The 115,343-nt window shown below is 55.1% G+C and carries 106 protein-coding genes, 7 tRNA genes, 1 pseudogene and 1 riboswitch (2 of these 115 running past the window's edge); of the genes and pseudogenes, 52 read left to right on the top strand and 62 right to left on the bottom strand.

The genetic code is table 11. The features are described from left to right. Both K7B04_RS12970 and K7B04_RS12965 read left to right on the top strand, forming a co-directional pair. A protein-coding gene (locus K7B04_RS12970) for an MFS transporter (protein WP_167576341.1) crosses the window boundary here: on the top strand, positions 1-442 show its end. 860 nt of this gene lie to the left of the window's left edge; 442 of the gene's 1,302 nt are visible here — the last part of the coding sequence; its start codon lies beyond the left edge, outside the window; its stop codon occupies positions 440-442. Positions 443-456: 14 nt separating this feature from the next. Next, complete coding sequence (locus tag K7B04_RS12965; RefSeq protein WP_223802206.1) at positions 457-2,823, top strand: glycoside hydrolase family 31 protein; 2,367 nt, start codon at positions 457-459, stop codon at positions 2,821-2,823. Between the two features lie 130 nt (positions 2,824-2,953). Here the strand turns inward: K7B04_RS12965 and K7B04_RS12960 are convergent, their stop codons facing one another. After that, positions 2,954-4,546, bottom strand: a complete 1,593-nt coding sequence (locus tag K7B04_RS12960) for an ABC-F family ATPase (protein ID WP_167576343.1) — start codon at positions 4,544-4,546, stop codon at positions 2,954-2,956. A 218-nt stretch (positions 4,547-4,764) separates the two neighbouring features. Between K7B04_RS12960 and ldtB the strand changes: the two genes are divergently transcribed. Then, positions 4,765-5,685: a L,D-transpeptidase gene (gene ldtB, locus K7B04_RS12955; RefSeq protein WP_163447123.1), complete on the top strand. Its 921-nt coding sequence runs from the start codon at positions 4,765-4,767 to the stop codon at positions 5,683-5,685. A 46-nt stretch (positions 5,686-5,731) separates the two neighbouring features. Here ldtB and K7B04_RS12950 read toward each other — a convergent pair whose 3' ends face one another. The 4 genes from K7B04_RS12950 to mntR form a co-directional block, all read right to left on the bottom strand. Beyond that, the gene (locus K7B04_RS12950) at positions 5,732-6,448 is read right to left on the bottom strand and encodes a GntR family transcriptional regulator (protein ID WP_167576344.1); all 717 of its coding nucleotides are present in this window, start codon (positions 6,446-6,448) and stop codon (positions 5,732-5,734) included. A gap of 15 nt (positions 6,449-6,463) precedes the next feature. After that, positions 6,464-7,840 carry a glycoside hydrolase family 1 protein gene (locus K7B04_RS12945; RefSeq protein WP_167576345.1) on the bottom strand — a complete coding sequence of 459 codons (1,377 nt, stop codon included), beginning with the start codon at positions 7,838-7,840 and terminating at the stop codon, positions 6,464-6,466. A 194-nt stretch (positions 7,841-8,034) separates the two neighbouring features. Continuing rightward, positions 8,035-9,153 carry an anion transporter gene (locus tag K7B04_RS12940; RefSeq protein WP_223802205.1) on the bottom strand — a complete coding sequence of 373 codons (1,119 nt, stop codon included), beginning with the start codon at positions 9,151-9,153 and terminating at the stop codon, positions 8,035-8,037. Continuing rightward, entirely contained in the window at positions 9,150-9,623 is a 474-nt protein-coding gene (gene mntR / locus K7B04_RS12935; RefSeq protein WP_065355588.1) for a manganese-binding transcriptional regulator MntR, read from the bottom strand. The genes K7B04_RS12940 and mntR overlap by 4 nt, the downstream gene beginning before the upstream one ends. A 181-nt stretch (positions 9,624-9,804) precedes the next feature. Here mntR and mntS point away from each other — a divergent pair, with 181 nt between their 5' ends. From mntS to K7B04_RS12920, 3 genes are all read left to right on the top strand, one after another. Then, positions 9,805-9,930 (top strand): manganase accumulation protein MntS, encoded by a 126-nt coding sequence (gene mntS, locus K7B04_RS12930; RefSeq protein ID WP_065355587.1) that lies wholly within the window; start codon positions 9,805-9,807, stop codon positions 9,928-9,930. A gap of 256 nt (positions 9,931-10,186) precedes the next feature. Beyond that, positions 10,187-11,767: a phosphoethanolamine transferase gene (locus tag K7B04_RS12925; protein WP_065355586.1), complete on the top strand. Its 1,581-nt coding sequence runs from the start codon at positions 10,187-10,189 to the stop codon at positions 11,765-11,767. A 115-nt stretch (positions 11,768-11,882) separates the two neighbouring features. Continuing rightward, a complete protein-coding gene (locus K7B04_RS12920; protein WP_223804165.1) occupies positions 11,883-12,836 on the top strand; it encodes a nickel/cobalt transporter in 954 nt (317 codons plus the stop codon). 76 nt (positions 12,837-12,912) lie between these two features. On the opposite strand, the gene ompX is transcribed toward K7B04_RS12920, so the two are convergent. Next, a complete protein-coding gene (ompX, locus tag K7B04_RS12915) occupies positions 12,913-13,422 on the bottom strand; it encodes an outer membrane protein OmpX (RefSeq protein ID WP_223802204.1) in 510 nt (169 codons plus the stop codon). Positions 13,423-13,776: 354 nt separating this feature from the next. Between ompX and rhtA the strand changes: the two genes are divergently transcribed. The 5 genes from rhtA (at position 13,777) to glnQ (ending at position 18,029) form a co-directional block, all read left to right on the top strand. Beyond that, positions 13,777-14,664 (top strand): threonine/homoserine exporter RhtA, encoded by an 888-nt coding sequence (gene rhtA, locus K7B04_RS12910; RefSeq protein WP_065355585.1) that lies wholly within the window; start codon positions 13,777-13,779, stop codon positions 14,662-14,664. Between the two features lie 293 nt (positions 14,665-14,957). Beyond that, positions 14,958-15,461, top strand: a complete 504-nt coding sequence (dps, locus tag K7B04_RS12905; RefSeq protein ID WP_052284751.1) for a DNA starvation/stationary phase protection protein Dps — start codon at positions 14,958-14,960, stop codon at positions 15,459-15,461. A gap of 363 nt (positions 15,462-15,824) precedes the next feature. After that, on the top strand, positions 15,825-16,571 hold the full coding sequence (gene glnH / locus K7B04_RS12900; protein WP_065355584.1) for a glutamine ABC transporter substrate-binding protein GlnH: 747 nt from the start codon (positions 15,825-15,827) through the stop codon (positions 16,569-16,571). 79 nt (positions 16,572-16,650) lie between these two features. Beyond that, on the top strand, positions 16,651-17,310 hold the full coding sequence (gene glnP, locus K7B04_RS12895) for a glutamine ABC transporter permease GlnP (protein WP_065355583.1): 660 nt from the start codon (positions 16,651-16,653) through the stop codon (positions 17,308-17,310). After that, the gene (gene glnQ / locus K7B04_RS12890) at positions 17,307-18,029 is read left to right on the top strand and encodes a glutamine ABC transporter ATP-binding protein GlnQ (RefSeq protein ID WP_223802203.1); all 723 of its coding nucleotides are present in this window, start codon (positions 17,307-17,309) and stop codon (positions 18,027-18,029) included. The genes glnP and glnQ overlap by 4 nt, the downstream gene beginning before the upstream one ends. Positions 18,030-18,070: 41 nt before the next feature. Here the strand turns inward: glnQ and rlmF are convergent, their stop codons facing one another. Continuing rightward, positions 18,071-18,997, bottom strand: coding sequence for a 23S rRNA (adenine(1618)-N(6))-methyltransferase RlmF (rlmF, locus tag K7B04_RS12885; RefSeq protein ID WP_223802202.1), 927 nt, complete (start codon positions 18,995-18,997; stop codon positions 18,071-18,073). A gap of 96 nt (positions 18,998-19,093) precedes the next feature. On the opposite strand from rlmF, the gene K7B04_RS12880 reads away from it, so the two are divergent. From K7B04_RS12880 to ybiJ, 5 genes are all read left to right on the top strand, one after another. Beyond that, positions 19,094-19,714: a flavin reductase family protein gene (locus tag K7B04_RS12880; RefSeq protein ID WP_163447062.1), complete on the top strand. Its 621-nt coding sequence runs from the start codon at positions 19,094-19,096 to the stop codon at positions 19,712-19,714. Positions 19,715-19,799: 85 nt separating this feature from the next. Then, a complete protein-coding gene (locus tag K7B04_RS12875) occupies positions 19,800-20,048 on the top strand; it encodes a DUF1471 domain-containing protein (RefSeq protein ID WP_223802201.1) in 249 nt (82 codons plus the stop codon). A gap of 233 nt (positions 20,049-20,281) precedes the next feature. Next, complete coding sequence (locus K7B04_RS12870) at positions 20,282-22,564, top strand: catecholate siderophore receptor Fiu (protein ID WP_223802200.1); 2,283 nt, start codon at positions 20,282-20,284, stop codon at positions 22,562-22,564. A 46-nt stretch (positions 22,565-22,610) separates the two neighbouring features. Further along, entirely contained in the window at positions 22,611-23,288 is a 678-nt protein-coding gene (ybiX, locus tag K7B04_RS12865; protein ID WP_223802199.1) for a PKHD-type hydroxylase YbiX, read from the top strand. Between the two features lie 460 nt (positions 23,289-23,748). Continuing rightward, entirely contained in the window at positions 23,749-24,009 is a 261-nt protein-coding gene (gene ybiJ, locus K7B04_RS12860) for a DUF1471 family protein YbiJ (RefSeq protein WP_064548464.1), read from the top strand. 182 nt (positions 24,010-24,191) lie between these two features. Here ybiJ and ybiB read toward each other — a convergent pair whose 3' ends face one another. The 3 genes from ybiB to rhlE all read right to left on the bottom strand — a co-directional run bounded on the left by ybiB (position 24,192) and on the right by rhlE (position 28,824). Then, on the bottom strand, positions 24,192-25,160 hold the full coding sequence (gene ybiB, locus K7B04_RS12855; RefSeq protein ID WP_163447070.1) for a DNA-binding protein YbiB: 969 nt from the start codon (positions 25,158-25,160) through the stop codon (positions 24,192-24,194). A gap of 52 nt (positions 25,161-25,212) precedes the next feature. Continuing rightward, positions 25,213-27,351, bottom strand: coding sequence for an ATP-dependent DNA helicase DinG (gene dinG, locus K7B04_RS12850; RefSeq protein WP_163447073.1), 2,139 nt, complete (start codon positions 27,349-27,351; stop codon positions 25,213-25,215). Between the two features lie 96 nt (positions 27,352-27,447). Continuing rightward, complete coding sequence (gene rhlE / locus K7B04_RS12845) at positions 27,448-28,824, bottom strand: ATP-dependent RNA helicase RhlE (protein ID WP_163447075.1); 1,377 nt, start codon at positions 28,822-28,824, stop codon at positions 27,448-27,450. 228 nt (positions 28,825-29,052) lie between these two features. Between rhlE and cecR the strand changes: the two genes are divergently transcribed. The 5 genes from cecR (at position 29,053) to K7B04_RS12820 (ending at position 34,782) form a co-directional block, all read left to right on the top strand. Next, entirely contained in the window at positions 29,053-29,730 is a 678-nt protein-coding gene (gene cecR, locus K7B04_RS12840) for a transcriptional regulator CecR (protein WP_223804164.1), read from the top strand. Beyond that, a complete protein-coding gene (gene hlyD / locus K7B04_RS12835) occupies positions 29,727-30,722 on the top strand; it encodes a secretion protein HlyD (protein WP_223802198.1) in 996 nt (331 codons plus the stop codon). The genes cecR and hlyD overlap by 4 nt, the downstream gene beginning before the upstream one ends. Beyond that, positions 30,715-32,454 carry an ATP-binding cassette domain-containing protein gene (locus K7B04_RS12830; RefSeq protein ID WP_223802197.1) on the top strand — a complete coding sequence of 580 codons (1,740 nt, stop codon included), beginning with the start codon at positions 30,715-30,717 and terminating at the stop codon, positions 32,452-32,454. Before hlyD ends, K7B04_RS12830 begins: the two co-directional genes overlap by 8 nt. Beyond that, the gene (locus tag K7B04_RS12825; protein ID WP_065355571.1) at positions 32,444-33,577 is read left to right on the top strand and encodes an ABC transporter permease; all 1,134 of its coding nucleotides are present in this window, start codon (positions 32,444-32,446) and stop codon (positions 33,575-33,577) included. Before K7B04_RS12830 ends, K7B04_RS12825 begins: the two co-directional genes overlap by 11 nt. A gap of 98 nt (positions 33,578-33,675) precedes the next feature. Beyond that, entirely contained in the window at positions 33,676-34,782 is a 1,107-nt protein-coding gene (locus K7B04_RS12820) for an ABC transporter permease (RefSeq protein WP_167576358.1), read from the top strand. On the opposite strand, the gene K7B04_RS12815 is transcribed toward K7B04_RS12820, so the two are convergent. From K7B04_RS12815 to moaA, 7 genes are all read right to left on the bottom strand, one after another. Continuing rightward, positions 34,744-35,154: a YbhQ family protein gene (locus K7B04_RS12815; RefSeq protein ID WP_223802196.1), complete on the bottom strand. Its 411-nt coding sequence runs from the start codon at positions 35,152-35,154 to the stop codon at positions 34,744-34,746. The two genes, K7B04_RS12820 and K7B04_RS12815, sit on opposite strands and share 39 nt — an antisense overlap. A gap of 284 nt (positions 35,155-35,438) precedes the next feature. After that, entirely contained in the window at positions 35,439-36,143 is a 705-nt protein-coding gene (locus tag K7B04_RS12810; RefSeq protein WP_167576359.1) for a Bax inhibitor-1/YccA family protein, read from the bottom strand. A gap of 42 nt (positions 36,144-36,185) precedes the next feature. Then, positions 36,186-36,638: a molybdopterin synthase catalytic subunit MoaE gene (gene moaE, locus K7B04_RS12805; protein WP_064548441.1), complete on the bottom strand. Its 453-nt coding sequence runs from the start codon at positions 36,636-36,638 to the stop codon at positions 36,186-36,188. Position 36,639: 1 nt separating this feature from the next. Then, positions 36,640-36,885 (bottom strand): molybdopterin synthase sulfur carrier subunit, encoded by a 246-nt coding sequence (gene moaD, locus K7B04_RS12800; RefSeq protein WP_064548439.1) that lies wholly within the window; start codon positions 36,883-36,885, stop codon positions 36,640-36,642. Continuing rightward, complete coding sequence (gene moaC, locus K7B04_RS12795; protein ID WP_223802195.1) at positions 36,878-37,363, bottom strand: cyclic pyranopterin monophosphate synthase MoaC; 486 nt, start codon at positions 37,361-37,363, stop codon at positions 36,878-36,880. The genes moaD and moaC overlap by 8 nt, the downstream gene beginning before the upstream one ends. Before the next feature lie 3 nt (positions 37,364-37,366). Continuing rightward, positions 37,367-37,879, bottom strand: a complete 513-nt coding sequence (gene moaB / locus K7B04_RS12790; protein WP_223802194.1) for a molybdenum cofactor biosynthesis protein B — start codon at positions 37,877-37,879, stop codon at positions 37,367-37,369. 22 nt (positions 37,880-37,901) lie between these two features. Continuing rightward, positions 37,902-38,891, bottom strand: coding sequence for a GTP 3',8-cyclase MoaA (moaA, locus tag K7B04_RS12785; protein ID WP_167576361.1), 990 nt, complete (start codon positions 38,889-38,891; stop codon positions 37,902-37,904). Continuing rightward, a riboswitch (molybdenum cofactor riboswitch) is annotated at positions 38,879-39,015 on the bottom strand. (Overlaps the previous gene by 13 nt.) Before the next feature lie 241 nt (positions 39,016-39,256). Between moaA and yvcK the strand changes: the two genes are divergently transcribed. From yvcK to pmrB, 4 genes are read left to right on the top strand one after another with little or no spacing between them, the layout of a single operon-like run. Further along, positions 39,257-40,180, top strand: a complete 924-nt coding sequence (gene yvcK / locus K7B04_RS12780; protein ID WP_163447095.1) for a uridine diphosphate-N-acetylglucosamine-binding protein YvcK — start codon at positions 39,257-39,259, stop codon at positions 40,178-40,180. A 58-nt stretch (positions 40,181-40,238) separates the two neighbouring features. Then, positions 40,239-41,870 carry a phosphoethanolamine transferase EptA gene (gene eptA / locus K7B04_RS12775; protein ID WP_163447097.1) on the top strand — a complete coding sequence of 544 codons (1,632 nt, stop codon included), beginning with the start codon at positions 40,239-40,241 and terminating at the stop codon, positions 41,868-41,870. 10 nt (positions 41,871-41,880) lie between these two features. Continuing rightward, positions 41,881-42,552: a two-component system response regulator PmrA gene (gene pmrA / locus K7B04_RS12770; protein ID WP_163447099.1), complete on the top strand. Its 672-nt coding sequence runs from the start codon at positions 41,881-41,883 to the stop codon at positions 42,550-42,552. Between the two features lie 3 nt (positions 42,553-42,555). Then, positions 42,556-43,635, top strand: a complete 1,080-nt coding sequence (pmrB, locus tag K7B04_RS12765) for a two-component system sensor histidine kinase PmrB (RefSeq protein WP_163447100.1) — start codon at positions 42,556-42,558, stop codon at positions 43,633-43,635. A 319-nt stretch (positions 43,636-43,954) separates the two neighbouring features. Here pmrB and uvrB read toward each other — a convergent pair whose 3' ends face one another. The 5 genes from uvrB to bioB form a co-directional block, all read right to left on the bottom strand. Beyond that, positions 43,955-45,979, bottom strand: coding sequence for an excinuclease ABC subunit UvrB (gene uvrB, locus K7B04_RS12760; protein WP_163447102.1), 2,025 nt, complete (start codon positions 45,977-45,979; stop codon positions 43,955-43,957). Positions 45,980-46,617: 638 nt separating this feature from the next. Then, a complete protein-coding gene (bioD, locus tag K7B04_RS12755) occupies positions 46,618-47,295 on the bottom strand; it encodes a dethiobiotin synthase (RefSeq protein ID WP_163447105.1) in 678 nt (225 codons plus the stop codon). Further along, positions 47,288-48,043 (bottom strand): malonyl-ACP O-methyltransferase BioC, encoded by a 756-nt coding sequence (bioC, locus tag K7B04_RS12750; protein WP_223802193.1) that lies wholly within the window; start codon positions 48,041-48,043, stop codon positions 47,288-47,290. The genes bioD and bioC overlap by 8 nt, the downstream gene beginning before the upstream one ends. Next, the gene (bioF, locus tag K7B04_RS12745) at positions 48,027-49,184 is read right to left on the bottom strand and encodes an 8-amino-7-oxononanoate synthase (RefSeq protein WP_223802192.1); all 1,158 of its coding nucleotides are present in this window, start codon (positions 49,182-49,184) and stop codon (positions 48,027-48,029) included. The genes bioC and bioF overlap by 17 nt, the downstream gene beginning before the upstream one ends. After that, entirely contained in the window at positions 49,181-50,221 is a 1,041-nt protein-coding gene (gene bioB / locus K7B04_RS12740; RefSeq protein ID WP_223802191.1) for a biotin synthase BioB, read from the bottom strand. Before bioB ends, bioF begins: the two co-directional genes overlap by 4 nt. Positions 50,222-50,305: 84 nt before the next feature. On the opposite strand from bioB, the gene bioA reads away from it, so the two are divergent. The 12 genes from bioA to K7B04_RS12680 all read left to right on the top strand — a co-directional run bounded on the left by bioA (position 50,306) and on the right by K7B04_RS12680 (position 63,085). Then, the gene (gene bioA / locus K7B04_RS12735) at positions 50,306-51,595 is read left to right on the top strand and encodes an adenosylmethionine--8-amino-7-oxononanoate transaminase (protein WP_223802190.1); all 1,290 of its coding nucleotides are present in this window, start codon (positions 50,306-50,308) and stop codon (positions 51,593-51,595) included. 70 nt (positions 51,596-51,665) lie between these two features. Next, positions 51,666-52,142 (top strand): kinase inhibitor, encoded by a 477-nt coding sequence (locus K7B04_RS12730; protein ID WP_163447114.1) that lies wholly within the window; start codon positions 51,666-51,668, stop codon positions 52,140-52,142. Positions 52,143-52,588: 446 nt separating this feature from the next. Next, entirely contained in the window at positions 52,589-54,565 is a 1,977-nt protein-coding gene (locus tag K7B04_RS12725; protein WP_163447116.1) for a PTS mannitol transporter subunit IICBA, read from the top strand. Between the two features lie 53 nt (positions 54,566-54,618). Beyond that, the gene (locus tag K7B04_RS12720) at positions 54,619-55,776 is read left to right on the top strand and encodes a mannitol-1-phosphate 5-dehydrogenase (RefSeq protein WP_223802189.1); all 1,158 of its coding nucleotides are present in this window, start codon (positions 54,619-54,621) and stop codon (positions 55,774-55,776) included. 166 nt (positions 55,777-55,942) lie between these two features. Further along, positions 55,943-56,500, top strand: a complete 558-nt coding sequence (locus K7B04_RS12715) for an MltR family transcriptional regulator (RefSeq protein ID WP_223804163.1) — start codon at positions 55,943-55,945, stop codon at positions 56,498-56,500. A gap of 197 nt (positions 56,501-56,697) precedes the next feature. Beyond that, positions 56,698-57,981: a putative acyl-CoA thioester hydrolase gene (locus K7B04_RS12710; RefSeq protein WP_163447120.1), complete on the top strand. Its 1,284-nt coding sequence runs from the start codon at positions 56,698-56,700 to the stop codon at positions 57,979-57,981. Positions 57,982-58,184: 203 nt separating this feature from the next. Beyond that, the gene (locus tag K7B04_RS12705; RefSeq protein ID WP_167576370.1) at positions 58,185-58,934 is read left to right on the top strand and encodes a GntR family transcriptional regulator; all 750 of its coding nucleotides are present in this window, start codon (positions 58,185-58,187) and stop codon (positions 58,932-58,934) included. Positions 58,935-59,006: 72 nt separating this feature from the next. After that, entirely contained in the window at positions 59,007-60,386 is a 1,380-nt protein-coding gene (locus K7B04_RS12700) for a glycoside hydrolase (protein WP_223802188.1), read from the top strand. Continuing rightward, positions 60,386-61,108 (top strand): 6-phosphogluconolactonase, encoded by a 723-nt coding sequence (locus K7B04_RS12695; protein WP_163449204.1) that lies wholly within the window; start codon positions 60,386-60,388, stop codon positions 61,106-61,108. Before K7B04_RS12700 ends, K7B04_RS12695 begins: the two co-directional genes overlap by 1 nt. Further along, positions 61,105-61,419, top strand: coding sequence for a PTS lactose/cellobiose transporter subunit IIA (locus K7B04_RS12690; protein WP_163449203.1), 315 nt, complete (start codon positions 61,105-61,107; stop codon positions 61,417-61,419). Before K7B04_RS12695 ends, K7B04_RS12690 begins: the two co-directional genes overlap by 4 nt. Positions 61,420-61,421: 2 nt before the next feature. Next, positions 61,422-61,781: a PTS sugar transporter subunit IIB gene (locus K7B04_RS12685; protein WP_163449202.1), complete on the top strand. Its 360-nt coding sequence runs from the start codon at positions 61,422-61,424 to the stop codon at positions 61,779-61,781. Positions 61,782-61,879: 98 nt separating this feature from the next. Next, positions 61,880-63,085, top strand: a complete 1,206-nt coding sequence (locus K7B04_RS12680; protein WP_223882112.1) for a PTS transporter subunit EIIC — start codon at positions 61,880-61,882, stop codon at positions 63,083-63,085. A 44-nt stretch (positions 63,086-63,129) separates the two neighbouring features. Here the strand turns inward: K7B04_RS12680 and pgl are convergent, their stop codons facing one another. Further along, positions 63,130-64,125: a 6-phosphogluconolactonase gene (pgl, locus tag K7B04_RS12675; protein WP_163449200.1), complete on the bottom strand. Its 996-nt coding sequence runs from the start codon at positions 64,123-64,125 to the stop codon at positions 63,130-63,132. Between the two features lie 117 nt (positions 64,126-64,242). Here pgl and K7B04_RS12670 point away from each other — a divergent pair, with 117 nt between their 5' ends. Continuing rightward, positions 64,243-65,061 (top strand): pyridoxal phosphatase, encoded by an 819-nt coding sequence (locus tag K7B04_RS12670; RefSeq protein ID WP_223802187.1) that lies wholly within the window; start codon positions 64,243-64,245, stop codon positions 65,059-65,061. Here the strand turns inward: K7B04_RS12670 and modC are convergent, their stop codons facing one another. The 4 genes from modC to K7B04_RS12650 form a co-directional block, all read right to left on the bottom strand. Next, positions 65,062-66,120, bottom strand: a complete 1,059-nt coding sequence (modC, locus tag K7B04_RS12665) for a molybdenum ABC transporter ATP-binding protein ModC (RefSeq protein WP_163449198.1) — start codon at positions 66,118-66,120, stop codon at positions 65,062-65,064. A 3-nt stretch (positions 66,121-66,123) separates the two neighbouring features. Next, positions 66,124-66,813 (bottom strand): molybdate ABC transporter permease subunit, encoded by a 690-nt coding sequence (gene modB, locus K7B04_RS12660; RefSeq protein WP_163449197.1) that lies wholly within the window; start codon positions 66,811-66,813, stop codon positions 66,124-66,126. Beyond that, positions 66,813-67,586, bottom strand: a complete 774-nt coding sequence (gene modA, locus K7B04_RS12655; RefSeq protein ID WP_223802186.1) for a molybdate ABC transporter substrate-binding protein — start codon at positions 67,584-67,586, stop codon at positions 66,813-66,815. The genes modB and modA overlap by 1 nt, the downstream gene beginning before the upstream one ends. 177 nt (positions 67,587-67,763) lie before the next feature. After that, positions 67,764-67,913: an AcrZ family multidrug efflux pump-associated protein gene (locus K7B04_RS12650; RefSeq protein ID WP_064548379.1), complete on the bottom strand. Its 150-nt coding sequence runs from the start codon at positions 67,911-67,913 to the stop codon at positions 67,764-67,766. 130 nt (positions 67,914-68,043) lie between these two features. On the opposite strand from K7B04_RS12650, the gene modE reads away from it, so the two are divergent. From modE to gpmA, 7 genes are all read left to right on the top strand, one after another. Next, positions 68,044-68,832 carry a molybdenum-dependent transcriptional regulator gene (modE, locus tag K7B04_RS12645; RefSeq protein ID WP_163449195.1) on the top strand — a complete coding sequence of 263 codons (789 nt, stop codon included), beginning with the start codon at positions 68,044-68,046 and terminating at the stop codon, positions 68,830-68,832. A 67-nt stretch (positions 68,833-68,899) separates the two neighbouring features. Then, complete coding sequence (modF, locus tag K7B04_RS12640; protein ID WP_223802185.1) at positions 68,900-70,369, top strand: molybdate ABC transporter ATP-binding protein ModF; 1,470 nt, start codon at positions 68,900-68,902, stop codon at positions 70,367-70,369. Between the two features lie 215 nt (positions 70,370-70,584). Further along, positions 70,585-71,601, top strand: coding sequence for a UDP-glucose 4-epimerase GalE (gene galE / locus K7B04_RS12635; RefSeq protein ID WP_163449193.1), 1,017 nt, complete (start codon positions 70,585-70,587; stop codon positions 71,599-71,601). Positions 71,602-71,611: 10 nt separating this feature from the next. Continuing rightward, positions 71,612-72,658, top strand: a complete 1,047-nt coding sequence (gene galT / locus K7B04_RS12630; RefSeq protein ID WP_065355550.1) for a galactose-1-phosphate uridylyltransferase — start codon at positions 71,612-71,614, stop codon at positions 72,656-72,658. Positions 72,659-72,660: 2 nt separating this feature from the next. Then, positions 72,661-73,809 (top strand): galactokinase, encoded by a 1,149-nt coding sequence (galK, locus tag K7B04_RS12625; protein WP_163449191.1) that lies wholly within the window; start codon positions 72,661-72,663, stop codon positions 73,807-73,809. Continuing rightward, a complete protein-coding gene (galM, locus tag K7B04_RS12620) occupies positions 73,803-74,846 on the top strand; it encodes a galactose-1-epimerase (RefSeq protein ID WP_163449190.1) in 1,044 nt (347 codons plus the stop codon). The genes galK and galM overlap by 7 nt, the downstream gene beginning before the upstream one ends. A 261-nt stretch (positions 74,847-75,107) precedes the next feature. Then, the gene (gpmA, locus tag K7B04_RS12615) at positions 75,108-75,860 is read left to right on the top strand and encodes a 2,3-diphosphoglycerate-dependent phosphoglycerate mutase (protein WP_065355548.1); all 753 of its coding nucleotides are present in this window, start codon (positions 75,108-75,110) and stop codon (positions 75,858-75,860) included. Positions 75,861-75,968: 108 nt separating this feature from the next. Here the strand turns inward: gpmA and aroG are convergent, their stop codons facing one another. After that, positions 75,969-77,021, bottom strand: coding sequence for a 3-deoxy-7-phosphoheptulonate synthase AroG (gene aroG / locus K7B04_RS12610; protein WP_163449188.1), 1,053 nt, complete (start codon positions 77,019-77,021; stop codon positions 75,969-75,971). Positions 77,022-77,355: 334 nt separating this feature from the next. Here aroG and zitB point away from each other — a divergent pair, with 334 nt between their 5' ends. Next, entirely contained in the window at positions 77,356-78,300 is a 945-nt protein-coding gene (gene zitB, locus K7B04_RS12605; RefSeq protein WP_163449187.1) for a CDF family zinc transporter ZitB, read from the top strand. Here zitB and pnuC read toward each other — a convergent pair. The 20 genes from pnuC to cydA all read right to left on the bottom strand — a co-directional run bounded on the left by pnuC (position 78,297) and on the right by cydA (position 90,309). Then, positions 78,297-79,016: a nicotinamide riboside transporter PnuC gene (gene pnuC / locus K7B04_RS12600; protein WP_223802184.1), complete on the bottom strand. Its 720-nt coding sequence runs from the start codon at positions 79,014-79,016 to the stop codon at positions 78,297-78,299. The two genes, zitB and pnuC, sit on opposite strands and share 4 nt — an antisense overlap. A gap of 24 nt (positions 79,017-79,040) precedes the next feature. Beyond that, a complete protein-coding gene (gene nadA, locus K7B04_RS12595; protein ID WP_223804161.1) occupies positions 79,041-80,084 on the bottom strand; it encodes a quinolinate synthase NadA in 1,044 nt (347 codons plus the stop codon). 198 nt (positions 80,085-80,282) lie between these two features. Beyond that, positions 80,283-80,358, bottom strand: a tRNA-Lys gene (locus K7B04_RS12590). 34 nt (positions 80,359-80,392) lie between these two features. Beyond that, positions 80,393-80,468: transfer RNA gene (locus tag K7B04_RS12585), tRNA-Lys, on the bottom strand. Between the two features lie 151 nt (positions 80,469-80,619). Beyond that, positions 80,620-80,695 (bottom strand) — tRNA-Lys (locus K7B04_RS12580). Between the two features lie 3 nt (positions 80,696-80,698). Then, positions 80,699-80,774: transfer RNA gene (locus tag K7B04_RS12575), tRNA-Val, on the bottom strand. Between the two features lie 151 nt (positions 80,775-80,925). Next, positions 80,926-81,001: transfer RNA gene (locus K7B04_RS12570), tRNA-Lys, on the bottom strand. 2 nt (positions 81,002-81,003) lie between these two features. Next, positions 81,004-81,079: transfer RNA gene (locus K7B04_RS12565), tRNA-Val, on the bottom strand. A 26-nt stretch (positions 81,080-81,105) separates the two neighbouring features. Then, positions 81,106-81,181, bottom strand: a tRNA-Lys gene (locus K7B04_RS12560). 165 nt (positions 81,182-81,346) lie between these two features. Continuing rightward, positions 81,347-82,144, bottom strand: coding sequence for a cell division protein CpoB (cpoB, locus tag K7B04_RS12555; RefSeq protein WP_163449185.1), 798 nt, complete (start codon positions 82,142-82,144; stop codon positions 81,347-81,349). A 9-nt stretch (positions 82,145-82,153) separates the two neighbouring features. Next, positions 82,154-82,675: a peptidoglycan-associated lipoprotein Pal gene (gene pal / locus K7B04_RS12550; RefSeq protein ID WP_064548357.1), complete on the bottom strand. Its 522-nt coding sequence runs from the start codon at positions 82,673-82,675 to the stop codon at positions 82,154-82,156. Positions 82,676-82,709: 34 nt separating this feature from the next. Then, positions 82,710-84,002 (bottom strand): Tol-Pal system beta propeller repeat protein TolB, encoded by a 1,293-nt coding sequence (gene tolB / locus K7B04_RS12545; RefSeq protein ID WP_064548356.1) that lies wholly within the window; start codon positions 84,000-84,002, stop codon positions 82,710-82,712. Between the two features lie 132 nt (positions 84,003-84,134). Then, positions 84,135-85,394 carry a cell envelope integrity protein TolA gene (tolA, locus tag K7B04_RS12540; protein WP_223802183.1) on the bottom strand — a complete coding sequence of 420 codons (1,260 nt, stop codon included), beginning with the start codon at positions 85,392-85,394 and terminating at the stop codon, positions 84,135-84,137. Between the two features lie 86 nt (positions 85,395-85,480). Beyond that, positions 85,481-85,909, bottom strand: coding sequence for a colicin uptake protein TolR (tolR, locus tag K7B04_RS12535; protein WP_064548352.1), 429 nt, complete (start codon positions 85,907-85,909; stop codon positions 85,481-85,483). 3 nt (positions 85,910-85,912) lie between these two features. Then, entirely contained in the window at positions 85,913-86,614 is a 702-nt protein-coding gene (gene tolQ, locus K7B04_RS12530; RefSeq protein WP_074398837.1) for a Tol-Pal system protein TolQ, read from the bottom strand. Then, a complete protein-coding gene (ybgC, locus tag K7B04_RS12525; protein WP_035892730.1) occupies positions 86,611-87,015 on the bottom strand; it encodes a tol-pal system-associated acyl-CoA thioesterase in 405 nt (134 codons plus the stop codon). Before ybgC ends, tolQ begins: the two co-directional genes overlap by 4 nt. 146 nt (positions 87,016-87,161) lie before the next feature. Next, complete coding sequence (ybgE, locus tag K7B04_RS12520) at positions 87,162-87,458, bottom strand: cyd operon protein YbgE (protein WP_065355542.1); 297 nt, start codon at positions 87,456-87,458, stop codon at positions 87,162-87,164. Next, positions 87,458-87,571: a cytochrome bd-I oxidase subunit CydX gene (gene cydX / locus K7B04_RS12515; protein WP_062775086.1), complete on the bottom strand. Its 114-nt coding sequence runs from the start codon at positions 87,569-87,571 to the stop codon at positions 87,458-87,460. The genes ybgE and cydX overlap by 1 nt, the downstream gene beginning before the upstream one ends. Before the next feature lie 14 nt (positions 87,572-87,585). Continuing rightward, positions 87,586-88,725, bottom strand: coding sequence for a cytochrome d ubiquinol oxidase subunit II (gene cydB, locus K7B04_RS12510; protein ID WP_065355541.1), 1,140 nt, complete (start codon positions 88,723-88,725; stop codon positions 87,586-87,588). A gap of 15 nt (positions 88,726-88,740) precedes the next feature. Further along, positions 88,741-90,309, bottom strand: coding sequence for a cytochrome ubiquinol oxidase subunit I (gene cydA, locus K7B04_RS12505; protein WP_163449182.1), 1,569 nt, complete (start codon positions 90,307-90,309; stop codon positions 88,741-88,743). A gap of 791 nt (positions 90,310-91,100) precedes the next feature. On the opposite strand from cydA, the gene K7B04_RS12500 reads away from it, so the two are divergent. After that, complete coding sequence (locus K7B04_RS12500) at positions 91,101-91,883, top strand: hypothetical protein (RefSeq protein ID WP_167576384.1); 783 nt, start codon at positions 91,101-91,103, stop codon at positions 91,881-91,883. Between the two features lie 38 nt (positions 91,884-91,921). Here K7B04_RS12500 and mngB read toward each other — a convergent pair whose 3' ends face one another. Further along, positions 91,922-94,555 (bottom strand): mannosylglycerate hydrolase, encoded by a 2,634-nt coding sequence (gene mngB / locus K7B04_RS12495; protein WP_223802182.1) that lies wholly within the window; start codon positions 94,553-94,555, stop codon positions 91,922-91,924. A gap of 24 nt (positions 94,556-94,579) precedes the next feature. Next, on the bottom strand, positions 94,580-96,496 hold the full coding sequence (mngA, locus tag K7B04_RS12490; RefSeq protein ID WP_223804160.1) for a PTS 2-O-a-mannosyl-D-glycerate transporter subunit IIABC: 1,917 nt from the start codon (positions 96,494-96,496) through the stop codon (positions 94,580-94,582). 183 nt (positions 96,497-96,679) lie between these two features. Between mngA and K7B04_RS12485 the strand changes: the two genes are divergently transcribed. Beyond that, positions 96,680-97,396, top strand: a complete 717-nt coding sequence (locus K7B04_RS12485) for a GntR family transcriptional regulator (RefSeq protein ID WP_163449179.1) — start codon at positions 96,680-96,682, stop codon at positions 97,394-97,396. A 99-nt stretch (positions 97,397-97,495) separates the two neighbouring features. Here the strand turns inward: K7B04_RS12485 and sucD are convergent, their stop codons facing one another. The 8 genes from sucD to sdhC all read right to left on the bottom strand — a co-directional run bounded on the left by sucD (position 97,496) and on the right by sdhC (position 107,188). Beyond that, on the bottom strand, positions 97,496-98,365 hold the full coding sequence (gene sucD, locus K7B04_RS12480; protein WP_008501094.1) for a succinate--CoA ligase subunit alpha: 870 nt from the start codon (positions 98,363-98,365) through the stop codon (positions 97,496-97,498). Then, positions 98,365-99,531 (bottom strand): ADP-forming succinate--CoA ligase subunit beta, encoded by a 1,167-nt coding sequence (sucC, locus tag K7B04_RS12475; protein ID WP_003022927.1) that lies wholly within the window; start codon positions 99,529-99,531, stop codon positions 98,365-98,367. The genes sucD and sucC overlap by 1 nt, the downstream gene beginning before the upstream one ends. A 110-nt stretch (positions 99,532-99,641) precedes the next feature. Next, complete coding sequence (gene odhB, locus K7B04_RS12470; RefSeq protein WP_163449178.1) at positions 99,642-100,859, bottom strand: 2-oxoglutarate dehydrogenase complex dihydrolipoyllysine-residue succinyltransferase; 1,218 nt, start codon at positions 100,857-100,859, stop codon at positions 99,642-99,644. Between the two features lie 13 nt (positions 100,860-100,872). Continuing rightward, positions 100,873-103,674 carry a 2-oxoglutarate dehydrogenase E1 component gene (gene sucA, locus K7B04_RS12465; RefSeq protein WP_065355538.1) on the bottom strand — a complete coding sequence of 934 codons (2,802 nt, stop codon included), beginning with the start codon at positions 103,672-103,674 and terminating at the stop codon, positions 100,873-100,875. A gap of 270 nt (positions 103,675-103,944) precedes the next feature. Continuing rightward, the gene (gene sdhB / locus K7B04_RS12460; protein WP_064548333.1) at positions 103,945-104,661 is read right to left on the bottom strand and encodes a succinate dehydrogenase iron-sulfur subunit SdhB; all 717 of its coding nucleotides are present in this window, start codon (positions 104,659-104,661) and stop codon (positions 103,945-103,947) included. Positions 104,662-104,676: 15 nt separating this feature from the next. Then, complete coding sequence (gene sdhA, locus K7B04_RS12455) at positions 104,677-106,443, bottom strand: succinate dehydrogenase flavoprotein subunit (protein WP_064548330.1); 1,767 nt, start codon at positions 106,441-106,443, stop codon at positions 104,677-104,679. Then, the gene (gene sdhD / locus K7B04_RS12450; protein WP_064548328.1) at positions 106,443-106,790 is read right to left on the bottom strand and encodes a succinate dehydrogenase membrane anchor subunit; all 348 of its coding nucleotides are present in this window, start codon (positions 106,788-106,790) and stop codon (positions 106,443-106,445) included. The genes sdhA and sdhD overlap by 1 nt, the downstream gene beginning before the upstream one ends. Further along, positions 106,784-107,188 carry a succinate dehydrogenase cytochrome b556 subunit gene (gene sdhC / locus K7B04_RS12445; RefSeq protein ID WP_035892718.1) on the bottom strand — a complete coding sequence of 135 codons (405 nt, stop codon included), beginning with the start codon at positions 107,186-107,188 and terminating at the stop codon, positions 106,784-106,786. The genes sdhD and sdhC overlap by 7 nt, the downstream gene beginning before the upstream one ends. A 637-nt stretch (positions 107,189-107,825) precedes the next feature. On the opposite strand from sdhC, the gene gltA reads away from it, so the two are divergent. After that, positions 107,826-109,109 carry a citrate synthase gene (gltA, locus tag K7B04_RS12440; RefSeq protein ID WP_064548326.1) on the top strand — a complete coding sequence of 428 codons (1,284 nt, stop codon included), beginning with the start codon at positions 107,826-107,828 and terminating at the stop codon, positions 109,107-109,109. A 127-nt stretch (positions 109,110-109,236) separates the two neighbouring features. Here the strand turns inward: gltA and nei are convergent. Both nei and K7B04_RS12430 read right to left on the bottom strand, forming a co-directional pair. Then, positions 109,237-110,027, bottom strand: a pseudogene (nei, locus tag K7B04_RS12435) (endonuclease VIII). 105 nt (positions 110,028-110,132) lie between these two features. Continuing rightward, positions 110,133-110,876: a type 2 GTP cyclohydrolase I gene (locus K7B04_RS12430; protein ID WP_163449176.1), complete on the bottom strand. Its 744-nt coding sequence runs from the start codon at positions 110,874-110,876 to the stop codon at positions 110,133-110,135. 281 nt (positions 110,877-111,157) lie between these two features. Between K7B04_RS12430 and dtpD the strand changes: the two genes are divergently transcribed. Continuing rightward, the gene (dtpD, locus tag K7B04_RS12425; RefSeq protein ID WP_223802181.1) at positions 111,158-112,639 is read left to right on the top strand and encodes a dipeptide permease DtpD; all 1,482 of its coding nucleotides are present in this window, start codon (positions 111,158-111,160) and stop codon (positions 112,637-112,639) included. A 24-nt stretch (positions 112,640-112,663) separates the two neighbouring features. On the opposite strand, the gene phrB is transcribed toward dtpD, so the two are convergent. Both phrB and K7B04_RS12415 read right to left on the bottom strand, forming a co-directional pair. Next, entirely contained in the window at positions 112,664-114,085 is a 1,422-nt protein-coding gene (gene phrB / locus K7B04_RS12420) for a deoxyribodipyrimidine photo-lyase (RefSeq protein WP_223802180.1), read from the bottom strand. Positions 114,086-114,226: 141 nt separating this feature from the next. Next, positions 114,227-114,433: a YbfA family protein gene (locus K7B04_RS12415; protein ID WP_163449173.1), complete on the bottom strand. Its 207-nt coding sequence runs from the start codon at positions 114,431-114,433 to the stop codon at positions 114,227-114,229. A 305-nt stretch (positions 114,434-114,738) separates the two neighbouring features. Between K7B04_RS12415 and kdpF the strand changes: the two genes are divergently transcribed. Together kdpF and kdpA are read left to right on the top strand one after the other, a co-directional pair. Further along, the gene (gene kdpF / locus K7B04_RS12410) at positions 114,739-114,828 is read left to right on the top strand and encodes a K(+)-transporting ATPase subunit F (RefSeq protein ID WP_077625464.1); all 90 of its coding nucleotides are present in this window, start codon (positions 114,739-114,741) and stop codon (positions 114,826-114,828) included. Next, positions 114,828-115,343 carry the 5' end (the start) of a potassium-transporting ATPase subunit KdpA gene (gene kdpA / locus K7B04_RS12405; protein WP_223802179.1) on the top strand. Its footprint extends 1,164 nt past the window's final position, so only the first 516 of its 1,680 coding nucleotides appear in the window; it begins with the start codon at positions 114,828-114,830; the stop codon falls past the right edge of the window. Before kdpF ends, kdpA begins: the two co-directional genes overlap by 1 nt.

Raw genomic sequence — 115,343 nt, 5'->3', positions numbered from 1 at the left:
GGCCGCCGACCTCGGCAGCGTCGCGAGCGGCTATTTAACCCGCCTCTATGTGCGCCTGTTCGGCTGCTCACGCGTCAACTCCACCGTGGCCAGTTCCGTCACCGGGGCATTCCTGATGGTGTCACTTGCTGTCGTGGCGGTGACGAAAGATCCGATCATCGCCGTGGTGCTGATGTCGATTGGCGGCTTTGGCCACCAGATCATCTCCTGCATGCTGAGCGCACTGGTTGTTGAATCGTTCGACAAAGGCCAGATGGCGACCGTTAACGGTATGCGTGGTTCCGCCGCATGGATTGCGAGCTTCCTGTTCTCACTGATTATTGGGGTGACTGCCGACAAAATCGGTTTCAACCCGCTGTTTGTCGCCATGGGTTTCTTCGACCTGATTGGCGCCGTCTTCCTGGTCGCATTTATTGCTGAACGCCGCGCGAAACGCGCCTGATAGTGGATGTAAATATGAAAACGCTGAAAAACTGGACCCTACAAAAACAGTCTTCCCACCACGTCGAGCTGCTGGTCGACGGCCAGCACACGCTGTGTCTGTATGTGCTGGAGGAGAATCTGTTCCGCGTACTGTTGAAACGCAAAGGCGAACTGGCGCTGGACCGCACCTGGAGTATCGCCCCCGAGCAGGACGTCCCCTGGGAGGGCCGCAGCCGTGAAGATCTCAGCGGTTTTAGCCTGCCTGCCTGGACGCTAAACCAACAGGACGATAGCGTGATTATCGCCACTCAGTCGCTGCGCGTCACCGTCCACCAGCCGCTGTGGCTGGAGTGGCACTACCGCAACGCCGAAGGCGAGTGGCAGCCGCTGGTCAATGACCGTCCGACCAGCGCCTATCTGGTGAATGCCCACGGCGATGGCGTGGCGCACTACCAGAGCCGCCGTAAGGACGAGCGTTTTTATGGCCTGGGGGATAAAGCCGGTGATTTGCAGCGTAACGGCAAGCGCTACGAGATGCGTAACCTGGATGCGATGGGCTACAACGCGGCCAGCACTGACCCGCTGTACAAACACATTCCGTTCACCATTACGCGCCGTGATGACATCAGCTTCGGGCTGTTTTACGACAACCTCAGCAGCTGCTGGCTGGATTTAGGCAACGAGATCGACAACTACCACACCGCTTATCGCCGCTGGCAGGCAGAAGCCGGTGATATCGATTACTACCTGTTTACCGGCGAGCGCGTGCTGGATGTCACCAAAGCCTTCGTACGCCTGACCGGTAAAACGCTGTTCGGGCCGAAATGGAGCCTGGGCTACAGCGGCTCAACCATGCACTACACCGACGCGCCGGACGCGCAAAATCAGCTGATGAACTTTATTCGTCTGTGCGACGAGCATGCTATCCCGTGCGATTCGTTCCAGCTCTCTTCCGGCTATACCTCCATTAACGGCAAGCGCTACGTCTTCAACTGGAACTACGACAAAGTGCCGCAGCCAAAGGTCATGAGCCAGGCGTTCCATGATGCAGGTCTACATCTGGCGGCTAACATCAAGCCATGCTTGTTGCAGGATCACCCGCGTTACAACGAGGTGGCGGAGAAAGCGCTGTTTATTCGCGACTCGGAAAGCGACGGTCCGGAGCGTTCCAGCTTCTGGGACGATGAAGGTTCGCACCTCGATTTTACCAATCCGCAAACCGTGGCCTGGTGGCAGGAGGGCGTCACTACACAGCTGCTGGAGATGGGTATCGATTCCACCTGGAACGATAACAACGAGTTTGAAGTATGGGACGGTGAAGCGCGCTGCCACGGCTTTGGCGATGAGATTGCGATTAAGCATATTCGCCCAGTGATGCCGCTGCTGATGATCCGCGCATCAATGGAAGCGCAGGAGCGCTTTGCGCCGAACAAGCGCCCGTATCTGATCTCCCGTTCCGGCTGCGCCGGGATGCAGCGCTACGTGCAGACCTGGAGCGGCGATAACCGCACTAACTGGGACACGCTGCGCTACAACATCCGCATGGGGCTGGGGATGAGCCTGTCCGGTCTGTACAACCTGGGCCATGATGTCGGCGGCTTCTCCGGCGACAAACCGGACCCGGAGCTGTTTGTCCGCTGGGTACAGAACGGTGTAATGCATCCGCGCTTTACCATCCATTCATGGAACGACGACCACACGGTGAACGAACCCTGGATGTATCCTGGCGTGACCCCGGCGATTCGCAGCGCGATTGAGCTGCGCTACCGTCTGCTGCCGTATCTCTACACGCTGCTATGGCAGGCGCATGCCGACGACGAGCCGATGCTGCGTCCGACTTTCCTTGATCACGAACACGATGCGCAGACGTTTGAAGAGTGCGATGACTTCCTGCTGGGCCGCGATATTCTGGTCGCCAGCGTGGTGGAAGCCGGCGAGCGCGAACGCCGCGTCTGGCTGCCGGACAACGAAACCGGCTGGTACGATTTCTACACCGGCGCGTGGTACAGCGGCGGACAGTCGATTGTCGTCGATGCGCCGCTGGAGAAACTGCCGCTGCTGGTCCGCGCGGGCGCAGGCCTACCGCTGAGCGAACGTATTACCTACGTGAAAGCAGAAGAAGATACCTTGCGTGAGCTGAAGCTGTTCCCGGTTAAAGGAATCGGCCGCTCTTCGGGCCTGCTGTTTGAGGATGACGGCGAGTCGTGGGGCTACAAAGAAGGTAACGCGCTGTGGCTGGAGTGGGAGATGGTCTGCACCGCCAGGACGATTGACCTGAAGGTGAACGCACGCGGCGATTATCGTCCGGCATGGGAAGCGTTAAAAGTGACGCTGCCAGAAGGAGAAAAACGTCAGCTGTTGATTAACGGCGAAGAGAAAAGTGAGTGGGTACGAGGATAACCCCTCACCCCGCCCCTCTCCCCACTGGGGAGAGGGAGCAAACCGCATTGTGCGGCTTGCAGGAGCAAGGTGTTTTAATTTGCACCTGACGGTTCCCTCTCCCTTTGGGAGAGGGCCAGGCTGAGGGAAATTACTCCACCCCTTTGCTACGCAGGTAATCTTCGTAGTTACCGCTGAAGTCCACCACGCGTTCCGGCGTAATCTCAATCACGCGAGTCGCCAGCGAGCTCACGAACTCACGGTCGTGAGAAACGAAGATCAGGGTACCCTGATACATTTCCAGCGCCATGTTCAGTGATTCGATCGATTCCATATCCAGGTGGTTGGTAGGTTCATCCATCACCAGAATGTTCGGTTTCTGCATCATCAGCTTACCAAACAGCATACGGCCCTTCTCACCACCGGAAAGTACCTTCGCCGGCTTCTTGATATCGTCCTGGCTGAACAGCAGACGACCAAGGAAACCGCGCACTACCTGCTCGTCATCGCCTTCCTGCTTCCACTGGCTCATCCAGTCGAACACGCTCAGGTCGTTATCGAAATCTTCGGCGTGATCCTGCGCGTAGTAACCGATGCTGGCATTTTCGGACCATTTCACGGTGCCGTTATCCGGCGTCAGTTCACCGACCAGGGTTTTCAGCATGGTGGATTTACCCACACCGTTGGCGCCGATGATGGCAATCTTCTCGCCAACTTCCATCATCAGGTTGAAGTTTTTAAACAGCGGGCCGTTTTCAAAACCTTTGGCCAGCGCTTCCACTTCCAGCGCATTACGGAACAGTTTCTTATCCTGCTCGAAGCGGATGAACGGGTTCTGACGGCTGGATGCCTTCACTTCGTCGAGCTTGATCTTGTCAATCTGACGGGCGCGGGAAGTCGCCTGGCGTGATTTAGAGGCGTTGGCGCTAAAGCGGCTGACGAAGGATTGCAGGTCGGCAATTTGCGCTTTCTTCTTGGCGTTATCGGCCAGCAGACGTTCACGAGCCTGGGTAGCTGCTGTCATGTATTCGTCGTAGTTACCGGCGTAGACGCGCAGCTCGCCATAGTCGAGATCCGCCATGTGGGTACAAACCATGTTCAGGAAGTGACGGTCGTGCGAGATGATGATCATGGTGCTGTCGCGTTCGTTCAGCGTCTGCTCCAGCCAGCGAATGGTGTCGATGTCCAGGTTGTTCGTCGGTTCATCGAGCAGCAGGATGTCCGGGTTAGAGAACAGCGCCTGCGCCAACAGCACACGCAGTTTCCAGCCTGGCGCGACTTCGCTCATCGGGCCGTAGTGCTGATCCAGCGGAATGCCGACACCCAGCAGTAGTTCACCGGCGCGCGCTTCAGCGGAGTAGCCGTCCATTTCGCCGTAGAGCACTTCGAGATCGGCCACTTTATAGCCGTCTTCTTCGCTCATTTCAGCCAGACTATAGATACGGTCGCGCTCTTGCTTCACTTCCCACAGCTCGCTGTGGCCCATGATCACCGTATCAAGTACGGTGAACTCTTCAAAGGCGAACTGATCCTGACGCAGCTTACCGATACGCTCATTGGGATCGAGAGACACGTTGCCCAGCGTCGGCTCTAAGTCGCCGCCGAGGATTTTCATAAAGGTGGATTTACCGCTCCCGTTGGCGCCAATCAGGCCGTAACGGTTGCCGCCGCCAAATTTGACGGAGATATTTTCGAACAGCGGCTTACTGCCAAACTGCATGGTGACGTTGCTGGTAACTAACACGGGAGTATCCTGAAGAATGTGACAAACTCCCTATTATGCCACACTTGCGAATAAAAAGCGCCCGCCTTCGCCAACGGCTAAACTGTAACGCAAGTGAAAAAAATGTGATTTCGTACACATCCGAATTCCCAGTCGCATCGAATGCACATATAATGCGCTGCAACCAACAGTCTGAATTCTCAAACAACCGCCGTAATGGCACTGATACCTCGCACAACATGAACATGAAATTAACAACGCTTTTCGCTGCGGCGCTCGCTGTCGTAGGTTTCTGCAATTCGGCCTCTGCGGTGACGTATCCGCTGCCGACCGACGGTAGCCGTATTATCGGACAGAATCAGGTCATCACGATTCCTGACGATAACAAACAGCCGCTGGAATACTTCGCCGCCCAGTACCAGATGGGGCTTTCCAACCTCCTGGAGGCTAACCCAGGCGTCGACACCTACCTGCCGAAAGGCGGCAGCGTGCTGAATATTCCTCAGCAGCTGATCCTGCCGGACACCGTGCATGAAGGTATTATCATCAACAGCGCGGAAATGCGTCTATACTACTACCCGAAAGGCACCAACACGGTGATCGTGCTGCCAATCGGTATCGGCCAGTTGGGTAAAGATACCCCAATTAACTGGACCACCAAGGTAGAACGTAAGAAAGCCGGCCCGACCTGGACGCCGACGGCGAAAATGCACGCTGAATATGCCGCAGCAGGCAACCCGCTGCCGGCAGTGGTTCCGGCTGGCCCGGACAACCCGATGGGTCTGTACGCTCTGTATATTGGTCGTCTGTATGCCATTCACGGCACCAATGCCAACTTCGGTATCGGCCTGCGCGTGAGCCACGGTTGCGTGCGTCTGCGTAACGAAGACATCAAATTCCTGTTCGAGAACGTGCCGGTCGGCACCCGCGTGCAGTTTATCGATGAACCGGTTAAAGCGACCACGGAGCCAGACGGCAGCCGCTTCATTGAAGTGCACAACCCGCTGTCTACCACTGAAGCGCAGTTCGAAGGTGGTGAAACTGTTCCGGTTGTCCTGACCAAAGCGGTACAGGCGGTGACCAGCCAGTCCGACGTTGACCAGAGCATCGTTGACCAGGCGGTGAAAAACCGTTCCGGTATGCCGGTTCGTCTGAACTAAGTCAACCAGACGATCAAAAAGGGCGGGTTAATCACCCGCCCTTTTTTTATCCGTTATTGACGATCACAATCCCCCCGTGATCGTAGCGATAGTGACAGTGCGCATACTCCAGCGGCGTGCCGTCATCCAGATAAATCACCTGTTCCACTTCCAGAATCGGGTCACTCGCGTCACAGTTCAAATGCTGCTGATCCAGCTCGCTGGGCTTCAGCGCGCGCACCACGCGATAAGACCCCATCATCTTCAGACCAAGATTGTCCTGCACGTAGCGAAAGACCGAGTTTTCGAGATGTGATTTACTCAACCCCGGCACCAGCGACACCGGCATGACCGTAATATCCAGCGACAGCGGCTCGCCGTTCAGCAGACGCAGGCGCACAAAATCGTACACCGGTGAATCGGCGTCAATCAGCAGCGATGCCTGCTCTTTCTCGCTGGGAAAACGGAGCTCAAAGTGAATCACCTGGCTTGCGACCTTGCCCAGATGTCCCCAGGTTTCCGTCGCCCCGGCGTAGTCGCTGCCGTGAATGTCCCACTGTGAGAGCTGGAGGAAGTTCTTGCGAATAAACGTCCCCTGCCCCTGGCGGGTATAAACCAGCCCTTCAACAATCAGCTGGCGCATCGCCTGCTGAATGGTCATCCGGCTGGTACCAAATTCGGCGGCCAGCGCAAACTGGTCGGGCAATGGCTCAGCGGCGGGATACTGCCCACTGATAATCCGTTTTTTAATTTCCCGCGCTATCGCGATGTACTTCGCTGCCATCACCCGCTCCTGTTGTTACATCTCTTCGCCATTGCTATGAATGGCCCGTTTCAGCCAGTCATAGCTTTTCTTCGGCACACGTTTGAGGTCTTTTAAATCGTGGTTTTCACGGTTGACGTAGACCACGCCATAACGCTTACGCATGTCGCCCTGCGAGCTGAGAATATCAATAAGCCCCCAGCCCAGATAACCAATGACCTGCGCGCCATCTTCAAAAATCGCCTCTTTCATAGCGTTAATATGATCGCGATGATAGGCGATACGGTAATCGTCGGCGATCGGATTTTCTCCATCCCAGTGTTCTATCACCCCAATACCGTTCTCAATCGGGAACACCGGCAGACGCCAGTCATTGTAATAGCGGGTAATGATACTGCGAAAACCGAGCGGATCTATCTGCCAGTTCCATTCGGTGGCCTTCAGGTGCGGGTTTGGTTTGTCGCCGAACAGCATATAGTTGTTCACCGGCGTGCCTTCCGGGATAGGGTCGCTGTCAAGGGTACGGCTGGCGTAGTAGCTGAAGGCCATATAGTCGTTCTTCATGGTCGCCAGCACCGCCAGGTCTTCCTCGCGATAAATATCGTCAAAGCCGGACTGCTTAACGAAGTGCATCACTTCCGGGCTGTAGCCCTCACCCGCAAAGACGCGCAGCAAATTCTGATTGAAGAATTCGTCCAGTTGCTGCGCACAGAACACATCGCGCGGCTTGCAGGTAGCCGGATAGACCTGGGCGTGCGCCAGCATGCCCCCCATCAATTTACCCGGTTTGGTTTCATGCAGATAATTCGTCAGATGCGCGTGCGCCATCATCACGTGATGCTGAATTTCATACAGCTCACGTAGGGTTTTCTCACCGCGCATATAGCCGGAAATAAGGAACGTTTCCGGCATATGGTAGAGGTTCTGTTCGTTAAAGGTCAGCCACCATGTCACCTTGTCGCCGAAGCAGTCGATCACTTTTTTACCGTAGCGGATAAAGGCTTCCATCACGCGGCGGTCGGTAAAGCCGTTGTATTTTTCCGCCAGCGCCAGCGGCATATCAAAGTGGTACAGGCAGATCATAGGCTCAATGCCGCGTGCAATCAGGGCATCGATAAAGCGATCGTAGAAGGCAATGCCCTCTTCGTTAAACTCGCCATCACCGGTTGGGCACACGCGGCTCCAGGCGATCTGGAAACGGTAGCAGTTCATCCCCAGATCTTTCATCAGATCAAAATCTTCTTCGTAGCGATGGTAGGAGTCAGTCGCGACCTTCCAGTCGGAAGCAAACTCTTTTGGCTCGCGGATATCGTATACCGACATCCCTTTGCCGCCTTCATTCCAGGCACCTTCGGTCTGCATGCTGGAGACGGAATTCCCCCACAGGAAGTTGGCGGGCAGTGATGGTTTCATGATTCGACTCCTATATGACTAGTCATTTAAATTTCATGACTAGTCATATACCTCAAAGTCGAAAAAGTGCGCAACCCTGAAGATCGTTTTTTGTGAGATGAGTGAGAGTATAGAGCGGGGAGGATCGGCGATGTAGACCGAATAAGGCAGCGCCGCCATGCCAGACGGCCTGATGGCGCTGCGCTTATCAGCGCCTACACGCGGTTGAGGATCGCGAACAGCCCGTATCCCGCCACCGCCGCCCACAGCAACATTGGGATCGAGTAGAGGTGGAAGCGCCACCAGATACGTCGGTCTGCGGCCATACGCAGGGCAATCAGGTTAGCCAACGACCCCGGCAGCAAGCCAAATCCGCCGACGTTCACCGCCCACGCCAGCAGCATCGACGGCGGGACATAGTTAATCAGCAGGATGGTTGACGGCACGTTGCTAATCACCTGCGATAGGCCAATGGCCGTTAACCACAGCGGCACGCCGGACAGCGTACTGACGCCGCCGAGGGCGTGTTGCAACACCGGCAGTTGAGTCAACAAATGCACGTCGATAAACATCGCCATAAAGACCAGCAGCAGCGCCCAATCGACGCTGAGCACCACGCGACGCGCAAGCAGCAGGAAGCCCGCTGCGACAATTGCCAGCCCCCACAACTCTTGCTTCATCTCCAGCGCGGTCAGGAAAATCAGATAAAACGCCAGGCAACTCCACACCAGCAGCGGCTGCCATTCAGGTGTGCGATCGCTGCTTTGAAACACCAACTTTTTCGCCGGGAAGCAGCACCAGCACAGCACCAGCAGGGTGGCCATCATCGCCAGCGCCAGCGGCAACATCTGCAGAGTAAACGCAGGGAAAGAGAGCCCCGAACGCCCCCACAGCAGAATGTTTTGCGGGTTACCGATCGGCGTAAGCAGCGAACCGGCGTTAACCGCCAGCGCCTCGAAGATAATCAGTCGATTAATTGGTAGTGCGCACCACTTTTTCAACGTCAGGGTGAGCGGCACGACGATAAACAGCGCCACATCATTGGTCAAAAAGGTCGAAAGCAACGCCGCCGCCAGCACCATAAAGAGGGCCAGCTGACGCTCGGTGACAAAACGGCGCGCCATTTTTCGCCCCAGAACATCAAAATAGCCGCTCTGCTCAACCCCTTTGGTTAGCAGCATTAGCCCGCTTAGGGTAATGATGGTGTGCCAGTCAATCGCCGCAGGCCAACTTGCGGGGGCGAAAGGAACAAAAAAGCTCAGCAGGATGCCGACGAGAATGAGCAAATGCAGAAAACGGTCGTGCGCCAGCGAGCGTATAAAAGGAAGGTTCATTCCACGAATTGCCCGTGCTTCAGGGTAAACTGACGGAACATGTCCAGCGTCTCTTCGCTAACATGGTGCTCAATACCTTCAGCGTCACGACGGGCGGTATCCGCGCTGACGCCAAGTACCAATAGAAAGTTTTCGACCACCTGATGGCGTTCACGGCTCTCCTGAGCCAGCTTTTCCCCTTCCGGCGTCAAAAATACGCCGCGCCAGGGGATCTGTTCGATCAGCCCAACGCCAGCCAGACGCTTCAGCATTTTCGCCACCGTTGGCTGAGAAACGCCCAGACGCGCTGCCATATCGACCTGACGCGCCTCACCCACTTCACGAATCAAATCGGAAATCAGCTCAACGTAGTCGTCAATCAGCTCGCGGCGATGCGCTTCACGCACCTGGCGAAACCCTTCCACGTGCTCTTCAACGTTAACCAGTTGCGTCACTTTTTTTGTGATTGGCGTACCTGCGCGACGGCCCATAAAGCTTCCTCATCTGTGCGACGCCTGAACGCGTCATATCAAGTCCGCTCATTGTAATGGATTGTGACCCAAGCACAAAAATTTAACGTTTTAGCCATAGCTATAAAATATAGCCTGTGCTATATCTGTATGTAATGCGAACGCTCATCACGGATTGACGGGCCAGAAGGCAGGAGGAACCATGAACGAATTCAAGAGGTGTATCAGCGTGTTTAGCCACTCTCCTTTTAAAGTACGCTTGATGTTGATCGGTATGTTGTGCGACCTGTTCAACAACAAATCCAAACAGGACACTCCGTCCCGCTAAGCGGCGTCGCGACGCCGCTTCATCATGCTGTCATCATGTGCTGGCAACCTACCCGTTTGCGCCCAAAAACCGCGTTTATTTTCTGGTTTTGTAAGCGCCCTCCCAAAACAATTCGTTATCAGTAGTTGACCCAATAATAAGCTCGCTTTATCTTCTTGCAGCCCTGTACTTTGCATCCCCCTCTTCACGCATCGTCTGGCCAATAAAGACCCCTTGACGCCAGGGGACGCACATGGCGTTTTGATAGTTGTAATCTATGAATCTAACCCTGAAAGAAACCCTTGCTGCACGTGGGCTGGCCGTTAGCCCGTGGACGGGACTTTATTTTTTACAGTCGATCCTGATAAACCTGGCGCTGGGCTACCCGTTTAGCCTGCTGTACGCGGTGGCATTTACCTGCGTGCTGCATCTGCTGTGGCGCACGCTGCCTAAAGTGCAGAAGGTGGTGCTGGGGGTTTATTCGCTCGTGGCCGCGCTCTATTTCCCCTTCAGTCAGGCCTATGGCGCGCCGAATTTCAACACGCTGCTGGCGCTACACTCCACGAATGTGGAAGAGTCGACGGAAATCTTCACTATTTTCCCGTGGTATAGCTACCTCGTGGGCCTGTTTATTTTCGTGCTCGGCGTGATTGCCGTTCGCCGTAAAGCCACAGATAAAAAACGCTGGGGCGTGATAGAGACGCTGTGTCTGCTATTCAGCATCGGCGTGTTCTTCGTTCAGCCGATTCAAAACAAGATTGATGGCTGGGGGTTTAAGCTGAAAGATAGCGGCTACCCGGCCTTCCGCTTCGTGAAAGACATCATCGTTAATAATAACGAGGTGATTGACGAACAGCAGCGCATGGCGCAGCTTTCCGGGCTGAAAGACACCTGGAACGTGGTGGCCGTGAAGCCGAAATACCATACCTACGTGGTGGTGATCGGTGAAAGCGCGCGACGCGACGCGCTGGGGGCCTTCGGCGGTCACTGGGATAACACGCCGTTCGCCAGCTCGGTCAATGGCTATCTGTTTACTAACTACATTGCCGCCAGCGGGTCTACGCAGAAATCGCTGGGGCTGACGTTGAACCGTGTCGTGGACGGCAAACCGCTGTATCAGGATAACTTCGTGACTCTGGCCAACCGCGCCGGCTTCCAGACCTGGTGGTTCTCCAACCAGGGGCAGATTGGCGAGTACGACACGGCTATCGCCAGCATCGCCAAACGCGCCGATGAAGCACACTTCCTGAAAAGCGGCGACTTCGAAGCGGATAAAAATACCCGCGATGAAGATCTGCTGAAAATGACCGCTCAGGTACTGTCGACGACGCGTAGCCAGCCGCAGCTGATTGTGCTGCATATTATGGGCTCGCATCCGCAGGCCTGTGACCGCACCCAGGGCAAGTATGCGCAGTTCGTGCAGTCAAAGGAAACGTCATGCTATCTCTATACCATGACCCAAACCGACAGCCTGCTAAACCAGCTTTACGATCAGCTACGACGTAACACCGACAGCTTCTCGCTGGTTTACTTCTCCGATCACGGGCTGGCGTTTAAAGAGCGCGGCAAAGCGGTACAGTATCTGGCGCACGATGATAAATATCAGCAGAATTTCCAGGTACCGTTTATGGTGCTGTCCAGCGATGACAAAGCGCACAAGATTATCAAGGCACGTCGTTCCGCCAACGATTTCCTGAGCTTCTTCTCGCAGTGGACCGGGATCCAAACCAAAGAGATTACGCCGAAGTATCGCTTTATCTCCTCGCAAAAAGCCGGCAAGGTCTACATCACCAACTTCCAGTTACAAAAAGTGGATTACGATACGCTGAAGACCGATCTATTTGATCCCAAAAGCTAATTTCGCCCCTCCTCCGTCGCTATCCGTTTGCCTTTCACGCCGGTAAACGGATAGCGAATCGCCCCGGCGTTGCATTACTATACTTGCTTCACGACCTTCTGATTCAGGCTCAATGATGATCGCACAACGTCTCGCGCGCGACTTGCGCCTTCCCACCGCTGGGTTAACGCTACTTTTGCTGCTTGCCAGCGCACTTACGCTGCACGCGCACTGGAACACCTTTATCCAGTGGTGCCTGGCTACGCAAATCACCCTGCACCGTTACCTGGTGATGTATCTGTTGCAGCTCAACAACCACGAATACAGCGGGGGCCTATGGCTGCTGGTGGGCGCCTTCTTATACGGCGTGCTGCACGCTATTGGCCCGGGGCACGGTAAATTCATCGTCACGACCTACCTGAGCACCAACAAAGAGAGCCTGCTCGCCGCGCGCGTGGTGCCGTTTATCGGCAGCCTGATGCAAGGCATCAGCGCGATTCTGTTTGTCTTTATCCTTGCGGTAGGTTTTAACCTGGCCTCTGGCGATCTCAGTACCAGCCGCTGGTATGTCGAAAAAATCAGCGCGGTGATGATTGGCGCCTTCGGGCTGTTCATTATTTATCAAGCGCTGAGAAGCCTGCGTCCACGAAGGTTGGCTATCTCTGCGCTTAAGCCGCTTCATCAACACGGCGAAAACTGCGGCTGTGGGCACCACGGCGTAGGTACATTGCTTGCAGAAAGCGACTGGAAAACGCGGCTCGGCGTCATTCTGGCCATTGGCGCCCGACCATGCAGCGGCGCCATCATGATTTTGATGTTCGCGAACGCGCTGGGTATTGTGACGTGGGGAATTGCCGCCGTGATGACGATGGCGTTGGGTACGGCACTGTCGATTCTCGGGTTATCACTGGCGGTGCGCTATGCGCGCGAACGCACGGTAGCCATGTTCGGTGGTGTATCGGGACCACGCTGGGTAATACCGGCAGTCAAAATCGCAGGCGGCGCGATGCTGATCGTCTTCGCAATAGTGTTGTATCTGACGGTCATCCCGATCAGCGCTAACGGTGACTACATTGCGGCGGGCTGTTGAATCTGGCGGGAAATAGGTTTACAAAGGGCATTAAAAAAGGGGCCATCAAGACCCCTTTTTTGTATCACCGAAGTGATTAGAAGCGGTAACCAGCACCTACGATCCAGGTACCTACGTCAACGCTACGAATACGAGACTGTTCGTAAGATACGTCCAGTGCTACGTTTTCGATCGGGTTGAACTGCAGACCGGCACCGTAGGAGAAACCGTAGTCGCTGGTGCTGTCATTGTTCGGGAACTGGTTGCCCTGTGCTTTACCGTAACCAACACCGACTACACCGTAGATGCTAGCCCAGTCGTTGATGCGGTAAGCAGGACCAGCAGTGATGCCGTAGTACTGACCTTTGGTGTAGACATCGTTCTGAGTGTCGCTCTTAGACGTGTAGGTGAAGGAGCTGATCACACCCAGCGGGCTGTTGTCTGCTTCGTAGCGATATTTCAGGTTGAAGCCGCCAGCTTTGTTAGCGACGCCCTGCATATCACTCTGTGCGTAACCACCGGTAACAGTGGAGGTTGCAGCTACGGCAGTACCTGCGGAAATAGCCAGAACAGCGGCCAGTGCTGAAAGACATGCAATTTTTTTCATAACCACCTCAAATGTGCTTCTAATAAGTCCGTAAGTTTTAAATATATCAAAATTTGTTAAGAAACTCTTTGGAACTGATGATGTCTAAGGTCATCTTTGATGTAACAAAACTTTTCCACCAAGACCTATGCCATTCATATTAAACGATTTTCTACGTTAAATCTTATGTTCATTACGGTAAAATTAACGTTTAATTTTCCAGATAATTCCTAATTTGACAGACGAAATTTTCATCGACTCAGCAAATTCTACTCGTTCCGGGACGATTTTTTTTCAACAATTCCTCAACCGTGGGCGACTATTTCCATTACACTGCCGCTTTTACCTCTTTTGACAAATATTGACAGGAAAAAGATGTCCACCACGCCCCGCAAGCTACCCTCATGGTTACCTATCCTCGTCCTCTTGATCTCTATGATCTCCATCCAGAGTGGCGCATCGTTGGCTAAGTCGTTGTTCCCGTTGATTGGCGCGCCAGGCGTTACTGCACTGCGCCTGGCGCTCGGCACGCTGATTCTGGTGGTGGTGTTTAAGCCCTGGCGACTGCGTTTTTCTAAAGAGCAGCGTCTACCGTTGCTGTTCTATGGTCTGTCACTGGGCGCGATGAACTATCTCTTTTACCTGTCACTACAGCGTATTCCGTTGGGTATTGCAGTGGCACTGGAGTTCACCGGGCCGCTGGCGGTGGCACTGTTCTCTTCACGCCGCCCGGTAGACTTTATCTGGGTGGTTCTGGCGGTGATGGGCTTGTGGTTCCTGCTGCCACTGGGGCAGGATGTTGCTCATGTTGACCTCACCGGCGCGCTGCTGGCGCTCGGTGCCGGCGCGGGTTGGGCGGTCTATATTCTGAGCGGCCGTCGTGCCGGTGAAGACCACGGCCCGGCCACGGTGGCGATGGGGTCCTTGATTGCTGCAGTCGTTTTTGTGCCACTGGGCGCCATGCAGGCCGCCGATACCCTGTTGCACTGGTCGCTGTTGCCGCTGGGCTTAGCCATTGCCGTGCTCTCTACCGCACTGCCCTACTCGTTGGAGATGATTGCTCTGACGCGTTTACCTACACGTACCTTTGGAACATTAATGAGTATGGAGCCTGCTCTGGCAGCCATGTCCGGCATGGTTTTCCTCGGTGAGACGCTGACCTTTAGCCAGTCTATGGCGCTGGGGGCCATTATTATGGCGTCAATGGGTTCAACGCTCACAATGCGTCAGGAAAGTAAAATAAAACAAGTCGACGTTGGTTGATTTTTCTTATTTATGCATAGTGCACGCCACTATGCATAATATCGAAAACAAACTGCATAAATTCTTATTTTACATCAATAAAAATAATTTAATAAAAATACCCACCATCTCAAAACACCAGTAACCACCTGTTTTAATTGAATTTAAAAAACAAAATTACGCTCTCTATCAAACCTATAGGTAGAATCAGAAAATACCGTCCCGCTCACGGTGCTATACTTGTTTTCGTTAATTCATGAGGACGCAGATACACATGCTTTTATAAGTGTATCGGATCAAGAGGATATATGATTATGAGTACTGCAAAACTGGTTAAAACGAAAAACGCCCAACTTCTCTATACGCGTAACGACGTTCCGGAAAGCGAAAAACAGGCCACCGTTGCGTTACTCAACCGTCAGGTTCTTCAGTTTATCGATCTGTCGCTGATTACAAAGCAGGCGCACTGGAACATGCGCGGTGCCAACTTTATCGCGGTGCATGAAATGCTTGATGGCTTCCGCACGGCGCTCACCGACCATCTGGATACCATGGCTGAGCGCGCCGTTCAGCTCGGCGGGATTGCGCTGGGGACCACTCAGGTCATCAACGCCCAGACGCCGCTGAAAAGCTATCCGCTGGATATCACCAGCGTGCAGGATCACCTGAAAGCGCTGGCTGAGCGTTATGCGATTGTTGCTAACGACGTACGTAAAGCAATCAGTGAAGCCAAAGATGAAGATACCGCCGATATCTTCACCGCCGCTTCCCGTGACCTGGATAAATTCCTGTGGTTCATCGAGGCAAACATCGAATAACACATAGGAAAATCTTATCTCCCTCCGGTCCCTCCACCGGAGGGATTTGCACCAGAAAAGTGCACCCAATCGGACAGAAACCCCGCCAAAGTAAATCATTTGTAATAATCACCTCACACAATCGTTAATAAAAGATTGTTTTCTCCTCTGCGTTTGCGCTAAAAAACGCCATACTTAACAACACGATTTTCTCGCACCACTTTGGTGCCCTTATTTGGTGCAAAGCGGTTGTTATTTTTCCGCTTTTGTGCAATGGAAAACGCATTATTTGTTAAGAAACAACTGATTGTAAAGTTGGCACGTTTTTTTCATAAGCCGTTTGTTATCGCAGGGGATCGCCCCGTGGATATAAAAGGAAATGCTATGAAGTCAATGTTTAAAGTTTCACTGGCTGCACTCACCCTGGCGTTTGCGGTCTCTTCTCAGGCTGCCGAGAAACAGCTGGTTGTGGCAACGGATACCGCGTTCGTCCCGTTCGAGTTCAAGCAGGGTAATCAGTATGTCGGCTTTGACATCGACCTGTGGGCAGCAATTGCGAAAGAGCTGAAGCTGGATTACACCCTGAAGCCGATGGACTTCAGCGGCATTATCCCGGCGCTGCAGACCAAAAACGTCGATCTGGCGCTGGCTGGCATTACCATTACCGACGAGCGTAAAAAAGCGGTCGACTTCTCCGATGGCTACTACAAAAGCGGCCTGCTGGTGATGGTGAAAACCAACAACAATGACATCAAGAGCGTGAAAGATCTGGATGGCAAAGTGGTGGCGGTGAAGAGCGGAACAGGCTCCGTTGATTATGCAAAAGCGAATATCAAAACCAAAGACCTGCGCCAGTTCCCGAACATCGATAATGCGTACATGGAATTGGGCACCAACCGCGCCGACGCGGTGCTGCACGATACCCCGAATATTCTCTACTTTATCAAGACTGCCGGTAACGGTCAGTTCAAAGCGGTAGGCGAATCGCTGGAAGCTCAGCAGTACGGTATTGCGTTCTCGAAAGGCAACGACGAGCTGCGCGAAAAAGTGAATGGCGCGCTGAAAACGCTGCGTGAAAACGGCACTTATAACGAAATTTACAAAAAATGGTTCGGTACTGAACCTAAATAATTATTCCAAAATCTGATGCAAACTCAGGGGCGGCCTTTCGCCCCTGCTATTTTTGAACCACGGTAACAGGATTATCATCATGCAGTTTGACTGGAGCGTCATCTGGCCTGCCATTCCCATTCTTCTGGACGGCGCCAAAATGACTCTGTGGATTTCGATCCTCGGCCTCGCGGGCGGCATCATTATCGGTCTGGTGGCTGGCTTAGCCCGTACTTACGGCGGCTGGATTGCAAACCATATCGCCCTCGTATTTATTGAAGTGATCCGCGGTACGCCTATCGTTGTACAGGTCATGTACATCTACTTCGCGCTGCCAATGGCGTTCCCGGACATTCGTATCGATACCTTCACTGCGGCAGTTGTCACCATCATGATCAACTCCGGTGCTTATATTGCAGAAATCACTCGTGGCTCAGTGTTGTCCATCCACAAAGGCTTTAGCGAAGCGGGTCTGGCACTCGGCCTGTCGCGTCGCGAAACCATTCGCCATGTGATTATGCCGCTAGCCGTTCGCCGTATGCTGCCTGCGCTAGGTAACCAGTTGATCATCAGTATCAAAGACACCTCTCTGTTTATTGTTATCGGTGCCGCTGAGCTGACCCGCAGCGGTCAGGAAATTATCGCCGGAAACTTCCGCGCGCTGGAAATCTGGACCGCCGTTGGCGTTATCTACCTGATCATCACCCAGGTACTGAATATCGTGCTCCGCATTCTTGAAAGAAGGATGAAAATCCTGTGATTGAATTTAAAAACGTCTCCAAGCACTTTGGTCAAACCCAGGTGCTGCACAACATCGACCTGAAGGTCAAACAGGGCGAAGTGGTCGTGATAATCGGGCCTTCCGGCTCGGGAAAATCGACGCTGCTGCGCTGCATTAATAAACTCGAAGAGATAACCAGCGGCGATCTGATTGTCGATGGTCTGAAGGTAAACGACCCGAATGTTGATGAACGCCTGATCCGTCAGGAAGCCGGTATGGTGTTCCAGCAGTTCTATCTGTTCCCACACCTGACGGCGCTGGAAAACGTGATGTTCGGGCCGCTCCGCGTCCGCGGTCTGAAAAAAGAGGCGGCGGAAAAGCTGGCCAAAGATCTGCTGGCCAAAGTGGGCCTGGCGGAACGCGCGCACCACTACCCTTCCGAGCTTTCCGGCGGACAGCAGCAGCGCGTGGCGATTGCCCGAGCGCTGGCGGTGAAGCCGAAAATGATGCTGTTCGATGAACCAACCTCGGCGCTGGACCCGGAATTGCGCCACGAAGTGCTGAAAGTGATGCAGGATCTGGCGGAAGAAGGGATGACGATGGTGATTGTCACCCACGAAATCGGCTTTGCTGAGAAAGTCGCGTCTCGCCTGATCTTTATTGATAAAGGCCGGATTGCCGAAGATGGCAATCCGCAGGAGCTGGTGAAGAACCCACCAAGCCAGCGTCTGCAAGAGTTCCTGCAGCACGTCTCCTGATAAGTACGCCGTTTATCCCTCGGGGTAAACGGCGTTTTCTCTTAGCGTTTGCGCGCCAGGAAACGACGACGCTGCTCATCATCCATAAACGACCAGGCGATAAAGCGGCTCTGCTTCTGCCCCTGAGCCATCTCTTTTTTCACCACTTTAACGGCCCCCACCTCGGTTAACGCGCGATACAGCGGCGGCAGATTTTCCCCTTTCGACACCAGCGACGTAAACCACATTACCTGACGGGCAAAGCCTTTGCTCTCGGCGATCATCTGTTTGATAAAGGCCACTTCCCCGCCTTCACACCACAGTTCCTGCTGCTGGCCGCCAAAGTTCAGCGCATCATCGCGATCCTGTCCCAGATTGCGGCGTTTGCGCTCACTGCCAGCGCGAGCTGCGGCGGCAGAATCATGGAACGGCGGGTTGCACAGCGTGGCATCGTATTGTTCGTTTTTATGGATCACGCCGTTGAACATCGCCGACGTGTCTTTCTGGCGGCGCAGACGGATCATCCGGTTCAGCGAGGGGTTAGCGCTGAGAATGGCCTGCGCGCTGGCAAACGCCTGCGGGTGCGTTTCGCTGCCGGTAAAGCGCCAGCCATATTCATGCGCGCCAATCAGCGGATAAATACAGTTTGCGCCAACGCCGATATCCAGAATATTTGCCCCCTTCACCACGTTGCCGTTTTCATCGCTTAACAGGTCGCTCAGATGATGGATATAGTCCGCACGGCCTGGAACGGGTGGGCAGAGGAAACCTTCCGGAATGTCCCACTCTTTTACCGCATAAAAATGCGCCAGCAAGGCTTTGTTCAGCGTCTTCACCGCCAGCGGATCGGCAAAATTAATGGTTTGCTCGCCAACCGGGTTGAGGGTAATAAAATCGCTCAGCGCGGGGCAGGCCTGACGCAGCGCGTCCAGGTCGTAGCGGCTGTGATGACGGTTACGCGGGTGCAACCCCGGTTTTTGGGTACTCATGACTTTCTCCTGTCGTAATGCGGCGTAAGATACCCGTTGACGACGATGCGGTAAATAAGGGAGTCTGAATAACTGCTTATTGATAACAGGTGCGCTATGTATTTTTATCAACCTTCCCAGGGCCATGGGCTACCACACGACCCACTTAACGCCATCGTAGGGCCGCGACCGATTGGCTGGATTTCATCTGTCGATGCCGAAGGGCGACATAACCTGGCCCCCTACAGCTTCTTTAACTGCTTTAACTATCACCCGCCGATCATCGGTTTTGCCAGCAGCGGCTGGAAAGATAGCGTGCAGAATATCGTCGAGACCAAAGAATTTGTCTGGAACCTGACGACCCGCAGCCTGGCGGTGGCGATGAATGAAACCTCTGCCACCCTGCCCCACGGTGATGATGAGTTTACCCGCGCCGGGCTCACCGCTGCTCCAGCCCAGATCGTCAACGCGCCACGCGTCGCGGAAAGCCCGGTGAACTTTGAGTGTCGGCTGTCGCAATGTATTCAACTCACCGGTGCCGACGGCACCCCGGTGGATACCTGGCTGGTGCTTGGCGAGGTGGTTGGCATTCATATTGATGAGTCGCTGCTGGAAAACGGCATCTACCAGACCGCGCGAGCCCAGCCGGTGCTGCGCGCAGGCGGGCCTTCTGCCTACTACACCATTGACGAGAGTCATCGTTTTGATTTAATTCGCCCGGACGCCCGCCGCTCCTGATGAAAAACAGCCACCCCGGTGGCAGTTTTTTTCCATCAACGACCTACAATTAAGGTATTCCCTGTTGCCATCAGGAGGGGATACCATGAACACCTTTCATCGCTTTTCTCTCGCCCTGCTACTCGCTACGACAACCGCCTGCGCCCAGCCCACACCGCCTCCTGGCGTGCCGTTTCGCCCGGTCGGTACCGTGACGGCCAGCGGCGCCAGCAACCTTGACGATCTCCAGCAGCAGCTTGCCAGCAAAGCGCACAAAGCCGGCGCGATAGCCTTTGTGGTCGACGTTGCCGGTGGGAAAAACAAGCTTTTTGGTTCGGCAACGCTGTATGAGTGAGCGGTAATCTCCCTCAGAAACGTAATCTTTATGTATAAAAAATGAAGAAACTGTAAACCAGTGTATTTATTTTTAAGCCAATGAGTGATAAAAAATACGCCGATTTGATAATGATTATCACAATCATTATCAACATCATTTAATAAAAAAATCACCTGCAGTGGCAAAAGGGACGAAACACGCCCGATTGTCATTTTTAAATGGCTTTTAAAAATTATAAGACGCTCATTGATATGGAAAAAAATCGCACCATCCCGTTCAGCAGCTTTAGTTCTCTCACCTTCTTTACCGGTCTTTGTCTCGGCCTGACACCTGCCGCTCAGGCCGATGAGGGCAAAGAAAAAAGCACCGGCGATACGCTGGTTGTGGAAGCGCAGGCTCCTTCACTGTATGCCCCAACCCAGTCGGCCGACCCCAAATTTAATCGCCCGATTGCCGATACCACGCGTACCGTGACCGTTATTTCCGAGCAGGTCCTCAAAGATCAGGGGGCCACCAACCTGACCGACGCACTGAAAAACGTGCCGGGCGTTGGCGCCTTCTTTGCCGGGGAAAACGGGAGCTCATCGACGGGTGATACCATCTATATGCGTGGTGCCGATACCTCGAATAGCATCTATATCGATGGCATCCGCGATATTGGCAGCGTAACCCGCGATACGTTCAATACCGAGCAGGTCGAGGTGATCAAGGGGCCGTCGGGATCCGACTATGGCCGCAGCGCGCCAACGGGATCGATCAACATGATCAGCAAGCAGCCGCGCCTGGATTCGGGCATTGATGCCTCTGCCAGTGTAGGTAGCGCATGGTACCGACGCGGTACGCTGGATCTCAACGAAGCGATCGGTGAAACCAGCGCGGTGCGTTTAAACCTGATGGGTGAAAAAACACATGATGCCGGGCGTGATAACGTGAAAAACGAGCGCTACGGCATTGCTCCCTCCATCGCGTTTGGCCTGGGTACCGAGAATCGTCTGTACCTCAACTATCTGCATGTCACCCAGAATAATACTCCGGATGGCGGCGTACCTACCGTGGGGCTGCCGGGCTACTCCGCGCCCAACGCAGCAACTTCGGCGCTGAACAGCTCCGGCAAAGTCGATACCCACAATTTCTACGGCACCCAGTCCGACTACGACGACTCCACCACCGATACGGTGACGATGCGCTTCGAGCATGATTTTAACGACACCACCACTGTCCGCAACACCACCCGCTGGTCGCAGATCAAGCAAGATTACATGATGACGGCGATAATGGGCGGCGCGAGCAATATTGGCCGACCGGACCCGAGTAACGTTAATACCTGGACCTGGACGCGCAATATCAATACCAAAGATGTCAGCAACAAGATCCTCACTAACCAGACCAACCTGACCTCGAAGTTCTACACCGGCGCCGTTGGCCACGATATCAGCACCGGCGTGGAATTTACCCACGAGCAGCAAACCAACTACGGCGTGTATCCGTTTACCGCGCCGCCGGTAAACCTGTATCACCCGGATAGCAGCGTTTCGTTAGGCAGCCTGCAACGCAGCGGAGCGAATGCAAACGGCCAGACCGATACCTTCGGGATTTACGCCTTCGATACGCTACAGATTACCCGCGATTTCGAACTCAACGGCGGTATTCGTCTGGATAGCTATCATACCGAGTACGACAGCGCATCACTGTGCGGCGGCACCGGGCGCGGCGCCATCGCCTGCCCGGCAGGCGTCGTCAAAAATACCCCGGTCACCACCGTGGATGCCGCCAAGTCGGGCAACCTGGTGAACTGGAAGGGCGGCGCGCTATACCACTTGACGCAGAACGGCAACGTTTACGTCAACTATGCCATCTCCCAGCAGCCTCCTGGCGGCAGCAACTTTGCGCTGGCGGCGGGCGGCTCCGGCAGCAGCGCCAACCGTACCGACTTCAAACCGCAGAAGGCGAAAACCAGCGAAGCGGGGACCAAATGGGAAGTGCTGGATAAGCGTCTGCTGCTGTCCGCCGCCGTTTTCCGCACCGACATTGAAAACGATGTCGAAGCGAACGATGACGGCACTTACTCCCAGTACGGTACCAAACGTGTAGAGGGCTACGAGCTGTCTATTGCGGGCAACATTACCCCGGAATGGCAGGTCATTGGCGGCTTTACCCAACAGCGCGCGACGGTGCGTAACGGTGCCGACGTAGCGCAGGATCAAAGCGATTCTCTGCCCTACACGCCGGAACATGCCTTTACATTGTGGAGCCAATACCAAGCGACCGACGCCCTGTCCATTGGCGCGGGCGCACGCTATATCGGCAGTATGCATCGCGGCAAAGATGGCGCGGTGGGTACACCAGACTCCACCGACAGCTACTGGGTCGCCGACGCCAAACTGGGCTACCGCGTCAATCGCAATCTGGACCTGCAACTGAACGTTTATAACCTGTTCGATACCGATTATGTTGCCTCTATTAACAAGAGCGGCTATCGCTATCATCCGGGTGAACCGCGCACCTTCGTGTTAACGGCAAACGTTCACTTCTAAGTGATTGTGTGGGGCGAAAGCCCCACTTTTTTCAGGAGACACTGCCATGATGTATCGAATTCCCGGCGTGCTGAGCGCGGACGAGGTACGCGATCTGGTTGCGGAACTCAACCAGGCGCAATGGGTCGACGGCCGAGCCACCGTCGGGGCGCAAGGTGCCCAGGTGAAGAACAATCAACAGGTTGATACACGCAGCGAACGCTACATGGCGCTACAGGCCCGCGTGCTGGAAGCGGTGAATCGTCACTCGCTGTTTTTTGCCGCCGCGCTGCCAAAAACCCTTTCCAGCCCGCTTTTCAACCGTTATCAGCAGCAGGAGACCTATGGCTTTCATGTGGATGGCGCTGTACGCCAGCATCCCCATAGCGGCTGGATGCGTACCGACCTGTCGGCCACCTTATTTCTGTCTGACCCGGAAAGTTACGACGGCGGCGAACTGACCATTAACGACACCTACGGACAGCACACGGTCAAACTCCCGGCGGGCGACCTGGTGCTCTACCCTTCCAGTAGCCTGCATTGCGTCACGCCGGTGACGCACGGTGTTCGGGTGGCGTCATTTATGTGGATTCAGTCGATGGTCCGCGATGATAAACGCCGCGCGATGCTGTTTGAACTCGACCGGAATATCCAGTCGCTCAACAGTCGGCACGGTGAGTCGGAGGAGGCGCTTTCGCTGCTCAATCTCTACCACAACCTGCTGCGCGAATGGTCTGAGATCTGAAACTCGCCAATATTTCTCAAAATATATGAAGAAGATGGGCGCTTAAAAACTGACGAAACGGCAGCGCCAGCCGCTTCGCCAGCGCCCCACAAAAAGACAATATAAAAACTTACAGCGAAAACAATAATCAGGATATAATCTTAATCAACCGCTAAATACACAGGTTTTATTACAAATACATACCGCAACATACAGAGCAATCGATTATCTTTACGAGTACGCTTTTTGGCAAAAAAAGTAGCAAATCGTGCCTTCGTTGCTCTGTCTTTCGGTTGATTCACGCCAAACGCATTCATACCGTGAATATTTTATTAATAATCAATAAATTAATAATCATTCAATTTTTTTGATTATGGTCATCAATTCTCTTCGATTTATTCCACCAAATAAAAACGTGATACTTATCACATCGACGAAGACATCGTCCCCCGAACGGAACAACCTGCGAGAGATTAATATTATGAAAAACGTTAAATATGCTGTTGCTGCTATCGCCCTGTCTGCCCTGTCTTTTGGTGCTTTCGCTGCCCAACCAGTAACTCAGGCACAGGCTCAGAAAATGAATGAAATGGGTACCGTGTCCGTTGACGGCGCGACCACTCTGGATGGTATGGAAGCTCAGCTGGCGCAGAAAGCTGCCGCAGCGGGCGCTACCGGTTATGCCATCACCTCTGCTAACACCAACAACAAAGTTAGCGGTACTGCGGTTATCTACAAATAATCGCCACCCTCTGTTATACCCCGTGAGCTGACCTCTCGCGGGTGCTCCAACCCTCATTGAACTTGTTGATACCCTTTTTTGCCCGGCTGCCACGCCGGGCTTTTTTTTGTCCGGGATTCAGCAAAGAAAAACCCGGGCCGCTTGCGCTTGCCCGGGCTACGAGAGTGTTGGCTGGATGAGGATTAATACGCCTGCGCGACGCGGGCCAAACCGGCTTCGAGGGAGCTCACTTCACCGGTCGCCAGCAGGCAGCAGGCCATCTGAATCTTCAGCGACTGCGGTACTGGCTCGACACCCGCCACGCAGCGTTCAATCCACTGCGCGGTCGTTTGCGGATCTTTTGCCGTTGGCAGCGCCACCGGCGCATCCGCCTGCTCGCTCTGACGCTCGTTCACCACCCGCGCGCCCGCGGCGTCTATCAGGGTAATCTGAGGACAGCGCAGTGGATTCGCGTACACTTCGCCTTCCGTGCCATGCATCAGTAGACTACGCCCGCCAATATCACTGAAGAACTTCGCCACTTTCCCCACATATTCCGGATGCGAAACGCTGGACAAGCGCAGCGCCGCATCCTCAGCGAACGGCGTTGCCAGCTTGGCCAGCGTATGCGCGCTGTTGCGCACGCCAAGCTGCCAGCGCAGGTTCAACTGACGCTCCAGCGGCGGGCAGAGTGCGCCGACAGGAATATAAACGGGCTGATGGCCGTCAAGCTTCGCCTGCGCCTGGCCGGCGTGACGGGTAGGTTCAACGCCCATGAGCTCAAAAATAGTTTCGGTGATCACTCGGGTAGGATCTTCACTGACCCCATGAACCACCACCGGAAAGCCCAGCTTATGCAGCAACATCGCCAGCAGCGGCGTCAGGTTGGCCTGCTTGCGCGCGCCGTTATAACTCGGGATCACAATCGGCATCGGTTTACCCACTGGCGGGGTCAAACGCATCGTTTTCTGCTGCATCGCTTCATAGAAGCCGAGCATCTCCGCCTCACCTTCCCCCTTAATGCGCATCGACAGCAGAATGGCGCCCATTTCCAGATCCGCAACGTCACCATCAAGCATTCGGGTGTACAGGCCGCGCGCGGTATCCTGATCCAGGTCGCGCGCATGATTTTTACCACGACCGATTTCTTTGATGATTTTGCGATAATCCATTTTCTGCTCCTTTGCTCGTCGTTGTGCGCAACGCCATCCGGCCTACACCGGGCTACCTTTTTTTACGGCGTGAGGGTTTCGCTTTCTGTTTTACTTCCGGCACTTCCGGACGTTCAATCGGGAACACCGGTAACGCATCCAGTAAACGCTTACCGTAGTTTTTGGTCAACAACCGCTTATCGTAGATGATCACTTCGCCCCAACAGCCGTGGCTACGAATTAATCGCCCCACCTGCTGAATCAGGTTAAATGACGCGCTTGGCAGGCTTTGCACCTCAAAGGGATAGCGATTGAGACTCTTAAGCCATTCACCCTCGGTGATGACCACCGGGCTGTCGATGGGCGGAAACGCGATTTTGTGGATGTGCACCTGGCTTAGCAACTCGCCTTTTAAATCCAGCCCCTCGGCAAAAGATTGTAGCCCAACCAACACGCTGCGCTCGCCGCTCTCCACGCGCTTGCGATGTAGCTCCACCAGCCGATAGCGCGGCTGATCGCCCTGCACCAGCAGCATTAGCCGCAGGTCGGTCACGTGCTCAAGGAAGCGCTGCATCGCCCGCCCGCTGGCGAACAGCACCAGCATGCCATGATGCTTCTTACTCTCAACCTGCTCGCGGAAATAGGCCGCCATTTCGGCAATATGCTGCTCTTCGTTTTCCATCAGCGGCTCGTAGCGCATCTGCGGGATCACGATTTTTCCCTGTTCGACGTGGTTAAACGGCGAGTCCAGCGCCACAAAGCGGTCGCCCGCTTTCTCTTTCAACCCGCTCATTTCCTGTAACCGCGAGAAGCTGTTCAGTGAGCGCAATGTGGCCGACGTCACCACAATATGCGGCACGCTGCGCCACAGCAGACGCTCAAGCTGGTCGCTCACGCGAATGCCGACGCAGTGGAACCAGACGTGCATCTGCCCATCGCGCACGTCGCGGGTCGCCCACTTGGTGACCGGCGCGCCCGACGCCTGCGAAAGCGACGCCAGCCGCCACAGTTTGCTCTGGGACTCAAACATGCCCAGCGCGCGATTCATCTGCAAGATAACCCGGTGCAGACGCACAATATCGTGGCTGCCAGTTTTCTCGCTGAGATCGTTTAAGAACAGCTCCGCCAGCCCGCGCAGCATTTCGGTGAGTTTGGCCAGACGCTGGCATATCTCCATCACTTCATCGGGCAACTCGCCCATTGGGAAGCGGTGTTCGGCTTCCTGAGTTGCTGGGAGATACAGATTAAGAATGTTATTCAGTGAAGCAATCAGCTCGTACAGCTCTTCGCAGTGCGCAGTCAGCCGTTCCGGCAACGCCAGCGGCGGCGTGGTTTTCGGGCGGAACTGCTCCATGCATGTCGCCACCAGCTTGCTGAACAGATCGAGCTGGAGCCGATACCACGGCGCAGTAATTTCGGCGCTCATCTCCAGCGCATCGCGCGCCACGTCCGGCAGGTGATGGCCTTCATCAAGCACCAGCAGCAGGTTTTTCGGTTCCGGCAGTACCGCTTCGCTCTCCATCGCCGCCATCACCAGCGCATGGTTAGCCACCACCACTTCGGCTTCCTGAATCTCGCGGCGCGCGACAAAAAACGGGCATTCGCGGTAGTAATGACAGTTACGGTTCAGACAGCTGGCTTTATCCGTACTGAGCCGCCGCCACAGGTCGTCGTCAATAGCGATATCGGTATGATCGCGCAGACCGTCCCACTTATAGCCATCGAGGTCGCCCTTCAGCTTCGCGCAACGCTTCTGTTCTTCCTGGTTGCTCGGCGTCAGCTCATCATCAAGGAACGCGAGCAGATCCTGCTGGTTCGGTTCGCTGCTGGCCAGCGCCGCAAGGTTACGCGGGCAGACGTAGCGGCCACGACCAAAGGCGGCGGTAAAACGTAGATCGGGGATGATTTTGCGCAGCAGCGGCAGATCTTTACTGTAGATCTGATCCTGCAGCGCCACGTTAGCGGTGCTGACCACCAACGTCTTTTGTTCTTCGCGAGCAATCGCAATACCGGGAATAAGATAGGACAAGGTTTTCCCGACGCCGGTCGGCGCTTCAATCGCCAGATGGCGCCCCTCTTCCCCAGCCAGCGTTTTGGCGACGTCCGCAATCATCTGCCGCTGCGGCGCGCGGGGGATAAAGTCGGGGATCTGTTCCTGAAGCGCCTTGTACCAGGCGGCGATTTGCGCTTTCAGCGCGGCGGTCAAAGCCATGAGAAAACCTGAGATACTGTATAAACAGCCACTATTGTGGCATTTTCTGTACGCCGTCGCAAAAAAGAAAGCCCGGCTTTCGGCCGGGCTCGCAATTTACTGTGCTGCTGCGGGTTTACGCGGGCGACGCGGCGGACGTGGCTTATCGCCAGCCGGTTTGCCTTCCGCGCTGCGCGGCTTGGCTTTCGGTGCACCACCGTCGTTGCGACGCGGCTGCTGCTGGCTGCGCCCCGCCCCCTGGCCTTGCCCCTGGTTCTGACCGCGACCACGACCGCCGCCGTTACCGCCGCCACGCTGCTGGCGACCGTTCTGAATCGGCTCGGCCTTAATGGACGGATCCGGCTCGTAACCCGGCAGCGCAATGCGCGGAATTTCTTTCTTCAGCAGGCGCTCAATGTCACGCAGCAGTTTGTGTTCATCAACACAAACCAGCGACAGCGCTTCGCCGGTCGCCGCCGCGCGGCCAGTACGGCCAATACGGTGCACGTAATCTTCCGGCACGTTTGGCAGCTCGTAGTTCACCACGTGCGGCAGCTCTTCAATATCCAGGCCGCGCGCGGCGATATCAGTTGCCACCAGCACGCGAATATCGCCGGATTTAAAATCGGCCAGCGCACGGGTACGCGCACCCTGCGATTTGTTGCCGTGGATCGCGGCGCTGCGGATGCCGTCTTTATTCAGCTGCTCCGCCAGATGGTTGGCGCCGTGTTTGGTACGGGTGAACACCAGCACCTGCTGCCAGTTGCCTTCGCCAATCATCTGCGACAGCAGCTCGCGTTTACGCTTTTTATCGACCATATGAACGTGCTGGGTCACCTGCTCGGAAGCGGTGTTACGGCGCGCCACTTCAATTTCCAGCGGGTTGTGCAGCAGTTTTTCCGCCAGACCTTTAATGTCATCAGAGAAGGTCGCGGAGAACAGCAGGTTCTGACGCTTCGCTGGCAGCTTAGTCAACACGCGGCGGATATCGTGGATGAAGCCCATGTCCAGCATACGGTCCGCTTCATCGAGCACCAGAATTTCCACCTGATCGAGCTTGACGGCATTCTGGTGTTCCAGATCCAACAGACGGCCCGGCGTCGCCACCAGCACGTCAACGCCACCGCGCAGCTTCATCATCTGCGGGTTGATGCTCACGCCGCCGAACACCACCAGCGAGCGGATGTTCAGGTATTTACTGTATTCACGCACGTTTTCGCCAATCTGCGCCGCCAGCTCACGGGTTGGGGTGAGGATCAGCGCGCGCACCGGGCGACGGCCCTTCACGTGAGGCTCGCGAGAAACCAGCAGTTGCAGCAACGGCAGGGTAAAGCCTGCGGTTTTACCGGTGCCGGTTTGCGCGCTGGCCATCAGGTCACGGCCCTGCAGTACCGCAGGAATCGCCTGCTGCTGGATGGGGGTGGGTTCGCGATAGCCTTGCTCAGCAACGGCACGCAAAATATCGGGGTTCAGTCCGAGGGAATCAAAAGACATAAATACTCCACACCCACCCCGACCGCATGCGGTGTAGTTTTCGAGGGGATAAAAAAACAGGTAATGACAAAAACCACAATGTCATGAAGGGGCGGAGTGTAGCAGTTTTTGTGATTCACCGCATAAATTATCCCCTTCGCGGTAGAAAACAAGATTATTCACCAGACTGGACAAGCGCAAAAACCCGGCATAATCTTAATCAATCGTTTGATTAATTCTGGTGGCATGATGAATACGACACCGATAACCAGCAAAGGCGAGCAGGCCAGGAGCCAGCTCATCGCCGCCGGGCTCGCCCAGTTTGGCGAGTATGGCCTGCACGCCACCACCCGCGATATTGCCGCTCAGGCCGGGCAGAATATTGCCGCCATCACCTACTATTTTGGCTCAAAAGAAGATTTATACCAGGCCTGCGCCCAGTGGATTGCCGACTTTATCGGCGAAAACTTTCGCGCCCATGCCGAAGCCGCCGAGCAACTGTTTGCCCAGCCGCAGCCGGACAGAGAGGCCATGCGCACCCTGATCCTCCGCGCCTGCCAGAACATGATCTTACTGCTGACCCAGGACGATACCCTTAACCTCAGCAAATTTATCTCTCGCGAGCAGCTGTCGCCGACCGCCGCCTACCAGCGTATCCACGATCAGGTCATTGCCCCGCTGCACGCGCACCTGACCCGGCTGATCGCCGCCTATACTGGCTGCGATGCTAACAGTACGCAGATGATCCTCCACACCCACGCCCTGCTGGGCGAAGTGCTGGCGTTTCGCCTCGGGCGAGAAACCATCCTGATGCGCACCGGCTGGACGCAGTTTGATGCCGACAAAGCCGAGCAAATTTTCCAGGTAGTGACCTGCCATATCGATCTGATCTTGCAAGGATTAACGCAAAGGAGCCTCAACTCATGAAAAAACCGGTGGTTCTGATTCTGGCGGTGGTGGTCATCGTCGCGCTGATTGGCGGCGGCACGTGGTGGTACCAGAGTCGGCAAAACAACGGCCTGACGCTCTATGGCAACGTGGATATTCGTACGGTGAACATGAGCTTCCGCGTCGGCGGCCGCTTGCAGTCATTGACGGTCGACGAAGGCGACGCCATCAAGCAGGGGCAGACCCTCGGTCAACTGGACCAGGCGCCTTATGAAAATGCCCTGATGCAGGCTAAAGCCAACGTCGCGACGGCGCAGGCGCAGTACGACCTGATGATGGCAGGCTACCGGGCGGAAGAAATTGCCCAGGCCGCGGCCTCGGTGAAACAAGCGCAAGCAGCCTACGACTATGCGCAAAGCTATCTCCAGCGCCAGCAGGGATTGTGGAACCGAAAACTGCTGTCGGCCAACGATCTGGAAAACGCCCGCTCGTCCCGCGACCAGGCGCTGGCGACGCTGAAATCGGCACAGGATAAACTCAGCCAGTATCGTGCGGGGAATCGTCCGCAGGAAATTGCCCAGGCGAAAGCCAGTCTCGAGCAGGCGCAGGCGCAGCTGGCCCAATCCACTCTCGATCTGCATGACACCGTACTGACCGCCCCCTCTGACGGCACCCTGCTCACTCGCGCGGTTGAACCCGGCAGCATGCTGAGCGCAGGCAGTACCGTACTGACTCTTTCCCTCACCCGTCCGGTGTGGGTCCGCGCCTATGTGGACGAGAAAAATCTCAACCAGGCGCAGCCGGGCCGAGAAATTCTGCTTTATACCGACGGCCGCCCAAATAAGCCGTATCACGGCAAAATTGGTTTTGTCTCCCCGACCGCGGAATTTACCCCGAAGACGGTTGAGACGCCGGACCTGCGTACCGACCTGGTCTACCGTCTGCGTATTATCGTCACCGACGCCGACGACAGCCTGCGACAGGGGATGCCTGTCACGCTTCAGTTCAACGAAGAGTCGCGCCATGAGTGACGGCCAGATTCAGCTACGCGGGCTGGTCAAACAGTTCGCCGGCATGGATAAACCGGCGGTCGCCCGGCTGGACTGCACCATCAACGGCGGCTATGTGACCGGTCTTGTCGGCCCGGACGGCGCGGGAAAAACCACGCTGATGCGCATGCTCGCCGGGCTGCTGAAGCCGGACGAAGGCAGCGCGACCGTGCTCGGGCTGGATCCGATTGCCGACGACAGCGCGCTGCATTCGGTGTTGGGCTATATGCCGCAGAAATTCGGCCTGTATGAAGATTTAACGGTGATGGAAAACCTTAATCTCTATGCCGATCTGCGCAGCGTAACCGGAGACGTCCGCGAAAAAACCTTTGCCCGGCTGTTGGAATTTACCGCCCTGGGGCCGTTTACCGGACGGCTGGCGGGGAAGCTCTCCGGCGGCATGAAGCAGAAGCTGGGGCTGGCCTGTACGCTGGTTGGTGAGCCAAAAGTTTTGCTGTTAGATGAACCCGGCGTCGGCGTCGACCCCATCTCACGCCGTGAACTCTGGGAGATGGTGCACGAGCTGGCGGGCGACGGCATGCTGATCCTATGGAGCACCTCCTATCTCGACGAAGCCGAACAGTGCCAGGACGTGCTGCTGATGAACGAAGGCGAGCTGTTGTATCAGGGGGAACCCACCGCCCTCACCCGCACCATGGCCGGGCGCAGCTTCTTAATGCACAGCCCGGAGGAAAATAACCGCAAGCTGCTGCAACGGGCGCTGAAACAAGAGATGGTCAGCGACGGCATGATTCAGGGCCGTTCGGTCCGCGTGATCCTTAAAAAATCGGCAACCGCCGAGGCGCTAAAGCAGGCGCCTGGCATGCCTGAACTGGAGATGGAAGAAACCGCGCCGCGATTTGAAGATGCTTTTATTGACCTACTGGGCGGCGCGGGCACCTCGGAATCGCCGCTGGGCGCCATTCTCCACACCGTTGACGGCTCGCCGGATGAAACGGTGATTGAAGCCAAACAGCTCACTAAAAAATTCGGCGATTTCGCCGCCACCGACCACGTTAACTTCGCCGTCAAACGCGGCGAGATCTTCGGCCTGCTGGGGCCGAACGGCGCAGGGAAATCGACCACCTTCAAGATGATGTGCGGGCTGCTGGTGCCCACCTCCGGCAATGCGCTGGTGCTGAACATGGACCTGAAAGTCAGTTCGGGTAAGGCGCGTCAGCATCTCGGCTATATGGCGCAGAAATTTTCGCTGTACGGCAACCTCACCGTCGAGCAAAACCTGCGCTTCTTCTCCGGGGTGTACGGCCTGCGCGGCCGCGCACAGAACGATAAAATCGACAGCATGAGCAACGCTTTCGGTCTGAAAGCCATCGCGCGCCACACCACCGACGCGCTGCCGCTGGGGTTTAAGCAGCGCCTGGCGCTGGCCTGTTCGCTGATGCACGAGCCGGATATTCTGTTCCTTGATGAACCCACCTCGGGCGTAGACCCTCTCACCCGCCGCGAATTCTGGCTGCATATCAACAGCATGGTGGAGAAAGGGGTCACGGTGATGGTCACCACCCACTTTATGGATGAGGCGGAATACTGCGACCGCATAGGCCTGGTCTATCGCGGCAAGCTGATTGCCAGCGGCACGCCGGACGATTTAAAAGCGCAGGCGGCGGATGACCAGCAGCCGGATCCAACCATGGAACAAGCCTTTATCACGCTGATCAACGACTGGGATAAGGAGCATGCCGATGAGCGCTAAGATGCTGTCCTGGCGGCGCGTGCGCGCGCTGTGCGTGAAGGAGACGCGGCAGATTGTCCGCGACCCCAGCAGTTGGCTGATTGCGGTGGTCATCCCGCTCTTACTGCTGTTTATCTTCGGCTACGGCATTAACCTCGACTCCAGCAAACTGCGCGTCGGCGTACTGCTGGAGCAGCAAAGCCAGGAAGCGCTGGATTTCACCCACACTCTGACCGGCTCCCCCTATATCGATGCCACCATCAGCGACAACCGTCAGCAGCTGATTGAAATGATGCAGGCCGGGCGTATTCGCGGCCTGATCGTCGTGCCGGTTGATTTCGATAAGAAGATGACCCGCGTTGGCGACGACGCGCCGATTCAGGTGATTACCGACGGCAGTGAACCGAATACCGCCAACTTTGTTCAAGGCTACGTTGAGGGTATCTGGCAAATCTGGCAGCAGCAGCGCGCTGAGGATAATGGTCAGGAGTTCGAACCGCTTATCGACGTGCAGACCCGCTATTGGTTTAACCCGGCGGCCATCAGCCAGCATTTTATTATTCCCGGCGCGATCACCATTATTATGACGGTCATTGGCGCGATTCTCACCTCGCTGGTTATTGCCCGCGAATGGGAGCGCGGCACCATGGAAGCGCTGCTTTCCACCGAAGTGACCCGCGTCGAGCTGCTGCTGTGCAAGCTGATTCCCTACTATTTCCTCGGCATGCTGGCGATGCTGCTGTGCATGCTGGTATCGGTGTTTATTCTCGGCGTGCCGTACCGCGGTTCGCTGGTGATCCTGTTTTTCATCACCAGCCTGTTTTTGCTCAGCACGCTGGGGATGGGGCTGCTGATTTCCACCATTACCCGCAATCAGTTTAACGCCGCCCAGGTGGCGCTGAACGCCGCGTTTCTGCCGTCGATCATGCTGTCCGGGTTTATTTTCCAGATAGACAGTATGCCCGCGGCCATTCGCGTGGTGACCTATATCATCCCGGCGCGCTATTTTGTTAGCACCCTGCAAAGCCTGTTCCTGGCGGGCAATATTCCCGTGGTGCTGATGATTAACACCTTGTTTTTAATCGCTTCGGCGGTGATGTTTATTGGCCTGACGTGGATGAAAACCAAACGTCGATTGGATTAACGCTGGCACTCGTATTTTGCCCGACGGCGCTGCGCTTACCGGGACAACGAGGCTTGTAGGTCGGGCAAGCGAAGCGCACCCGATATGAGGAAAGCACTATGTTTTATCGCTTATGGACGCTTATCCGCAAAGAGCTACAGTCGCTACTGCGCGAGCCGCAGACCCGCGCCATTCTGATTATGCCGGTGCTGATCCAGGTACTGTTGTTTCCCTTTGCCGCCACGCTGGAAGTGACCAACGCCACCATCGCCGTCTATAACGAAGACAACGGCAAGCACGCCGTTGAATTGACCCAGCGCTTCGCCCGCGCCAAAGCGTTTACCCACGTGCTGCTACTGAAAAGCCCGCAGGAGATCCAGCCAACGCTCGACACCCAAAAAGCATTGCTACTGGTGCGTTTCCCGGCCGACTTTTCGCGCAATCTCGATACCTTCCAGACCGCACCCATGCAGCTGATACTCGACGGGCGCAACTCCAACAGCGCGCAGATTGCCGCCAACTACCTGCAACAAATCGTCAAGAACTACCAGCAGGAGCTGATGGAGGGGAAAGCAAAGCCGAACAACAGTGAACTGGTGGTGCGCAACTGGTACAACCCGAATCTCGACTACAAGTGGTTCGTGGTACCCTCGCTGATCGCCATGATCACCACCATCGGCGTGATGATCGTCACCTCGCTGTCGGTTGCTCGCGAGCGCGAACAGGGTACGCTGGATCAGTTGCTGGTCTCCCCGCTCGCTACCTGGCAAATTTTTGTTGGTAAAGCGGTGCCCGCGCTGATCGTAGCCACGTTCCAGGCCACTATCGTGCTGGCCATCGGCATCTGGGCCTATCAGATTCCTTTCGCCGGTTCGCTGGCGCTGTTTTATTTCACAATGGTGATTTACGGGCTATCGCTGGTCGGGTTCGGGCTGCTGATTTCCGCGCTGTGTTCAACGCAGCAGCAGGCGTTTATCGGCGTGTTCGTCTTTATGATGCCAGCGATTCTCTTGTCGGGCTATGTGTCGCCGGTTGAGAACATGCCGGTGTGGCTCCAGCATTTAACGTGGATTAACCCGATTCGGCATTTTACCGATATTACCAAGCAGATTTATTTGAAGGATGCGAGTCTGTCGATTGTCTGGGGGAGCCTGTGGCCGCTACTGTTTATAGCGGCCACGACGGGATCAGTGGCGTACGCGATGTTTCGCCGCAAGATCGCCTGAGGTTTTTTCTTTCACCAGCAGCGAGAACACGGCTGGCCCAGCGAGAATAACCAGACCGGCCACCGCCAGCAGGTAGTTATTTTGCAGCACGCGCGACAGCAGCCAGACGACAATCATCGCCGCGCCAAAATACCAGGTGGTGGTCAACTCTTCGAGCACGTCGGCGACGTCTCGCCAGCGCTGCTCGTGGTGACGCTGTAGCGCCAGCATCAGTAAAACGGTAACGGCATACACGACGCAGAGACCCAGGCCAACGCGCACCAGCGCGCCGCTCATCCAGCCCATCACCAGCACGGCGGCGACCAGCAAATGCAACATAATCTGCCAGCAACTTAGCCCCGTTGCGACACGAACTCGTTGTTGCCACTTCATGGCTTCTCTCCTGAAGAATTTTATTTGCTTATTCAGAGTACCCGAGTGTACGGAAAATTCCGTAAATGTGGTGCTTTTTGTGACGTTGGTGTCACTTTTTCGCTCAGGAAGAGAGCAATTTGTCTGTTTTTAGCGCAATCAATGCCAGCTAAAAAACAACCGCCACGGCGGAGCTCAATTGAGTTACCCATCGGTAAGCTGCTTTTAACGTGCGTTTGAGACCAGAATAAAATCCGAAAAAAATCCCGGAACCAGTCCGGGATCGTTTAATTCACTCAGCCTACCTAGCGGCGATTACCAAAAATCCGCAGCAGCATCAGGAACAGGTTGATGAAGTCGAGATACAGCGTCAGCGCGCCGAGAATGGCGTACTTACGCAGATTTGAGGTATCGCGCACGTCAATCTGCTCGCCGATGTTTTTCAGCTTTTGGGTGTCGTAGGCGGTCAGCCCAACAAAGATAATCACGCCGATATAGGTAATCGCCCACATCAACGCTTCACTTTTCAGCCAGAAGTTAACCAGCGAGGCCAGCACGATACCTATCAGCCCCATAAACAGCATGCTGCCCAGGCCGCTGAGATCGCGCTTGGTGGTGTAACCGTACAGGCTCATGATGCCGAACATCCCGCCGGTGACCACGAAGGTGCTGGCGATGGATGAGTAGGTGTAGACGATGAAAATGCTCGATAGCGTCAGCCCGGTGAGCGCCGAGTAAAGCATAAACAGCGTGGTCGCCATGCCCGCACTTAAACGCTGCACCATGCCGGAAAGCACGAATACCAGCGCCAGTTGGGCGATGATCAGCCCAAAGAAGGTGATTTTGCTGGAGAAAACAAACATCATCACCGCCGGCGTGTTCGCCGCGTACCACGCAATAAACGCGGTCAGCAGCAGCCCGCAGGTCATCCAGCCGTAAACCTGAGCCATGTAGGTTTGCAGACCGCTACGGGCCTGCACGATTGAATCAGAGCGAGGGAATCGATCCATGACGTTCTCCTGAATTAATGAAAGCCTGAAGTAAGTGTAACGCTACCAACGCTCGGCTGCCTGTTTATCGCTGTCGCGCGCTTCCACCCAACGCTCACCTTCCGGTGTCGCTTCACGCTTCCAGAACGGCGCGCGGGTCTTTAGATAGTCCATGATAAATTCACCGGCGTCAAAGGCGCTGCCGCGATGGGCGCTGGTGACGCCGACAAAGACAATCTCTTCGCCCGGCCACATCTCGCCGATGCGGTGAATCACGGTGACACGGCCCAGCGGCCAGCGTTCACGGGCGGCGTCGACGATTTCCGCCAGCGCTTTTTCGGTCATACCCGGGTAGTGCTCGAGGCTCAGCGCCTTCACGCTATCGCCAAGATTATGGTTACGCACTTTGCCGGTAAACGTCACCACCGCGCCATCTTCATCTCGTTCAGCCAGCCAGGGATATTCATCGCCAACGCTAAAGCGTTCATGGCGAACGATAATACGGGTTTCGCTCATGTTACCCTCCCGTCACCGGCGGGAAAAACGCCACTTCATCACCATCGGTAACCGGGTGATCGAAACTCACCAGAGTCTGGTTCACCGCCGCCAGCAGCTTGCCCTCTTCGAGGGCCAACGACCAGCGCCCTTCCTGCGCGGCCAGATGCTGACGCACGGCTTCCACATTGGCAAATTCAGGCGCCAGCGCCAGCGAGTCCACGCCCACCAGCTCACGAACCTGAGCAAAAAACAGCACATTAATCATGAGTATCCGCCTTGAAATCGCCCGATTTACCGCCGCTTTTCGCCAGCAGGCGAACCGGGCCAATAACCATATCTTTTTGCACCGCCTTACACATGTCATAGATGGTCAACGCCGCGACCGATGCGGCGGTCAGCGCTTCCATTTCGACCCCGGTTTTCCCGGTGAGGCGACAGAGTGATTCAATGCGCACGCGGTGGTGTTCCAGCTCCGCCAGCAGGTTCACTTCCACCTTGCTCAGCATCAGCGGGTGACAAAGTGGGATAAGATCCCAGGTGCGCTTAGCCGCCTGAATCCCGGCGATACGCGCGGTGGCGAACACGTCACCTTTATGGTGGCTGCCTTCAATAATCATCGCCAGAGTTTCCGGCTGCATGGTGACAAACGCTTCAGCGCGCGCTTCGCGGACGGTTTCGGTCTTGGCGGAGACATCCACCATGTGGGCTTCACCCGCTGCGTTAATATGGGTCAGTTGCGACATCGTTTATTTCTTCAGATGAGGGTGGAAGTTACACGGACGGGTACGAGCATCCAGCTGCGGGGCAATAATGTTATCCCACGCGGTGCGGCAGGCTTTGGTCGAACCCGGCATCGCAAAAATCAGCGTCCGGTTGGCCATCCCGGCAACGGCGCGCGATTGCAGCGTGGCGGTACCAATCTCCTCGAAAGAGAGCATGCGGAACACTTCGCCAAAGCCTTCTATTTCGCGGTCAAACAGCGGCAGCAGCGCTTCCGGCGCCTGATCGCCATCGGTCAGCCCGGTGCCACCGGTGATCAACACCACCTGCACGTCGTCACGGGCAATCCAGGCAGAAACCTGGGCACGAATCTGATAGCGGTTCTCTTTGACGATCGCCTTATCGACAATCTGATGTCCGGCCTCGTGGGCCGCATCGCGCAGGAAGTACCCGGAGGTGTCATCCTCCTCGCCGCGACGGTTGGAAATAGTAAGAATAGCAATGCGTGTCGGGATAAATTCAGCGCTCACCTGACTCATTTAATAGCTCCTTGATAGCCAATTATCCGCCGATATAGGATAAATTCTGGGTAATGCCGGTATTGCCCTGGTGCAGGAAGTGGGTCTGTTTTTTATGCGTCAGGGCTTCAGCAATACGCTCTTCCAACGCCTGCTGCTGGGCGTCATCGGCCAGCAGTTCGCGCAGGTCAACGCCGCCGTCGCCAAACAGGCACAGATGCAATTTCCCAACGGACGATACGCGCAGACGGTTACAGCTGGCGCAGAAGTCTTTCTCATACGGCATGATTAAGCCGATTTCCCCTTCGTAGTCGGGGTGACAGAAAACCTGCGCCGGGCCGTCGCTGCGCTGACGGATCTGATGGATCCAGCCTCGCTTAAGCAGTTCGTCGCGCAGCACCATGCCCGAGATATGGTGCTTGCGAAATAGCTCGCTGCCCTCGCCGGTTTCCATCAGTTCAATAAAGCGGAGTTGAATGCGGCGCGGTTTGATCCACGCCAGAAAGGTGTCGAGCTGGTGATGGTTCACGTCGCGCATCAGCACGGTGTTGACCTTCACTTTTTCAAAGCCGGCGGTGAAGGCGGCATCGATGCCCTCCATCACCTGGCGGAATTTGTCCTGACCCGTGATGGCGTGAAACTGACGCGCATCAAGGCTATCAACGCTCACGTTGAGTGCCGTCAACCCGGCATCACGCCAGGCGGCAACATCGCGCGCCATGCGGTAGCCATTGGTGGTCACGGCAATCTGGCGGATAGAGGCATTTTCTTTTACGGCGGCGATAACGTCGGTAAAGTCACGACGTAACGACGGCTCGCCGCCGGTCAGACGCACTTTTTCCGTTCCCAGCGCCGAAAAGGCACGCGTCACCCGGCGAATTTCGTCCAGTGACAGAAATCCTTTGTTGGTGACCCCATTCGGCTGATAGCCGTTCGGCAGGCAATAGGTGCAACGGAAGTTGCAGACGTCGGTAATCGACAGGCGCAGATAGAAAAACCTACGCGCAAACGCATCGGTGAGTTGTAAAGCCATAGACACCTTTCCAAATACGGGAGGCGAGATCATTTCTTCCTTCGCCCTGGCAACGGCGTGACCCGTTGCGGCCAAAGCACCTTATTTTTCAACTTAGGCGCAGAGGCTAGAGTGTTTTGTTCAGCCTGTTGTACACAGCGAACTGAACCAGGTTATGCCGAATAGTAGCGCGAGAATAACAGTTTCGCCATTTTCGCTTTCGCTATATAAACTTATACATAGCGACACGATCGTGCACTTTCCCTACAGAATACGTAAAAATCACGTTTTTGCATTGATATACGTCATTTTGACCGGTACAGAGCATCGTCTTTTAGTGGTAGTTAGGCTAATGTAAGCGGGTTTTCAGGACATAAGGAAGTAGTATGCGCAATCGCACTTTTGCCGATCTCGACCGCGTGGTGGCGCTCGGCGGCGGCCACGGCCTTGGACGCGTGATGTCATCCCTGTCATCGCTGGGCTCTCGCCTTACCGGTATCGTCACGACCACGGATAATGGCGGGTCTACGGGACGTATTCGTCGTTCAGAGGGCGGCATCGCCTGGGGCGATATGCGTAACTGTCTTAATCAATTAATCACCGAACCCAGCGTAGCGTCGACAATGTTTGAGTATCGTTTTGGCGGCAACGGTGAACTTTCCGGGCATAACCTTGGAAACTTGATGTTAAAGGCGTTAGATCACCTGAGCGTACGCCCTTTAGAGGCGATCAATTTAATCAGAAACCTACTAAAAGTTGAGGCGTCTTTAATCCCGATGTCCGAACAGCCGGTCGATTTGATGGCAATCGATAGCGAGGGGCATGAAATCTACGGCGAAGTGAATATCGATCAGCTGACGCTGCCGCCGCAGGAGCTGATGCTGACCCCGTCAGTGTCCGCTACCCGCGAAGCAGTACAGGCCATCGCCGAAGCCGATTTAATTCTCATCGGGCCCGGTAGTTTCTACACCAGTCTGCTGCCAATCCTGCTGCTACCGGATATCGCTCAGGCCATGCGCCGCACGCCTGCGCCGATGGTCTACATCGAAAACCTGGGTCGCGAGCACAGCCCTGCGGGCAATCTGACGCTTGCTGACCGCCTTCACCTGCTGGAGCACTATATTGGCAAGCCGGTGATTGATGCCGTGATTGTAGGTCCGAAAGCAGACATCAGTGGCACAGAGGGCAAAGTGGTTATCCAACAGCCGCTGGAGGCTAGCGACATACCCTACCGCCACGATCGCACCCTGTTACGTGCGGCGCTGGAAGAGGCGCTTCAGGCCTTTGGCCGCGCTTCCTTAAAATCTTAAGGTTGTCTTAAAATAGATCGGGCAGCATAACGAGCATCAATCTTCATAGGTTACCGTTATGCTTCGCCTGTTACGTAAACGTCCCGTTGTCAGCCGTCTGACCTACATTATTCTGTTCGCGCTCTATATTGCTCTGGCGCTGAACGTCGTTTTTTATCGTCAGGCATTTAGCCTGCTGCCGGTAGACAGCCTGCACAATACCCTCGTCTTCCTGACCATGCCGGTAGTCGCTTTTGCGGTGATGGCAATTTGTCTGGCGATTGCGTCGGTTATTCGACTTGAGAAGCTCCTCGTCACGCTGTTTATTCTGCTCAGCGCCAGCGCGCAGTATTTTATGAAGAATTACGGTGTGATTATTGACCGTTCAATGATCACCAATATCTTCGATACCACACCCGCCGAGAGCTACGCGCTGCTCTCTGGTCAAATGATTGTCGTGCTGGGTTTAACCGCTCTGCTGTTTATTGCCCTGGCGTGGTGGATTAAAATTAAACCGGCGGCAAATCTGTGGCGCGGCGCGTTAATGCGTGTCGGTACCGTCCTGGTTTCAGCACTGTTAATCGTACTGGTCGCGGGCCTGTTTTATAAAGATTACGCCTCGCTGTTTCGCAATAATAAAGAGCTGGTGAAATCGTTGAACCCATCAAACAGTATTGTGGCGCTCAACTCCTGGTATTTTCACCACAAGATGGATAATTTGCCGCTGGTAAAAATTGGTGAAGACGCGCAGCAAAAAGCCATCATGAAAAACGGACCGCGTAAGAACCTGACCATTATTGTTCTCGGAGAGACCTCGCGCGCCGCAAACTTCTCGCTGGGCGGTTACGATCGCGACACCAACCCACTGTTAGCGAAAGATAACGTGGTCTATTTCCCGAAAACGACCTCTTGCGGTACAGCAACGGCGGTTTCTGTTCCCTGTATGTTCTCCAATATGCCGCGAGCTCGCTATGATGAGTCTTTAGCCCATCATCAGGAAGGCCTGCTCGATATTATTCAGCGCGCGGGAATTCAGGTGCTGTGGAACGACAACGACGGTGGTTGTAAAGGCGCCTGTGACCGCGTACCGCATCAGGATATGACGGCGATGAAGTTACCGGGACAGTGCATTGACGGCGAATGCTATGACGACGTGCTGTTCCACGATTTAGAAAAAACCATCGACAGCATGCAGGGTGACGGCGTGATTGTGCTGCACACCATCGGCAGCCACGGCCCGACCTATTACAACCGTTACCCACCGCAGTTCCGTCGTTTTACGCCAACCTGCGACACCAGCGAAATTCAGTCTTGTTCTCAGGAACAGCTGAAAAATACCTACGACAACACCATTCTGTACATCGATTATATTGTCGATAAAGCGATTAAACTGCTGCAATCAAAGCAGGATAAATTTACCACCAGCCTGGTTTATCTTTCCGACCACGGAGAGTCGTTAGGTGAAAATGGCGTTTATCTGCACGGCTTACCGTATTCTATTGCGCCAGAAACGCAAAAACATGTGCCGATGCTGTTATGGTTATCTGACGATTATCAAAAACGCTATGGCGTGAACTACGATTGCCTGCAAAAACAGGCCAAAGAAAATGACTATTCTCAGGATAATCTGTTCTCTACCGTACTGGGTATGACTGGCGTAGAGACAAAGGAATATCATGCAGCGGATGATATATTAGCGACCTGCAAATAGAGGCGAACAGATGAAAATATTAGTCGTTGAAGATGACACGCTGTTACTGCAGGGGCTGATTCTGGCCATGCAGAGTGAAGGATACGCCTGCGACGGTGTTGCCACCGCGCAGCAAGCGGCGCTGAGTCTTGCGAATGGCCACTATAGCCTGGTGGTGCTGGATCTTGGCCTGCCGGATGAAGACGGGCTGCATTTCCTGCATCGTATGCGTCAGGAAAAAATGAGCACTCCGGTGCTGATTCTGACGGCCCGCGATACCCTGGAAGACCGGGTCAGCGGCCTGGATACCGGTGCCGACGACTATCTGATCAAACCCTTTGCGCTCGAAGAGCTCAATGCCCGCATTCGTGCGCTGCTGCGCCGTAATCTCAATCAGGGCGATAACGAGGTGACGGTCGAAAATCTGCGCCTTAACGTCACTCGCCGCCAGGTATGGCTAGACGGCGAACTGCTGGAGCTGACGCCTAAAGAGTACGCCCTACTTTCCCGCCTGATGCTCAAGGCTGGCAGCCCGGTGCACCGCGAGATTCTCTACAACGATATCTACAACTGGGATAATGAACCGGCAACCAACACGCTGGAGGTGCATATCCACAACCTGCGTGACAAAGTGGGTAAGGCCCGTATTCGCACCGTGCGCGGCTTTGGCTACCAGCTGGTTAATTCCAGCCCAACGGAGTAACCCATGGCATTATTCTCCGTTCGCCAATGGCCAATGCGCCACCAGTTGCTGCTGGCGATTGGCCTGATTCTGATCGTATTCCAGCTTATCAGCGTGTTCTGGCTGTGGCATGAGAGCAAAGAGCAAATCGAGCTGGAAGTGGCGATGCTGCTCAACAACCACAACAACGTGAAACATATCCGCCACGAAGTTCGTGAAGCGATTGCCAGCCTGCTGGTGCCAAGCGTGGTGATCATCGGACTAGCGCTGTTTTTGTGTCTACAGGCGGTCAAACGTATCACCCGCCCTCTGGCTGACCTACAGCAAGAGCTGGATCGCCGTACCCCGGGGAATTTACAGCCCATTTACCTACAGCAAACCACCGTTGAGGTTGAAGCGGTCACCAAAGCCATCAACCAACTGGTGGAAAACCTGACCCAAACGCTCGACCGGGAACGCCTGTTCACCGCTGACGTGGCCCATGAGCTACGTACTCCGCTGGCGGGGTTAAAGCTGCATCTGGAGCTGCTGGAGAAAACGCAGAAACTGAGCCTTGCCCCGCTGATTCAGCGTTTGGATCAGATGACTGAAAGCGTTGCGCAACTGCTACTGCTGGCGCGGGTCGGCCAGTCCTTTTCAGCGGGAAGCTATCAGCAGGTGAATTTGCTGAGTGATGTGCTGGAACCGCTTAAGGACGAGCTGGAAACGATGCTGGAGGTGCGAGCGCAGAAGTTAGTCATTGCCGAGCCGACACCCACGGTAACCGTTGCCGGTGATGCGACGCTGCTGCGCCTGATGGTTCGTAACCTGGTAGAGAATGCACATCGCTACAGCCCAAAATCAACCACCATTACGCTGTCGCTGGCCGCAGACAGCAAACCAATGTTGATTGTGGAAGATGAAGGGCCAGGAATTGATGAATCGAAGGTAGGCGAGCTGAGCCAGGCTTTTGTGCGCATGGACAGCCGCTATGGCGGCATTGGCCTCGGGCTTAGCATCGTGACGCGCATCGCCCAGCTGCATGAAGCGGCGTTCTTCCTGCAAAACCGCGAAAACACAACCGGGACGCGGGCATGGGTAGAGTTTTTGCCGACAAAGCGCTAAGAGAAGTCAGTAGCTCAACAGCCAGTGGCTCAGGAAACCGGCAACGATGGCAACGGAGACGAGTAAGGTAAATAACTGCTGGAAATTCAGATTCGACATGACGCTACCCCTAATGATTTTAAGGATAGTATCAGCAGAATAGATTAAGTGAACATTAAGGCGGATAGCGGGATCGTGATGGCCGCCGCAACTCAGATAAATAGAGCCTGGTACACCCCCCCATAAGCCGGATAAAGCGTTTGCGCCGCCATCCGGCAAATGAGCCGAACGGCCTGATGGCGCTACGCTTATCAGGCCGACTCGATATTTTCGCTGCGGATCACGACGCTGCGATAAACAGTTCACGCAGTTGATGCAAACGGTCGCGAATTTCTGCCGCTTCTTCAAACTCGAGGTTCTGAGCGTGTTTCAGCATCTGCGCCTCCAGCGTTTGAATCTGCTGCTGGAGCGCTTTCGGCGTCAGCGCTTTCACGTCTGGCTCAACGATTGGCGAGGCAGAACGAGACTTGCCGCGCCCCTTCGCTTTCGTTTTCGCCAGCCCCTCGCCCATCGCCAGAATATCGACAACGTCTTTCACCAGCCCCTGAGGCACGATGCCATGCTCTTCATTGTAGCGTTCCTGCTTCTCGCGACGGCGTTCCGTTTCGCCAATCGCCTTCGCCATTGATGGGGTAATCTTGTCGCCGTAGAGAATGGCCTTACCGTTGATATTACGCGCGGCACGGCCAATGGTCTGAATCAGCGAACGTTCCGAACGCAGGAAGCCCTCTTTGTCGGCATCGAGAATCGCCACCAGCGAGACTTCCGGCATATCCAGGCCTTCACGCAGCAGGTTGATACCCACCAGCACGTCAAACTCGCCCAGACGTAAATCCCGAATGATCTCCATACGTTCAACGGTGTCGATATCAGAGTGCAGGTAGCGTACGCGCTCACCGTGTTCTTCGAGATATTCCGTCAGGTCTTCCGCCATGCGTTTGGTCAGGGTTGTCACCAGCACGCGTTCGTTGATAACCGAGCGCTTGCGAATTTCTGACAGCAGATCATCCACCTGAGTCGCCACCGGGCGTACCTCAATCAACGGATCAAGCAGGCCGGTTGGACGCACCACCTGGTCGATAACTTCGCCGCCGGATTTCTCCAGTTCATAGTTACCCGGCGTTGCCGAAACATAGATGGTTTGCGGCGCCAGCGCTTCAAATTCTTCGAACTTCAACGGGCGGTTGTCGAGCGCCGACGGCAGACGGAAGCCGTACTCGACCAGTGTCTCTTTGCGCGCCCGGTCGCCGCGGTACATGCCGCCAATTTGCGGAATGGTGACGTGCGATTCATCAATCACCAGCAGGCCGTCAGCCGGCAGATAATCGAACAACGTCGGCGGTGGCTCGCCCGGCCCGCGCCCGGACAGGAAGCGTGAGTAGTTTTCAATGCCCGAGCAGTAGCCAAGCTCGTTCATCATTTCAAGATCGAACTGAGTACGCTGGCTCAGACGCTGCTCTTCGAGGAGCTTGTTATTTTCCAGCAGCACCTTGCGGCGCTCTGCCAGCTCAACCTTGATATCTTCCATCGCCTGGACAATGCGCTCACGCGGCGTGACGTAGTGCGATTTCGGGTAGATGGTGAAGCGCTGAATGGTCGACTCGACGTGCCCGGTTAGCGGATCGAACAGCGAGAGGCGCTCGACCTCTTCATCAAACAGCTCAACGCGCAGCGCCAGATCGTCAGACTCTGCCGGGAAGATATCAATCACCTCGCCGCGTACGCGGAAGGTCGCGCGCTGGAACGCCTGATCGTTGCGGGTGTACTGTAGCTCAGCCAGGCGGCGCAGAATTGAACGCTGGTCGATAATCATGCCGACCGTCAGGTGCAGCATCATTTTCAAATAGAGATCGGGATCGCCCAGGCCGTAAATCGCCGACACCGAGGCCACCACCACGACATCGCGGCGCTCAAGCAGTGCTTTGGTGGCGGACAGACGCATCTGCTCAATGTGTTCGTTCACCGAGGCGTCTTTTTCGATAAAGGTGTCGGAGCTGGGAACGTAGGCTTCTGGCTGGTAGTAATCGTAGTAGGAGACAAAATACTCCACCGCGTTTTCCGGGAAGAATGCCTTCATTTCGCCATAGAGCTGCGCGGCCAGCGTTTTGTTCGGCGCCAGCACCATCGTCGGACGCTGGAGATCGGCAATGACGTTGGCCACAGTAAAGGTTTTCCCCGACCCGGTAACGCCCAGCAGCGTCTGGTGCGCGAGACCGTCCTCCAGCCCCTCTTTCAGACGTGAGATGGCTACCGGCTGGTCGCCGGAAGGGCTGAACGCGGAATGTAATTTAAAGGGTTTACTCATGGGCAACGCTACCTGATAACGGATGGGTCGGGCTGGAGATTAATTCTACTCGCCGCCTGCCAAATTGCCAATAAAAAATACTGGATATAAAAACAGTAATCTATTATCGTATTTTGAGCAAAACAGGTTGCGGCATGCGTCACAGGCGAAAATTTATCCTCTGACAACTTAAAACACCAGTTGAACCGGGTTATCCCCAGAACTTTTTCTCTTTTAACATTTGTCAATATCGGTCATGAAAGTTTTATGGCAATCCGCAGCACTTTTTATTACGCCATTGCTTTTATTTATCTTGTTGATTATTAATAAAAAGATAGAAAAGCCGCCTTTCGCATCAATTCAGGCGCAGGCCGCATGTTCTCTCGTTTACCGCTAGTTTTCTAACTCTAATACACAGGGTTATCCACAGGAATAGTGGATAACTGCCGCTAGCCCCTATCCCTCGCCACCCGGCGGTTTGCGCAACTTCCTGTCAACGTGAAATCAAAAAAATATTTTCTCGCCAATTTTGATATGTATCAGCGAAAAGGCGCACGTGTTTTATCCATAACGGCGTGCTTTTTCCTTACGTTTTCTGCGGGTTATCGCTTACGAATGAAGATAACCCGCGAGAGAAAAATCAGAATAAAAAAAGGGGTTTATAACAGACTCAAATCGAGATAGCCGCCAAGAGGTCGATCGTCGACCGACTCGCCAAGCCACGGAATTTCGCCCAGCAGGGGGGCAGGCAGCATTCTCTGGAGGGTACTCAGATACTCGGCATGGCGGCGCCCCGGCGGTACGACGTCATTGGCAATCCAGCCAGCCAGCCGCAGCCCGGCCTGCTGTACTGCCTGAGCGGTTAGCACGGCATGATTGATGCAACCCAGCTTCACCCCCACCACCAGAATAACCGGCAGTTGCTCGTCGCGAACCCAGTCGGCGAGCGTCAGCGTGGGCGAGAGCGGCGTAAACCAGCCGCCAGCGCCTTCCACCAGCACCCAGTCGGCCTGCGCTTCTAAAGCACGCAAACCCGCCGATAGCACGCCAGCCTCAATAGGCCGCTGCTCATCGGCGCTCACAATATGCGGTGACGTGGGTTCCGCAAAGGTATACGGGTTCACCTCTTCATAACGCAGTGGCAGCGCGCTGTTACGCTGGAGCGCCAGCGCGTCGCTGTTGCGCAACCCCTCATCGGTCATTTCGCTGCCCGATGCTACCGGCTTATAGCCCACGGCGCGACGGCCCAGCAGGCGTGCGGCCTGCAATAGTGCGGTGCTGGCAACGGTTTTCCCGACTTCCGTATCGGTTCCGGTTACATAAAAACGTTCAGTCACGTGTGATGATTCCTGTGAAAAGATGGTAGGTCAGCGGGCAAATCCCCTCCTGCCTCGGCCAGGCCAGCTGTAGCTGCTGGAGCCTGCCGCGGGTGAGCGGCTGGCGGCTGCGCCCCTGGTGCAGGTGTGTTGCGCCAATCCCCTTTAACGAGCGCATCGCGCTCAGCGCATCGGGAAAAGAAAGGGTGATGGTGGTCGCCATCCCATGGCCAGAATAGGCCGCCAGCGCCTCGCGCAGCGTCGCTTCAGGCAGGAAGCGATTGGCGTGCGGATGGCTGTCGAGAGCCTGCCACGCCTGGTTAAGCTCCGGCAGCGAACCCGCCGTCAGCGTGGTAAATGCCAGCGTGCCACCGGGGGCGAGCTGACGATAAAGGCCAGCCAGCGCTGCATGCAGATCGCTACACCACTGAATAGCCAGATTGCTCCACGCTAAATCGAAGCCGCCGCCAGGTAGCGGTATATCCTCGATATCCGCCAGCAGATACGCATCCGCCGCCTGCTGTAGACGCGCCTGTCGCAGCATCTCCGCCGAGAGATCCAGCGCGGTAACGTGGCTGCCCTGCTCGCGCCAGTAGCGGCTGTAGCTCCCCGGCCCACAGCCGGCATCGAGTACGCGGGAAAACGCCCGCGCCGGCAGCTGGGACAGCAGCTGCGCGGCGCTGAGGCGCTGTAACTCGTCGTGTTGTTGATAAGACGCCGCCGCGCGGCCAAACGCCGCGGCGACCGCCTGTTTATCCACGCTCGCCATGCAAAACCTCCAGCAGATGAGCAACGTCCTGCGCGTCATGCGCGGCAGTGAGCGTCAGACGCAAACGCGCGGTGCCCGCGGGTACCGTCGGTGGACGAATAGCCGTGACCCAGCAATCCTGCGCACGCAAGCGTTCGGCTAACCGCAGCGTGTCTGCGTTATCACCGACGATCAACGGTTGAATGGCGCTCTGCGAGCCGCTCAGCGCGTAGGCCAGCCCTTGCGCGCCACGGCGAAAATCAGCAATGTGTTGGGTCAAAATGTCGCGGCGCTGTTGGCCGTCATCGCTCTGAATGACCGCCAGCGCCGCCTGTAACGCTTGCGCCTGGGCGGGAGGCATCGCGGTGCTGTAAATCAGATGACGGGCGAACTGGATGAAATAGTCGGCGACCGCCTGGCTGCAAAGCACCGCCGCGCCGCTCAGGCCAAAGGCTTTGCCGAACGTCACCACCAGTAGCTCCGGCTTAACGCCCTGCTGAAAGCAACTGCCGCGTCCATTTTCACCGACTACGCCAATACCGTGCGCATCATCGACCATCAGCCACGCGTCGGCGGCACGCGCCGCGGCGGCGACCTCGGCCAGCGGCGCGCTGTCGCCATCCATACTGAACACCCCTTCCGTCACCACCAGCTGTTGCCCTTTGACGGGGGCAGCCAGCAGCCGGGCAAGGTGATGGCGGTCGTTATGCTGAAAACGCCGCAGCTGCGCGGGGCTGAGGGTTGCCGCTTCAAGTAGCGATGCGTGGCTCAGGCGGTCGGCGGCGATACGATCCTCGCGTCCAGCCAGTGCAGCAATCACCGCCTGATTGGCGGCAAAACCGGAGATAAACAACAGCGCGCGGTCATAGCCGAGCCAGTCCGCCAGCTGTTCTTCCAGGCGCAGATGCGCCTGGTGGTAGCCGGTGACATGCGCGGATCCGCCGCTGCCGACGCCGTAACGTTCCGCCCCGTCCTGCCAGGCACGAATCACCTGCGGGTGCTGGCTGAGGCCCAGATAGTCGTTGCTGGAAAAATTGCGGTAACGGCGTCCTTCGCACATCAACCAGCGCCCAGCCCCCTGCGCCAGCGGCTGGCGCTGGCGAAAGGCCTGCGCTTCACGACGTTCAGCGACAGCGCGGTCGATTCGCTGCTGCCAGCTCATACCGCCGCCGCGTTGTAATAATCGTCGGTATCCGGCGTCATCAGCGCCTGTTCGAGACGCTGCTGCTGCTCGTTGTCTCCGGCGGTGACCGTGGTTTGCTGCGGGTTCAGCCCCAGCTTGCGGAACAGCTGTAAGTCTTTATCTTCTTCCGGGTTTGGCGTCGTCAGCAGCTTGCAGCCGTAGAAGATGGAGTTAGCGCCCGCCATAAAGCACATTGCCTGGGTCTGCTCGTTCATCTGCTCACGCCCCGCGGACAGGCGCACGTGCGAGGTCGGCATCATGATACGCGCCACGGCAATCGTGCGAATAAAATCAAAGGCATCAACGTCTTCGTTATCGGCCAACGGTGTGCCTTTGACCTTCACCAACATGTTGATCGGCACGCTTTCCGGCGGCGTCGGCAGATTGGCCAACTGGAGCAGCAGACCGGCGCGGTCATTAACCGTTTCCCCCAGCCCGACGATCCCGCCGGAACACACTTTAATCCCGGCTTCGCGCACTTTATCCAGGGTATCAAGACGTTCCTGATAGCTGCGGGTGGTGATGATATTGCCGTAGAACTCCGGAGAGGTATCGAGGTTGTGGTTATAGTAGTCCAGCCCCGCCGAGGCCAGACGCGCCGCCTGGCTGTCAGAGAGCGTTCCGAGCGTCATACAGGCTTCGAGCCCCATCTCTTTGACGCCCTGTACCATCTGCTCGAGATACGGCATATCGCGCTCGTGCGGGTTTTTCCATGCCGCGCCCATACAGAAACGGGTGGAGCCTGCCTGCTTGGCTTTGCGCGCCGATTCCAGCACCTGTTCCACTTCCATCAGGCGTTCGCTCTCCAGCCCGGTTTTGTAGCGTGAACTCTGCGGGCAGTACTTGCAGTCTTCCGGACAGGCGCCGGTTTTAATCGACAGCAGCGTACTCACCTGTACCTGCTGAGGGTCAAAATGTTGGCGATGGACCTGCTGCGCTTCAAACAGCAGTTCCAGCAGCGGTTTTTCGAAAAGAGCGGTGACCTGCGACATTGTCCAGCGTAAAGGGTGAGCCATTGGCTTCTCCGGGGGTTTTGTTAATTTTCGGTTCGGTTTATACTCGTAAACCTAAAACTTTTCAAAATGGTTTACAAGTCGATTATGACAACGGACGATCTCGCCTTCGATAGCCGCCATATCTGGCATCCCTACACCTCCATGACCGCACCGTTACCGGTTTATCCAGTGGTTTCCGCCGAGGGCTGCGAGCTGCAGCTTGCCAGCGGCGAGCGTCTGGTCGACGGCATGTCCTCCTGGTGGGCGGCGATTCATGGTTACAATCACCCGCGTCTGAACGCGGCGATGAAAACGCAGATTGACCAGATGTCGCACGTGATGTTTGGTGGGATAACCCACCCTGCCGCGGTGGCACTGTGCCGCAAGCTGGTGGCCATGACGCCCGAACCGCTGGAGTGCGTCTTCCTGGCCGATTCCGGGTCGGTGGCGGTTGAAGTGGCGATGAAGATGGCGCTGCAGTACTGGCAGGCCAAAGGCGAGTCGCGTCAGTGTTTTCTCACCTTCCGTAACGGCTACCACGGCGATACCTTCGGCGCGATGTCGGTTTGCGATCCGGATAACTCCATGCACAGCCTGTGGAAGGGTTATCTGCCGGAGAATCTGTTTGCCCCCGCACCGCACAGCCGCTTTGACGGTGAGTTCGACGAGTACGATATGGTGGCGTTTGCCCGCCTGATGGCCGCTCATCGCCACGAGATTGCCGCGGTGATCCTTGAGCCGGTAGTCCAGGGGGCGGGCGGCATGCGGATGTATCATCCGGAGTGGCTAAAGCGCATCCGTAAGATGTGCGATCGTGAGGGGATCCTGCTGATTGCCGACGAAATTGCCACAGGCTTTGGCCGCACCGGCAAGCTGTTCGCCTGCGAACACGCGGGGATCAGCGCCGATATTCTGTGCCTCGGTAAAGCGCTCACCGGCGGCACGTTGACGCTGTCTGCCGCGATCACCACGCGCGAGGTGGCGGAAACCATCAGCAACGGCGAAGCGGGCTGCTTTATGCACGGGCCGACGTTTATGGGCAATCCGCTGGCCTGCGCGGTGGCGACGGAAAGCCTGGCGCTGCTGGAAAGCGGCGAGTGGCAGACTCAGGTGGCAGCGATTGAGCAGCAGCTTAAGCGCGAGCTGGCCCCCGCCTCCGACGCGCCGCTGGTCGCCGATGTACGCGTTCTGGGCGCGATCGGCGTGGTCGAAACGCGCTACCCGGTCAACATGGCGCTGCTTCAGCGATTCTTTGTTGAGCAAGGGGTCTGGATTCGACCATTTGGCCGCCTGATCTACCTGATGCCGCCGTACCTGATTACCCCGCAGCAGCTGACGCGTCTGACCCGCGCGGTGTGCCTCGCGGTCGAACAGGAAACATTTTTTATCCAATAAGCAGCGGTAATCTGCCGCGGTTAACGCTACACTCCTTTGTTAATCAGTAGATTAACAAAGGAGGCAGTTGATGAAATTAGTCAGCCACGATCTGCGTGACGGCGAGAAACTACCCCAGCGCCAGGTATTCAATGGGATGGGTTACGACGGTGAGAATATCTCGCCGCATCTGGCCTGGGACGATGTGCCTGCCGGAACCAAAAGCTTCGTTGTGACCTGCTACGATCCGGATGCCCCAACTGGCTCCGGCTGGTGGCACTGGATTGTCGCCAACATTCCAGCCGACACCCGCGAACTGCCCACCGGCGCAGGCTCCGGCCTCGTTGGCCTACCTGCCGGCGCGCTGCAAACCCGCACCGATTTCGGTAAAGCAGGCTACGGCGGCGCAGCACCGCCAAAAGGCGAAACGCATCGCTATATCTTTACCGTCCACGCGCTGGATATCGACAAAATCGACGTTGACGAAGGCGCCAGCGGCGCAATGGTGGGCTTCAACGTCCATTTCCACAGCCTCGGCAGCGCGAGCATTACCGCACTGTTCAGCTAACCGTACGTTAAACGTATTCAGCCCTGCCGGGAAACCGCGCGGGGCTTTTTTTATTGCAGATGTAATTTTCTAACGAAAAAAGGGCTGAAGAGAAAAGCGAAAGTGGCTGATGGGGTTAGCGCTAAAATAGCTTGTGAATGAGATCACAATTTGGAAACAAACACGCCAACATAAAAGGTGATTTTAATCACAAAAAATAGCGAGACAAAGGCGATAATTTAACGTTGTAGCAGACTTACAGCCCATTTATGTGATCTAAATCACCATAAACACCCCAAAACCCGGCCAATCACAGTGACTAAGATCACAAAAAACCCTCGGGGTACGCGAGACGAAAACGGCGTGATAGAGTCGATTTTGCATACAGAACGACTGGCTGGTTTTTGGCGAAACCAGCACAACTATTACGCGCGCAACATCTGACGCGCACCACGAGGGGTGTTTTTATGTTATCACCAGATATCAAGGTCAAGGTACAGAATTTTGGCCGCTTCCTCAGCAATATGGTGATGCCCAATATTGGCGCATTCATTGCCTGGGGTTTGATTACCGCACTGTTTATTCCTACCGGCTGGTTGCCGAACGAGACGCTGGCTAAGCTGGTCGGCCCAATGATCACCTATCTGCTGCCGTTGTTAATCGGCTATACCGGGGGGCGCCTCGTGGGCGGCGAGCGCGGCGGCGTGGTCGGCGCGATCACCACCATGGGGGTGATTGTCGGCGCCGATATGCCGATGTTTATGGGCGCGATGATCGCCGGTCCGCTGGGCGGCTGGGCCATCAAACGCTTTGACCGCTGGGTTGATGGGAAGATCAAAAGCGGCTTCGAGATGCTGGTAAACAACTTCTCTGCCGGGATTCTCGGCATGCTGCTGGCGATGCTCTCCTTCCTGGCGATTGGGCCAATGGTGGAGCTGCTGTCGAAAGCGCTGGCGAGCGGCGTCAACGTCATGGTGCAGAACAACCTGCTGCCGCTGACCTCAATTTTTGTCGAGCCGGCCAAAATCCTGTTCCTCAATAACGCCATCAACCACGGTATCTTCTCACCGCTGGGTATTCAGCAGGCGACGGAAACCGGTAAGTCTATCTTCTTCCTGATTGAAGCTAACCCGGGTCCGGGTCTGGGGATTCTGCTGGCGTACATGTTCTTTGGCAAAGGCAGCGCGAAGCAGTCCGCAGGCGGCGCGGCGATTATTCACTTCTTCGGTGGGATTCACGAAATTTACTTCCCGTACGTCCTGATGAACCCACGCCTGATTCTGGCGGTGATCCTCGGTGGGATGACCGGCGTCTTTACCCTGACGCTGTTCAACGCGGGCCTGGTCTCTCCGGCTTCTCCGGGTTCTATTTTTGCCGTCCTGCTGATGACGCCGAAAGCGTCGCTGATTGGCGTCGTACTGTCGATTCTGGCCTCCACGCTGGTTTCCTTCCTGACGGCGTCGATGCTGCTCAAACGCGTTCGCGTGGGTGATGAAGAGAGCAACGGTCTGGCGGAAGCCACCCGTCGCATGCAGAGCCTGAAGCAGCAGTCAAAGTCCGGCGCTAAACCGTCCGGCGAACTGCCACAGCCCGCACCGGCGCTGGATTTGGCGAAAGACCTGCACCACGTGCGTAAAATCATCGTCGCCTGCGATGCCGGAATGGGCTCCAGTGCGCTCGGCGCGGGCGTGCTGCGTAAAAAGGTAAAAGACGCCGGTCTGAGTCATATTTCAGTGACCAACTGCGCCATCAACAGTTTGCCGGACGATGTCGATCTGGTGATCACCCATCAGGACCTTACCGAACGCGCCATGCGTTTTGCACCGCAGGCAATGCATATGTCGCTCAGCAACTTCCTCGACAGCGGCCTGTACACCGACTTAACCACCCGCCTGCTGGCCGCTAAGCTGCCGCCCGCGGCGAACGACAGTCGCCTGATTAACCAGACGATTATCGCCGCCAACGACGATGCGTTCACGCCCGGCGAGCGCGAGGAAAACCTGTTTAAGCTCAGCGCCGATAACATCTTCCTTAACTTAACCGCCGACACCAAAGAGCAGGCCATTCGCTTTGCCGGTGAAATGCTGGTCTCCGGCGGCTACGTCGAGCCGGATTACATCGACGCCATGCTGGCGCGTGAAGCGCTGACCACCACCTACCTCGGAGAATCTATCGCCGTTCCGCACGGCACCGTAGAAGCCAAAGACCGCGTGCTGCGCACCGGGATTGTCATTTGCCAGTACCCGCAAGGCGTACGTTTCGGCGACGAGCCGGACGATATCGCGCGCCTGGTGATCGGCATTGCCGCCCGCAATAACGAGCACGTACAGGTTATCGCCCGCTTAGCCAACGCGCTGGATGATAAGGACGTGATCGAACGTCTGACGCAGACCACCAGCGTGCAGGAGATTTTACAGCTCCTGTCCGGCGAGCAAGCGGCATAAGGCAACGGGGCGTACAGCCCCTGATACGGAACGTTTTTTTCGAGGTAACAGTCATGAAAGCAATTCATTTTGGCGCAGGGAATATCGGTCGCGGCTTTATTGGTAAACTGCTGGCGGACGCACAGGCGGAGCTGACCTTTGCCGATGTCAACCAGCCGCTGGTCGATCAGCTGGCGCATCAGCAACATTATCAGGTCAACGTGGTGGGGGAAAATGCTCGCGTTGAGCAGGTCAATCGCGTCAGCGCCATCTACAGCAACAGCCCGGACGCCATCGCGCAGATTGCCCAGGCCGATATCATCACCACCGCCGTTGGCCCGCAGGTGCTGAGCAAAATCGCCAGCACCCTGGCCCAGGGATTAATCGCCCGTTTTGAGCGCGGCAACCACCAGCCGATGAATATCATCGCCTGCGAAAATATGGTGCGCGGCACCAGCCAGCTTAAGCAGCACGTGCTGCAATCGATACCCGCCGAGCTGCACGGCTGGGTGGAAGAACACGTCGGGTTTGTCGATTCGGCGGTCGACCGTATCGTGCCGCCGGGGGCCGCAGCGAACGACGATCCGCTGGATGTCACTGTTGAGACCTTTAGCGAGTGGATTGTTGACCGTACCCAGTTTAAAGGTACGTTACCGGACATCGCCGGGATGGAGCCCACCAGCAATCTGATGGCCTATATTGAACGTAAGCTGTTTACCCTCAATACCGGCCATGCGATAACCGCCTATCTTGGCCAATTGGCAGGCTATCAGACTATTCGCGACGCCATCCTCGACCCGGCGATACGTGAAGCAGTGAAAAATGCCATGCGCGAGAGTGGCGAAGTACTGATTCAACGTTACGCCTTCGATCCCCAGCAGCATGCAGCCTACATCGATAAGATTCTCACCCGCTTTGAGAACCCTTATCTGCATGATGAGGTGGAGCGCGTTGGCCGTCAGCCGCTGCGTAAATTGAGCGAGAACGATCGCTTAATCAAACCGCTGCGAGGAACGCTGGAATACGGGCTCCCCAATCGCCACCTGATTATCGGCATTGCCGCCGCCCTGCATTATCGCAGCGACCAGGACCCGCAGGCGCAAGAAATGGCAAACCTGCTGGCGGAAAATGGGGTAACAAGCACGGTCATTGAGGTTTGTGGCCTGCAGGATCAGCCAGAGCTTGTCGCCCAGATAGTGAATGTGTATAACGCCATGCAACGCAAAGAATGATGTAACACCCATAGCTGGGCGCGGAGGTTAACGGCCGCCGCGCCCGATGAAGAAGGGTAAGATGAAATTGAATCTCCTGCGCAAGAATGCGCAACCAGCAGCAGAAAATGAGCGTCCGAAGGACACGGCACCAGAGAAGCCACGGTTAGCGGAAAGCACAACAAAGATGATGGCCATGATGGACGACGCGCACTTAACCCAAAATCAGGCGGCGGAGAACCGCATCCTGGAGCGGCTTAACGCCCGCCAGACGCTAACCGGTTTTATACAGACCGCGGTGGGCTTACTGTCTGAAGCGGTCGACCAGCTGATTTTGCAGGCTTTCCGGAAAGACGATTACGCGGTGAAGTACGCGGTGGAACCGCTGCTGGAAGGCAGTGGGCCGCTGGCTAATTTACCGGTACGGTTGAAGCTGATTTATGCCCTGGGCGTCATCAGCCGCGATGAATATGAAGACGTTGAACTGTTACTGGCGCTGAATAACGAACTGGCACACGAGAACAAAATCTACAGCTTTACCGATGACGAAATTCTGGGGCCGATCAACATGCTGCACTGCATGACGACGCTGCCGCCTCCGCCGACGCTGCACCTGCCGGAAGACGTGGTCGACGACGCGCTGAGAACCATGCAGGAACAGCGCTATCAGCAAATGGTGCGTTCAACGCTGGTACTCAGCATCACCGATTTAGTCACCAGCCTGGCGCACAAAAAAGCGTTCTAGCCGCGAACACTCCAGGGCGGATGGATAAGGCCTTTCAATGGCTATCTTCCTCCCCTTTCGCCCGCTTTCCTTTTCGCTGACATAAGTTGTCAAAAAAACAGGCGATTTTTTGTCAGCACATCTTCCCGTTTCGCTCAACTTAGTATAAAAAGGCTGCTTTTACAGGATTCCCTTTTACTTAATTAGCCTGGAGCAACATGAACACTTTTTCGGTTTCTCGTCTGGCGCTGGCATTGGCTTTTGGCGTGACACTGACTGCTTGCAGCTCAACCCCAGCGGATCAGCGCCCTTCTGACCAGACCGCACCTGGTACCTCTTCCCGTCCGGTACTGTCGGCGGACGAAGCGCAGAACTTTACTGCCGCGCGTTACTTCTCTTCGTTAGATCCTAACGCTGCCGCCTGGTCCCCGTCTTCTATCACCGTTCCGGCGAAAGCAGATTTCGTGGTTGGCCCGGCAGGGACTGAGGGCGTGACGCACACCAGCATTCAGGATGCCGTTGATGCCGCTATCGCGCGCCATAGCAGCTCTCGTCTGTACATCGCCGTACTGCCGGGTGAATATAAAGGCACCGTCTATATCCCGGCCGCTCCGGGCAGCCTGACGCTCTACGGTACCGGTGAAAAAGCGATCGACGTAAAAATTGGCCTGGCCATCGATTCCGAAATCGACCCGACCAGCTGGCGTAAACTGGTTAACCCAGGCGGCAAATATATGCCGGGCAAACCGGCGTGGTACATGTTTGATGGCTGCCAAAGCAAGCGCAGCGCCACCATCGGCGTGATGTGCTCCGCGGTCGTGTGGTCACAGAACAATGGCTTACAGCTGCAAAACCTGACGATTGAAAACAATCTGGGTGACAGCGTGGATGCCGGTACCCACCAGGCGGTAGCCCTGCGCACCGATGGCGACAAAACCCAGCTTAACAACGTCAATATCCTGGGCCGCCAGAACACCTTCTTCGTGACCAACAGCGGCGTTGATAACCGTCTGCAAAATAACCGCCAGACCCGTACGCTGGTCAGCAACAGCTACCTCGAAGGCGATGTGGATATCGTTTCCGGCCGCGGCGCGGTGGTGTTCGACAACACCGACTTCCGCGTAGTGAATTCCCGCACCCAGCAGGAAGGCTACGTCTTCGCCCCGGCGACCCAGGCCAACATCTTCTACGGCTTCCTGGCGACCAACAGTCGCTTCACCGCCGCCGGTGACGGCGTGGCGCAGCTGGGCCGCTCGCTGGACGTGGATAGCAACACCAATGGCCAGGTTGTGATTCGTGATAGCGTGATCAACGAAGGCTTTAATTCCGCGAAACCGTGGGCCGACGCCGCCGTTTCCAAACGTCCGTTCAGCGGCAATACCGGCGCGCAGGACGAGAAAGGCCAGATTAAACGCGATCTTAACGACCGCAACTTCAACCGCATGTGGGAATACAACAACCGCGGCGTGGGCAGTCATGTTGTGGCGGAACCGAAGCAGTAATTTCAGTTAGTGATGAAAAGGCCCATGACTGTCATGGGCCTTTTTTTATACCTATTCAACTTAAAACAACAAGTAACTTATTGTTTTAAAAGAAAAATAAACACAAAACCGTCACGCTTTGTGACGCAATTAACATCACGACATAGCGAGGTCATGACATCCTTATCACGCTTAAACGCAGCTCTTATTGAGGATGGATTGCCATGCGCATCAACAAAAAAAGCAAATTGCCCTTGTACGCTCAGCTTTTTGAGCTCATTACGCAACAAATCAGCGCGGGCGAATTCAAAGAAGGCGAGCAATTACCCTTTGAGCGAGAGCTATGCCAGCAGTACGAGATCAGCCGCACGACCGTCCGTCAGGCTATGTCAGAGCTTGAAAAAGAGGGATATATCAAGAAAATCCATGGCAAAGGTATGTTTGTGCAAGGACAAGCGGTTAAACAAAGTCTGATGACCGTTTATAACTTTCATGAGGAAATGAAACGTCTACATAAAACACCGGGCAGCACCCTGCTGCACTTTAGCCTGACAACGCCGCCAACCCGGATAACGCAAAAGCTAAATACAGAAGATGCCGTCTATCATATCATCCGTCTGCGTCTTGCAGATAACGAACCTATTTTATATGAAGAGACCTATCTCGTTGCCAGTAATTTTCCAGAATTAAAGAAAGAAGATATAGAAAACTATGGTTTATATCATGCGTTAAAAGAGAAATATCATCTTTCAATTCGTCGAGCTGTTGATACTTTCCGAGCCATAAACATTAAGAAAGATATTGCTAAGCATCTTAATGAAACAACGGGCTCTCCCGGCCTACAAATCGAGCGCATAGCTTTTTCGGATGACATTCCCATTGAATATACCATCGAAATAGCCCGTGGCAGTAAATTTGAATATACCATCGAACTTCAAGGCGTGACCATGAACTCGTCAATAACTGCCGTTTGATTGATTCCTGATGTCACGCGCCTGTTTTATTTGCGGTTGAATATCTTAACCGCTTGAAAAGGAGTGACCTTAATGAAATTAACCGTATTAGGCGGGGGCGGCGTTCGTGCCCCATATCTGGCCAGAACATTAGCATTGCAGGCAACCGATCTTGCATTGACTGAAATATGTCTGATGGACAGCAATGAGGAGAAATTAACAATCTACGGTGGGCTGGCGCAAGCCATCGTGGAAAAAATTAATCCCCGAGTCACTATTTGTCTGACAACCGATCCCAACATCGCATTAAAAGATGCCAACTATGTTATTACCACATTGCGTGTAGGTGGTGATAGTGGTCGAGTTTTTGATGAAAGATTAGCCCAGAAATATAATATTCTGGGACAAGAGACGACAGGCATTGGCGGCTTCGCGATGTCGCTACGTTCTATCCCGGTATTAAAGCAGTATCTCGAACTGGCGCGTCAGGTTTCGGCAACAGATGTCCTGTTCTTTAACTTCACGAACCCCTCCGGGCTTGTTACCCAGGCGCTGATTAACGCCGGATACGATAATGTGTACGGTATTTGTGATGGCCCGGCGAGTTTTATGCGTGAAATGGCGCAACTGCTCAACGTCGACGTTATGCGTTTCTCCGCCACCTGCTATGGTTTGAACCATCTGTCGTTCTATCGTGATTTCACCGTCGACGCTCAGGACGTCACGGAACAGGTGCTCAGTCATCAGCAACTGTTTAAAGAGACGGAGATGAAGCTTTTTGACCGCGCGACAATAGACTTTTTGAAACAAGAACTACCAAATGAATACCTCTACTTCTATTTTAATCACCATGCCATCATTCACTCAATTTCCCGTCATGGTTATGCGCGAGGTGAATTAATTCAGGATATTAATATGCGAATGCTTGCTGACCTGAAGCAACACCATGCAGCCAGTATAGAAGAGCGTTTTGCTATTTTTTCCACATATCTTCTGGAACGAGAGAATTCCTACTTTGCCATTGAGAGCAATGGCCGACGTGATAATCATTATAAAGCCTTAAATCTGGAAGCGTTTCTGGCCGCACCGGATACCGGTGGTTATTCGGGGATTGCGTTAAATATTATCCGAGGGCTACAGAAAAAAACCGCATGGCCTATGACCATACTGGTGAAAAACAACGACAGCATTCGTGGCTTGCAGCCGGATGACGTCATTGAAATTACCTGTGATATGCGTGATGGGCAGATTATTCCGCGCCGCGTGGAGGAGATGCCGGATTATCAGATGCATATTATTGAGACCATCAAACATTTCGAAAATTTAACGATCCATGCCATTGAGAACAGATGCAAACAGAGCGCGATTCGGGCATTAATGATTCATCCCTTGATCAACGATTTCGCGGTGGCTACGCAAATTCTCGACGAATTGCTGAACGAATATCAGGACTATACCGGGGAGTGGCGCTAATGGAGCTAGCGATTTGTTCTCGACACCAATTCCCGCAGCTTCTCGGCGATGCCATCATCGCCGCCTTACAGCAAGAAGGCTCTGTCTGCCTGGCTTCTGGTGATACGCCGCAGTTGGCTTATCGCTATGTGGCGGCGCAATACCAACGTCGCCCCTTTCCGCTTCGCGCCACGCTGGTCGGGCTGGATGAATGGGTCGGTTTCGGTCCACAGGACGAAGGTAGCTGCCAGTATGCGATGCACCATGACCTCTATCAGCATTTATCGCTGCGACCGGGCCAACTACGGCAGTTTGACGCCAGACGCGCAGGAGATGCGCTGGAAGAAGAGTGCCATCGTATGAATCAGCTGTTAACCGAACAGCCGCTTCGTCTGGTCCTGGTAGGTATAGGCCAGAACGGTCATCTGGGGCTCAACGAACCCGGTGTCGCGTTTAGCTCGCTGGCGCATGTCTCTAACCTGAGCGAAACCACCGTCCGCGTCGCGCAGAAATATTTCCCCAAAACCACGACATTGCGTCAGGGAATTACGCTCGGGATCGCCAATATCCTGGCCAGCGAAAAAATTATTGCTGTCGCCAACGGAGCGCATAAGCGGGACATTATCCAACGCCTGCTGATGACCCCGCCAAACGAGACGCTCCCTGCCACTAGTCTGAAACAGCATCACAATACGCAGCTGCTGTTGGATGACGCCGTCTTCCACGTGGAGAACATACTATGACCGATGAACAGCGGTGGTTCAGCATCATCGCCTGCGCGGGTGAAAGCTTCTCACTGTTAAACGATGCGCTAAAGGCCGCGAAAAGTGGCGATATAACGGAAGCCGAACGTTGCTTTAACGAATCTGAAAGCATCCTCCAGCAGGCGCACCATATTCAAAGTGAATCACTACAAGGCGAAATAAACGGCCAGCCAATCGCATTTTCCATGCTGTTTGTTCATGCTCAGGATCATTTAATGAATGTCCTGCTGGCACAGAATATTTATCGTGAATTTATCGAGCTACATAAAAATAAACTATCAGGACGATGACTATGAACTATGAAAACTTAGCTATTCTCCTTGTCTGCAATTTAGGCGCATCCACCAGCGTGATGGTGAGCAAAATGCGTGACGTTGTCGAGAAAAGTGAAAAATTAAAAGGCCAGCATATTCGTATTGATGCCCGAAACGCAGGGGATCTGCATACCTATATTGCCGACTACGATCTCGTGCTGGTTGGCCCCCAGATGAAGCATAAAATTGACGATCTGACGACGATTGCCAGGCAACATGGCAAACCTATTGAGGTTATTGATAGTCAAGCCTATGGGTTAGCCGATGGCGCGCTTATTCTGAAACAAGCCCTCTACTTATATCATCTGAATCGGCCGAGCAAGGAAGGTTCTCAATGACCAGTACTCCGATATTTCTCAATAAATTTGAGAAAAATATGGTTTTTGTTGCTACCAAAATCGAGCAGAATCGTTTTATTTCATCAATTAAGAATGGAATGATTAGCTTAATGGCGATTCTGATGGTGGGTTCCATCAGCTTAATCATTTCTGGATTAGGTAGCCTGTTTTCACCGGAAACCGCCGTTAGCCAGTTTTTTACGAATTATGGCGCGCTATTACAGCTTCCATTTACCTTTACTTTCGGTCTGTTGTCGATCTATTGCGCGATAACCATTAGCTATCATCATACCCAGAAAATTAATGTTGCTCCGCTATACCCGATAATTAGCTCGGTGATGGTGACCATGATTCTGAATAGCAAAATGATTGAGGGGAGTATCAACATCGCCTTCCTTGATTCCCGCGGCTTGTTTGTGGCAATCATCGCGTCGCTGGCGACCGTCGAGTTTATAAGCTGGGCCTATCGCAAAAAGATCACCATCCGCATTAATGGCTTGCCCGATATGATAGCCAAAACCTTCGAGTCCATCTTTCCGCTGCTGTTTGTTGTGATGATCGCGTGCGCAATCTCCATTGCCAGCCAGGCGCTGTTCAATCAACAGATTGTACCAGAGCTCTTCACGACGGCTCTGGCCCCTGCGGTCAGCGGCATCGATTCCGTGTGGGGGGTTTTCACGATTATTTTACTGGAGATGATCTTCTGGTTTTTCGGCTTAAACGGCTACGCGATTTTAATTGGCTTTACGCTGCCCTTTATGACCCAGTACCTGTCATTGAACGCCGCCAACTTTGCCCAGGGCCTTCCTACGGAACACGTATTTACGGAAGGATGGTGGGGAGCCTTTGCGGCCTGTACCGGATCAGGTATTACCGGCGCTATCGCGATTCTGGGTCTGATGAGCCGGGCTCCGCAGCTCAAAGCGGCAGGAAAAGCAGCCATCGTGCCTTCGCTGTTTGGCATTTCAGAACCGGTGGTGTACGGTTTTCCTATTGCCTTCAATCCCTACTTTTTCTTTCCGTTCGTATTAGGAACGCCCGTTCTGGCTTCAATCACCTATTTAATCTTCGAGATGGGATGGGTCCGCGGGCCGGTCGCTCAGGTTGGCGGCATCCCCACGCCGATTGCACAGTATTTCATCACCATGGACTGGCGCGGCCCAATCGTCGCCATACTGGTAATTCTGGCCGGATTCCTGATGTACTACCCATTCTTTAAAATGTACGAGCGCAGCATTCTGAAAAAGGAGAGCGAACGGCAGGATGAACAGCAGAAATACGCCGTTCTGGATCTGGATTTCTGAGGGACAAAACCACCTGCGTCACGCAGGTGGTTTTATGCGTTAACTTAGTGCGCGTAAACCACTACCCACATTGGGCCCTGACCCACGGCATAACGCCCTTTTTCCTGCAGCAGCCCCTGCTCGCCGGCAATTTCATACACCGCGATATGGTGCGATTTCTGCCCTGCCGCAATCAGGTATTTTCCACTGTGGTCAATGTTGAAACCACGCGGCTGAGTTTCCGTCGGCTGGAAACCTTCCAGCGACAGCACGCTGCCGTCTTCCGATACGCTGAACACGGTAATCAGGCTGGAGGTGCGGTCACAGGCATACAGATGACGACCGTCCGGCGTAATGTGGATATCGGCCGCCCAGCGCGTGTCGGTGAAATCAGCAGGCATCATATCCAGCGTCTGCACGCATTCAATCTTACCGTGCGGATCCTTCAGCTCCCACACGTCAATGGAGCTGTTCAGTTCGTTCACACAGTAGCCGTACTGTTCGTTCGGATGGAACACCATATGACGCGGACCGGCGCCTTCTACCGTGGTCACTTCAGCCGGGTTCTGCGCGGACAGGAAACCGTCGTCGCTCAGGGTGAACAGGCAGATGCGATCCTGTTTCAGCGCCGGCACCCACAGGGTGCGGTTATCCGGGGAGATATTCGCCGAGTGGCAACCTTCCAGGCCATCCACCACCGTCACGGTGTCGCGCGGCAGGCCGTCTTCCAGACGAATGACCGCCACGTTGGCCTGATTGTACGAAGCGCTGAAGATAAAGTTGCCTTTACGGTCGGTCGAAATATGCGTCGGGCTGCCCGGCAGCGGCGCTTCAGCTTCATAGGTCAGCGCACCGTCATCCGGCGCAATACGGTAGGCCAGCACGCGAAATTCCGGACGCACGCCAACGTACAGATAACGTTTATCAGGGCTGATGACCATCGGCTGCACCTGACCCGGAACATCCACCACCTGGACCAGCTTCAGGCTGCCATCGTGGTTCAGCGTCCAGACGTGGATCTGCTGGCTTTCCGGGCTGGCGGTATAAACGGTCTGTTTCATGAATACTCCTTTCTGAAAACACATAATTTGCGGCTATTTATCACACCATTTTGCCGTACAGGTATCTCGGTGTACCATCCTGCACAGCGAATTTTCTCTTAAACTCGAGACAACACTATGACTGCACGTGTGATTGCCCTGGATCTGGACGGAACGCTCCTGACGCCAAAGAAAACCCTCCTGCCCTCTTCCCTGGAAGCGCTAAATCGAGCCAAAGCGGCAGGTTATCAATTAATGATCGTCACCGGTCGTCATCACGTTGCCATCCATCCTTTTTATCAGGCACTGGCGCTGGATACACCTGCAATTTGTTGTAATGGCACCTACTTGTATGATTATCAAGCAAAAAAAGTACTGGATGCCGATCCGATGCCGGTCGAAAAAGCCCAACAACTGATTTCTCTGCTGGATGAGCACCAGATTCACGGCCTGATGTATGTCGACGATACCATGATGTACCAGTACCCAACCGGCCACGTGATTCGCACCAGCAACTGGGCGCAGAGCCTGCCGGAAGCGCAGCGCCCGTCTTTTACTCAGGTCGATTCGCTGGCGCAGGCCGCCCGTGAAGTGAATAACGTCTGGAAATTTGCCCTGACCGATGAAGACGGCGAAAAGCTGCAAAACTTCGCGAAACACGTTGAGCAGACGCTGCAACTGGAGTGCGAATGGTCGTGGCACGATCAGGTGGATATCGCGCGTCAGGGCAACAGCAAAGGCAAACGTCTGACGCAGTTCATCACCGCGCAGGGCTGGTCGATGCAGGACGTGGTGGCGTTTGGCGACAACTTTAACGATATCAGCATGCTGGAAGCCGCCGGTACCGGTGTGGCGATGGGCAATGCGGTCGACGCGGTGAAAGCGCGCGCCAACGTGGTTATCGGCGATAACACCACCGATGCCATCGCCGACTACATCAACCGTCACCTGCTGTAATCAGGCGGTAATCGACACGCTCTTTATCTGGGCGTACAACCACTGGCCTGGCTTCACCGCCAGGTCATCCCGCGCCCACGGGCTGATACGCGCCCACAGCGTACGGCCGCTGACGTCCAGCTGTACTTCGACCTGACCATTATTGTCATAGCACTGAAGGACTTTGGCGTGCAGCACGTTGCGGATACTGGTGTGAGGCGACGGCTGCAGCACCAGCGACACGTCAGTGGCCTGAATGCGTACGCGCACCGCGCTCTGTAGCGGCCTGTCGAGCTTGTTCACCCAGATATGCTGGTCGCCCAGGGCCAGCGCGGTCATCGCATAGTGCGGATGGTGCTCCAGCACCGTCACGCGCAGAATGCTGCTCTGCTGATCCTGCGGCAGCCACGGGTGCATCACGCTGCTGCCCCATACGTCTTCCAGATTACCGAATGCCTTGACCTGCCCGCCTTCCAGCACCAGCACTTTATCGGCCAGATGCAGAATCTCATCCAGCGAGTGGCTGACGTAGAGCATCGGTATATTGATCTCCCGCGCCAGACGCTGCAGATACGGCAGCAGTTCACGCTTGCGTGGGATGTCGAGCGAAGCCAGCGGCTCATCGAGCAGCAACAGCTCAGGCGCGGTCAGCAATGCGCGACCAATCGCCACACGCTGTTTTTCACCGCCGGACAGACTGCCCGGCAGGCGATCGAGCAGCGGCTCAATGCCCAGCAGCGCCACCAGTTTATCAAACTGCTCCGCCATGCTTTTCGCCATACCGTAGCGCAAATTACCGCGTACCTTGTAGTGCGGGAACAGTCGCGCGTCCTGGAACACATAACCGATACGGCGTTTCTCCGGCGCCAGGCAGATCCCCTGCTCAACGTCGTTCAGCACGCGGCCGTTGAGCGCAATGCGCCCCTGCTGCGGTTTGGTGAGCCCGCTGATAGCGTTAATCAACGAGGTTTTGCCCGCCCCTGAAACACCGAATACGGCGGTGATCCCGGAAGCCGGCAGCGATTCATTAATTTCCAGGCAGTGCGTGCCCAGCGTCTGGCTAAAGTTCAGTTCCAGCATGGTTTACGCCCCCATCCTGCGGCGGCTAACGCCAGCCAGCCATTCGGAAATCATCAGCGAAATCAGCGCCAGAACGATAGAAATCAGACACAGACGGGCCGCGGCGCTTTCGCCGCCGGGAGTCTGAATCAGGGTGTACATCGCCGACGGAATGGTGCGGGTTTCGCCGGGAATATTGGAGACAAAGGTAATAGTCGCGCCGAACTCGCCGAGTGAACGAGCAAACGCCAGCACGGTACCGACGATAATGCCCGGCAGCATCAGCGGCAGCGTAATGGTGCAGAACACCCGCCAGCGCCCGGCGCCCAGGGTACGCGCCGCCTGTTCGAGTTTGACGTCGACGCCTTCCAGCGCCAAACGAATCGCCCGAACCATCAGCGGAAACGACATCACCGCCGCGGCGATCACCGCGCCCCGCCAGCTAAAAGCGAAAGTCAGGCCGAACCAGTCATACAGCCAACTGCCAATAAAGCCACGACGCCCCATCGCCACCAGCAATAAATAGCCCACCACCACCGGCGGCAGCACCAGCGGCAGGTGGATAAGGCCGTCCAACAGCGCCTTGCCGGGAAAATGGCGGCGTACCAGCAGCCAGGCAAAGAAGATCCCAAACGGCAAACTGAACAGGACTGCCAGGGAGGATACTTTCAGGCTCAGCACTACCGCCTGCCATTCGGGATCGGTCAATATCATTAGCGAGTCGTGAATCCGTAACGTTTAAAGATTTCAGACGCCTGCGGCCCTTTCAGGTAGTCATAGAACGCCGAGACGGTCGCGTTTTTATGGCCATCGATAATGGCAATCGGATATTCCACTTTCTGATGGGAATCTTCCGGGAACGTACCAACCACTTTAACACCTTTGCTGGCCACCGCGTCAGAACCGTAGACGATTCCCAGCGGCGCTTCGCTCCTTTCAACCAGCGCCAGCGCACCGCGCACATCTTCCGCCGGCGCCAGTTTCGGCGACAGCGTCTCCCACGACCCGAGTTTTTGCAGCGCTTCTTTCGCGTAGATGCCCGCCGGAACGTGATCCGGGTCGCCCACCGCCAGGCGACCGCCTTTCAGCAGGCTGGTCCAGTTGGTTTTCGCGTCCACGGTGATGTCTCCCTGCTCGCTGGCCTTCGGCGCGACAACGACCAGACTGTTACCCAGCAGCGTTTCACGCGTGGTGGTGTCGATGGCTTTCTTATCTACCGCGTAGTCCATCCATTTCTGATCGGCAGAGATAAACAAGTCGGCTGGTGCCCCGGCTTCAATCTGGCGAGCCAGCGTCGAAGAAGAAGCAAAAGAGGAAACCACGTCAACGTTGCTCTCTTTTTTATACTCTTTAGCGATATCCTGCATTGCGTTAGTCAGCGAAGCGGCGGCGAAAACGGTGATTTTCGCGTCCTGTGCCGACGCTTGCCCTGCAACCGACAGCGTTAAAGCTGCTCCAGCAAAAAGACGTAACCATGAACCTGTCATTTAACACTCCTGAACTCAACGTTATATAAATAAAAATATAACGATAAGTATAAGGACTTTCCGCGATGATTGCATTACAGACTCGCGAATTGTTGCTGCATTTACGGGATATTATCGGCAGGGTTTTCGGGAACTTCATAGCAAAACGCCCGGGAGTACCGGGCGTTTTTGAGGAAATCAGTGGTTTTGCTGGCTGCTGTCTTTATGACCAACGCCGGAGAAGATGTTGAACACTTCACCCAGACCGTAAATCAACCCCAGGATGATAGCCATCACTACGGGTACCATGATTACGGCAAATACCAGACTTTTCAACAACTCTAACATGGTTTACTCCATACAATGTGATGTTGCTATTGTAACCGGATATCGCAGAAATACACTCCCTTTTGTGCGGTGCGCTTTGCGCTCGCAGACATTTGGGTCAAAATGCCCTTTTACTTGCCAGGATACTCTTATGCAGGCTGAAATCCTTCTCACCCTCAAGCTCCAGCAGCGCCTGTTCGCCGATCCGCGCCGCATCTCGCTCCTCAAACAAATAGCACAGACCGGCTCCATCAGCCAGGGGGCCAAAAATGCGGGCATCAGCTATAAGAGCGCATGGGACGCCATTAATGAAATGAATCAACTTAGCGAGCACTCGTTAGTTGACCGTGCAACCGGCGGTAAAGGCGGCGGCGGCGCGGTTTTGACCCGCTATGGCCAGCGCCTGATTCAGCTTTACGATCTGCTGGCGCAGATTCAGCAGAAAGCCTTTGACGTACTGAGCGATGATGATGCGCTGCCTCTGGATAGCCTACTGGCTGCGATCTCCCGCTTCTCGCTGCAAACCAGCGCCCGCAACCAATGGTTTGGCACCGTCACTCGCCGCGACCACCAGCAGGTCCAGCAGCATGTTGATATTCTGCTCGCCGACGGTTCCACTCGCCTGAAGGTTGCCATTACCGCGCAAAGCGGCGAGCGCCTGGGGCTTGATGAAGGTAAAGAGGTGCTTGTGCTGCTGAAGGCGCCGTGGGTCAACGTCACTCGCGACCCGGCGGTGGCTGCCGAAGCCGATAACCAGCTGGCTTGTCGCATCAGCCATATCGAGCGCGGTACGGAGCAGTGCGAAGTGCTGATGACGCTGCCGGACGGGCAAAGCCTGTGCGCCACCTTACCTCTGAACGAGGCGCAAGCGCTGGAGGAAGGCGCTGACGTCACAGCATTCTTTAACGCCGATCGCATCATTATCGCCACGTTATGCTGATGGCATTGACATTGCGCTGAGGAAGACGTATCCCTGATGCATATTGCTGCAAAAAACGGGATACATCATGTCATCATTGCAAATTTCGCAAGGCACGTTTCGTCTTAGCGATACAAAAACGTTAAAAATTGAGCAACTGACGCTACGCGCCGGAGAAAGCTGGGCTTTTGTCGGCAGTAATGGCAGCGGTAAATCGGCGCTGGCACGCGCGCTGGCGGGTGAACTCCCCCTGCTTTCCGGTAGCCACGAGAGCCAGTTTGCCCGCATCACTCGTCTCTCCTTTGAGCAGCTACAAAAGCTGGTGAGCGATGAGTGGCAGCGCAATAATACCGACATGCTCAGCCCGGACGAAGAAGACACCGGGCGTACCGCCGCGCAAATTATTCAGGATGAAATCAAAAACCCCGCGCTCTGCGCACAGTTGGCCGCGCAGTTTGGCATCAGCCATCTGCTTGAGCGCCGTTTCAAATACCTGTCGACCGGTGAAACCCGCAAAACCCTGCTCTGCCAGGCGCTGATGGCACAGCCAGATCTGTTGATTCTCGATGAACCGTTCGATGGCCTCGACGTGAGCTCACGCCGCCAGCTGGCCGATCATCTGGCAACGCTGCACGACGCAGGCTATACGCTGGTGCTGGTGCTCAACCGCTTCGACGACATCCCGGATTTCGTGCCGTTTGCCGGTGTGCTGGCAGACTGTACGCTAACGGAAATCGGCGAGAAAAAAGCGCTGCTCGAACAGACGTTAATCGCCCAACTGGCGCACAGCGAAAAACTTTCAGGTATGACCCTTCCGGAACCTGACGCCCCTTCCGCCCGCCTCGCGTTACCCGACGACCAGCCGCGTATCGTGCTGCGCGACGGCGTTGTGTCCTATAACGATCGTCCGATCATCAATCACCTGAGCTGGACGGTCGCCCCCGGTGAACACTGGCAGGTCGTTGGCCCCAACGGCGCCGGAAAATCGACGCTGCTGAGCCTGGTCACCGGCGATCACCCGCAGGGTTATAGTAACGATCTCACGCTCTTTGGCCGCCGACGCGGCAGCGGTGAGACCATCTGGGATATCAAAAAGCATATCGGCTACGTCAGCAGCAGTCTGCATCTGGACTATCGCGTCAGCACCACGGTACGTAACGTGATTCTCTCCGGTTACTTTGACTCAATCGGTATCTATCAGGCGGTTTCCGATAAGCAGCACAAGCTGGTTGACGAATGGCTGGCAATCCTCGGTATGGATGCCCGTACCGCCGACGCGCCTTTCCACAGCCTCTCCTGGGGACAACAACGGCTGGCGCTGATTGTTCGCGCGCTGGTGAAACACCCTACGCTGCTGATCCTCGACGAACCGCTACAAGGGTTGGATCCGCTCAACCGTCTGGTAGTGCGTCGGTTTATCGACGTGCTGATTAGCGAAGGCAAAACGCAACTGCTGTTTGTCTCGCACCATGCGGAGGATGCGCCGGAGTGTATTACGCATCGTCTGGAGTTCGTCGCCGACGGTGACGGCTATCGTTATGAGGTTGGCCCACTGTAGGCAATACGACGTAGGCCGGAGGCGATAGAACTCCGGCTTTTTTCAGATTTTTATCAAAATATTCCGTTAACCCCTTTGATTTAAAATGCAAATATCAGAATTAATTACGTTGCGACAAGCAGTGTAAACGATTCCACTAATTTAGCCCATATCACACTTTTGGCTATTCTGTTATGCTAAGGTACTTCTATAAAATAAGCTTAACGGAGCTAAAAATGAAAGTATTGGTTACAGGTGGTAGCGGTTACATAGGAAGCCACACATGCGTACAACTGCTGCAACAGGGACATGACGTCGTTATCCTCGACAATCTGTGCAACAGCAAGCGCAGTGTACTGCCGGTCATCGCTCGCCTGGGCGGTAAGCAAGCAGAGTTCGTCGAAGGTGATATTCGTAACGAAGCGCTGATGACCGAGATCTTGCACGATCACGCCATTGAAGCGGTGATCCACTTTGCCGGGCTGAAAGCCGTAGGCGAGTCGGTACAGAAACCGCTGGAGTATTACGACAACAACGTCAACGGTACTCTACGCCTGATTGCCGCCATGCGCGCTGCAAATGTCAAAAACTTCATCTTTAGCTCCTCGGCCACCGTCTACGGCGATCAGCCGAAAATTCCTTACGTTGAAAGTTTCCCGACCGGTACCCCACAAAGTCCGTACGGCAAAAGCAAACTGATGGTTGAACAGATCCTCACCGACCTGCAAAAAGCGCAGCCGGACTGGAGCATTGCGCTGCTGCGCTACTTCAACCCGGTTGGCGCACATCAGTCTGGCGATATGGGTGAAGACCCGCAGGGTATTCCTAACAACCTGATGCCGTACATCGCGCAGGTGGCTGTAGGCCGCCGTGAATCGCTGGCCATTTTCGGTAACGACTACCCCACCCCAGACGGCACCGGCGTGCGCGACTACATCCACGTGATGGACCTCGCCGACGGCCACGTTGCCGCCATGGAAAAACTGGCCAACAAAGCCGGCGTGCATATTTATAACCTTGGTGCAGGCGTTGGCAGCAGCGTGCTTGATGTGGTTAACGCGTTCAGCAAAGCCTGCGGCAAACCGATTAACTATCACTTTGCTCCGCGTCGTGATGGCGATCTCCCGGCTTACTGGGCTGACGCAAGCAAAGCCGATAAAGAGTTGAACTGGCACGTAACCCGTAACCTTGATGAAATGGCGCAGGACACCTGGAACTGGCAGTCCCGTCATCCTCAGGGATATCCCGATTAAGGATTTTGCAATGACGCAATTTAACCCCGTCGACCATCCACATCGCCGTTTTAATCCGTTAACCGGCCAGTGGATCCTTGTCTCACCGCATCGTGCAAAGCGCCCCTGGCAGGGGGCGCAAGAGACACCGTCAAAACAGACGCTGCCCGCACACGATCCGGACTGCTTTTTATGCCCGGGTAATACCCGGGTGACGGGCGATAAAAACCCCGATTACACCAGCACCTATGTATTTACCAACGATTTCGCGGCGCTGATGACCGATACGCCGGACGCGCCGGAAAGCGACGATCCGCTGATGCGCTGCCAGAGCGCGCGCGGCACCAGTCGCGTTATCTGCTTCTCGCCGGACCACAGCAAAACGCTGCCGGAGTTGAGCCTCGACGCGCTGCAATCGGTGGTGAAAACCTGGCAGGAACAGACCGCAGAACTGGGCCAACAGTATCCGTGGGTTCAGGTATTTGAGAACAAAGGCGCGGCGATGGGGTGCTCCAACCCACACCCGCACGGACAGGTCTGGGCCAACAGCTTCCTGCCGAACGAAATTGAGCGTGAAGACCGCCTGATGCGCGAGTACTACCGCGAGCAGGGTTCTTCCATGCTGGTTGACTACGTTAACCGCGAGTTGGCCGATGGCAGCCGTACGGTCGTCGAAACCGAGCACTGGCTGGCGGTGGTCCCGTACTGGGCCGCCTGGCCGTTTGAAACGCTGCTGCTGCCAAAGGCACACGTGCTGCGCATCACCGACTTAACCGACGCGCAGAGTGAAGACCTGGCGCTGGCGCTAAAAAAACTCACCAGCCGCTACGACAACCTGTTCCAGTGCTCCTTCCCCTACTCTATGGGCTGGCACGGCGCGCCGTTCAACGGGGAAGATAACGCCCACTGGCAGCTGCACGCGCACTTCTACCCGCCGCTGCTGCGCTCGGCCACCGTGCGTAAATTTATGGTCGGGTACGAAATGCTGGCAGAGACCCAGCGTGACCTGACGGCAGAACAAGCGGCTGAGCGCCTGCGCGCGGTCAGCGACATCCACTTTCGCGAGTCCGGAGAATAATAATGAGTCTGAAAGAGAACACCCAAACCCTGTTTGCTGAAAAATTCGGCTACCCTGCCAGCCACGTGATCCAGGCACCGGGCCGCGTTAACCTGATTGGCGAGCATACCGACTATAACGACGGCTTCGTGCTGCCGTGCGCCATCGACTATCAAACCGTCATCAGTTGCTCACCGCGCGATGATCGTCTGGTACGCGTGATCGCCGCCGACTACGACAACCAGAGCGATGAGTTTTCCCTTGATGCGCCCATCGTCAGCCACGACACCCAACAGTGGTCGAACTACGTTCGCGGCGTAGTGAAACATCTGCAGAAGCGTAACAACGCCTTTGGCGGCGCGGATCTGGTGATCAGCGGCAACGTGCCACAGGGCGCGGGTTTAAGCTCATCGGCCTCGCTGGAAGTGGCGGTCGGCACCGTATTCCAGCAGCTCTATCATCTGCCGCTCGACGGCGCGCAGATTGCGCTGAACGGCCAGGAAGCGGAAAACCAGTTTGTAGGCTGCAACTGCGGCATTATGGACCAGCTGATCTCCGCGCTCGGTAAGAAAGACCACGCGCTGCTGATCGACTGCCGCACGCTGGGCACCAAAGCGGTCTCCATGCCGGAAGGCGTGGCGGTGGTGATTATCAACAGTAACTTCAAACGTACTCTGGTCGGCAGTGAGTACAACACCCGCCGCGAGCAGTGCGAAACCGGCGCACGCTTCTTCCAGCGCCCGGCGCTGCGCGATGTCACCGTTGACGAGTTCAACGCTGTCGCCCACGAGCTTGACCCTATCGTTGCCAAACGTGTCCGTCACGTGCTGACCGAAAACGCCCGTACCGTAGAAGCCGCCAGCGCGCTGGAGAAAGGCGACCTGCTGCGTATGGGCCAACTGATGGCAGAATCTCACGCGTCAATGCGCGACGACTTCGAAATCACCGTGCCGCAGATTGATACGCTGGTCGAGATCGTTAAAGCGACCATCGGCGACCAGGGCGGCGTACGCATGACCGGCGGCGGTTTCGGCGGCTGCATCGTAGCGCTGATCCCTGAAGCACTGGTCCCGGCGGTGAAACAGGCGGTTGCCGAGCAGTATGAAGCGAAAACCGGCATCAAAGAGACCTTCTACGTGTGCAAACCGTCACAAGGAGCTGGCCAGTGTTAAGAGAAACTCCCGCGCTGGCCGCCGACGGCCAGCCATATCGCCTGGTGACGCTACGTAATGCAAATGGTGTTGTCGTGAGCTTAATGGACTGGGGCGCCACGTTGCTGTCGGCGCGTATTCCGCTGAAAGATGGCAGCGTACGTGAAGCGCTACTGGGCTGCGCCTCGCCGGAGCAGTATAGCGAACAGGCGGCCTTCCTCGGCGCCTCCATTGGTCGCTACGCCAACCGTATCGCCAATAGCCGCTTTACGCTTGACGGCAAAACGGTTGATGTCGCGCCAAGCCAGGGCGAACATCAGTTGCATGGCGGCCCGGAAGGTTTCGACAAGCGCCGCTGGTCTATCGCGTCACAGAACGAAACCGAAGCGGTCTTTACGCTGACCTCACCCGACGGCGACCAGGGCTATCCGGGCGAGCTACAGGCCAAAGCTATCTATCGCCTGACCGATGATAACCGGATTTCCATCGAGTATCGCGCCACCGTCGATAAAGCCTGTCCGGTGAATCTCACTAACCATGTTTACTTTAACCTCGATGGTGAGCAGACCGACGTACGTAACCACACGCTACAGCTACTGGCTGATGACTATCTGCCAGTCGATGAGAACGGGATCCCTCATGATGGGCTGAAAGCGGTCGCCAATACCAGCTTCGATTTCCGTCAGCCGAAAGCCGTGGCGCAGGATTTCCTCAGCGACGACGATCAGCGGAAGGTTAACGGCTACGACCACGCATTCCTGCTGCAGGCCAAAGGCGACGCCACTCAGGTGGTTGCCAACGTCTGGTCGCAGGATAAAAAGCTGCAGATGGCCGTTTATACCTCGGCGCCGGCGATTCAGTTCTACTCGGGCAACTTCCTGAAGGGCACGCTTTCCCGTACCTCACAGCCGTACGATACGTGGCAGGGGCTGGCGCTGGAGAGCGAATTCCTACCTGATACGCCAAACCATCCCGAGTGGCCGCAGCCGGACTGCGTGTTGCAGCCGGGTGAAGAGTACGTCAGCCTGACGGAATATCAGTTTATCGCATTATCATGACCTGTTGGCCCGGGCGACAAACCGATGTAGCCCGGGCGCATGGTGTGATGTCAGACATCCCCCGCCCCTTCACCACGTCGATCTTTTAGGCATATCGCTGAAAATAGCATCACACCAAGACAAAATAATAACGCTGAGTTCACATGCACCTTACACTGGAGCACTATTTTCGCTATGGTTATGCATAAGCGTTGCCGCTGAGGCTATCACGGCAATATAATGAGAATTGTTATCATTCAATAAAGCTTGAGGAGTGAGAGTATGGCTGTAACTAAGCTGGTACTGGTTCGTCACGGTGAAAGTCAGTGGAACAACGAAAACCGTTTTACCGGTTGGTACGATGTTGATCTGTCCGAGAAAGGCGTCAGCGAAGCAAAAGCAGCGGGCAAACTGCTGAAAGAAGAAGGCTTCAGCTTCGACTTTGCTTATACCTCTGTGCTGAAACGTGCCATCCACACGCTGTGGAACGTACTGGATGAACTGGATCAGGCCTGGCTGCCGGTTGAAAAATCCTGGAAACTGAACGAGCGTCACTACGGTGCGCTGCAGGGTCTGAACAAAGCCGAAACCGCTGAGAAATACGGTGATGAGCAGGTTAAACAGTGGCGTCGCGGCTTCGCGGTGACCCCGCCGGAGCTGACCAAAGACGACGAGCGCTACCCGGGCCACGACCCGCGCTACGCCAAACTGACCGATAAAGAGCTGCCGACCACCGAGAGCCTGGCGCTGACCATCGAGCGCGTGGTGCCTTACTGGAACGAAACCATTCTGCCGCGTCTGAAAAGCGGTGAGCGTGTGATCATCGCCGCTCACGGTAACTCCCTGCGCGCGCTGGTGAAATACCTGGACAACATGGGCGAAGATGAAATCCTCGAGTTGAACATCCCAACTGGCGTGCCGCTGGTGTATGAGTTCGACGAGAACTTCAAGCCGATCAAACACTACTACCTGGGCAACGCAGACGAAATCGCCGCGAAAGCCGCTGCGGTGGCAAACCAGGGTAAAGCGAAGTAATTTTCCTCCCGGGTTAAACGAAAAAAGCGTGGAATATTCCACGCTTTTTTATTGCCGGATGACGGCATTGCCTTGTCCGGCCTACCGAGCGTCGCCCGGATGCGTTTTTTATCCGCGGCGCGCTTTTACCGCTTCCGCCAACTGGCGCAGAATCGTATCGGTATCTTCCCAGTTAATGCAGGCGTCGGTGATGCTCTTGCCATACACCAGCGGCTCGCCGCTGTCCGGATTCTGATTGCCTTCCACCAGATGACTTTCGATCATCACGCCCATAATAGCTTTCTCGCCGTTGGCAATCTGCTGGCAGACGTCTGCGCCCACTTCCATCTGTTTTTTGTACTGCTTAGAGGAGTTAGCATGGCTGAAGTCGATCATGATTTGTGCCGGCAGCCCCGCTTTCGCCAGGCCGTCCTTCACCGCCGCCACGTGGGAAGCGCTGTAGTTTGGCTCTTTACCGCCGCGCAGGATGATATGGCAATCGCCATTACCGCTGGTGTTCACGATGGCGGAATGCCCCCACTTGGTCACCGACAGGAAGCAGTGCGGCGCGCCAGCGGCGTTAATCGCATCAATGGCCACTTTAATGGTGCCATCGGTGCCATTTTTAAAACCAACCGGACAAGAAAGACCGGAAGCCAGCTCGCGATGCACCTGAGATTCGGTAGTACGCGCGCCGATGGCGCCCCAGCTCATCAGGTCAGCCAGATACTGCGGGGTGATCATATCCAGGAACTCGCCCGCGGCCGGTAGACCGGTGTCGTTAATGTCCAGCAGCAGCTTACGCGCAATGCGCAGGCCATCGTTGATCTGGAAGCTGTTATCCATATGCGGGTCGTTGATCAGCCCTTTCCAACCCACGGTGGTGCGCGGCTTTTCAAAATAGACGCGCATGACGATTTCCAGCTCGCCCTTCAGCTCTTCACGAATTTTCAGCAGGCGCTGAGCATACTCTTTCGCCGCGACGGGATCGTGGATAGAACACGGACCGATCACCACCAACAGACGATCGTCCGCCCCTTTCAGGATCTGATGGATCGCTTTACGCGCATGAGATACGGTATTCGCGGCGTTTTCGGTAGCGGGGAATTTCTCAAGGAGTGCGACTGGCGGTAATAACTCGTTGATCTCTTTAATGCGTAAATCGTCGTTCTGATAATTCATGACTGTTCCAGTGTTGCCATACTTATACAATTGAGTGCAATCCCTCCAATCTATATCGCAACTCAAAAAGTGTAAACTGACTTTTACACTTTAGCCGGATAATGACTAAAAAAACCCTACAAAATAGAATTTAATAGCAAATACCCGGCTAATAACCGCAAACAAGCAAGATATAACACCAACAATAAGATGAAAAACAATATAATTCATATTCACCAGGCGGTGAATGTACTATTTTAATCCATCATTCGACGTCATCTATTTCTGTGCGCAAAAAGCAAAGATCTGCAATGATGTCAGATAGTCACATTCAACATACGAAAGGAATAGCGTCATGGCGCACAGGCAGGATTCACATTCTCACGCCACGCAGGATGATAGTAATGCCCGTCGTTTACTGCTGGCGTTCGGCGTTACCGCCGGATTCATGGTCGTGGAAGCGATTGGCGGGTTGATTTCCGGTTCATTGGCGTTATTAGCCGATGCAGGGCACATGCTGACCGACTCCGCCGCCCTGCTGTTTGCCCTGCTGGCAGTCAACTTTGCTCGTCGGCCACCGAGCACACGCCACACCTTCGGTTGGCTGCGTCTCACTACCCTCGCCGCCTTCGTGAACGCCATCGCGCTGCTGTTTATTATCATTTTGATCGTCTGGGAGGCGGTGCAACGTTTCAATCACCCCCAGCCTGTGGCTGGCGTGACCATGATGGTGATTGCCGTCGCCGGGCTGTTGGCAAATGTGCTGGCGTTCTGGATCCTGCATCGTGGTAGCGAGGAAAAAAATCTCAACGTACGTGCCGCCGCGCTGCACGTCATGGGCGATCTCCTCGGCTCGGTTGGCGCGATTATTGCCGCATTGGTGATCATGATCACCGGCTGGACGCCTATCGACCCGATTCTCTCAGTGCTGGTGTCCTGCCTGGTGCTGCGCAGCGCATGGTCGCTGCTGAAAGAGAGCGTTAACGAACTGCTGGAAGGTGCACCACAGTCTATTGACGTGGCGGCGTTGAAGCGCAATATGCGTCGCTCACTGCCGGAGGTCCGCGACGTGCACCACGTCCACGTCTGGCTGGTAGGCGAAAAACCGCTAATGACCCTGCATGTGCAGGTTGTCCCACCGCACGACCACGACGCGCTGCTCGACCGTATTCATCACTTCCTCGAGGAGCACTATCAGATTGAGCACGCGACGGTGCAGATGGAGTATCAGCCCTGTAGCGGCCCGGAATGCCACCTTAATGAGGTGCATACCGGACACGGGCATCATCACCATCACTAATGAGATAGCGCGCGAGAGCCACGCTCACGCGCGCTATTCATCCACATCCGGCTACCGTTAAGAGCGATAAACGTCAGGATCAGGTATTCCAGCGCCATCGCGTACACGCCCTGAAGCGTAAAGATAGCCACGCTGATAACGTTAATAATCACCCACAGCAGCCAGTTTTCGACGTATTTACGGGTCATCAGCACCATGGCGGCAATCGATAACACCATCATCGACGAATCCCAGAATGGAAACGCATCCGGCTGCAGCGTCGGCATTACCACATTCATACCAAGCCCCTGCATGACGTTAACGGCAACCCGTGTCAGCACGGCAAATACCGGGTCGATATAAAAGGTCATCAGCGCAATCGCAACCACGCAGGCCGCCAGCCAGGACAGCGCCTTAGGCAGCGGCAGCCAGCGAATTTGCAGCTCGGCTTCATTCTGGCTGGTTTGCCGCGACCAGGCGTACCAGCCGTAGAGGTTGGCAGCGAAGAAGAAAAGCTGTAACAACAGGCTGGCGTACAGCTGGATCTGGAAAAAGATAATCGCAAACAGCGTGACGTTAATCAGACCAAACAGGTAGTTAACGATCTTCTCAAGGCTGGCCAGCCAGATACAAAGCAGACCGGCAATGGTGCCTACGGCCTCAATCCACGACAGATCGTAACCGCCCGCCCCAAGCGGGATATGCACCAGAATGTTTTGCGTGCTAAAAAAATCCATTTCAACTCCAGCGTGTTAGACAGGTTATCCTCGTAGTGTAGCCGCAAAATCCAACATGCGGTTCAACGGAATGAGCGCATCCTTGCGAAGTGATTCGTCAACATGAATTTCATGCGCCGCGCCGCCGTTCTCGAGGCTCTCCGCAATGGCCTTCAGGCCGTTCATTGCCATCCACGGGCAGTGGGCGCAGGTACGGCAGGTGGCGCCTTCCCCAGCGGTTGGCGCCTCAAACAGCTCTTTATCCGGCACCGCCTGCTGCATTTTGTAGAAGATTCCGCGGTCAGTTGCCACAATGAGCTGCTGGTGCGGCAGATTTTTGGCGGCGTTGATCAGCTGGCTGGTTGAACCTACGGCATCAGCCATATCGACAATCGCCTGCGGCGACTCCGGGTGCACCAGCACCGCCGCCTGCGGATACAGCGCTTTCATGCGGCTCAGCGCCTGCGTTTTGAACTCATCATGGACGATACACGCGCCCTGCCAGCAGAGCACATCGGCACCGGTTTGCTTTTGTACGTAGCGGCCCAGGTGACGATCCGGCGCCCAGATAATTTTTTCGCCCAGACTATCAAGGTGTTCAATCAGTTCAACGGCGATGCTGGAGGTGACCACCCAGTCGGCGCGTGCTTTTACCGCCGCGGAGGTATTGGCATAGACCACGACGGTGCGATCCGGATGCGCATCGCAGAAGGCATTGAACTCTTCAATTGGGCAACCGAGATCCAGCGAGCATTCCGCATTGAGCGTCGGCATCAGAATGGTTTTTTCCGGGCTGAGGATTTTCGCCGTCTCGCCCATAAAGCGCACACCGGCCACCAGCAGCGTAGAAGCCGGATGCTTCGCACCAAAGCGCGCCATCTCCAGTGAATCCGAAATACAGCCGCCGGTTTCTTCTGCCAGCTGTTGAATTTCCGGATCGGTGTAGTAGTGCGCCACCATGACGGCATTGCGCTCTTTGAGCAACCGCTTGATTTTCTCGCGATAAAATTGCTTTTCATCGTCGTTCAACGGCGTTGGTTTCGGCGGGAACGGGTAAATCGCTGCTTCAGGATCGAACATCACGCTCATCATGCTTCTCGTTTTACTGGCTTAACGAAATACGCGGTTTAAGGTGTAGATTCACCATTACCACGGAAATATGTTTTATATGCTAAACAAGATAGCCGATTGCAAAGGAAATGTCGTGGTGAATTTTTGATAGCCATATAGGCGAGAGGATACAAATGTAAGATAGCAAAAAGGCGCCTTTAGGGCGCCTTTTTACACTGGTGGGTCGTGCAGGATTCGAACCTGCGACCAATTGATTAAAAGTCAACTGCTCTACCAACTGAGCTAACGACCCCTTGGATAAGGGTTACTGCTTTAATCATTCAGGATGGTGGGTCGTGCAGGATTCGAACCTGCGACCAATTGATTAAAAGTCAACTGCTCTACCAACTGAGCTAACGACCCATACGGGTGCCGCCTGAAAGATTTTTACTCGGAACCATCTAAAGCTAAAAGATGGTGGGTCGTGCAGGATGACTCGGCTTCGCCTCGCCCTTCGGGCCGTTGCTGAAGCAACGTTATCCTTCACGCTTAACATCTGAGTTTGATGTTAAATTGGTGGGTCGTGCAGGATTCGAACCTGCGACCAATTGATTAAAAGTCAACTGCTCTACCAACTGAGCTAACGACCCGAGTGGTGGGTGATGACGGGATCGAACCGCCGACCCCCTCCTTGTAAGGGAGGTGCTCTCCCAGCTGAGCTAATCACCCGAAACTGCGCTGGATACAACTGATACTACTGCCACCGAACCCACCTGAAAAAGATGGTGGGTCGTGCAGGATGACTCGCTTCGCTCGCCCTTCGGGCCGTTGCTGAAGCAACGTTATCCTTCACGCTTAACATCGTAGTTCGATGTTAAATTGGTGGGTCGTGCAGGATTCGAACCTGCGACCAATTGATTAAAAGTCAACTGCTCTACCAACTGAGCTAACGACCCGGTGGTGGGTGATGACGGGATCGAACCGCCGACCCCCTCCTTGTAAGGGAGGTGCTCTCCCAGCTGAGCTAATCACCCGATACTACGCTGGATACTACTTTAAGTGGTGGGTCGTGCAGGATTCGAACCTGCGACCAATTGATTAAAAGTCAACTGCTCTACCAACTGAGCTAACGACCCACTTTTTTCGCCACTTTCAGGATGGTTGATATCCCTTGGCAACGGCGGCATATATTACTGAATTCAGAATTCTGCGCAACAAAAATTTCGACAAAGATCACTTAACTGCTTATGTTTCATGCGGCAAGACCAGAAATAACACGATTTCTGGTCTTACTTCACGCATCACAGCCCGCTAAGACGTTTTTGCGCCTGCTTCGCACCGTCGGTACCTGGGTATTTGCTGACAACCTGCTGATATACCGCTTTCGCTTTTGCGGTATCGCCTTTGTCCTGCATGATCACCCCGACCTTAAACATCGCATCCGCCGCCTTAGGCGACTTCGGGTAGTTTTTCACCACCGACGCAAAGTAGTACGCCGCATCATCTTTTTTACCCTTGTTGTAATTCAGCTGACCCAGCCAGTAGTTGGCATTGGGCTGATAGGTAGAATCAGGGTATTTTTTGATGAAATTCTGAAACGCCACAATCGCATCATCCTGGCGAGAACTGTCCTTCACCAGCGCGATCGCCGCGTTGTAATCGGTATTCGCATCGCCCGTTTGCGCCGGAACGCCAGACGAAGCGGTATTTCCGCCCGCTGGCGCTGACGTCGCCGCTGCCGCATTGCTTTGGTCACCCGAAGCTGGCTGCGCCGGTGTCGCACCGCTGCCGCCGTTCAGGCTATCAATTTGCAGCATGATCTGCTTTTGACGATCCATCACCTGATTCAGCTGGTACTGACTTTCCTGGATCTGTCCACGGAGGGCATCAATATCAGACTGGTTATCGGAGAGTTGTTGCTGGAGTTGGGTCAAAAGTTGACTGTGAGCATTGGAAATACGCTCGAGTTGAGTGACGCGGTCTTCGACCGAGCCTGAGCCGACACTACTGATTGGCGCCTGAGCAAAAGCGGCCCAGGGGGCCGCTATGCCAACCAGTAACGACAGACTCATTAAATGATGTCTGAAGTTACTGCTCATGCAATTCTCTTAGTAAACCAGTACGGCACGACGGTTTTTGGAGTAAGCCGCTTCGTCGTGACCCAGTACTGCAGGTTTTTCTTTACCGTAAGAAACGATGGAGATCTGGTCAGCAGAAACGCCTTTACCCTGCAGGTACATTTTAACAGCGTTAGCACGACGTTCACCCAGGGAGATGTTGTACTCCGGAGTACCACGTTCGTCCGCGTGACCTTCTACGGTGACTTTGTAAGACGGGTTGCTACGCAGGAAGTTAGCGTGCGCATCCAGCATTGCAGCGAAGTCAGAACGGATATCGTACTTGTCGAGATCGAAGTAAACGATGTTGTTCTGCTGCAGCTGCTGCATCTGAAGACGCGCTTGCTCTTCAGAAGACATATTGCCGCTACCGTTCGCATCCATACCAGTGCCGGCACCGTTCAGCATGCCTTCGCTGCCGTCATTGCTGGCGTTCTTGTTGGAAGAACATGCCGCGATTGCCATTACAGGCAGAGCAATCAACAGCCCTTTCAGCACTTTGTTCAGTTGCATTTCAATGATTCCTTTACTAATCAATTAATTATTATCACAGATACGGCGACCAGGCAGGGAATTTAACCTGTCCATCAGTTGCCGGAAGACGCGCTTTGAAACGCCCATCTGTAGAAACCAAATTCAGCACGGATCCCATCCCCTGAGAAGAGCTGTAGATTACCATAGTGCCGTTAGGTGCCAGACTTGGCGTTTCGTCTAAAAACGTTGATGACAGAACCTGTACACCACCCGCTTCCAGATCTTGCTTAGCAATGTGCTGCTGACCGTTGGCCGAGCTAACCATTACCATAAACTTGCCGTCGCTGCTGACGTCAGCATCCTGGTTCTGCGAACCTTCCCAGGTAATACGCTGCGGAGCACCGCCGTTAACATTCACTTTATACACCTGCGGACGACCGGCCTGGTCAGAGGTGAAGGCCAGGTTCTGACTGTCCGGGAACCAGGTTGGTTCAGTGTTGTTGCTGCGACCGTTGGTCACCTGACGAATCTGGCCGGAGCCAAGGTCCATCACGTAAAGGTTCAGGCTACCGGTTTTCGACAGGGCGAACGCCAGTTTAGAACCGTCCGGCGAGAATGCCGGCGCACCGTTGTGCTGCGGGAACGACGCAATCTGACGCACCGCGCCGTTTGCCAGCGTCTGCACGACCAGCGCTGAACGACCGCTTTCGAAGGTCACATAGGCCAGTTTAGAGCCGTCCGGAGACCATGCCGGAGACATCAGCGGCTGCGGAGAACGGTGGACCACAAACTGGTTGTAGCCATCGTAGTCAGAAACGCGCAGTTCATACGGGAACTGGCCGCCGTTGGTCTGCACCACATAGGCGATACGGGTACGGAACGCGCCTTTAATGCTGGTCAGTTTCTCGAACACTTCGTCACTGGCAGTATGGCCCGCGTAACGCAGCCACTGCTTGTTCACCTTATAGGTGTTCTGTGCCAGAACGGTACCTGGCGCACCGCCGGTATCGACCAGCTGATAGGAAACGTTATAGCTACCGTCGGCGTTCGGGCTAACCTGACCGACAACCACGGCATCAATACCCAGCGCAGACCATGCGGCCGGCTGAACTTCCTGCGCGCTGCCCGGCTGCTGCGGCAGACGAGAGCGGTCTAATGGGTTGAATTTCCCGCTGTTACGCAGGTCGGCGCCAACAATGCCGCCGATATCTTCAGGCGCGGCACCCGGCCCGGCCCACTGGAACGGAACGACGCCAATCGGACGCGCCGAGTCCACCCCTTGGGTGATCTCGATACGTACTTCTGCGTGCAGCACCGCTGCCCACAGCATCAGAAAACCAAATGCTACTCGTAATGCCTGCTTCATCATTTCTCCCTTATCCAGGCGGAAAGCCCACGATAATTTAGCAGAATGTTAACAAACTAAAATACACAAAACTACCAAAACCCTGCGACGATCCCGCCTTTATTTTTCGCGTACTGCGGCGAAAAATAATCTTTATGGCTTGAAGTCCAGCGGCGCATTTTTAAAGGTCTGCCAGACCGCTTGCGACGGCGGTTTCGGGAACTTGGTCATTCGGTTAGTTGCCGCCAGCATCTGCTGACAGAACGCCGCATCACCACCCTCCTGCTTCACGCTCAGCACCGTACCATCTTCTGCCAGGTTCACGCGCAGCGTACAGGTCTTCCCTTTATAGGTATCCCAGTCGTACAGGTGACCTTTAATCGCCGCCTGAACCTGCGCAATATAGGACGCAATTTCAGCCTGCGATGCCCCACCCTGCCCAGCTTTGTTACCTTTAGCAGGAGAAGAGCCACCGGCGCTACCGCTGGTGCTGCCTTTCGGCGCATTCTTACCGGAGCTTAAGTCGCCTAACAGATCGTCAACGCCAGAAGCGGCGGCTGCTTTTTCCGCGGCGGCCTTTTTGGCAGCGGCGGCTTTTTCCGCAGCAGCTTTCTTGTCTGCTGCCGCTTTAGCCGCTGCTGCTGCCTTATCGGCAGCCGCTTTTTCCGCAGCGGCGGCAGCTTTCTCTGCGGCTGCTTTTTCAGCAGCAGCGGCCTTCTCGGCGGCGGCTTTTTCTGCGGCAGCCTTTTTCGCGGCTTCCGCAGCGGCTTTCTTCTCCGCATCGGCAGCAGCTTTCGCAGCGGCCGCTTCAGCAACTTTCTTCGCATCAGCTGCGGCTTTAGCAGCCTCGGCTTCCGCTTTCTTCTGCGCGTCAGCGGCGGCTTTCTTCGCCGCTTCCGCAGCCGCTTTCGCCTGCGCATCGGCTTTTGCTTTCGCATCCGCAGCGGCTTTCACTGCCGCTTCCGCGGCCGCTTTCGCCTGCGCGTCGGCTTTCGCTTTGGCATCAGCGGCGGCTTTGGCTGCCGCTTCTTCCGCCTGTTTTTGCTGTTCCTGGGCTTGCTTCGCCGCTTCCAGGGCCTGTAAACGCTCTTTTTCCAGCGCTTTTAAACGTTCCTGTTCGGCTGCCTGTTTCTCTCGCAGCTCTTCAGCCTGTTGCTGGGCCTGTTTCTCACGCTGCTCTTGCGCGCGTTTCGAACTGGCCTGCTGCTGCTGTTGACGATTATAGTTGTCGACGACCGCACCCGGATCGACCATGACTGCGTCGATGGACGAACCGCCGCCACCGCCAGCCGCAGCGTCTAAATGCTCATCGAACGAACTCCAGATCAGCGCTGCAAACAAAATCACGTGCAGCACTGCTGAAATAATTATCGCTCGTTTAAGCTTGTCGTTTTGTTCGGTTGCCTTTGACACTCTCGGTTCCCAAAAACTGTTCCCCCGTTACTCTACAACACACGATGTGGGCCGTTGCCGACCCACACCCTGCGCAGGTGCGACGGTTAAATTGGTTGAGTCATCAACCCGACCGATTTCACCCCGGCGCTGTGTAACAGGTTAAGCGCTTTAATTATTTCATCGTAAGGCACGTCTTTCGCGCCCCCAATTAAGAAGACCGTCTTCGGATTCGCCTGCAAACGACGCTGCGCTTCCGCGACCACCTGTTCAGGCGGCAGCTGCGGCATCTTCTCCGGGCCAACGTTCACGCTGTATTGCCCCACGCCGGACACTTCAACAATGACCGGGGGTTCATCATTACTGCTGACAGCCTGTGATTCGGTGGCATCAGGAAGATCCACTTCCACGCTCTGCGTAATGATCGGCGCTGTCGCCATAAAGATCAGCAGCAGCACCAACAACACATCCAGCAGCGGAACGATGTTAATTTCGGACTTCAGTTCGCGACGCCCGCGTCCACGTGCTCTGGCCATGGCTTACCCCTTGTTGCTCTCACTGGCGGTACTGGCGGTAAAAGCCTGACGGTGCAGAATCGCGGTGAACTCTTCCATAAAGTTGTCGTAGTTCAGTTCCAGTTTGTTCACGCGCTGGTTCAGGCGGTTGTACGCCATAACGGCCGGAATAGCGGCGAACAGACCGATCGCGGTGGCGATCAACGCTTCGGCGATGCCTGGAGCAACCATCTGCAGCGTGGCCTGTTTTACCGCGCCCAGCGCGATAAAGGCGTGCATGATCCCCCAAACGGTACCGAACAGACCGATATACGGGCTGATGGAGCCAACTGTTCCAAGGAACGGAATATGCGTTTCCAGCGTTTCCAGCTCGCGGTTCATGGAAATACGCATCGCACGCGATGCCCCTTCCACAATCGCTTCCGGCGCATGACTGTTCGCGCGATGCAAGCGGGCAAACTCTTTAAAACCGCTGTAGAAGATCTGCTCGGATCCCGCCAGATTTTCACGACGCCCCTGGCTCTCCTGATACAGGCGAGACAGCTCGATGCCGGACCAGAACTTATCTTCAAACGCTTCTGCCTCGCGGCTTGCCGCGTTAAGGATGCGCGTTCTCTGGATAATGATGGCCCAGGAGGCGATTGAAAAACCAATCAAAATCAACATGATAAGTTTAACCAGAAGGCTAGCCTTCAGGAACAAATCAAGGATGTTCATGTCAGTCACTGCTTAAACTCCGCGACAATAGACTTGGGAAGCGCACGAGGCTTCATGATGAGTGGATCAACACAGACAATCAGGACTTCTGCTTCGTTCAGAACCTTATTCTCAGCGTTGACTATTCGCTGCGTAAACACCATTGAGGTACCACGCATTGATGTAATTTCTGTCTGGACTTCGAGCATATCGTCGAGTCGGGCAGCCGCAAAATACTCCAGCGTCATTTTACGCACGACAAAGGCCACGCGTTCAGCCAACAGCACCTGCTGACTGAAGTGATGGTGACGCAGCATCTCAGTGCGTGCTCTTTCATAGAAAGCGACATAGCTGGCGTGATAAACCACACCACCGGCGTCGGTATCTTCATAGTAGACACGAACCGGCCATCGAAACAGCGTTGTATTCACTTTACGTCCCAGTAATGCAAAAAATTTTTTGGGTTTTTGAACTTCGCTACTATACGCGCGGGAATGATGGTTTGGAATGGGGAGAAGTAAACGGAGAGTAAATTTTTATGGGCTCGTGCAAGCCCATTGTCTTCGGATGAAAATTTTCAGCGGTAAAAGAAGAAAATCAGCCCTGCAAATAACACCAGATCGGCGATAAGCGGACAAAAAATCCCCTGCCAGTGAATCGACCGCAGGCGGAAGCCCACCCCGTGAATCACGCCTGCGCACACGGACCACATCAGCAGAAACCCATGCCAGATTTCCAGCTCGCTGGTCTTCGCCGCAAAACGCGACGGATCCCAGAAAATGCAGCCTGCCAGCAGCAGGGCCATAACAAGGGAAAGCGCCCGCAGGGGGCGCTTGTCCATTATCGCGTACAACATTGCGATAACATTTTTCATCAGTGCTTTTCTTCACCCGCGTTGGTCGCTTCGACGTGCTCTAACGCCAGCGCGGTGATCACGCCGAATGCACAGGCAAGAAGCGTTCCCAAAATCCATGCGAAATACCACATATTCAGCTCCTTACTTAGTACAGAGAGTGGGTGTTACGTTCGATGTCTTCTTTGGTAATGCGACCGAACATTTTCCAGTAACACCAGGTGGTGTAGGCCAGAATAATCGGTACGAAGACAATCGCAACATAGGTCATCAGGTTCAGCGTCAACTGGCTGGAGGTCGCATCCCACATGGTCAGGCTCGCGTTCATCATTGTGCTGGAAGGCATAATGAACGGGAACATAGCAATACCCGCGGTCAGGATGATGCAAGCTAGCGTCAGTGAGGAGAACAGGAACGCCCATGCCCCTTTGTCCGCTTTGGTGCTAACAATCGTCAGCAGCGGCAGCACTACGCCCAGAGCAGGAATGGCCCACAGCGCCGGCATGTTGTTGAAGTTCACCATCCATGCACCGGCTTCACGCGCCACTTCTTTGGTCAGCGGGTTAGACGGGCCGGTATGATCCAGCACCGATTTCACCACATAACCATCAATGCCGTAGTAAACCCACACGCCTGCCAGTGCAAAGCAGACCAACGTGACCAGCGCTGCCACCATTGAGACGGAGCGGGTACGCAGGTGCAGTTCGCCCACGGTACGCATTTGCAGATAGGTTGCACCTTGCGTCAGGATCATCCCCACGCTGACGATACCTGCCAGCAGACCAAACGGGTTCAGCAGCTGGAAGAAGTTGCCGGTGTAGTACAGACGCAGGTACTCATCAATGTGGAACGGTACGCCCTGCAGCAGGTTACCAAATGCCACGCCAATGACCAGCGGCGGCACGAAGCTGCCGACAAAGATGCCCCAGTCCCACATGTTGCGCCAGCGGGTATCTTCAATCTTCGAACGGTAGTCAAAGCCAACCGGACGGAAGAACAAAGAGGCCAGCACCAGAATCATCGCCACGTAGAAACCGGAGAACGCCGCGGCGTAGACCATCGGCCAGGCGGCGAACAGCGCGCCACCCGCGGTGATGAGCCACACCTGGTTTCCGTCCCAGTGCGGGGCAATGGCGTTAATCATGATTCGACGCTCGGTGTCGTTACGACCGAGGAAGCGGGTGAGCATGCCCACCCCCATATCGAAACCATCGGCGACGGCAAAACCAATCAGCAGAATGCCAATCAGTAGCCACCAGATAAAACGCAATACTTCATAATCGATCATTTGACGACTCCTGTCTTAGCGTGCCGACTGAATAGCCGCAGAGGACTGTTCAAAGTGATAGCGACCGGTTTTCAGGCTGCTTGGTCCTTTACGGGCAAATTTGAACATCAGGAACAGTTCAGCCACCAGGAACAGCGTATACAAACCACAGATCAGCACCATCGAGAAGATCAGGTCGCCAGCAGTCAGCGACGAGTTGGCAACCGCCGTTGGCAATACTTCACCGATTGCCCACGGCTGACGGCCATATTCGGCAACAAACCAGCCCGCTTCAACGGCAATCCATGGCAGAGGCAAGCCGTAGAACGCCGCGCGCAGCAGCCATTTTTTCTCGCCGATACGGTTACGAATCACCGTCCAGAAGGAAGCGCCGATAATCAACAGCATCAGCACACCGCACGCCACCATGATACGGAAGGCGAAGTACAGCGGCGCAACGCGTGGAATAGAGTCTTTCGTCGCTTTCTGAATCTGCTCTTCCGTCGCATCAGCCACGTTCGGCGTATAGCGTTTCAGCAGCAGGCCATAACCCAGATCTTTTTTCACGTCGTTGAATTGCGCGCGTACCGCCGGATCGGTTGCGCCAGAGCGCAGCTGTTCAAGCAGGGAGTACGCTTTCATCCCGTTACGGATACGCTCTTCGTGCTGCACCAGCAGATCTTTCAGGCCGGTAACCTGCTTGTCGACGGAACGTGTCGCGATGATGCCCAGCGCATAAGGAATTTGAATGGAGAAATGGTTCTCCTGCGCATCCTGGTCCGGAATACCAAACAGCGTAAAGGCAGCGGGTGCCGGCTGGGTTTCCCACTCGGCTTCAATCGCGGCGAGTTTGGTTTTCTGTACGTCGCCCATTTCGTAGCCGGATTCATCACCCAGTACGATAACGGAGAGGATGGCGGCCATACCAAAGCTGGCAGCAATCGCAAAGGAGCGTTTTGCAAAGGCGAAGTCACGGCCTTTGAGCATGTACCAGGAGCTGATGGCAAGGATAAACATCGCGCCGGTGACGTAGCCAGACGCCACGGTGTGAACGAATTTCACCTGTGCGACCGGGTTCAGGACCAGCTCGGAGAAGCTGACCATTTCCATGCGCATGGTTTCGAAGTTGAAGTCCGAAGCAATCGGGTTCTGCATCCAGCCGTTGGCGACCAGAATCCACAGCGCGGAGAGGTTGGAGCCAAGCGCCACCAGCCAGGTGACGGCCATGTGCTGAACTTTACCCAGACGATCCCAACCGAAGAAGAACAGACCTACAAAGGTAGATTCGAGGAAGAAGGCCATCAGACCTTCGATGGCCAGTGGCGCACCGAAGATATCGCCCACGTAGTGGGAGTAATAAGACCAGTTGGTCCCGAACTGGAACTCCATGGTCAGACCGGTAGCCACACCCAGCGCAAAGTTGATACCAAACAACTTGCCCCAGAACTTGGTCATATCTTTATAAATCTGTTTGCCGGAAAGGACGTAGACCGTTTCCATGATTGCCAGCAGGAACGCCATACCCAGCGTCAGCGGTACAAACAGGAAGTGGTACATCGCGGTCAAGGCAAACTGTAAGCGCGACAGTTCGACTATATCTAACATCATGACTCCTTGCTCATCGCATGAAGACTCCGAGAATGAACCCGTTACCCGGGATTCAAACACATGCCCCAATACAAATTTATTTGTTACCCGCCAGGTTGCGATTTCATCCTGAGAGGAAATCATCATCAGCAAAGGTTACAAATACGTTAATAAAAAACCCAAATTGATCCCTCGAATATATTACGCCGTAATAACCCTACAATAAACAGGTTTTTGCTGAACTGTCTTTACGTTTTACGGCGTTGATCAATATATAGCGGAAGGGGTACTTTTCATCCAGTTTGATGCCGAGCAATTAAACGCTTTTTTGCCAATATTTCCAAGCTCTGAGCATTGATATAAATCAATATTTACGCTCAATGTTGAATATATGTTTCCACAGTTAAACCATGTAGATTGAATGTTAAATTAATGTTTGATTAATGAACTCTGTGGTTAGCCAAAAGATTTATATGAGAATTATAGGTAATAATATTTAACTTCATCGACCTCGATAAAAAAATGCTGCCAAACCATGATAATGTTAATCGGTTCACAGTAATTTTTCGCTAGCACGTATTTCGGAATTTCCTGGCGAATGCGTTCTTTTTTCCCCTCCCCGCTTATCCCGATCGCCCATTAATCCAATCTATTAATTCAGATATGCTTCAAATGATTGTTAAAAATAATTGAGTTAAAAATAATAACCCACAAAAACTATTTCAGGCAGACCACAGTTTTCCTCACAGACGATGTCAGAATAGATGCCAACTTGCTGATACTCCACTTACTTTTGCCAAGGAACGCTCATGCCGTCTCGACTGACTACCGCCCTACTCGCCTGCTTTGCGATCTTGCCCGTTACCCTGCACGCCTACGCCGAAGATGCTGTCGATAAAGCCAATAACCCCCTGCACCTTGCCAGCTCTTTTGCGGTGCAGGATTACTACACGCCTGAAATCGATGGCACCAACCAGCACACCAACGATGTGCTGCTCCGCGCGACTATCCCCATCGACAGTAACGACCTTATTGCGGTACCGCAAATTATGCGCGTAACGGTGCCGATGGCGACTCGCCCGCAAAGCAGCGGCGGCTACGACAGCGGCATTGGCGATATCAATCTGTTCGATATTTTTTTGCTCAAGCAGGATGGCGTCAAGCTGGGCGTTGGGCCGCTGCTAACGGCCAACAGCGCGGCAAAGGAGGAATTGGGTACCGGGCAATGGCAGGCCGGGCTGTCGGCGGTGGCGGTCAATACCTCGCCGCGCTGGCTGACCGGCGCGCTGGTACAGTGGCAAAAAAGTTTTACCGGCGATAGCGATCGCGCCCATGTTGAGACGGCGACGCTGCAACCGTTCCTTATCTACAAAATGTCCCGCGGCTGGTTTTTACGCTCCACCGCGATCTGGAGCTACAACGTCAAAAATGATGACTATGTGATCCCACTTGGGCTAGGCGGCGGGCGGGCGATACTGGTCGGAGACTATATTGTTAACAGTTTTATCGAGCCGCAGTGGACGGTAGCGCACAGAGGGGACTATCAGCCGGAGTTCACGCTGTATGCGGGGTTCAGCATCATGCTGAAATAGGCCCGCAATAAGCGCCGGAAGGCGCTTATTGCGTAGTATCAAGCTAGCTTAAGGCTGAAGGTGCGGGACTGACACGGCCGGAATACGGTGGTGCTGTCCGGGGCCGCCTCCTGCTCGCCGTAAGGTTTTTCATCCATTCCCGTTTCATGACACTGGATAACGCGGCGGCTATACGAAACCGCCGCCTCGCAGGATACGCTATCGGAAGGGTTGAACAGCCGCAAAATAAGCTCATCGCGATCTTCCGCTTTTTTCAATGCGCTAAGCTGGCAGCCAACCGGTGACATGCTTAACAGGCTATAGCTATCGGGTACGGTGAAATCGGCTTTGTTCAGCTTCATCGCATCCCATGGAATTTTGTTATAGCACTGAATAGGGGTAAGCCAGGCCCGCGCCTGCTGTGCCACCCCGGCATTAAGTGGGGTCCCGCTGTAGCTGAACAGGCTGAAGCGACAATGTAACGCGCCGTGCATCTGGGAATCAGGGACCGGTAGTTTGATCCCTGAAGGGCGGCCAGGGCGCAGTAATAAATCCTCTTTGCCCAGTAAACCTACGCCGCGCATCAGCGTTAAAGCGAAGGTTTTTTTCTCCTCGCCAATCACTTCAAATTCCCGTAGCCCCTCGCTAAACAGTGCAAGACCGTTACGTCCTTCCTGCAAGGCCGCGTAATTCAGCAGGTTCCAGACCGGCACTGGCGCTTCCTTCCAGCCCTCCGCCTGCCAGTTCGCCATCGCGTCATCGCGTACCGGACGCACGACGCTGCCAAACTGGGTGTCGGCCAGCACCTCCTCGGTACAGAACGGCGTTGGGATCAGCACGCGCACGCGGTGGTCGTCGGCCTGATTATCGAGGCGGACTTCCACGTCAATACGACGGGTGTTATGGCTGAGCGTGACCGTTATTTCTACCCCCAGCTCACCATTGCGCTGACGCGCCGTGCGTTCGCTCAGGTTAGCGGGGACCGACATACGATAACGAATCACGGCGCGGCTTTGCCAGGCGTCGTGAATGACCTCATGTTCAAACGCTGTCCCGGCCGAAGTAAGCAGCCACTCTTCCCGTGAGGGCGAGTAATCATACTCATCGCCGTCATCAGCGCCCTCTTCTATCTCCAGCACGCGTTGATAAACAATGCCCGAGTCTTTATCGCGTAGCTGCAAGGTCCCGTCGTCGTTGAGGTCAATCTGCCAGAAGGCATTTTCCAGCAGCGCCTCGGTTGGGGCGGCGGCCGGCACCTGGTTACCCGCCGCATGCGGCTCGATATACAACGTGCAATAGCCCATCGATGGCAGAATCTGTTTAAGCTGGATGTCGTACTCCATAAACGGCTCATAGTTACCGTAATGGACAATCTGGCGATCAATCAGCCCTGGGTCGAGTTCCCGCGCCGCGCAAATAAAGTAGGGGATCTCATGCCCTTTATTGTCCAGCAGCCGGAACTGGCTCGCTCGCAGGCGAATCGTGGTGTTAATCACCTCTTCGCGCGGCCACGGCATCAGGTTAAACATCACCAATTTGTCCGCGTCACTGTGGGCCATGTTGTCGGTGATTTTGCGCAGGTAGAAACGAATCAGGTTATCGGCCATGTCTTCAGCGAGGATAAAGCGCGAGGCAATTTCACGATGAACCTTGTCGCTACAGCAGCAGCCAATACTGTCGTGAGCGTGGTTTTTTAAGATCTCTTTCCACATTTTCTCCAGCAGGCCATGGTGATATTCAAAGCCCAGGCTCCAGGCAAGCGTCGCCAGCGGCTCCAGCAGGTTGATGATTTTATTCTCAATGCGCGCATGGGCGATTTTGATATCCATGCGCGTGGAACCGATAGTGCGGTGTACGCGCATGTATTTGCCGTCGATGAACTCGCCGTGGAGCGTCGCCAGCTCATCACGATGAGCCTCGATTTGCTCAAACACCTCTTCGAAACGGCTCATCACAAACTGCCGCTGCGGGTAGATCTCCCGCAGTTTATCCATCACCGCAAAGATGTTTTGCTGTAACGGCATCTGGTCATGGCCGTTCGGGAGCAAAATCTCTTTGGTCACCGAGGCTTTTTCCAGCACCTCAAAGTAGTTGTCGAGGCGTTTACGCAGCCCGGCTTCATCCTCCGGTAAGTACTTACCAATCGCGTAGCCCAACGGCAGCACCTGAGCGGCAACTTCACTGCCGTCCTGGCTTTGCCATAAAAACTCGGTCTTATCGGTACCGTGGCGCTCTGAACATCCACGCCAGAACATCGCGCGGGTGATGCCAAAGCCGTTATAAATGTGCGGTAGCTGCCCGGACATACCAAACGAGTCGGGAAGGTAACCAATCTTCATCGGTTCGCCAAATGCCATACAGTCGCGGATGCCGTACATCAGATTACGGACAATGGATTCACCCGAAACGATAGTGGTATCCGTTTGCGTATACCATGGCCCAATAATCAGTTTTCCGGCCTGGACAAGCGACTTAACGCGCTGCCGATTTTCCGGTTTAACGGCAAAATAGTCCTCCAGTACCGCCGTTTGCCCATCCAGGACGTAGTATTTATAGTCGGCATCCTGCTCAAGACGCGTGAGGATCTCTTCCATATTGTTGACCAGTAAAATACGCGACTCTTCCGTCGTGAAATACCACTCTCGATCCCAGTGCATATGCGGCGTTATGTGAACGCGAGATACTGCTTTCATCTTCGTTTCCTGTTTAATCAGTGCTTACGGCATCACGCTGTCGGTGACGTATTTCCCTTTTCTGACCGCCTGACGTCGCCAGAGCAGCAGCACCACGGTGGAAATAAATGTCCCAACCAGCGCAGCACCAAACCAACCTGCCGCGGCGACATAAGCGCTTAGTCCGCCATGCTGCAGTAAAAATAAGGAGAAAATCCCGGCGCCAGGCGTTGAGAGGCCAATCCCCATGGCGCCGACAATGGCTCCGGTCGCCATCGATCCCAGGACAAAAGAGCCAATCACGCGAACCGGATCTTCAATCGCCATCGGAATCGCCCCTTCGGTGATCCCCGCCAGCCCCAGCAGCCAGGTGGATTTACCGGTCTCAATTTCAAACTGTTTAAACAGATTCGGCGCCAGCATGGTGGACGCGGTGACGGTAAAGGCAGATACCATTTTCACCGACGCGAAGATGGCATAAGGGCCATACACGCCGTTGGCCATCGCCCCCAGGCAAAACGCATAGGCCGCTTTGTTCACCGGGCCGCCGAGGTCGAACGAACACATAAAGCCGAGAATCACGCCCAGCAATAGCGCATTCGCCCCCGAGAGTCCGTTAAGCCAGGCGGTAAGCGAGTTGTTGACCCAAGCGACGGGTTCGCCAATGACAAACAGCATCAGGCTGCCTGCGGCCAACGTCCCGATGACCGGGTAGAGGTAGAAGGTCATGAAACCGTTAAAGCGGTTGCTAAGGCGAATATGCTGTTTCACCCAACGCATGAGGTAACCCGCGATTAAGCCGCCGGCTACCGCGCCTAAAAATCCCGCGCCGATCATATTGGCGGCGAGACCCGCGGCAAAACCCGGCGCCAGCGCGGGTTTATCCGCCAGTGAATAGGCGGTATAAGCAGCCAGAACGGGGACCATCAACGTGCCAAGCATGCCGCCGCCCAGCTTGCGGTACATCCACAACCAGGAGTTTTCAAGGTCAAAGAGATGCTGCAGGCCAAAGATTTGCGCCAGCAGTACCGCCACCGCCAGCACCGTCCCGCCGGCGACGATCAGCGGCACCGCAAATGAAATCCCGCTAAGCAGCGCTTGCTTCAGTTCGGCTTTTACGCTTTTTTTCACCGCCTCTTGCGGCTGAGCGATTCTATTGCCTTGCGTCGGTTTCAACGCCAGCGCGCGTTCAATCAGCGCCTCGGCATGGCGCAGCGGTTCGGCGACCGGGACTGAAATAGCCGGAATGCCGTTAAAACGCTCGCTCTCTTTAATCGCCACTTCCGCCGCAAAAATACAGGCTCGCGCAGCATTCAGCTGTTGCACGGTAAGGCGGCCTTCAATGCCGTTGGCCCCCTGCTTTTCCACCACCACGTTAACGCCCATCCGGCGTCCGGCTTTTTCCAGATACTCCGCCGACATATAGGTGTGGGCGATACCTGCCGGGCAAGCGGTGACACAAACAATTGTCGGTGCGTCATCGCTGAGCGCTGCGACGCTTTTTTCTGGCTCAGCATCCAGCGCCGCCAGCAGTGCCTCGGGGCTGTCGGCAGCCATCACCCGCTGTCGTACCTCATCATCGGCCAGACGGGTAGTCAGATCGGTCAGAATCTGGATATGCGTCGATCCCGCTTCTGCCGGCGGGATGGCCAGCAAGAAAATCAACTCGACCGGTTCAGGGCCATCCACCCCTTCCCAGGCCAGCGGTTCACGTAGCGTCGCCACCGCAAACGCCGCTTCTTTCACCGCTGCGGTTTTACCATGCGGTACAGCCAGTCCTTCACCAAGGGCTGTGGGCCCCAGAGATTCCCGCTCGAATACTTCCGCAAGATAAGCGTCCGCATCGGTAATTTTTCCCAGTTCAACCAGCCGCTGCGCAAGCTGGCGAATCGCGTCGTCGCGATCGGTAAAGCGGGCGTTTAGGCAAACCGCGCGAGGGTGGGACAGGGTCGTCAGGTTCATCATGATCCTCACTGAATTGTCGTTATAGTGTGCAGCGATTGTGTCAGACAACATAATACATTTTAGTGATCAATTTCACTAACTGGCAATAATTTGTATTTAATTTGTATTATTTACTATTGCGGAGATGTCGGCATAATTTGCCTGAAAGGTATTAACCACTTCATAGCAAAGCGAAAACTGATGAGTAGAAAACCGATGTATCGCCAGATAGCCGATGAACTGCGGGCGCAAATCACACGCGGTGAGCTAAAGCCGGGTGATGCCCTGCCAACCGAGTCTGCGCTACAGGCGGCCTTTCAGGTCAGCCGCGTCACCGTCAGGCAGGCGCTAAAGCTGCTCACCGATCAGGAGATTATTGAGAGCATCCAGGGCAGCGGATCCTATGTCAAAGAAGAGCGCGTCAATTACGACATTTATCAGCTCACCAGCTTTTATGAAAAGCTGGCCGATCGTCAGGTTGAGACACATAGCGAAGTGAAAGTGTTTGAAGTTATTCCGGCAGGAGAGACGCTGGCGGAACACCTCCAGCTCGCCGCCACGGATAAGGTCTGGCACGTCAAACGGGTGCGATTCATCAAGCAAAAAGCGGTCACCCTTGAAGAGACGTGGATGCCCCTCGCCCTGTTTGCCGATCTCACCTGGGAGGTCATGGAAAACTCAAAATATCACTATATTGAAACGATCAAAAAGATGGTTATCGATCGCAGCGAGCAGGAGCTTATCCCGGTGATCCCAAACGAGGAGACGGTCGCAATGCTGGGGATTGCGCCGGGGAAACCGGTGCTGGAGAAAATTTCTCGCGGATTCCTGCAGGATGGGCGGGTGTTTGAATATAGCCGCAATACCTTCAAAAGCGACGACTATAAATTTACGCTGGTGGCCAAACGACGCCATTAAAAAAGGCCGCCCAGGGGCGGCCAACCATGTCGAAACAAGACATATAAGGCTCCCTCTTTCCCTGTATGCAGCGGGAATTCGGTGAGGGAGCAGAGAGGATTACTTAATGATGGACTTCAGCGCTTCGCCAATGTCAGCCAGGCTGCGAACCGTCTTCACGCCAGCAGCTTCCAGAGCAGCGAATTTCTCATCAGCGGTACCTTTACCACCGGCAATGATGGCGCCAGCGTGGCCCATACGTTTGCCTTTCGGCGCGGTAACGCCCGCGATATAGCCAACAACCGGCTTGGTCACGTGTTCTTTAATATAAGCAGCCGCTTCTTCTTCTGCGCTACCGCCGATCTCGCCGATCATCACGATCGCTTCAGTCTGCGGATCTTCCTGGAACAGCTTCAGGATGTCGATGAAGTTAGAGCCCGGGATCGGGTCGCCGCCGATACCGACGCAGGTAGACTGGCCGAAACCGTAGTCGGTGGTCTGCTTAACCGCTTCATAGGTCAGGGTGCCGGAACGGGAAACGATGCCCACTTTACCCGGCTTATGAATGTGGCCCGGCATGATGCCGATTTTGCATTCGCCCGGGGTGATAACGCCAGGGCAGTTCGGGCCAATCATGCGCACGCCGGCTTCGTCGAGCTTCACCTTCACGGTCAGCATATCCAGCGTCGGGATACCTTCGGTGATGGTGATAATCAGTTTGATGCCTGCGTCGATCGCTTCCAGGATGGAGTCTTTGCAGAACGGCGCCGGAACGTAGATAACGGTGGCGGTAGCGCCGGTCGCTTCTACGGCTTCACGAACGGTGTTGAACACCGGCAGACCCAGGTGAGTAGTGCCGCCTTTGCCTGGCGTTACGCCGCCAACCATCTGCGTACCGTATGCAATCGCCTGTTCGGAGTGGAAAGTCCCCTGGCTACCGGTGAAGCCCTGACAGATAACCTTGGTATCTTTATTAATTAAAACTGACATTATTTCCCCTCCACTGCGGCAACAACCTGCTGAGCTGCATCCGTCAGACTTTTCGCTGCAATAATATTCAGGCCGCTATCAGCCAGTTTTTTCGCGCCGAGTTCGGCGTTGTTGCCTTCCAGACGTACGACAACCGGGACGTTAACGCCCACTTCGGCTACCGCGCCGATGATACCGTCAGCGATCAGGTCGCAACGTACGATACCGCCGAAGATGTTAACCAGTACGGCTTTCACATTGTCGTCGGAGAGGATGATTTTGAACGCTTCGGTTACGCGCTCTTTGGTTGCGCCGCCGCCAACGTCAAGGAAGTTAGCTGGTTCGCCGCCGTGCAGCTTAACGATGTCCATGGTGCCCATCGCCAGGCCCGCGCCGTTAACCATACAGCCGATGTTACCGTCCAGTGCAACGTAGTTCAGTTCCCACTGTGCCGCCTGCGCTTCACGCGGATCTTCCTGAGACTGGTCGCGCATTTCGCGCAGATCAGCCTGGCGGAACAGCGCGTTGCCGTCAGCGCCCAGTTTACCGTCGAGGCAGATCAGGTCGCCCTGCTTGGTCACCACCAGCGGGTTGATTTCGATCAGCGCCAGGTCGCGCTCCAGGAAGATAGTCGCCAGACCCATGAAGATCTTGGTGAACTGCTGAACCTGTTTACCTTCCAGACCCAGTTTGAACGCCAACTCACGGCCCTGGTAAGGCATCGGGCCCGCCAGCGGATCCAGCGCCACTTTGTGGATCAGGTGCGGGGTTTCTTCCGCCACTTTTTCAATTTCTACGCCGCCTTCAGTCGAGGCCATAAAGACCACGCGACGAGAGCTACGGTCAACTACCGCGCCCAGGTACAGCTCTTTACCGATGTCGGTAGCGGCTTCAACCAGAATCTGGTTAACCGGCTGACCGTGTGCGTCCGTTTGGTATGTGACCAGACGTTTGCCCAGCCAATGTTCAGCGAAAGCGCGAATGTCTTCTTTGGAGTTAACGACCTTCACACCGCCCGCTTTACCGCGGCCACCAGCGTGAACCTGACATTTCACTACCCACGGGCCAGCGCCGATTTTTGAAGCGGCTTCTTCTGCTTCGCGCGGAGTAGTACAGGCATAACCCACCGGAGCCGGTAAGCCATAGCGGGCAAAGAGTTGTTTTGCCTGATATTCATGTAAGTTCATGTGTTCTATCCATCCTATAAAATGTTGTTGAGTTGTGGTCTGGATCTTTTAGTTCTGCATAGCACAGAGTGGGCCTCCTCCCCGCACGGGGAGAGAGGCCGCTAACATCACTACACGTCCAGCAGCAGACGGGTTGGATCTTCCAGCAACTCTTTAATTGCCACCAGGAAGCCTACAGACTCGCGCCCATCGATCAGACGGTGGTCATAGGACAGTGCCAGGTACATCATCGGCAGAATTTCTACTTTGCCATCCACCGCCATCGGGCGGTCTTTAATGGCATGCATACCCAGAATCGCGCTCTGAGGCGGGTTGATGATCGGGGTAGACATCAGGGAACCAAAGACGCCGCCATTGGTAATGGTGAAGTTACCGCCGGTCAGATCTTCTACGGTCAGCTTACCGTCACGGCCTTTAACAGCCAGCTCTTTGATGTTCTTCTCGATGTCAGCCATGCCCAGAGCATCCACATCACGCAGGACCGGCGTCACCAGGCCGCGTGGCGTCGAAACGGCCATGCTCACATCGAAGTAGTTGTGGTAAACCACGTCATCGCCATCAATAGAAGCGTTCACTTCCGGATAGCGTTTCAGCGCTTCAACCACCGCCTTCACGTAGAAGGACATGAAGCCCAGACGAATACCGTGGCGTTTTTCAAACGCGTCACCGTACTGCTTACGCAGGTCCATGATCGGTTTCATGTTCACTTCGTTGAAGGTGGTCAGCATCGCGGTGGAGTTTTTCGCTTCCAGCAGACGCTCGGCAACGCGCTTACGCAGACGGGTCATCGGAACGCGTTTTTCGGAGCGGCCAGCCAGCGGCGCAACCGGCGCAGCGGCCGGAGCCGGTGCTGCAGCGGCTTTCGCCGGTGCTTTTGCCAGGTGCTTCTCAACGTCTTCACGGGTCAGACGGCCACCGACACCAGTGCCTTTAATGGCGTTGGCATCGAGGTTATGCTCAGCCAGCAGGCGACGGATCGCCGGGCTGAGCGCTTCGTTATTTTGCTCTTCCAGCGACGCCTGCTGGCGCTGAGCCGGGGTAGACTCTTTGCTGTCAGCCTTGACGCTGGTTTCTTTACCGGCGCTGTTGCCTTCACGCAGGCGACCGAGGATCTGACGGGAAGTGACGGTGGTGCCTTCATCTTCCAGAACGGCATCAAGGATACCATCTGCCGACGCCGGTACTTCCAGTACCACTTTGTCAGTTTCGATTTCTACCAGCACTTCATCACGCACTACCGCATCGCCCGGTTTTTTATGCCAGGTGGCCACGGTCGCATCTGCTACGGATTCAGGCAGGTCAGGGACCAGAATATCTACGCTACTCATTATGTATCCTTAATTAATCGACGTTCAGCGCGTCATTGACCAGATCTTGTTGCTGCTTCTGGTGAACGGACATATACCCTACCGCCGGTGAGGCGGAGGCCGGGCGACCTGCGTAACGCAGAGCGGCCCCAAATGGAACTACTTCACGGAAATGATGCTGACTGCAGTACCAGGCGCCCTGGTTCAGCGGCTCTTCCTGGCACCAGACAAAATCATGCACGTGAGCAAATGGTTTCAGTGCTTCCTGTACCGCCTGGTGCGGGAACGGATACAGCTGTTCAATACGCACGATAGCGACATCTTTCTGGTCGTTTTTGCGACGCTGTTCCAGCAGGTCGTAGTACACCTTACCAGAGCACAGCACCACGCGTTTCACCGCTTTCGGATCCAGTTCGTCAATCTCGCCGATGGCCGGCATAAAGGTGCCATTCGCCAGTTCGTCGAGCGAAGAGACCGCCAGCGGGTGACGCAGCAGCGACTTCGGTGACATCACCACCAGCGGACGGCGCATCCCGCGCAGCGCCTGACGACGCAGCATGTGATACACCTGAGCCGGGGTAGACGGCACGCAAACCTGCATGTTCTGCTGAGCGCAAAGCTGCAGATAACGTTCCAGACGTGCGGAGGAGTGCTCCGGCCCCTGGCCTTCATAACCGTGCGGCAGCAGCATCGCCAGACCGCACATACGGCCCCATTTCTGCTCGCCGGAGGAGATGAACTGGTCAATCACCACCTGCGCACCGTTGGCGAAGTCGCCGAACTGCGCTTCCCAGATGGTCAGCGTGCGCGGCTCAGCCGTAGCGTAGCCATATTCGAACGCCAGTACCGCTTCTTCAGACAGCACGGAGTCCCACACTTTAAAGTCGCCCTGGCCGTTGTGTACGTGCTGCAGCGGGGTATAGGTGGAACCGTTAGTCTGGTTGTGAATCACCGCATGACGGTGGAAGAAGGTACCGCGACCGGCATCTTCACCGGACAGACGCACCGGAACGCCTTCATCAACCAGCGTGGCGTACGCCAGGTTCTCCGCACCGCCCCAGTCAAACAGCTTCTCGCCCGCCGCCATCGCCTGACGGTCGCCGTAGATTTTCGCGACACGAGACTGCATTTCCACGCCTTCCGGCACGGTACTGATACGGTTAGCCAACTCCTGCAGACGCTTCATGTCAACCTTGTTCGGGTAGCTTTCGTCCCATTCATGGTTGAGGTACGGCGACCAGGTAAAGGAGTGCAGGTTCATCGGACGCCACTCTTTCACCACGCATTCGCCCGCGTCCAGCGCGTCGCGATACAGGTTGACCATCTCGGTGGCATCTTCCAGCGTCGCGACTTTGTCCGCTTCCAGCTTGTCAGCATAGATTTTGCGCGGGGTCGGATGCTTTTTGATTTTCTGGTACATCAGCGGCTGGGTTGCGCTCGGCTCGTCGGCTTCGTTGTGGCCGTGACGGCGGTAGCACACCAGATCGATGAACACATCGCGTTTGAAGGTATTACGGAAGTCCAGCGCCAGACGGGTAACGAAAGCGACCGCTTCCGGGTCATCCGCGTTAACGTGGAAAATCGGCGCCTGCACCATCTTACCGATATCGGTACAGTACGGGGTAGAACGTGCATCCAACGGGTTCGAGGTGGTGAAGCCCACCTGGTTGTTGATAACGATGCGAACGGTACCGCCCACTTCATAACCACGCGCTTTGGACATGTTCAGGGTTTCCTGAACCACGCCCTGACCGGTGACGGCTGCGTCACCGTGAATGGTGATTGGCAGAACCATGTTGCTGCTCGGCTCGTCGAGGCGATCCAGACGCGCACGCACGGACCCCATCACCACCGGGCTAACGATTTCAAGGTGCGACGGGTTAAACGCCAGCGCCAGGTGCACAAGGCCGCCTTCGGTTTCGATGTCGGAGGAGAAGCCCATGTGGTACTTCACGTCACCGGTGCCGAGATGTTCTTTATGTTTGCCGGAGAATTCGTCGAACAGCTCCTGGGACTGTTTACCCAGTACGTTGATCAACACGTTCAGACGACCACGGTGCGCCATACCCAGCACCACTTCACGCGTGCCGCTCTTGCCCGCATGACGGATCATCTCTTTGAGCATCGGCACCAGCGCGTCGCCGCCTTCCAGCGAGAAGCGTTTGGCTCCCGGGAACTTCGCGCCCAGGTAGCGTTCCAGACCTTCCGCGGCGGTCAACTCGCTCAGGAAGCGCTTTTTCTCTTCCGCGGTAAAGGTGGCATGCCCCGCTTCAAAACGCTGCTGAATCCAACGTTTTTCTTCGGTGCTGGTAATGTGCATATATTCCGCGCCGATGTGGCCGCAGTAGGTCTGCTTGAGCGCGTCAATCAGATCGCCGAGCTTCATCGTCTCTTTGCCGATAGCAAAAGAACCTACGTTAAAGCTCTCCTGGAAGTCGGCCTCAGTCAGATCGTGGAAAGCGGGATCTAAATCAGCGACTCTATCCTGCTGCCACAGTCCCAGCGGATCGAGATTCGCATGCTGGTGACCACGGAAGCGGTAAGCGTTGATAAGCTGCAGGACTTTAACCTGCTTCGCATTCGTGTCAGGGTCGGAAATCGAAGAGGAGTAACGTGAGGCATCCTTCGCCAGACGACGGAAATAATCACGCGTTTTGGAATGAAATTGATCCGGTTTGACTCCGGTACCAGGTAACTGCTGGAACATTGAACGCCAGTGAGCGTCGACAGAGTCAGGATCGGTTAAGAAGTCTTCATAGAGCTGTTCTATCCAGCTCTGGTTAGCACCAGAGAGGTAAGAAGAGTCCAGCCAGGCTTTCATTGCGCCGTTCTGCATCGTGATCCCTTAAGCATTTTATGCTTATTTCGCCGTGGATAACTACGACGTACGCCGGTAAAGCACACGTCCCAGGGTTCACTTGCGAGCTCTTGTATCTGCACTGGCCCGCGAAGGAACCTTTAGAAACTGTCTTAAGAGTTTTTTACTCTCACCCTTCCCCTCTCTCAGAGGAAGTGCATGTGGCAGTTTTTAAAGGTTTCCTGCATTTTATCCCCTCTCCCTGTGGGAGAGGGTCAGGGTGAGGGGAACAGCGCTCCCCTCTACTACTTACGCACTACGTTGCAGCAGCATCGACTTAATATGGCCGATGGCGCGCGTCGGGTTCAGCCCCTTAGGACATACACTGACGCAGTTCATGATGCTATGGCAGCGGAATACGCTGAAAGCGTCACTTAAACCTTCCAGACGGCTGTCGGTTTCGGTATCGCGGCTGTCAATCAGGAAACGATACGCCGCCAACAGACCTGCCGGGCCGATAAACTTGTCCGGATTCCACCAGAACGACGGGCAAGAAGTTGAACAACATGCGCAGAGAATACACTCGTACAGACCGTCGAGTTTCTCACGCTGCTCCGGCATCTGCAGATGCTCACGAGCCGGAGGATTTTGCCCATTATTCAATAAGTAAGGCTTAATCTTCTCATATTGTGCGTAGAATTGCCCCATGTCTACCACCAAATCGCGGATCACCGGCAGACCTGGCAGAGGACGGATAACAATTTTCTTGCCCGGCTGATTCAGCGCGGAGATCGGCGTGATGCACGCCAGACCATTTTTACCGTTCATGTTCAGACCGTCAGAACCGCATACCCCTTCACGGCAGGAGCGGCGGAACGACAGAGACGGATCTTTTTCTTTCAGCTGGATTAACGCATCCAGCAGCATCATGTCGCGACCTTCTTCCGCTTCCAGGGTGTAATCCTGCATGCGCGGAGCATCGTCTACGTCCGGGTTATAACGATAAACTGAAAACTCGAGTTTCATTTTCCTGTCTCCGCATTAATAAGTACGAATCTTCGGCGGGAATGCCGGACGCAGTTTCGGTTCCATATTGACGCTACGACGCGTCATAGACTCCGACTCTGGCAGATACAGGGAATGGCACAGCCAGTTTTCATCATCACGCTCCGGGAAGTCGAAGCGGCTATGCGCGCCACGGCTCTCGGTACGGAAGTTGGCGGACATCGCGGTGGCGAAAGCCGTTTCCATCAGGTTATCCAACTCCAGGCACTCAACGCGCTGGGTATTGAACTCGCTGGAGGTATCATCCAGACGGGCATTTTTCAGGCGCTCGCGGATGGCTTTCAACTGCTCAAGGCCTTTGGCCATCGCATCACCTTCACGGAATACCGAGAAGTTATGCTGCATACATTCCTGCAGCGCTTTGCGAATTTCGACCGGGTCTTCACCGTTACGGTTACCGTTCCAACGGTTCAGACGTTCCAGAGAAGCGTCAATCTCTTCTTCGGTAGCGTCACGCAGTACGCCCTGCTCCGCGATAGATTCCTGCAGATGCAGACCCACCGCGCGACCAAACACCACCAGATCCAGCAGCGAGTTACCGCCCAGACGGTTAGCACCGTGTACCGATACGCAGGCGATTTCACCGACCGCGAACAGGCCAGGAATGACCACGTCTTCGCCCTGCTCGTTCACCGTCAACGCCTGGCCGCTCACTTTGGTCGGAATGCCGCCCATCATGTAGTGGCAGGTTGGGATAACCGGAATCGGTTCTTTAACCGGGTCAACGTGCGCGAAGGTACGAGACAGTTCCAGAATGCCCGGCAGACGAGATTCCAGCACCTCTTTACCCAGGTGATCCAGCTTCAGCTTGGCGTGTGGGCCCCACGGGCCGTCACAGCCGCGACCTTCACGGATTTCGATCATGATGGAACGCGCCACCACGTCACGACCCGCCAGGTCTTTCGCGTTCGGCGCATAACGCTCCATGAAGCGCTCGCCGTGTTTGTTCAGCAGGTAACCGCCTTCACCACGGCAGCCTTCGGTGACCAGCACGCCCGCACCGGCGATACCGGTCGGGTGGAACTGCCACATTTCCATATCCTGCACCGGTACGCCAGCGCGGATAGCCATACCCACGCCGTCACCGGTATTGATGTGGGCGTTGGTGGTAGACTGGTAAATACGGCCTGCGCCGCCGGTCGCCAGCACGGTTGCGCGGGCTTTGAAGTACACCACTTCACCGGTTTCGATACACAGCGCGGTACAACCGACGATGGCGCCATCGGCGTTTTTCACCAGGTCCAGCGCGTACCACTCGGAGAAAATCGTGGTGTGGTTTTTCAAATTCTGTTGATACAGCGTGTGCAGCAGAGCGTGACCGGTACGGTCAGCCGCCGCCGCGGTACGTGCCGCCTGCTCGCCGCCGAAGTTTTTCGACTGGCCGCCAAACGGACGTTGATAGATGGTGCCATTCTCCAGACGGGAGAACGGCAGGCCCATATGATCCAGCTCCAGAATCGCTTCCGGGCCGGTCTTACACATATATTCAATCGCGTCCTGGTCGCCAATATAGTCCGACCCTTTTACGGTGTCGTACATGTGCCATTCCCAGTTATCTTCATGGGTATTACCGAGCGCCACGGTGATGCCCCCCTGTGCGGATACGGTATGGGAACGGGTTGGGAACACTTTAGACAGCAGCGCACAAGTCTGGCCGCTCTGGGAAATTTGCAGCGCCGCGCGCATACCTGCGCCGCCGGCACCAATCACTACAGCATCAAATTCTCTGACTGGCAGTTTCATCACACACCCCACACCACAACAAATCCATAGATAACGTAAACCAGCAGCGCCACAACAATCACCAGTTGCAGCGTCAGGCGCAGGGCCAGCGGTTTAACGTAGTCGGTCAACACCTGCCACATGCCGATCCAGGCATGAATCAAGATTGAGAACAGAGCCAGCAGGGTGAACACTTTAGTGAACGCAGAGGCAAAGAAACCGCTCCAGATTTCCCAGGTCACTTCACCGTGCGTCGCAAAAAAGCCCACCATGTAGATGATGTACAGAGTCAGGACAATGGCGGTGGCGCGGACGAGGATGAAGTCATGTACGCCGTTGCGTCCTAATGCTGAGGCGTTGCTTACCATACGAGGACTCCTGCAAGAATTGAAAGCACGACTGTAATAACGAAAGAGATTTTGGCTGAACGCTGACCGGCTTCGAGGGTTTCTTCGATATAACCGAAATCCATTAACACGTGACGGATACCCACAACGGCGTGGTAGGCCAGCGCAGTGAGGATGCCCCACATAATGAATTTAACGAAGAAACTGCTCATGATGGAGGAAGCGGTCAGGAAGCCTTCCGGGGAGGAGAGACTGGTGCCCAGCAGCCATAACAGAATGCCCACCGCCACAAACGTAATCACGCCGGAAACGCGATGAAGAATGGACGCTATCGCTGTTATAGGGAACCGGATTGTTGTCAAATCCAGATTGACAGGTCTTTGTTTTTTCACATTTCTTATCATGAATAACGCCCACATGCTGTTCTTATTATTTCCTTCCTCCGGTCTGCAGGCGGGTCAAGCAGCGTCCTTTCTATAACTTCGCGTCATGGTTAAATCTGCTTCCAGATGCTAAAACGACACGTTACAACGCTGGGTGGCTCGGGATTGCAGGGAGTTCCGGAGACCTGGCGGCAGTATAGGCCGTTCACAAAATCATTACAATTAACCTACATATAGTTTGTCTGGTTTTATGCAGAACAGTGATCACGCTCACGATTAAAACAATTTTTTAAAAATTAATCACGTGATTTGACAAATATTAAACATTATTGTTACAACCATCACCTGTAAAAGCATATAATGCTCAAAAGTTATGGGGGCACTCTTTCACCTGATAATAAGTTATGTAACAGTGTGATTGGGTTGACCTGGCCTGGCTGTAACGTTATTAGTGTTTGTTCAGGTTTGAATCATTGGATTGCTAAGACCCTGATTTGCTGTTGTTTCACTGTAGATTAGACGTGCACCGTCAAGCGCCCTTGCTCTGTACCCTTGCTTCATCTCTACAGCAGAGCCGTGAGCCAAATAACAAACTGGCACCGTCGAAATATTTTTTGAATTGCAAATCCGGCATCCGGCAGTCTTAAGCAAAAAGGCGCTAAGGAGACCGTAAATGGCTGATACAAAGGCAAAAATCACTCTATCCGGTGATACTGCTATTGAACTTGATGTGCTGAAAGGCACGCTCGGTCAGGATGTTATTGATATCCGTACTCTCGGTTCAAAAGGCATTTTTACTTTTGACCCTGGTTTTACCTCTACCGCATCTTGCGAGTCTAAGATTACTTTTATTGATGGCGACGAAGGGATCCTGCTGCATCGCGGCTTCCCGATCGATCAGTTAGCCACCGAATCTAATTACCTCGAAGTTTGCTACATTCTGCTGTACGGCGAAAAACCGAGCCAGGCCGAATTCGACGAGTTCACCACTACCGTCACTCGCCACACCATGATTCACGAGCAGATCACCCGTCTGTTCCACGCGTTCCGTCGCGACTCTCACCCGATGGCGGTGATGTGCGGGATTACCGGCGCGCTGGCGGCGTTCTACCACGACTCTCTGGACGTGAATAACCCGCGTCATCGTGAAATCGCCGCTTTCCGTCTGCTGTCTAAAATGCCGACCATGGCGGCCATGTGTTACAAATATTCGATTGGCCAGCCGTTCATTTATCCGCGTAACGACCTGTCCTATGCCGGTAACTTCCTGCGTATGATGTTCGCCACGCCGTGTGAAGATTACGAAGTTAACCCGGTGCTGGAACGTGCGATGGACCGTATTCTGATCCTGCACGCTGACCACGAGCAGAACGCTTCCACCTCTACCGTGCGTACCGCAGGCTCCAGCGGGGCCAACCCGTTTGCTTGTATCGCGGCCGGTATTGCTTCCCTGTGGGGGCCGGCACACGGCGGCGCCAACGAAGCCGCGCTGAAAATGCTGGAAGAGATCAGCTCCGTTGAGCACATTCCTGAATTCGTGCGTCGCGCGAAAGACAAGAATGACTCTTTCCGCCTGATGGGCTTCGGCCACCGCGTGTACAAAAACTACGATCCACGTGCGACCGTCATGCGCGAAACCTGCCACGAAGTGCTGAAAGAGCTGGGTACCAAAGATGATCTGCTGGAAGTGGCGATGGAGCTGGAGCACATTGCGCTTAACGACCCGTACTTCATCGAGAAGAAACTGTACCCGAACGTCGATTTCTACTCCGGTATCATCCTGAAAGCGATGGGCATTCCGTCCTCCATGTTCACCGTTATCTTCGCAATGGCGCGTACTATCGGCTGGATTGCTCACTGGAACGAAATGCACACCGACGGCATGAAAATCGCGCGTCCGCGTCAGCTGTACACCGGCTACGAGCAGCGTGACTTCAAATCAGACCTCAAGAAGTAAGCGACGGTCTGCACAAAAAAAAGCGCCTGCGGGCGCTTTTTTTATTCCCGTAGGCCTGATAAGCAAAGCGCCATCAGGCAATATCGGCGCACATTGCCTGATGGCGGCTACGCCTTATCCGGCCTACTTAACGCTGACACCCCGGGCACCAATAAAACGGCCTTGACGACAACATGGTCTTCTCAATGATCCCGCCGCAGCGCTCACAGGCTTCACCGTCGCGATGAAAAACCTTAAAGCGAAACAACGCGCCGTGATGCTTGTTATCATCCACTTTGCCGCGGGTGTTGTAGGAGAGCCGGGGGATATCCAACAGCGCCTGCGCCAGCGCGTCAAGCTGCGGTTCAGTCAGCTGCGACGCCTTGTGGTGACCCGTTAGCCCCACCTGCCAGAGAATTTCAACTCGCAGATAGTTGCCCAGCCCGGCAAGAAACGCCTGATCCAATAGCAGCCCTGAAAACTGACGGTTGCGAAACGGCGCCGACAGCAGCCGCGCTTTTACCGCCTGCGGCGTCAGCGTCATATCCAGCACGTCTGGCCCGACGCGCAGCAAAAACGGATGCGTTTTCAACGTTTCCGCCGTCAGCATCTCAATATCGGAAGCGCTATACAGCAGGATGGCTTTATCATCCGTTTGTAGTTTCACGCGCAGCACTCGCGTGGTCTTGGGTATTTCGCCAGCCTTCACCACCCGCCATACGCCGTACAGCTGATTATGGCTGTAGAGCGTCAGACCGCCTGAAAAATGTGTCAGCAGCGCCTTACCCCGCGTTTCCACCCGCGTCACATGCTGCCCCACCAGCTCCGCTGATAGGGCGCAAGTTCGGGAAACGCAAACCACACCTCGGTTAACGTTTTATCTTTTATTGCCGCTTCCAGGCTATCCGCCGCACGACGGATCTCTGGGCCTTCAGGCATGACCATTTCCTTCTACTAAAGCAACACGCTGATATCGTGTTCGCCCCGCCGCGTCGACGCAAGCGGCTATTTCAATATCTCAGGAGGCGTAACGCGCTCACGACCTCAAGCCGGGTTCGGGATATCCACAAATGAAACATCCAGATCGGTGGTTTCATTGAGCCATTCGCTCAGCGCACGGATCCCGCCGCGTTCGGTGGCATGGTGGCCTGCAGCATAGAAGTGCAGCCCCTGTTCACGCGCTGAATGGATGGTTTGTTCCGACACTTCGCCAGTAATAAACGCGTCGACGCCAAAGCGCGCGGCGCTATCGATAAAGCCCTGACCACCGCCGGTACACCAGGCCACGCGTGAAACTTTATCCGGCCCGGTATCGCCGCTCCACAGCGGTTTACGCCCCAGACGCGCTTCGATCCATGAGGCCAGTTCCAGACCGGACACCGGCATCGACAGCTCTCCCCACGGCACCAGCGATTCGATCTCCCCCTGGACGTTAATCCCCAGCAGTTGCGCCAGCTGAACGTTGTTACCCAGCTCCGGATGCGCATCCAGCGGCAGGTGCCAACCGTAAAGATTGATATCATTTGTCAGCAGCGCCTTCAGGCGATTGCGCTTCATGCCGCGCACGACCGGCGACTCCCCTTTCCAGAAATAGCCGTGATGGACAATCACCGCATCGGCCTGCTGGCGAATGGCTTCATCAATCAGCGCCTGACTGGCGGTGACGCCAGTAATAATTTTTTGCACCGTTTCACGCCCCTCAACCTGCAGGCCGTTAGGCGCGTAATCGCTAAAGGCGGCGCTATTGAGTTTCTCGTTAATCAGTTGTTCTAGCTCGGTATTTTTCATCGTCGCTCCCTTAGCCATTGATGCTGTTAAGCAGAATAAAATAGCGCCCTCGCGCGGCTACGTCGATACACAATTCCTTACCTCTGTCAGGACACCGCTTAACTACGCGCAAAAAATGCGTAAATAACACGATATGTCTGTTTTTATGTGATGGACTTCATGTATATTTATGCAACCATACCGCATATTACAAAGATAATACGCTTTTCTACGTATTATTACATAAATGAAACAAAGCCTTACGCAGCATGCCGTTGCCGGGTTTCGAGGTTAAATGTGCAATGAATAAATCACAATCGCAGCCTAAGGCGATTTACTACGTCGTCGCTCTGCAAATCTGGGAATACTTCAGTTTCTATGGCATGCGTGCGCTGCTGATCCTGTATCTCACCAACCAGTTGAAATACAACGATACCCACGCGTACGAATTATTCAGCGCCTATTGTTCGCTGGTGTACGTTACGCCCATCCTTGGCGGCTATCTGGCGGATAAAGTGCTCGGCAACCGCGTGGCGGTCATGCTCGGCGCACTGTTGATGGTCGTCGGCCATATGGTGCTTGGCGCCAGCGAAATCGCGCCGATGTTCTTGTACCTGTCGCTGGCGATTATCGTCTGCGGCTATGGGCTATTTAAGTCCAACGTCAGCTGCCTGCTGGGCGAACTGTACGAACCCACCGATCCGCGTCGTGACGGCGGCTTCTCGCTGATGTACGCGGCGGGCAACGTCGGCTCTATTATTGCGCCAATCGCCTGCGGCTTCGCGCAAGAGCAGTATAGCTGGGCAATGGGCTTTACGCTGGCAGCCGTCGGCATGCTGGCCGGGCTGGTCATTTTCATTAGCGGTCGCCGCCATTTTGCCCACACGCGTGGGGTAAACAAAGAGGTGCTGTGCGCCCGCAACTTCCTGCTGCCGAACTGGGGCTGGCTGCTGGTGCTGCTGGTGGTTGCGCCGCTGTTCATCACCGTGCTGTTCTGGCAGGAGTGGTCGGTGTATGCGCTGATCGCCGCATCGGTGATTGGCCTTGCGGTTCTGGCGAAAATTTACCGCCGCGCCGAAACCGCCGAGCAGCGTAAAGACCTGCGTCTGATCGTGGTACTGACCTTCTTCAGCCTGCTGTTCTGGGCCTTTGCTCAGCAGGGCGGCAGTTCAATCAGCCTGTATATCGACCGCTTCGTAAACCGTGATGTACTCGGCTATGAAGTGCCTACCGCCATGTTCCAGTCGGTCAACGCCTTTGCGGTCATGCTGTGCGGCGTGGTGCTGGCGTGGCTGATTAAAGAACAGGTCACCAATAACCGCGATCTGCGCATCTGGGGCAAATACGCGCTGGGTCTGGGCCTGATGAGCGCGGGGTTCTGTATTCTGACCCTGAGCGCCCGCTGGTCTGCCACCTATGGCCACTCCTCCATGCCGCTGATGCTGCTGGGGCTGTCGGTGATGGGCTTCGCTGAACTGTTTATCGACCCGGTCGCCATGTCGCAAATCACCCGCATCCAGATCCCAGGCGTGACCGGCGTACTGACCGGCATTTACATGCTGCTTTCCGGTGCGGTAGCCAACTATGTGGCGGGTATTATTGCCGACCAGACCTCGCAGGCATCGTTCGATTCTGCGGGCGCGGCAGACTACTCGATTAACGCTTATATCGACGTATTCAGCCAAATCACCTGGGGCGCGCTGGCCTGTGTCGGCGTGGTGCTGGTTATCTGGTTATATCACACGGTGAAAGTGCGTAGCCGTCGCCTCGCGGTTGACGTCTAACCTGCTCTGACGAGGCCTGAATGTTCAGGCCTCGCTCTTTTTCGCTGCTTCATAAGCGGCCAACGTCGCCACCCTGGCCTGCGCGTGATCGACTATCGGTCGCGGATACGCCAGCGTTCTCCCCTGTTTATCGGCCCATACCCATGGTTGATGAATTGTCTTCTCGGGTACCGCCGCCAGTTCCGGCAGCCAGCGGCGAATAAATTCACCGCTTTTATCAAAGCGCTCGCCCTGGGTCGTCGGATTGAAGATGCGAAAATAAGGCGCGGCGTCCGTACCGGTTGACGCAGCCCACTGCCAACCGCCATTGTTAGCGGCCAGACAGCCATCCACCAGCTGCGACATAAAATAACGCTCACCCTCTCGCCAATCGATCAGTAGATCTTTCACCAGGAAACTGGCGACGATCATTCTCAGGCGATTATGCATCCACCCGGTTTCATTAAGCTGGCGCATCGCCGCATCGACAATCGGGTAGCCGGTCTCGCCTTTCTGCCAGGCAATCAGCGCTTTCTGCGCCGGGTTCCAGCGCACGCGATCGGTCCACGCGATAAACGGCCGATGTTTGCATAAGGCAGGATAATAGGTCAGCAGATGGCGGTAAAACTCGCGCCAGATAAGCTCATTCAGCCAGACGCTCCCCGCGCCGCCGTTAAGCGCCTCCGGCTGTTCTGCCAACAGGCGATGCAGACACTGGCGCGGCGAAAGCACGCCGACGGCGAGGCAGGCCGACAAACGGCTGGTTCCCTCAATAGCCGGGAAATCGCGTTGGGTCTCGTACTCTGCCGCCTGCTGCTGGCAAAAATGGCGCAACTGCGCAATGGCCGCCTTTTCATCGGCGGGAAACAGCATCGCGTCGAACGGCTGCTGAGGATAGGTAAAGTTGAGCGTTTCCCCTGCCGTTACCGTGGGCGCATCGCGTCGCTCCGGCGCGCGGACGCACTCCGGCATATGCGCCTGCAGGCGGCGCAGCCAGGCATTTTTATACGGCGTAAACACTTTATACATTTCCTGGCTACCGGTCATGACCGCGCCGGGCGCCAGGATCACGCTGTCATCAAATCCCTGGCAAACCGTGTTGGTAAGCCGGCGTTCTACGGCGGCGTCACGCTGGCGCTCGTTAATTTCATACTGATAGTTGTAAAAAAGATGCGTTACGCCATGAGTCTGGCAAACGTCGTGCACCACCTCGACGCTGGCCGCAAAATCGGCCACTTCATGAAACACCAGCGGGATATTTTTCTCCGCCAGCGCCTGGCGGAGCGCGTTCAACTGCGCGGCAATATAGGCCGCCTGACGGGGAGCCATGTCATGCGCAGCCCACTGCTGAGGTGTGGCGATAAACAACGCCAGCACCTGCGCACGCGGATCGCGGCAGGCAGCGGCAAGGGCGAGGTTGTCATGCAGGCGTAAATCGGCGCGGAACCAGACCAGATGAGTGGACATAAAAACCCTGAATATATTTAACTAATACATTCATATTACACCAATTATTTCACCATACGCGGCTGGCCCGGCAACACAAGGCGAAAAAAAACCGCCCCCGTACAGCAGGAGCGGTTTGTCTCGTTCTTTTACGCCGCAACATTAATAAAAGTCGCAGGCAGCCTCTTCAGCTTGTTCCATCCATACCGGTTTCTCACTGGTTTTCGACCAGACGCGGTGCAGATAGCTATAAAAACGGGCGCGGTCTTTCCAGAACAGCATCACCGGCAGCGCGACTATCCCCGCCACCACGGCGAAAGTACGGCGCATTAATATGACGTGTGCAGGATATTTTTTATACAGTTCCATATTCTCTCCCCTAAGTTGGCCGGCAACGCACGCCGGAAAATGAAGCTCAGTAATCTGACTAAAAGAGTACCGCTTTTTGTGTAATTTTACTACTCATCCGACCACTAATTTAAGGCCGTTTTGTCTTTATTTACATTCAAAACGTAATTCAGTTACACGATTGTTAAATTAATACTAACCATTAGTTAAATTGTGGTCTTGTCCATTTTTATACTTTTTTTACACCCCGCCCGCTGATTTTTGCGAAATCTTTGCACCCAAAATCCTACGCTTACCGGCATAACTCAACCATCCGGAGGTGGATTGTGACTACAGGTGTAATAGCTGGCGTGGTGCTGGTGTTCCTGTTACTGGCGTATCTGGTTTATGCCCTTTTGAAGGCGGAGGCGCTGTGATGGCTGCTCAGGGATTTTTACTCATTGCCAGCTTCCTGCTGGTGTTGTTTATTCTCGCCCGTCCGCTCGGCAAAATGCTGGCGACAATGATCGGCAACGTGCCGCTGCCGGGTCTGGCGCGCGTGGAAAACGGGCTGTGGCGCGTACTCGGGATTTCCGGCCAGGAGATGAGCTGGAGACGTTATGCTATCGCTATTTTGCTGCTCAACCTGTGCGGCCTGGCCGTCCTGTTCGCGATGCTGATGCTGCAAGGCTATCTGCCGCTGAACCCGCAGCAATTACCGGGACTCTCCTGGCATCTGGCGCTCAATACCGCCGTCAGCTTTGTCAGTAATACCAACTGGCAGTCCTACAGCGGCGAAACAACCCTGAGCTACTTTAGCCAGATGGCTGGGCTGACGGTGCAGAACTTCCTTTCCGCGGCCACCGGTATTGCCGTGCTGTTTGCGCTGGTGCGCGCTTTTGCTCGTCACAACGTCAGCACACTGGGCAATGCGTGGGTTGATATCACCCGC

Source organism: Kluyvera sp. CRP, assembly GCF_019930565.1.
In the GTDB taxonomy this organism is placed as follows: Bacteria; Pseudomonadota; Gammaproteobacteria; order Enterobacterales; family Enterobacteriaceae; genus Kluyvera; species Kluyvera georgiana_A.
This window is presented reverse-complemented; position numbering and strand designations above follow the sequence as displayed.

Coding starts and splice junctions, on each gene's coding strand:
- K7B04_RS12820 (WP_167576358.1), top strand. CDS start 33,676: ATGTTTTATCGCTTATGGACGCTTATCCGCAAAGAGCTACAGTCGCTA.
- K7B04_RS12870 (WP_223802200.1), top strand. CDS start 20,282: ATGGAAAAAAATCGCACCATCCCGTTCAGCAGCTTTAGTTCTCTCACC.
- K7B04_RS12680 (WP_223882112.1), top strand. CDS start 61,880: ATGATTAGCTTAATGGCGATTCTGATGGTGGGTTCCATCAGCTTAATC.
- K7B04_RS12705 (WP_167576370.1), top strand. CDS start 58,185: ATGCGCATCAACAAAAAAAGCAAATTGCCCTTGTACGCTCAGCTTTTT.
- pnuC (WP_223802184.1), bottom strand. CDS start 79,016: ATGGATTTTTTTAGCACGCAAAACATTCTGGTGCATATCCCGCTTGGG.
- sucD (WP_008501094.1), bottom strand. CDS start 98,365: ATGTCAGTTTTAATTAATAAAGATACCAAGGTTATCTGTCAGGGCTTC.
- odhB (WP_163449178.1), bottom strand. CDS start 100,859: ATGAGTAGCGTAGATATTCTGGTCCCTGACCTGCCTGAATCCGTAGCA.
- hlyD (WP_223802198.1), top strand. CDS start 29,727: ATGAAAAAACCGGTGGTTCTGATTCTGGCGGTGGTGGTCATCGTCGCG.
- moaE (WP_064548441.1), bottom strand. CDS start 36,638: ATGAGCGAAACCCGTATTATCGTTCGCCATGAACGCTTTAGCGTTGGC.
- sdhA (WP_064548330.1), bottom strand. CDS start 106,443: ATGAAACTGCCAGTCAGAGAATTTGATGCTGTAGTGATTGGTGCCGGC.
- K7B04_RS12825 (WP_065355571.1), top strand. CDS start 32,444: ATGAGCGCTAAGATGCTGTCCTGGCGGCGCGTGCGCGCGCTGTGCGTG.
- rlmF (WP_223802202.1), bottom strand. CDS start 18,997: ATGAGTACCCAAAAACCGGGGTTGCACCCGCGTAACCGTCATCACAGC.
- pgl (WP_163449200.1), bottom strand. CDS start 64,125: ATGAAACAGACCGTTTATACCGCCAGCCCGGAAAGCCAGCAGATCCAC.
- K7B04_RS12695 (WP_163449204.1), top strand. CDS start 60,386: ATGGAGCTAGCGATTTGTTCTCGACACCAATTCCCGCAGCTTCTCGGC.
- moaC (WP_223802195.1), bottom strand. CDS start 37,363: ATGTCGCAACTGACCCATATTAACGCAGCGGGTGAAGCCCACATGGTG.
- K7B04_RS12700 (WP_223802188.1), top strand. CDS start 59,007: ATGAAATTAACCGTATTAGGCGGGGGCGGCGTTCGTGCCCCATATCTG.
- K7B04_RS12950 (WP_167576344.1), bottom strand. CDS start 6,448: ATGGCAGCGAAGTACATCGCGATAGCGCGGGAAATTAAAAAACGGATT.
- bioF (WP_223802192.1), bottom strand. CDS start 49,184: ATGAGCTGGCAGCAGCGAATCGACCGCGCTGTCGCTGAACGTCGTGAA.
- K7B04_RS12720 (WP_223802189.1), top strand. CDS start 54,619: ATGAAAGCAATTCATTTTGGCGCAGGGAATATCGGTCGCGGCTTTATT.
- ybgE (WP_065355542.1), bottom strand. CDS start 87,458: ATGAAAAATGTTATCGCAATGTTGTACGCGATAATGGACAAGCGCCCC.
- K7B04_RS12920 (WP_223804165.1), top strand. CDS start 11,883: ATGATCGCACAACGTCTCGCGCGCGACTTGCGCCTTCCCACCGCTGGG.
- K7B04_RS12690 (WP_163449203.1), top strand. CDS start 61,105: ATGACCGATGAACAGCGGTGGTTCAGCATCATCGCCTGCGCGGGTGAA.
- gltA (WP_064548326.1), top strand. CDS start 107,826: ATGGCTGATACAAAGGCAAAAATCACTCTATCCGGTGATACTGCTATT.
- K7B04_RS12650 (WP_064548379.1), bottom strand. CDS start 67,913: ATGTTAGAGTTGTTGAAAAGTCTGGTATTTGCCGTAATCATGGTACCC.
- K7B04_RS12415 (WP_163449173.1), bottom strand. CDS start 114,433: ATGGAACTGTATAAAAAATATCCTGCACACGTCATATTAATGCGCCGT.
- K7B04_RS12830 (WP_223802197.1), top strand. CDS start 30,715: ATGAGTGACGGCCAGATTCAGCTACGCGGGCTGGTCAAACAGTTCGCC.
- galT (WP_065355550.1), top strand. CDS start 71,612: ATGACGCAATTTAACCCCGTCGACCATCCACATCGCCGTTTTAATCCG.
- K7B04_RS12725 (WP_163447116.1), top strand. CDS start 52,589: ATGTTATCACCAGATATCAAGGTCAAGGTACAGAATTTTGGCCGCTTC.
- ybiJ (WP_064548464.1), top strand. CDS start 23,749: ATGAAAAACGTTAAATATGCTGTTGCTGCTATCGCCCTGTCTGCCCTG.
- K7B04_RS12685 (WP_163449202.1), top strand. CDS start 61,422: ATGAACTATGAAAACTTAGCTATTCTCCTTGTCTGCAATTTAGGCGCA.
- cydX (WP_062775086.1), bottom strand. CDS start 87,571: ATGTGGTATTTCGCATGGATTTTGGGAACGCTTCTTGCCTGTGCATTC.
- dps (WP_052284751.1), top strand. CDS start 14,958: ATGAGTACTGCAAAACTGGTTAAAACGAAAAACGCCCAACTTCTCTAT.
- ompX (WP_223802204.1), bottom strand. CDS start 13,422: ATGAAAAAAATTGCATGTCTTTCAGCACTGGCCGCTGTTCTGGCTATT.
- glnP (WP_065355583.1), top strand. CDS start 16,651: ATGCAGTTTGACTGGAGCGTCATCTGGCCTGCCATTCCCATTCTTCTG.
- pmrB (WP_163447100.1), top strand. CDS start 42,556: ATGGCATTATTCTCCGTTCGCCAATGGCCAATGCGCCACCAGTTGCTG.
- zitB (WP_163449187.1), top strand. CDS start 77,356: ATGGCGCACAGGCAGGATTCACATTCTCACGCCACGCAGGATGATAGT.
- K7B04_RS12815 (WP_223802196.1), bottom strand. CDS start 35,154: ATGAAGTGGCAACAACGAGTTCGTGTCGCAACGGGGCTAAGTTGCTGG.
- aroG (WP_163449188.1), bottom strand. CDS start 77,021: ATGAATTATCAGAACGACGATTTACGCATTAAAGAGATCAACGAGTTA.
- K7B04_RS12730 (WP_163447114.1), top strand. CDS start 51,666: ATGAAATTAGTCAGCCACGATCTGCGTGACGGCGAGAAACTACCCCAG.
- cecR (WP_223804164.1), top strand. CDS start 29,053: ATGAATACGACACCGATAACCAGCAAAGGCGAGCAGGCCAGGAGCCAG.
- dinG (WP_163447073.1), bottom strand. CDS start 27,351: ATGGCTTTGACCGCCGCGCTGAAAGCGCAAATCGCCGCCTGGTACAAG.
- ybiX (WP_223802199.1), top strand. CDS start 22,611: ATGATGTATCGAATTCCCGGCGTGCTGAGCGCGGACGAGGTACGCGAT.
- sdhB (WP_064548333.1), bottom strand. CDS start 104,661: ATGAAACTCGAGTTTTCAGTTTATCGTTATAACCCGGACGTAGACGAT.
- galK (WP_163449191.1), top strand. CDS start 72,661: ATGAGTCTGAAAGAGAACACCCAAACCCTGTTTGCTGAAAAATTCGGC.
- modA (WP_223802186.1), bottom strand. CDS start 67,586: ATGACAGGTTCATGGTTACGTCTTTTTGCTGGAGCAGCTTTAACGCTG.
- cydB (WP_065355541.1), bottom strand. CDS start 88,725: ATGATCGATTATGAAGTATTGCGTTTTATCTGGTGGCTACTGATTGGC.
- glnH (WP_065355584.1), top strand. CDS start 15,825: ATGAAGTCAATGTTTAAAGTTTCACTGGCTGCACTCACCCTGGCGTTT.
- mngA (WP_223804160.1), bottom strand. CDS start 96,496: ATGAACCTGACGACCCTGTCCCACCCTCGCGCGGTTTGCCTAAACGCC.
- modB (WP_163449197.1), bottom strand. CDS start 66,813: ATGATATTGACCGATCCCGAATGGCAGGCGGTAGTGCTGAGCCTGAAA.
- galE (WP_163449193.1), top strand. CDS start 70,585: ATGAAAGTATTGGTTACAGGTGGTAGCGGTTACATAGGAAGCCACACA.
- mngB (WP_223802182.1), bottom strand. CDS start 94,555: ATGAAAGCAGTATCTCGCGTTCACATAACGCCGCATATGCACTGGGAT.
- bioA (WP_223802190.1), top strand. CDS start 50,306: ATGACAACGGACGATCTCGCCTTCGATAGCCGCCATATCTGGCATCCC.
- mntR (WP_065355588.1), bottom strand. CDS start 9,623: ATGGGCCGTCGCGCAGGTACGCCAATCACAAAAAAAGTGACGCAACTG.
- cydA (WP_163449182.1), bottom strand. CDS start 90,309: ATGTTAGATATAGTCGAACTGTCGCGCTTACAGTTTGCCTTGACCGCG.
- modC (WP_163449198.1), bottom strand. CDS start 66,120: ATGCTGGAACTGAACTTTAGCCAGACGCTGGGCACGCACTGCCTGGAA.
- modF (WP_223802185.1), top strand. CDS start 68,900: ATGTCATCATTGCAAATTTCGCAAGGCACGTTTCGTCTTAGCGATACA.
- K7B04_RS12875 (WP_223802201.1), top strand. CDS start 19,800: ATGAACACCTTTCATCGCTTTTCTCTCGCCCTGCTACTCGCTACGACA.
- K7B04_RS12430 (WP_163449176.1), bottom strand. CDS start 110,876: ATGAAAAATACCGAGCTAGAACAACTGATTAACGAGAAACTCAATAGC.
- moaD (WP_064548439.1), bottom strand. CDS start 36,885: ATGATTAATGTGCTGTTTTTTGCTCAGGTTCGTGAGCTGGTGGGCGTG.
- K7B04_RS12945 (WP_167576345.1), bottom strand. CDS start 7,840: ATGAAACCATCACTGCCCGCCAACTTCCTGTGGGGGAATTCCGTCTCC.
- rhtA (WP_065355585.1), top strand. CDS start 13,777: ATGTCCACCACGCCCCGCAAGCTACCCTCATGGTTACCTATCCTCGTC.
- K7B04_RS12940 (WP_223802205.1), bottom strand. CDS start 9,153: ATGAACCTTCCTTTTATACGCTCGCTGGCGCACGACCGTTTTCTGCAT.
- phrB (WP_223802180.1), bottom strand. CDS start 114,085: ATGTCCACTCATCTGGTCTGGTTCCGCGCCGATTTACGCCTGCATGAC.
- pmrA (WP_163447099.1), top strand. CDS start 41,881: ATGAAAATATTAGTCGTTGAAGATGACACGCTGTTACTGCAGGGGCTG.
- bioB (WP_223802191.1), bottom strand. CDS start 50,221: ATGGCTCACCCTTTACGCTGGACAATGTCGCAGGTCACCGCTCTTTTC.
- K7B04_RS12670 (WP_223802187.1), top strand. CDS start 64,243: ATGACTGCACGTGTGATTGCCCTGGATCTGGACGGAACGCTCCTGACG.
- pal (WP_064548357.1), bottom strand. CDS start 82,675: ATGCAACTGAACAAAGTGCTGAAAGGGCTGTTGATTGCTCTGCCTGTA.
- K7B04_RS12925 (WP_065355586.1), top strand. CDS start 10,187: ATGAATCTAACCCTGAAAGAAACCCTTGCTGCACGTGGGCTGGCCGTT.
- tolB (WP_064548356.1), bottom strand. CDS start 84,002: ATGAAGCAGGCATTACGAGTAGCATTTGGTTTTCTGATGCTGTGGGCA.
- ldtB (WP_163447123.1), top strand. CDS start 4,765: ATGAACATGAAATTAACAACGCTTTTCGCTGCGGCGCTCGCTGTCGTA.
- tolR (WP_064548352.1), bottom strand. CDS start 85,909: ATGGCCAGAGCACGTGGACGCGGGCGTCGCGAACTGAAGTCCGAAATT.
- K7B04_RS12710 (WP_163447120.1), top strand. CDS start 56,698: ATGAACACTTTTTCGGTTTCTCGTCTGGCGCTGGCATTGGCTTTTGGC.
- K7B04_RS12965 (WP_223802206.1), top strand. CDS start 457: ATGAAAACGCTGAAAAACTGGACCCTACAAAAACAGTCTTCCCACCAC.
- sdhD (WP_064548328.1), bottom strand. CDS start 106,790: ATGGTAAGCAACGCCTCAGCATTAGGACGCAACGGCGTACATGACTTC.
- moaB (WP_223802194.1), bottom strand. CDS start 37,879: ATGAGTCAGGTGAGCGCTGAATTTATCCCGACACGCATTGCTATTCTT.
- modE (WP_163449195.1), top strand. CDS start 68,044: ATGCAGGCTGAAATCCTTCTCACCCTCAAGCTCCAGCAGCGCCTGTTC.
- mntS (WP_065355587.1), top strand. CDS start 9,805: ATGAACGAATTCAAGAGGTGTATCAGCGTGTTTAGCCACTCTCCTTTT.
- K7B04_RS12880 (WP_163447062.1), top strand. CDS start 19,094: ATGTATTTTTATCAACCTTCCCAGGGCCATGGGCTACCACACGACCCA.
- cpoB (WP_163449185.1), bottom strand. CDS start 82,144: ATGAGCAGTAACTTCAGACATCATTTAATGAGTCTGTCGTTACTGGTT.
- yvcK (WP_163447095.1), top strand. CDS start 39,257: ATGCGCAATCGCACTTTTGCCGATCTCGACCGCGTGGTGGCGCTCGGC.
- bioC (WP_223802193.1), bottom strand. CDS start 48,043: ATGGCGAGCGTGGATAAACAGGCGGTCGCCGCGGCGTTTGGCCGCGCG.
- K7B04_RS12810 (WP_167576359.1), bottom strand. CDS start 36,143: ATGGATCGATTCCCTCGCTCTGATTCAATCGTGCAGGCCCGTAGCGGT.
- sdhC (WP_035892718.1), bottom strand. CDS start 107,188: ATGTGGGCGTTATTCATGATAAGAAATGTGAAAAAACAAAGACCTGTC.
- dtpD (WP_223802181.1), top strand. CDS start 111,158: ATGAATAAATCACAATCGCAGCCTAAGGCGATTTACTACGTCGTCGCT.
- K7B04_RS12500 (WP_167576384.1), top strand. CDS start 91,101: ATGCCGTCTCGACTGACTACCGCCCTACTCGCCTGCTTTGCGATCTTG.
- gpmA (WP_065355548.1), top strand. CDS start 75,108: ATGGCTGTAACTAAGCTGGTACTGGTTCGTCACGGTGAAAGTCAGTGG.
- K7B04_RS12715 (WP_223804163.1), top strand. CDS start 55,943: ATGATGGCCATGATGGACGACGCGCACTTAACCCAAAATCAGGCGGCG.
- sucC (WP_003022927.1), bottom strand. CDS start 99,531: ATGAACTTACATGAATATCAGGCAAAACAACTCTTTGCCCGCTATGGC.
- rhlE (WP_163447075.1), bottom strand. CDS start 28,824: ATGTCTTTTGATTCCCTCGGACTGAACCCCGATATTTTGCGTGCCGTT.
- moaA (WP_167576361.1), bottom strand. CDS start 38,891: ATGGCTTTACAACTCACCGATGCGTTTGCGCGTAGGTTTTTCTATCTG.
- ybiB (WP_163447070.1), bottom strand. CDS start 25,160: ATGGATTATCGCAAAATCATCAAAGAAATCGGTCGTGGTAAAAATCAT.
- K7B04_RS12485 (WP_163449179.1), top strand. CDS start 96,680: ATGAGTAGAAAACCGATGTATCGCCAGATAGCCGATGAACTGCGGGCG.
- sucA (WP_065355538.1), bottom strand. CDS start 103,674: ATGCAGAACGGCGCAATGAAAGCCTGGCTGGACTCTTCTTACCTCTCT.
- eptA (WP_163447097.1), top strand. CDS start 40,239: ATGCTTCGCCTGTTACGTAAACGTCCCGTTGTCAGCCGTCTGACCTAC.
- uvrB (WP_163447102.1), bottom strand. CDS start 45,979: ATGAGTAAACCCTTTAAATTACATTCCGCGTTCAGCCCTTCCGGCGAC.
- nadA (WP_223804161.1), bottom strand. CDS start 80,084: ATGAGCGTGATGTTCGATCCTGAAGCAGCGATTTACCCGTTCCCGCCG.